Origin of the sequence: Parabacteroides sp. AD58 (assembly GCF_023744375.2) — a bacterium.
Classification (GTDB): domain Bacteria; phylum Bacteroidota; class Bacteroidia; order Bacteroidales; family Tannerellaceae; genus Parabacteroides; species Parabacteroides absconsus.
The window spans coordinates 748,138-863,480 of sequence record NZ_CP146284.1 but is presented as its reverse complement, the minus strand read 5'-3'; the positions used below and the strand labels follow the sequence as shown (position 1 = coordinate 863,480).

Annotated in this window: 93 protein-coding genes and 5 tRNA genes (2 of these 98 only partly in view); 63 read left to right on the top strand and 35 right to left on the bottom strand. The window is 43.4% G+C overall.

Annotated features, from left to right (window positions below):
• Together NEE14_RS03625 and pbpC are read left to right on the top strand one after the other, a co-directional pair.
• A protein-coding gene (locus NEE14_RS03625) for a serine O-acetyltransferase (protein ID WP_251966475.1) crosses the window boundary here: on the top strand, positions 1-283 show its 3' end. 620 nt of this gene lie to the left of the window's left edge; 283 of the gene's 903 nt are visible here — the last part of the coding sequence; its start codon lies beyond the left edge, outside the window; its stop codon occupies positions 281-283.
• 82 nt (positions 284-365) lie between these two features.
• The gene (pbpC, locus tag NEE14_RS03620) at positions 366-2,681 is read left to right on the top strand and encodes a penicillin-binding protein 1C (protein WP_251966569.1); all 2,316 of its coding nucleotides are present in this window, start codon (positions 366-368) and stop codon (positions 2,679-2,681) included.
• A 565-nt stretch (positions 2,682-3,246) separates the two neighbouring features.
• Here pbpC and ispE read toward each other — a convergent pair.
• Positions 3,247-4,056, bottom strand: a complete 810-nt coding sequence (ispE, locus tag NEE14_RS03615) for a 4-(cytidine 5'-diphospho)-2-C-methyl-D-erythritol kinase (RefSeq protein ID WP_251966474.1) — start codon at positions 4,054-4,056, stop codon at positions 3,247-3,249.
• Positions 4,057-4,245: 189 nt separating this feature from the next.
• Here ispE and NEE14_RS03610 point away from each other — a divergent pair, with 189 nt between their 5' ends.
• The 6 genes from NEE14_RS03610 to NEE14_RS03585 all read left to right on the top strand — a co-directional run bounded on the left by NEE14_RS03610 (position 4,246) and on the right by NEE14_RS03585 (position 12,814).
• On the top strand, positions 4,246-6,540 hold the full coding sequence (locus NEE14_RS03610; RefSeq protein ID WP_251966568.1) for an ATP-dependent helicase: 2,295 nt from the start codon (positions 4,246-4,248) through the stop codon (positions 6,538-6,540).
• A gap of 61 nt (positions 6,541-6,601) precedes the next feature.
• Positions 6,602-7,555 carry a signal recognition particle-docking protein FtsY gene (ftsY, locus tag NEE14_RS03605; RefSeq protein ID WP_251966473.1) on the top strand — a complete coding sequence of 318 codons (954 nt, stop codon included), beginning with the start codon at positions 6,602-6,604 and terminating at the stop codon, positions 7,553-7,555.
• 108 nt (positions 7,556-7,663) lie between these two features.
• Positions 7,664-8,965 carry a 30S ribosomal protein S12 methylthiotransferase RimO gene (gene rimO / locus NEE14_RS03600; protein ID WP_251966472.1) on the top strand — a complete coding sequence of 434 codons (1,302 nt, stop codon included), beginning with the start codon at positions 7,664-7,666 and terminating at the stop codon, positions 8,963-8,965.
• Positions 8,966-9,034: 69 nt separating this feature from the next.
• A complete protein-coding gene (locus tag NEE14_RS03595; protein ID WP_251966471.1) occupies positions 9,035-9,325 on the top strand; it encodes an HU family DNA-binding protein in 291 nt (96 codons plus the stop codon).
• Positions 9,318-10,487 (top strand): HU family DNA-binding protein, encoded by a 1,170-nt coding sequence (locus NEE14_RS03590; protein WP_251966470.1) that lies wholly within the window; start codon positions 9,318-9,320, stop codon positions 10,485-10,487. The genes NEE14_RS03595 and NEE14_RS03590 overlap by 8 nt, the downstream gene beginning before the upstream one ends.
• A gap of 92 nt (positions 10,488-10,579) precedes the next feature.
• Entirely contained in the window at positions 10,580-12,814 is a 2,235-nt protein-coding gene (locus tag NEE14_RS03585; RefSeq protein WP_338578781.1) for a hypothetical protein, read from the top strand.
• Positions 12,815-12,900: 86 nt separating this feature from the next.
• Here the strand turns inward: NEE14_RS03585 and NEE14_RS03580 are convergent, their stop codons facing one another.
• Positions 12,901-14,004, bottom strand: a complete 1,104-nt coding sequence (locus NEE14_RS03580; RefSeq protein WP_251966468.1) for a glycoside hydrolase family 76 protein — start codon at positions 14,002-14,004, stop codon at positions 12,901-12,903.
• A 258-nt stretch (positions 14,005-14,262) separates the two neighbouring features.
• Here NEE14_RS03580 and NEE14_RS03575 point away from each other — a divergent pair, with 258 nt between their 5' ends.
• The gene (locus tag NEE14_RS03575) at positions 14,263-14,880 is read left to right on the top strand and encodes an HAD family hydrolase (protein WP_251966467.1); all 618 of its coding nucleotides are present in this window, start codon (positions 14,263-14,265) and stop codon (positions 14,878-14,880) included.
• 89 nt (positions 14,881-14,969) lie between these two features.
• Here the strand turns inward: NEE14_RS03575 and NEE14_RS03570 are convergent, their stop codons facing one another.
• Both NEE14_RS03570 and NEE14_RS03565 read right to left on the bottom strand, forming a co-directional pair.
• Positions 14,970-15,614, bottom strand: a complete 645-nt coding sequence (locus NEE14_RS03570; protein WP_251966466.1) for an HAD family hydrolase — start codon at positions 15,612-15,614, stop codon at positions 14,970-14,972.
• Between the two features lie 90 nt (positions 15,615-15,704).
• Positions 15,705-16,706: a malate dehydrogenase gene (locus tag NEE14_RS03565; RefSeq protein WP_251966465.1), complete on the bottom strand. Its 1,002-nt coding sequence runs from the start codon at positions 16,704-16,706 to the stop codon at positions 15,705-15,707.
• A 526-nt stretch (positions 16,707-17,232) separates the two neighbouring features.
• On the opposite strand from NEE14_RS03565, the gene NEE14_RS03560 reads away from it, so the two are divergent.
• The 3 genes from NEE14_RS03560 to NEE14_RS03550 all read left to right on the top strand — a co-directional run bounded on the left by NEE14_RS03560 (position 17,233) and on the right by NEE14_RS03550 (position 23,442).
• Positions 17,233-19,536, top strand: a complete 2,304-nt coding sequence (locus NEE14_RS03560; protein ID WP_251966464.1) for a GH92 family glycosyl hydrolase — start codon at positions 17,233-17,235, stop codon at positions 19,534-19,536.
• A gap of 140 nt (positions 19,537-19,676) precedes the next feature.
• Positions 19,677-21,953, top strand: coding sequence for a GH92 family glycosyl hydrolase (locus NEE14_RS03555; protein ID WP_251966463.1), 2,277 nt, complete (start codon positions 19,677-19,679; stop codon positions 21,951-21,953).
• Between the two features lie 220 nt (positions 21,954-22,173).
• A complete protein-coding gene (locus NEE14_RS03550) occupies positions 22,174-23,442 on the top strand; it encodes a BamA/TamA family outer membrane protein (protein ID WP_422394674.1) in 1,269 nt (422 codons plus the stop codon).
• Between the two features lie 41 nt (positions 23,443-23,483).
• Here the strand turns inward: NEE14_RS03550 and NEE14_RS03545 are convergent, their stop codons facing one another.
• The 6 genes from NEE14_RS03545 to NEE14_RS03520 all read right to left on the bottom strand — a co-directional run bounded on the left by NEE14_RS03545 (position 23,484) and on the right by NEE14_RS03520 (position 27,218).
• The gene (locus NEE14_RS03545; protein WP_251966462.1) at positions 23,484-25,796 is read right to left on the bottom strand and encodes a patatin-like phospholipase family protein; all 2,313 of its coding nucleotides are present in this window, start codon (positions 25,794-25,796) and stop codon (positions 23,484-23,486) included.
• A 172-nt stretch (positions 25,797-25,968) separates the two neighbouring features.
• Positions 25,969-26,051, bottom strand: a tRNA-Tyr gene (locus NEE14_RS03540).
• An 81-nt stretch (positions 26,052-26,132) separates the two neighbouring features.
• Positions 26,133-26,206: transfer RNA gene (locus tag NEE14_RS03535), tRNA-Thr, on the bottom strand.
• A 21-nt stretch (positions 26,207-26,227) separates the two neighbouring features.
• Positions 26,228-26,310 (bottom strand) — tRNA-Tyr (locus NEE14_RS03530).
• Between the two features lie 82 nt (positions 26,311-26,392).
• Positions 26,393-26,466: transfer RNA gene (locus NEE14_RS03525), tRNA-Thr, on the bottom strand.
• A 245-nt stretch (positions 26,467-26,711) separates the two neighbouring features.
• Complete coding sequence (locus NEE14_RS03520; RefSeq protein ID WP_251966461.1) at positions 26,712-27,218, bottom strand: thioredoxin-like domain-containing protein; 507 nt, start codon at positions 27,216-27,218, stop codon at positions 26,712-26,714.
• Positions 27,219-27,626: 408 nt separating this feature from the next.
• On the opposite strand from NEE14_RS03520, the gene NEE14_RS03515 reads away from it, so the two are divergent.
• The 20 genes from NEE14_RS03515 to rho all read left to right on the top strand — a co-directional run bounded on the left by NEE14_RS03515 (position 27,627) and on the right by rho (position 52,230).
• Positions 27,627-28,439: an MBL fold metallo-hydrolase gene (locus NEE14_RS03515; RefSeq protein ID WP_251966460.1), complete on the top strand. Its 813-nt coding sequence runs from the start codon at positions 27,627-27,629 to the stop codon at positions 28,437-28,439.
• Positions 28,440-28,554: 115 nt separating this feature from the next.
• The gene (panB, locus tag NEE14_RS03510) at positions 28,555-29,379 is read left to right on the top strand and encodes a 3-methyl-2-oxobutanoate hydroxymethyltransferase (protein WP_251966459.1); all 825 of its coding nucleotides are present in this window, start codon (positions 28,555-28,557) and stop codon (positions 29,377-29,379) included.
• A 16-nt stretch (positions 29,380-29,395) separates the two neighbouring features.
• Complete coding sequence (locus tag NEE14_RS03505) at positions 29,396-30,721, top strand: cobyrinate a,c-diamide synthase (RefSeq protein WP_251966458.1); 1,326 nt, start codon at positions 29,396-29,398, stop codon at positions 30,719-30,721.
• A gap of 62 nt (positions 30,722-30,783) precedes the next feature.
• Entirely contained in the window at positions 30,784-32,538 is a 1,755-nt protein-coding gene (locus NEE14_RS03500; RefSeq protein WP_251966457.1) for a DUF6057 family protein, read from the top strand.
• 5 nt (positions 32,539-32,543) lie between these two features.
• A complete protein-coding gene (locus NEE14_RS03495) occupies positions 32,544-34,031 on the top strand; it encodes a TolB family protein (protein WP_251966456.1) in 1,488 nt (495 codons plus the stop codon).
• 25 nt (positions 34,032-34,056) lie between these two features.
• Positions 34,057-34,410, top strand: a complete 354-nt coding sequence (locus NEE14_RS03490) for a hypothetical protein (protein WP_251966455.1) — start codon at positions 34,057-34,059, stop codon at positions 34,408-34,410.
• 25 nt (positions 34,411-34,435) lie between these two features.
• The gene (locus NEE14_RS03485) at positions 34,436-36,946 is read left to right on the top strand and encodes an ATP-binding protein (protein WP_251966454.1); all 2,511 of its coding nucleotides are present in this window, start codon (positions 34,436-34,438) and stop codon (positions 36,944-36,946) included.
• Between the two features lie 513 nt (positions 36,947-37,459).
• Positions 37,460-38,194 carry a polyprenol monophosphomannose synthase gene (locus NEE14_RS03480; protein WP_251966453.1) on the top strand — a complete coding sequence of 245 codons (735 nt, stop codon included), beginning with the start codon at positions 37,460-37,462 and terminating at the stop codon, positions 38,192-38,194.
• A 58-nt stretch (positions 38,195-38,252) separates the two neighbouring features.
• Positions 38,253-39,059 (top strand): 3-keto-disaccharide hydrolase, encoded by an 807-nt coding sequence (locus tag NEE14_RS03475; RefSeq protein WP_251966452.1) that lies wholly within the window; start codon positions 38,253-38,255, stop codon positions 39,057-39,059.
• A 97-nt stretch (positions 39,060-39,156) separates the two neighbouring features.
• Positions 39,157-40,803 (top strand): ArnT family glycosyltransferase, encoded by a 1,647-nt coding sequence (locus tag NEE14_RS03470; protein ID WP_251966451.1) that lies wholly within the window; start codon positions 39,157-39,159, stop codon positions 40,801-40,803.
• Between the two features lie 8 nt (positions 40,804-40,811).
• The gene (locus tag NEE14_RS03465) at positions 40,812-41,555 is read left to right on the top strand and encodes a glycosyltransferase (RefSeq protein ID WP_251966450.1); all 744 of its coding nucleotides are present in this window, start codon (positions 40,812-40,814) and stop codon (positions 41,553-41,555) included.
• On the top strand, positions 41,552-42,184 hold the full coding sequence (locus NEE14_RS03460) for a lipid-A-disaccharide synthase N-terminal domain-containing protein (protein ID WP_251966449.1): 633 nt from the start codon (positions 41,552-41,554) through the stop codon (positions 42,182-42,184). The genes NEE14_RS03465 and NEE14_RS03460 overlap by 4 nt, the downstream gene beginning before the upstream one ends.
• On the top strand, positions 42,181-43,188 hold the full coding sequence (locus tag NEE14_RS03455; RefSeq protein WP_251966448.1) for an NAD-dependent epimerase/dehydratase family protein: 1,008 nt from the start codon (positions 42,181-42,183) through the stop codon (positions 43,186-43,188). Before NEE14_RS03460 ends, NEE14_RS03455 begins: the two co-directional genes overlap by 4 nt.
• A gap of 9 nt (positions 43,189-43,197) precedes the next feature.
• Positions 43,198-43,848 (top strand): MarC family protein, encoded by a 651-nt coding sequence (locus tag NEE14_RS03450; RefSeq protein WP_251966447.1) that lies wholly within the window; start codon positions 43,198-43,200, stop codon positions 43,846-43,848.
• A 166-nt stretch (positions 43,849-44,014) separates the two neighbouring features.
• On the top strand, positions 44,015-44,611 hold the full coding sequence (locus NEE14_RS03445; protein ID WP_251966446.1) for a master DNA invertase Mpi family serine-type recombinase: 597 nt from the start codon (positions 44,015-44,017) through the stop codon (positions 44,609-44,611).
• 355 nt (positions 44,612-44,966) lie between these two features.
• Complete coding sequence (gene aspS, locus NEE14_RS03440) at positions 44,967-46,724, top strand: aspartate--tRNA ligase (RefSeq protein WP_251966445.1); 1,758 nt, start codon at positions 44,967-44,969, stop codon at positions 46,722-46,724.
• Between the two features lie 74 nt (positions 46,725-46,798).
• Positions 46,799-47,896: a Nif3-like dinuclear metal center hexameric protein gene (locus NEE14_RS03435; RefSeq protein ID WP_251966444.1), complete on the top strand. Its 1,098-nt coding sequence runs from the start codon at positions 46,799-46,801 to the stop codon at positions 47,894-47,896.
• A gap of 1 nt (position 47,897) precedes the next feature.
• Positions 47,898-48,662 carry a zinc ribbon domain-containing protein gene (locus NEE14_RS03430; RefSeq protein WP_251966443.1) on the top strand — a complete coding sequence of 255 codons (765 nt, stop codon included), beginning with the start codon at positions 47,898-47,900 and terminating at the stop codon, positions 48,660-48,662.
• Between the two features lie 78 nt (positions 48,663-48,740).
• A complete protein-coding gene (gene tilS / locus NEE14_RS03425) occupies positions 48,741-50,054 on the top strand; it encodes a tRNA lysidine(34) synthetase TilS (RefSeq protein WP_251966442.1) in 1,314 nt (437 codons plus the stop codon).
• A gap of 181 nt (positions 50,055-50,235) precedes the next feature.
• Complete coding sequence (gene rho / locus NEE14_RS03420) at positions 50,236-52,230, top strand: transcription termination factor Rho (RefSeq protein ID WP_251966441.1); 1,995 nt, start codon at positions 50,236-50,238, stop codon at positions 52,228-52,230.
• Between the two features lie 87 nt (positions 52,231-52,317).
• Here the strand turns inward: rho and NEE14_RS03415 are convergent, their stop codons facing one another.
• Positions 52,318-54,696 carry a TonB-dependent receptor gene (locus NEE14_RS03415; RefSeq protein ID WP_251966440.1) on the bottom strand — a complete coding sequence of 793 codons (2,379 nt, stop codon included), beginning with the start codon at positions 54,694-54,696 and terminating at the stop codon, positions 52,318-52,320.
• A gap of 230 nt (positions 54,697-54,926) precedes the next feature.
• Here NEE14_RS03415 and NEE14_RS03410 point away from each other — a divergent pair, with 230 nt between their 5' ends.
• The 5 genes from NEE14_RS03410 to NEE14_RS03390 all read left to right on the top strand — a co-directional run bounded on the left by NEE14_RS03410 (position 54,927) and on the right by NEE14_RS03390 (position 61,406).
• Positions 54,927-56,222, top strand: a complete 1,296-nt coding sequence (locus NEE14_RS03410; protein ID WP_251966439.1) for a serine dehydratase subunit alpha family protein — start codon at positions 54,927-54,929, stop codon at positions 56,220-56,222.
• 47 nt (positions 56,223-56,269) lie between these two features.
• On the top strand, positions 56,270-57,274 hold the full coding sequence (locus NEE14_RS03405) for a DUF4925 domain-containing protein (RefSeq protein ID WP_251966438.1): 1,005 nt from the start codon (positions 56,270-56,272) through the stop codon (positions 57,272-57,274).
• Between the two features lie 177 nt (positions 57,275-57,451).
• Complete coding sequence (locus tag NEE14_RS03400; protein ID WP_251966437.1) at positions 57,452-59,086, top strand: T9SS type A sorting domain-containing protein; 1,635 nt, start codon at positions 57,452-57,454, stop codon at positions 59,084-59,086.
• A 436-nt stretch (positions 59,087-59,522) separates the two neighbouring features.
• Positions 59,523-60,578, top strand: coding sequence for a DUF4925 domain-containing protein (locus NEE14_RS03395; RefSeq protein ID WP_251966436.1), 1,056 nt, complete (start codon positions 59,523-59,525; stop codon positions 60,576-60,578).
• Positions 60,579-60,701: 123 nt separating this feature from the next.
• Positions 60,702-61,406, top strand: a complete 705-nt coding sequence (locus tag NEE14_RS03390) for an MgtC/SapB family protein (protein ID WP_251966435.1) — start codon at positions 60,702-60,704, stop codon at positions 61,404-61,406.
• A 32-nt stretch (positions 61,407-61,438) separates the two neighbouring features.
• Here the strand turns inward: NEE14_RS03390 and NEE14_RS03385 are convergent, their stop codons facing one another.
• From NEE14_RS03385 to NEE14_RS03330, 12 genes are all read right to left on the bottom strand, one after another.
• Complete coding sequence (locus NEE14_RS03385) at positions 61,439-61,912, bottom strand: C-GCAxxG-C-C family protein (RefSeq protein WP_251966434.1); 474 nt, start codon at positions 61,910-61,912, stop codon at positions 61,439-61,441.
• A 21-nt stretch (positions 61,913-61,933) separates the two neighbouring features.
• The gene (locus NEE14_RS03380; protein WP_251966433.1) at positions 61,934-62,236 is read right to left on the bottom strand and encodes a Dabb family protein; all 303 of its coding nucleotides are present in this window, start codon (positions 62,234-62,236) and stop codon (positions 61,934-61,936) included.
• A gap of 11 nt (positions 62,237-62,247) precedes the next feature.
• A complete protein-coding gene (gene serB / locus NEE14_RS03375) occupies positions 62,248-63,474 on the bottom strand; it encodes a phosphoserine phosphatase SerB (protein ID WP_251966432.1) in 1,227 nt (408 codons plus the stop codon).
• A gap of 41 nt (positions 63,475-63,515) precedes the next feature.
• Positions 63,516-64,169: a thiamine phosphate synthase gene (locus NEE14_RS03370; protein WP_251966431.1), complete on the bottom strand. Its 654-nt coding sequence runs from the start codon at positions 64,167-64,169 to the stop codon at positions 63,516-63,518.
• On the bottom strand, positions 64,166-64,774 hold the full coding sequence (locus tag NEE14_RS03365; RefSeq protein ID WP_251966430.1) for a thiamine phosphate synthase: 609 nt from the start codon (positions 64,772-64,774) through the stop codon (positions 64,166-64,168). The genes NEE14_RS03370 and NEE14_RS03365 overlap by 4 nt, the downstream gene beginning before the upstream one ends.
• Positions 64,771-65,616: a bifunctional hydroxymethylpyrimidine kinase/phosphomethylpyrimidine kinase gene (gene thiD / locus NEE14_RS03360; RefSeq protein WP_251966429.1), complete on the bottom strand. Its 846-nt coding sequence runs from the start codon at positions 65,614-65,616 to the stop codon at positions 64,771-64,773. Before thiD ends, NEE14_RS03365 begins: the two co-directional genes overlap by 4 nt.
• A 41-nt stretch (positions 65,617-65,657) precedes the next feature.
• On the bottom strand, positions 65,658-66,422 hold the full coding sequence (locus tag NEE14_RS03355; RefSeq protein WP_262922341.1) for a YaaA family protein: 765 nt from the start codon (positions 66,420-66,422) through the stop codon (positions 65,658-65,660).
• Between the two features lie 96 nt (positions 66,423-66,518).
• A complete protein-coding gene (locus NEE14_RS03350) occupies positions 66,519-68,807 on the bottom strand; it encodes an NADP-dependent malic enzyme (RefSeq protein ID WP_251966427.1) in 2,289 nt (762 codons plus the stop codon).
• A gap of 228 nt (positions 68,808-69,035) precedes the next feature.
• Positions 69,036-70,121: an LptF/LptG family permease gene (locus NEE14_RS03345; RefSeq protein ID WP_251966426.1), complete on the bottom strand. Its 1,086-nt coding sequence runs from the start codon at positions 70,119-70,121 to the stop codon at positions 69,036-69,038.
• Between the two features lie 8 nt (positions 70,122-70,129).
• Positions 70,130-71,260, bottom strand: a complete 1,131-nt coding sequence (gene tgt / locus NEE14_RS03340; RefSeq protein ID WP_251966425.1) for a tRNA guanosine(34) transglycosylase Tgt — start codon at positions 71,258-71,260, stop codon at positions 70,130-70,132.
• Positions 71,261-71,300: 40 nt separating this feature from the next.
• Positions 71,301-72,875: a 4Fe-4S binding protein gene (locus NEE14_RS03335; RefSeq protein ID WP_251966424.1), complete on the bottom strand. Its 1,575-nt coding sequence runs from the start codon at positions 72,873-72,875 to the stop codon at positions 71,301-71,303.
• Positions 72,876-72,881: 6 nt separating this feature from the next.
• Positions 72,882-73,814 carry a DUF362 domain-containing protein gene (locus NEE14_RS03330; RefSeq protein ID WP_251966423.1) on the bottom strand — a complete coding sequence of 311 codons (933 nt, stop codon included), beginning with the start codon at positions 73,812-73,814 and terminating at the stop codon, positions 72,882-72,884.
• 97 nt (positions 73,815-73,911) lie between these two features.
• On the opposite strand from NEE14_RS03330, the gene NEE14_RS03325 reads away from it, so the two are divergent.
• From NEE14_RS03325 to nhaA, 3 genes are read left to right on the top strand one after another with little or no spacing between them, the layout of a single operon-like run.
• A complete protein-coding gene (locus NEE14_RS03325; RefSeq protein WP_251966422.1) occupies positions 73,912-74,697 on the top strand; it encodes a hypothetical protein in 786 nt (261 codons plus the stop codon).
• A 39-nt stretch (positions 74,698-74,736) separates the two neighbouring features.
• Positions 74,737-75,618, top strand: a complete 882-nt coding sequence (locus NEE14_RS03320) for an aldose 1-epimerase family protein (protein ID WP_251966421.1) — start codon at positions 74,737-74,739, stop codon at positions 75,616-75,618.
• A gap of 1 nt (position 75,619) precedes the next feature.
• Positions 75,620-76,969 carry a Na+/H+ antiporter NhaA gene (nhaA, locus tag NEE14_RS03315; protein ID WP_251966420.1) on the top strand — a complete coding sequence of 450 codons (1,350 nt, stop codon included), beginning with the start codon at positions 75,620-75,622 and terminating at the stop codon, positions 76,967-76,969.
• Positions 76,970-77,170: 201 nt separating this feature from the next.
• On the opposite strand, the gene NEE14_RS03310 is transcribed toward nhaA, so the two are convergent.
• A tRNA-Trp gene (locus NEE14_RS03310) sits at positions 77,171-77,243 on the bottom strand.
• A 164-nt stretch (positions 77,244-77,407) separates the two neighbouring features.
• Here NEE14_RS03310 and NEE14_RS03305 point away from each other — a divergent pair.
• Positions 77,408-79,639 (top strand): beta-N-acetylglucosaminidase domain-containing protein, encoded by a 2,232-nt coding sequence (locus NEE14_RS03305; protein WP_251966419.1) that lies wholly within the window; start codon positions 77,408-77,410, stop codon positions 79,637-79,639.
• 101 nt (positions 79,640-79,740) lie between these two features.
• Here the strand turns inward: NEE14_RS03305 and NEE14_RS03300 are convergent, their stop codons facing one another.
• The 8 genes from NEE14_RS03300 to NEE14_RS03265 all read right to left on the bottom strand — a co-directional run bounded on the left by NEE14_RS03300 (position 79,741) and on the right by NEE14_RS03265 (position 89,921).
• A complete protein-coding gene (locus NEE14_RS03300; RefSeq protein ID WP_422394695.1) occupies positions 79,741-82,134 on the bottom strand; it encodes a DPP IV N-terminal domain-containing protein in 2,394 nt (797 codons plus the stop codon).
• A gap of 224 nt (positions 82,135-82,358) precedes the next feature.
• Positions 82,359-82,781 carry an ATPase gene (locus NEE14_RS03295; RefSeq protein ID WP_251966417.1) on the bottom strand — a complete coding sequence of 141 codons (423 nt, stop codon included), beginning with the start codon at positions 82,779-82,781 and terminating at the stop codon, positions 82,359-82,361.
• A gap of 36 nt (positions 82,782-82,817) precedes the next feature.
• Positions 82,818-84,671, bottom strand: a complete 1,854-nt coding sequence (locus NEE14_RS03290) for a V-type ATP synthase subunit I (protein ID WP_338578779.1) — start codon at positions 84,669-84,671, stop codon at positions 82,818-82,820.
• A complete protein-coding gene (locus NEE14_RS03285) occupies positions 84,668-85,285 on the bottom strand; it encodes a V-type ATP synthase subunit D (protein WP_251966415.1) in 618 nt (205 codons plus the stop codon). Before NEE14_RS03285 ends, NEE14_RS03290 begins: the two co-directional genes overlap by 4 nt.
• Positions 85,286-85,360: 75 nt before the next feature.
• A complete protein-coding gene (locus NEE14_RS03280) occupies positions 85,361-86,680 on the bottom strand; it encodes a V-type ATP synthase subunit B (protein WP_251966414.1) in 1,320 nt (439 codons plus the stop codon).
• A 14-nt stretch (positions 86,681-86,694) separates the two neighbouring features.
• Complete coding sequence (locus NEE14_RS03275; protein ID WP_251966413.1) at positions 86,695-88,446, bottom strand: V-type ATP synthase subunit A; 1,752 nt, start codon at positions 88,444-88,446, stop codon at positions 86,695-86,697.
• A 2-nt stretch (positions 88,447-88,448) separates the two neighbouring features.
• On the bottom strand, positions 88,449-89,318 hold the full coding sequence (locus NEE14_RS03270) for a DUF2764 domain-containing protein (protein ID WP_251966412.1): 870 nt from the start codon (positions 89,316-89,318) through the stop codon (positions 88,449-88,451).
• A 12-nt stretch (positions 89,319-89,330) separates the two neighbouring features.
• Positions 89,331-89,921 (bottom strand): hypothetical protein, encoded by a 591-nt coding sequence (locus NEE14_RS03265; protein WP_251966411.1) that lies wholly within the window; start codon positions 89,919-89,921, stop codon positions 89,331-89,333.
• Positions 89,922-90,470: 549 nt separating this feature from the next.
• On the opposite strand from NEE14_RS03265, the gene NEE14_RS03260 reads away from it, so the two are divergent.
• From NEE14_RS03260 to NEE14_RS03180, 17 genes are all read left to right on the top strand, one after another.
• The gene (locus NEE14_RS03260; RefSeq protein ID WP_251966410.1) at positions 90,471-92,024 is read left to right on the top strand and encodes a DUF4435 domain-containing protein; all 1,554 of its coding nucleotides are present in this window, start codon (positions 90,471-90,473) and stop codon (positions 92,022-92,024) included.
• A 71-nt stretch (positions 92,025-92,095) separates the two neighbouring features.
• Complete coding sequence (locus tag NEE14_RS03255) at positions 92,096-93,403, top strand: ArnT family glycosyltransferase (protein ID WP_251966409.1); 1,308 nt, start codon at positions 92,096-92,098, stop codon at positions 93,401-93,403.
• Positions 93,404-93,447: 44 nt separating this feature from the next.
• Positions 93,448-94,398 carry an NAD(P)H-dependent flavin oxidoreductase gene (locus NEE14_RS03250; RefSeq protein WP_251966408.1) on the top strand — a complete coding sequence of 317 codons (951 nt, stop codon included), beginning with the start codon at positions 93,448-93,450 and terminating at the stop codon, positions 94,396-94,398.
• 4 nt (positions 94,399-94,402) lie between these two features.
• A complete protein-coding gene (locus NEE14_RS03245) occupies positions 94,403-95,764 on the top strand; it encodes a dipeptidase (RefSeq protein WP_251966407.1) in 1,362 nt (453 codons plus the stop codon).
• A gap of 349 nt (positions 95,765-96,113) precedes the next feature.
• Complete coding sequence (hisG, locus tag NEE14_RS03240; protein WP_251966406.1) at positions 96,114-96,965, top strand: ATP phosphoribosyltransferase; 852 nt, start codon at positions 96,114-96,116, stop codon at positions 96,963-96,965.
• 11 nt (positions 96,966-96,976) lie between these two features.
• A complete protein-coding gene (hisD, locus tag NEE14_RS03235; protein WP_251966405.1) occupies positions 96,977-98,257 on the top strand; it encodes a histidinol dehydrogenase in 1,281 nt (426 codons plus the stop codon).
• Entirely contained in the window at positions 98,254-99,300 is a 1,047-nt protein-coding gene (gene hisC / locus NEE14_RS03230; RefSeq protein ID WP_251966404.1) for a histidinol-phosphate transaminase, read from the top strand. The genes hisD and hisC overlap by 4 nt, the downstream gene beginning before the upstream one ends.
• Position 99,301: 1 nt before the next feature.
• Positions 99,302-100,432, top strand: a complete 1,131-nt coding sequence (gene hisB / locus NEE14_RS03225; protein WP_251966403.1) for a bifunctional histidinol-phosphatase/imidazoleglycerol-phosphate dehydratase HisB — start codon at positions 99,302-99,304, stop codon at positions 100,430-100,432.
• 5 nt (positions 100,433-100,437) lie between these two features.
• Positions 100,438-100,836: a lipocalin-like domain-containing protein gene (locus NEE14_RS03220; protein WP_251966402.1), complete on the top strand. Its 399-nt coding sequence runs from the start codon at positions 100,438-100,440 to the stop codon at positions 100,834-100,836.
• A 241-nt stretch (positions 100,837-101,077) separates the two neighbouring features.
• A complete protein-coding gene (locus tag NEE14_RS03215; protein WP_251966401.1) occupies positions 101,078-101,569 on the top strand; it encodes a PaaI family thioesterase in 492 nt (163 codons plus the stop codon).
• Positions 101,570-101,683: 114 nt separating this feature from the next.
• Positions 101,684-103,033 (top strand): Na(+)-translocating NADH-quinone reductase subunit A, encoded by a 1,350-nt coding sequence (locus NEE14_RS03210; protein ID WP_251966400.1) that lies wholly within the window; start codon positions 101,684-101,686, stop codon positions 103,031-103,033.
• A 21-nt stretch (positions 103,034-103,054) separates the two neighbouring features.
• A complete protein-coding gene (locus tag NEE14_RS03205; protein WP_251966399.1) occupies positions 103,055-104,263 on the top strand; it encodes an NADH:ubiquinone reductase (Na(+)-transporting) subunit B in 1,209 nt (402 codons plus the stop codon).
• 9 nt (positions 104,264-104,272) lie between these two features.
• Positions 104,273-105,067 (top strand): NADH:ubiquinone reductase (Na(+)-transporting) subunit C, encoded by a 795-nt coding sequence (gene nqrC / locus NEE14_RS03200; RefSeq protein ID WP_251966398.1) that lies wholly within the window; start codon positions 104,273-104,275, stop codon positions 105,065-105,067.
• Positions 105,068-105,074: 7 nt separating this feature from the next.
• The gene (locus tag NEE14_RS03195; protein ID WP_251966397.1) at positions 105,075-105,704 is read left to right on the top strand and encodes an NADH:ubiquinone reductase (Na(+)-transporting) subunit D; all 630 of its coding nucleotides are present in this window, start codon (positions 105,075-105,077) and stop codon (positions 105,702-105,704) included.
• Between the two features lie 27 nt (positions 105,705-105,731).
• Positions 105,732-106,349, top strand: coding sequence for an NADH:ubiquinone reductase (Na(+)-transporting) subunit E (nqrE, locus tag NEE14_RS03190; protein ID WP_251966396.1), 618 nt, complete (start codon positions 105,732-105,734; stop codon positions 106,347-106,349).
• 29 nt (positions 106,350-106,378) lie between these two features.
• Positions 106,379-107,665: an NADH:ubiquinone reductase (Na(+)-transporting) subunit F gene (gene nqrF / locus NEE14_RS03185; protein ID WP_422394672.1), complete on the top strand. Its 1,287-nt coding sequence runs from the start codon at positions 106,379-106,381 to the stop codon at positions 107,663-107,665.
• A 189-nt stretch (positions 107,666-107,854) separates the two neighbouring features.
• The gene (locus NEE14_RS03180; RefSeq protein WP_251966395.1) at positions 107,855-108,043 is read left to right on the top strand and encodes a hypothetical protein; all 189 of its coding nucleotides are present in this window, start codon (positions 107,855-107,857) and stop codon (positions 108,041-108,043) included.
• 234 nt (positions 108,044-108,277) lie between these two features.
• Here the strand turns inward: NEE14_RS03180 and NEE14_RS03175 are convergent, their stop codons facing one another.
• Positions 108,278-108,733: a type I restriction enzyme HsdR N-terminal domain-containing protein gene (locus tag NEE14_RS03175; protein WP_251966394.1), complete on the bottom strand. Its 456-nt coding sequence runs from the start codon at positions 108,731-108,733 to the stop codon at positions 108,278-108,280.
• Positions 108,734-108,881: 148 nt separating this feature from the next.
• On the opposite strand from NEE14_RS03175, the gene NEE14_RS03170 reads away from it, so the two are divergent.
• The 5 genes from NEE14_RS03170 to NEE14_RS03150 all read left to right on the top strand — a co-directional run bounded on the left by NEE14_RS03170 (position 108,882) and on the right by NEE14_RS03150 (position 113,729).
• Complete coding sequence (locus NEE14_RS03170) at positions 108,882-109,658, top strand: AMP nucleosidase (RefSeq protein WP_251966393.1); 777 nt, start codon at positions 108,882-108,884, stop codon at positions 109,656-109,658.
• Positions 109,659-109,664: 6 nt separating this feature from the next.
• Complete coding sequence (holA, locus tag NEE14_RS03165; protein WP_251966392.1) at positions 109,665-110,687, top strand: DNA polymerase III subunit delta; 1,023 nt, start codon at positions 109,665-109,667, stop codon at positions 110,685-110,687.
• A gap of 811 nt (positions 110,688-111,498) precedes the next feature.
• A complete protein-coding gene (locus NEE14_RS03160; protein WP_251966391.1) occupies positions 111,499-111,966 on the top strand; it encodes a helix-turn-helix domain-containing protein in 468 nt (155 codons plus the stop codon).
• 81 nt (positions 111,967-112,047) lie between these two features.
• Positions 112,048-112,830, top strand: coding sequence for a dihydroorotate dehydrogenase electron transfer subunit (locus NEE14_RS03155; RefSeq protein WP_251966390.1), 783 nt, complete (start codon positions 112,048-112,050; stop codon positions 112,828-112,830).
• Complete coding sequence (locus NEE14_RS03150) at positions 112,818-113,729, top strand: dihydroorotate dehydrogenase (RefSeq protein WP_251966389.1); 912 nt, start codon at positions 112,818-112,820, stop codon at positions 113,727-113,729. The genes NEE14_RS03155 and NEE14_RS03150 overlap by 13 nt, the downstream gene beginning before the upstream one ends.
• Positions 113,730-113,832: 103 nt before the next feature.
• On the opposite strand, the gene NEE14_RS03145 is transcribed toward NEE14_RS03150, so the two are convergent.
• Both NEE14_RS03145 and NEE14_RS03140 read right to left on the bottom strand, forming a co-directional pair.
• On the bottom strand, positions 113,833-115,083 hold the full coding sequence (locus tag NEE14_RS03145) for a phosphoglycerate kinase (RefSeq protein ID WP_251966388.1): 1,251 nt from the start codon (positions 115,081-115,083) through the stop codon (positions 113,833-113,835).
• Positions 115,084-115,167: 84 nt separating this feature from the next.
• Positions 115,168-115,343, bottom strand: the final stretch of a protein-coding gene (locus NEE14_RS03140; RefSeq protein WP_251966387.1) for a hypothetical protein. 289 nt of this gene lie beyond the right edge of the window; only the last 176 of its 465 coding nucleotides appear in the window; its start codon lies beyond the right edge, outside the window; the stop codon is at positions 115,168-115,170.

Sequence of the window (115,343 nt, the reverse complement as noted above, 5' to 3'; positions counted from 1 at the left end):
CGGTCAGACTGCCGTTATTGGAAATCATGTCCGTCTGTATCAAGGTGTAACATTGGGAGCTAAGAGTTTTACTCTCGACGAAGAAGGGTTGCCGATGGACGTACCGCGGCATCCGATTATTGAAGATGATGTGACGATTTATTCGAATGCTTCCGTGTTGGGGCGGATTACTATTGGCAAAGGCTCTATCATCGGAGGTAATATCTGGTTGACGCATAGTGTGCCTGCAGGATCGAAGATTGTACAATCGCGGGTTGTTGAAGATCATTTCCATGCTTTGTAAAGCGCGCTGCCTGTCATGGTGGGCAGCTCACGGACTGGTTTGCCAGCTTGTTGTCTGCCTGCTTATCCTTTGGGGTTCCGTTATGCATGTATGGATACCGAATCCCCTCATTTCTAAACCTTATTCTACACTGTTATATACGACTGAAGCTTCTGGGCGTGATGTGTTGTTGGGGGCGCGTATTGCTCCTGATGGGCAGTGGCGTTTTCCTCCTGATCCGGAAGTTCCCGATAAGTTTGCTGTTTGTCTGACACAATATGAGGACAAGCGGTTCTGGTATCATCCCGGAATTGATCCGTTTGCCTTGGTGCGTGCTGTGCAGTTGAATCTGACACAGAGTCGTGTTGTGAGTGGAGGCAGTACGCTTACGATGCAGCTGGCGAGAATTGCCCGCGGAAACCAGTCGCGTACGGTCGGGCAGAAGTTGGTAGAGATGGTTTGGGCGATTTATCTGGAATGTACATACAGTAAGGGAGAGATCTTGCGCATGTATGCTTCTCACGCGCCATTTGGTGGAAATGTTGTAGGGATTGAAGCCGCAGCGTGGCGTTATTTTGGTCGTGAGGCGAAAGACTTGTCGTGGGCTGAACAGGCTACCTTGGCTGTACTTCCGAATTCTCCGGCACTGATTCATCCGGGCCGGAACCGAGCTGAGCTGAAGCAAAAACGAGACAAGCTGCTGTACAGGCTGTATGAAAAGCGGATTTTGGATAAGACCGAATATGAACTGGCGTGTCTGGAAACACTACCAGAAAAACCATTGCCGTTGCCGAATGAAGCTCCACATTTGCTGGATCGGCTTGCTGCCGAAAAAACGGAGAATCGGATACAGACGACAATCGATCCTATTTTACAAGGACAGATACAGCGATTGGTTAACCGTTATGTGGCCGATTATCGTTCGAATTATATTTACAATGCGGCAGCTCTGGTGGCCGATGTCGAGTCGGGTGAAGTACTGGCTTACGTAGGAAATGTTACCGATCAGGATAGTGACAGCGGACATGGTTATCAGGTGGATGTCATTACTTCGCCACGCAGTACTGGTAGTGTGTTGAAGCCATTCCTTTATGCGGCTATGCTAAACGACGGACTTATTCTACCGGGTACACTGATAGCCGATACGCCTTTAAATATTAACGGATTTACACCTCAAAACTTCAATAAGACCTTTTATGGAGCTGTACCTGCTCATGTGGCTATCGAGCGTTCCCTGAATGTGCCGTTGGTCCGGATGCTGTCACAATATAATACAGGCCGATTTATGTCACTGCTCAAGCGTATGGGAATGACTACCTTACGTTATTCGGAAGATCATTACGGAGCATCGCTTATCTTGGGTGGAGCAGAAGGAACTTTATGGGATTTAGCGGGAATGTACGCTTCTCTGGCCCGAATGTCGGCACATTATCACCGCTACAATGGGCGATATGATCGTTCTGACTTGCATCCACTGAGTCTGTGTCCAAAAGATGCTCAAGTACCTATTCGATCGGTTACCGACAAGCGTCTTTCGGATGAATCGCTGCTTTCGTATGCTTCGCTATGGTTTATGTTTGATGCTATGTCGGGAGTAAACCGGCCGGAGGAAGAAGCCGACTGGCAGCAGTTCTCGTCGATGAAACGGGTAGCTTGGAAAACAGGTACGAGCTACGGCGGTCGTGATGCCTGGGCCATTGGTGTGACTCCCCGTTATGTTGTAGGAGTTTGGGTGGGTAACGCTACTGGCGAAGGACGCAGCGGGCTGACGGGAGTTGGATATGCAGCACCGATTCTGTTTGATGTCTTTTCGTTGTTGCCGGATGTACCTTGGTTCGATCAGCCTTACGATGAATTGGTACAGATGCTTGTCTGTCGTCAAAGTGGACACAAGGCTTCTTCGGTTTGTGACGTGGTAGATACCCTGTATGTTCCTCGGGCAGGAATGGTTACTCAGGTTTGTCCGTATCATCGTTTTATTCATTTGTCGCCTGATGGGCGTTATCGAGTAAACAGCTCTTGCGAGTCGGTAAGCCGGATGCAAAAACGTCCGTGGTTTGTATTGCCACCTGCACAGGCTTACTATTATAAGCATTTTCATGTTGAATACGAGGCTTTGCCGCCGCTGAAACCTGGGTGTGAAGAAGATCAGTCACGCCAGATCGCGATCCTGTATCCAGAGCATCAGGCCGTGCTTTATTTGCCGAAGGGCTTTTCAGGAGAACGGGAAAAAGTTGTCCTGAAGGCTACACATTCTCGCCCAGATGCTACATTATATTGGCATCTGGATGATGTGTATTTGGGAGAGACGCAGCAGATTCATCAGATGGCTTGTTTTGTTGAACCCGGGAATCATATTTTAACCTTAATGGATGAAGACGGGAATCGTCGGAGTATCTTGTTTGAGGTGCGGGAATGATGGATTTCTATTGTTGAGGAGATATTAAAAATTTCTGCCTACCTTTTCATCAATTTACGCCGGCTTTTGATGAAAATACGCCGGCTTTTTCCTTAAAAGTAACTAGATTCAAAATCCGTACGGACTGTTTCCAACGGACGCTCATTCTATGTGTAGATCGGTTAAGAGTATTTCTCGATCTGTTTTGGACCGGTTGGACATCGAAGACTCGGAAATGATGGAGAATATATGGATTAACACAGTTGAAACCTTCATTTTCGCAGCTAAAATGTTAATTTAAGCTGCGATAAGTGCACAAAGTAAAGTAAAGAAAAGTAAAGGAAATAAAAGTATATTTATAATTGAGAGAGAGTAGCGCGCCTACGCGCGAAAACAATCAACCATTATTAGTAGATCAATGGAATAAGTGGAAATATAGATTTGTTGAATAATAACTCCGGGTGTAACCTACTGATCACTTCCCCTATGACAGGGAAAGTGATCACCAGAAAAGTGGGGATGATGGTCTATTGGATAGACGGTAAAGCGGAATGCATATCTTGATCTTTCATTTGTCTTCTCTTTTTTATTCCATCAGACCTTCCCAGACAAAGCAATCGGGAAAGAGTGATTTCAGATGGGTTTCAGATGGGAATAAACCAAAGACAGACGAGCCGGAGCCGGACATGGAAGCGTAGACTGCACCTGCCGCATAAAGTTTTTCCTTAACAGACTGAATGGCTGGAAAAGCCGGGAAGACACTTCCTTCGAAATCATTTATCATCAGGTCTTTCCACTCGCTGACAGGACGGTTGATAATTTCGCAGAGCGAGATGGCCGGACGAGAAGGTTTCACCTGGGCATAAGCGGCTGCTGTAGAGACTGCCACATCCGGCTTGACCAGACAGAGATGCCATCCTGCAAGTGATAGCCGGACAGGTTGGAACACGTTACCGATGCCTGTTGCAAACACCGGCTGGTTGCGGATAAAAAACGGACAGTCTGCACCAATGGTCGAAGCGATCCGCTCCAGCTCATCGTCGCTGATTTGCAGATGCGCATATTGGTTGACCAGCTTCAGCATGAAAGCTGCGTCGGCAGACCCGCCACCCAAACCGGCTCCGAAAGGAATGGCCTTGAGCAGTCCGATTTGCAGCTCGGGCACTGTATAGTTTTGTTTGATAGCCCGCAGCGCCTTCATGACCAGATTCTTTTCTGCTGGAGCATCTATCGGAATACCGGTCTGTGTAAATGAAGTGGACGGCGCTTCTGCTATTTCGAGAGCGTCTTTTATAGGGATCGGATAAAATACCGTTTCGATGTTATGATAACCATCCGGCCGTTTCTCAACAATGTTGAGGCCTAAGTTGATCTTTGCGTTGGGGAAACAAATCATAGTGTTGCTATTTTAAGTAAAAAAACAAGGTAAAAGTACCGGTTTCTTTCCAATAATTCAATAAAGGCGGGTAAAAAATGATGAGTCGGCTGAAGGCTTCTTGGGCTACCAATCCGCGTAAAAATAGATGGCAGTATTTCTCATTCGGGAGTTTTATGTAAATTTGCATACTTGAAACAAAGATGTATAGTGGAAAAATATCTGGAAGAATTAAATGAAAGTCAGCGGAAAGCCGTGGTTTATCTGGATGGTCCGGCCTTGGTCATTGCCGGAGCTGGTTCTGGCAAGACGCGGGTGCTGACCTATAAGATTGCTTGGTTGCTGAAGCAAGGCTTTGCCCCGCATCGTATTTTGGCCCTTACATTTACGAACAAAGCTGCTCGGGAGATGAAAGAACGTATCGCCGGGATTGTGGGAGAAGAAACTGCCCGCCGGCTTTGGATGGGCACTTTCCATTCGATCTTTTCCCGTATTTTGCGGCGGGAGGCAGAGCGACTGGGATTCACCTCCAATTTTACAATCTATGATGCGACCGATTCGAAGAACCTGATCAAGTCGATCATCAAGGAAATGCAGCTGGATGACAAGGTGTATCGTCCGGGTATGATACAGAGTCGGATCTCGAATGCCAAGAATGCGCTGATCACATATAAGGCTTATGAACAGAATAAGCAGCTGATAGAAGATGACCTGAGAAACAAGATCCCTCTGGTACGGGATATTTATGCCCGCTATCAGAACCGTTGCCTGCAGGCTGGTGCGATGGATTTCGATGACCTGCTGTTGCAGACGAACCTGCTGTTCAGGGATCATCCGGACGTGCTGGAAAAATATCGTGATTATTTCCAGTATGTACTGGTGGACGAGTATCAGGATACCAATTTTGCCCAGCATCTGATCGTAAAACGCCTGTGCGAAGGGCGAGGTAACCTGTGTGTGGTGGGCGACGACGCACAAAGTATCTATTCGTTCCGTGGAGCCAATATCGACAATATCCTTCAGTTCAAGCAACTCTATCCGGGTTGCCAGATCTTCAAGCTGGAGCGGAACTACCGTTCTACCCAAAATATCGTCAATGCGGCCAACAGCCTGATCCGGAAGAACACCGCCCAGATACCGAAACAAGTCTATTCAGAGAAGGAAGAGGGAAGCAAGCTGCAGGTTCTTTCTTCGTATTCCGACTACGAAGAAGCCTATGCCGTGGCTGCCCGCGTGCAGGAAATGAGGCGCCAGATGCCTTATGCCGATATGGCCGTTCTGTACCGTACCAATGCTCAGTCTCGTATCCTGGAAGAAGCCATGCGCAAGCGGAACATTCCTTACCGGGTTTACGGTGGCTTGTCGTTTTATCAGCGAAAAGAGGTGAAGGATGTGATTTCTTATTTCCGTCTGGTGATTAACCCGCACGATGAAGAGGCTTTCAAGCGGGTGATTAATTATCCGACGCGTGGAATAGGAGATACCACCGTATCCAAACTGGTCTCGGCTGCAACGACTTATGGAGTGAGTCTGTGGGCAGTCCTGCAATCCTTGTCTGATTATGCCGTACCTGTCAATGCGGGAACAGCCAAGAAGCTGGTCGCTTTCAGGGAACTGATTGATTCGTTCAGGGAACGCAATCAGGAACTGCCGGCTGATGAGATTGCTACTGCCATTGTCAAGGAAAGTGGTATCGTAGCCCTGTTGGCGCAGGATCATTCGACGGAAGGTATCGGTAAATTCGAGAATCTGCAGGAATTGCTGAAAGGTATTGCCGAGTTTTGCCAGATCCGTCAGGAAGAAGGAAATACTCAAGTTTCGTTAGGCGACTTCCTGGCAGAAGTATCGTTGCTGACAGACCAGGATCAGGAAGGAGACGAGAACACCGACAAGGTGACACTTATGACGGTGCATGCCGCCAAAGGACTGGAGTTCGGTGCCGTTTTCGTGGTCGGTCTGGAAGAAGAGCTGTTCCCGTCGGCCATGTCGAAAGACAATCCGCGGGCGATCGAAGAAGAACGGCGTCTGTTCTATGTGGCGATTACGAGGGCAGAACATCATTGTATATTATCGTTTGCCCGCAGCCGCTTTAAAAACGGACAGACAACGATGTGTATTCCGAGCCGTTTCCTGCGGGATATCGATATGAAATATCTGGAGACAGAAGACAGTTACAGAAGACCGGAGACTGATTCTTTTGTCTCTGAAAGGAAGACGGAAAGCCGGCCCGCTTTTACCTCACCATTGCAACAGGCAAAGATGCGGGAAACACCGTCGGTTGGTCCGCGCAAGCTGACTCGTATGACAGAAACGCGGGTTTCATCGGCAGCGGAACAAGACTTCTCAGATTTTCAGGTTGGCATGCGAGTCCGTCATGCCCGTTTTGGCGAAGGAGTGATCCTATCCTTCGACGGAGACGGAAATAACCGTAAGGCTCTTATCGAATTTGATAATTCGGGGCAAAAACAACTTTTTCTGAAATTTGCACGATTGGAAAAGATGTAATTATAACAATTTTTGTAATTTTACACCATAAACAAAGGGGAAATAATTAATAGGTTAGAATATGGGTATATTTAGTTTTTTCAGCAAAGAGAAAAAAGAAACGCTCGACAAAGGCCTTTCCAAAACAAAAGAAAATGTTTTTACCAAAATCACCAGAGCTATTGCGGGTAAAAGCAAAGTAGATGATGCGGTATTGGACAATTTGGAAGAGGTGCTGATTACTTCGGATGTGGGTGTGGAAACAACGCTGAAAATCATTGACCGCATCGAAAAGCGTGTGGAACGGGATAAATATGTGACAACTTCTGAATTGACGGGTATTCTTCGTGATGAAATAGCAAATCTGCTGACAGAAAACAAGACAGAAGACGGAGACGGTTTTACATTGCCGGAAGACAAGAAACCGTATGTGATTATGGTTGTTGGCGTAAATGGTGTTGGAAAAACAACTACAATTGGAAAATTGGCTTATCAGTTTAAGAAAGCCGGGAAAAAAGTATATTTAGGGGCAGCTGATACTTTCCGTGCTGCAGCGGTTGAACAGCTGGTGATCTGGAGTGAACGTGTTGGAGTTCCGATTGTAAAACAAAAGATGGGTTCTGATCCGGCTTCAGTTGCTTTTGATGCTTTAAGCTCGGCCAAAGCTAACGATGCAGATGTTGTGATTATTGACACAGCAGGCCGTTTGCATAATAAAATCAATTTGATGAATGAGCTGACGAAGATCAAGAATGTGATGAAGAAGGTGATCCCGGATGCACCTCATGAAATTTTACTTGTACTGGATGGCTCGACGGGGCAAAACGCTTTCGAGCAGGCCAAACAATTTACAGCGGCTACAGAAGTAAATGCGCTGGCTGTTACCAAATTGGATGGAACAGCAAAAGGAGGTGTCGTTATTGGTATCTCTGACCAGTTTAAGATTCCGGTAAAATATATAGGTCTGGGAGAAGGAATAGAAGACCTGCAAGTGTTCCGTAAGCGCGAATTTGTGAATTCTTTGTTTGGAGAATAAAATTTCTTTGTGCCATATTTGCGGAAAGCAGGGTAAGGAGATAAAAGCACCCGGGTGTGTTTCGAACCATCCGGGTGTAAATTTGTTAGATAGGTAAAAGAGTCAGATATGAGAAAGAATAAAGTTGATATCATTACGTTGGGCTGTTCGAAGAATTTGGTTGATTCGGAACAACTGATGCGCCAGTTTGCTGTAAATGGCTATAAAGTAGAACATGATCCGCATAAGATTAACGGCGAGATCGTAGTTGTAAATACCTGTGGATTTATCGGTGACGCTCAGGAAGAATCCATCGAAATGATTTTGGAGCTGGGACAGGCCAAGAAACAGGGTAAAATCGGCAAATTGTTTGTCATGGGTTGTCTATCCGAACGTTTCCTGCACGACCTGGAAAAAGAATTGCCTGAAGTAGACCATTTCTATGGGAAGTTTAACTGGAAGGAACTGATCTCTGACCTGGGAAAGGCTTATCATCAGGAACTGGCGTACGACCGGATCTTGACGACGCCGAAGCATTATGCCTATCTGAAGATTGGGGAAGGCTGTAACCGTACTTGCTCTTATTGTTCGATACCTATTATTACAGGAGCCTACCAGTCTCGTCCGATGGAAGATCTGGTAAATGAGGTAAAGCTGCTGGTTGGTCGTGGCGTGAAAGAATTCCAGCTGATTGCACAGGATTTGACATTCTATGGTGTCGATTTATACAAACGGATGGCGCTGCCTGAATTAGTTGAGCGCATCTCGGATGTTCCCGGAGTGGAATGGATTCGTCTGCACTATGGATATCCGACTCATTTTCCTTTGGATCTGTTGCGCGTGATGCGTGAACGGGAGAATGTATGCAAATATATGGATATTGCCTTGCAGCATATCAGCGACAATATGCTGAAGCTGATGCGACGGAACATCACAAAGGCTGAGACCTACGAGCTGATAGAACGGATGCGCAGTGAAGTGCCCGGCATCCATCTGCGGACAACCTTGATGGTTGGACATCCGGGAGAAACCGATGCCGACTTTGAAGAGTTGCTGGAGTTTGTCCGGAAAGCACGTTTCGAACGGATGGGCGCCTTTGCGTACAGCCATGAAGAAGGAACGTATGCTTATAAACATTACACAGACGATATTCCACAGGAAGTGAAACAGGAACGCTTAGATACGCTGATGCGCATTCAGGAACGCATATCGTTGGATGTGAATCGCTCCAAAATAGACAAGGTTTTTAAAGTCATGCTTGACCGGGAAGAAGAGGACTTCTTTGTAGGGCGCACGGAATATGATTCTCCGGAAGTTGATCCGGAAGTGTTAATCCGCAAAGACCAGGTTTTAACACCGGGCGAATTTTATCAGGTCCAGATTGAAGATGCCCAGGCCTTTGAGCTATATGGTAAAGCTTTATTAAAATAAATGTCGATTTGTTTGTTTAATATCAAAGAAATGACTAATATAGCAACTGATATACAAAGTTTACCTTCCATGAAAAGTAAAGAAGTAATAGCAGAATTGGCTGAACGCATGGGCTGGACTTCGAAAGAAGTAACAGAAATGCTTTCTGCGCTTGGTTCTGCTATCGGAACAAAGCTGATGGAAGGCGATTCTGTTAATCTGTCTTCTTTCGGACAGTTTGAGGTACGGAAGAAAATGGAACGTATATCAGTCAATCCAACAAATGGCAAGCGTTATTTGGTTCCTCCGAAACTGGTGCCGGTCTTTAAACCGGCCTCTGTAATGAAAGGACGCTTAAAGGAAATGGAAAATAATGAATAATCGACTTTCCATACAGGATTTGGCTTCGATTTTGTCTGCTCAGACAGGTAAAAGCGAAGAAGAAGCTTTTCGCTTTTTACAGGAGTTTATAGCTGTTGTCAGTGATGGTGTGTATAACGACAAACTGGTGAAAGTGAAAGGACTGGGTACCTTTAAGATTATCCGGGTTGAGGAACGTGCCAGTGTGTCGGTCAATTCAGGAGAGCGGTTTGTCATCCCTTCGCATTTTAAATTCACATTCACTCCAGATAAAGAATTGAAAGAGCTGGTGAACAAGCCTTTTTCACTCTTTGATACGGTTGAATTAAATGAGAATGTTAATTTCTCGGATGTGGATGTTTCATCGGAATTGAATGCAACAGAAGAAACTTCGGACGAATCTTCGGAAGAAATACTGCCGGACATAGTTCCTGCTAACACTCCAGAAGAAACAAAAGAAGTGGATGTGTCCGGAAAAGAAGAAGAGCCTGTGGCTGTTTCCGCAGCACCAGTAATTGAAAATCAAGCAGATTTAGTCAGCCCTGAACCAGAGCAGGCCGTCGGGAATGGAAACAAATCTGATTCTGATGAGGAACAGATAGTTCCTGAGAAGCCTACAATTGTGTCTGTTTCAAAAGTTGAAAAGAAACATTTCAAAACAAGCAAGCTGCTATTCCCGCTTGCTTGTTTATTGGTCATTCTCGTTTTGGGAATAATTTATATTGTCTGTTTGAGCGGTCGACCTACATTTAATTATACTCCACAAAAGCTTCAGGCAGAGGTTGCCGATTCGGTTGTTCGAACTGATTCTGCTGTTTCTGCCGATTTAGGGCAGGTTGAAATGGTTGATTCAACAATCTCTGCGACCGATACTATTGTTGCCCCAGTTCCAACTGTTGCCCACGACGAAGATACAACGAAGTCTGATGTCTTAGCTTTAGTGACGATCAAGGCTGGAGACCGCTTAGCTTCGTTTGCTAAACAATATTTCGGGCATAAATTTTTCTGGGTTTATATTTATGACTTTAATAAAGATATTATCGAGGATCCGAACAACATTCCTATTGGAACAGAATTGCGGATTCCTGATCCTGGATTGTATGGAATTGATTCGACCGATCGAAGTTCAATTGACAAAGCTGCTGCCTTACAATCCCAGATATTGAGTAAGTATAGCAGATAGCTGGGTGCCATAGTGATAATCGGTTTGAACCTTAATTATATAGACTTCGACAGCCTTTTTTATCCGAGAATAACCGGCTGTCTAAAATTTGAATGATGATGAAAGCAGACGTGAAAAAAGTAGTAACTTGTTGTGTTTTGTTGGCAACAGTTATCAGCGGATGCCAAACTTCTGCTGATAAAAATGATGACCAGACGATTAAGCGAGAGAAAACAGCTTTCCAGACCAGTCAGCCATGGAGAGCGACAATGGATAATCGGGCTGATGTTGCCATTGTGTATGGTGTGGGAGGCAATCCTTCCGATAAGGAAAAAGATACGCTCTCTTTTGAAAACCGTGTGCAGTCGTGGCGTGATAAAGGATATATTACGCATTTCATGACGGGCATAGCCTGGGGCAGTTATGAAGATTACTTTACAGGAAAATGGGATGGCAAACCTCATCTGGATGAAGGACAAGTAGACCGTCATGGAGATACGATATGGCACGGCCATATGGTTCCTTACATTGTTCCGAGCGAGAACTTTATCAAGTACATGAAAGAAAAGCATATCAAGCGGGTTATTGATGCCGGCATTGATGCGATTTATCTGGAAGAACCGGAGTTCTGGGCTCGGGCCGGATATAGCGAGGCGTTCAAGCGCGAGTGGAAAGAATTTTATGGTTTCGACTGGCGTCCACAACATGAATCAGCCGAAAATACATATTTGTCTAATAAACTGAAATATCATTTATATTACAGAGCTTTAAATGAATGTTTTACGTATGCCAAAGAATATGGTCGGTCTAAGGGAATGGATGTCCGCTGTTATGTTCCTACACATTCGCTTGTAAATTATGCGCAGTGGCAGATTGTAAGTCCAGAAGCGAGTTTGGCTTCCCTGCCTTGCGTGGATGGTTATATCGCCCAGGTTTGGACAGGAACTTCCCGTGAACCGAATTACTATAACGGAGTGAAGAAGGAGCGTGTCTTTGAAAATGCTTTTCTGGAATATGGATGTATGGAATCAATGACAGCACCAACAGGACGAAAGGTGTTTTTCTTGACAGATCCAATAGAAGACCGTCCGCGTGATTGGGCCGACTACAAACGAAATTATGAAGCAACATTCACGGCAAAGTTGCTTTATCCTGATAATGACAATTACGAAGTAATGCCGTGGCCGGAACGAATTTATGAAGGGTTGTATAAGAAAAGTGCTGACAGCAATGAGAAGATTCGTATACCGCGGTTCTATTCTACGCAGATGCAGGTGATGATTAATGCGCTTAATCAGATACCGCTTTCTAATCATGATGTTACGGGTTCAAGAGGAATAAGTGTTATGATGGCAAATTCCCTGATGTTTCAACGTACACCCGAACCGCTGGATGGTTACGATGATCCGCAGCTCTCTGATTTCTACGGACAAGTGTTGCCTCTTTTGAAAAGAGGCGTTCCCGTACATCTGATGCATCTTGAAAATGTCTCGTATCCGGAAAACTGGAAAGACACGAAAGTTCTGTTGATGAGTTACTCAAACATGAAGCCTCTTGATGAAAAAGCACATCAGTATATAGCTGATTGGGTGAAAAAGGGTGGCGTATTAGTTTATAGTGGTACAGATCGAGATCCTTTCCAGCAGGTACAGGAATGGTGGAACCAAGGAGAAAATCATTTCCAGGCGCCGTCAGAACATCTTTTCCAATTGATGGGTATTAAACCGAACGCTAGCGAAGGCGAATATGCCTGCGGCAAAGGCACGGTCTATATTATCCGAAAAGAGCCGAAGCAGTTTGTTATGCAAGAGGATGGCGACAAGGTGTTTGTTGAAATTGTCAAGCGTATGTACGAAGACAAGGGTAAGGCCGGCAGTTTGGAATTTAAGAATAACTTTTATCTGCAACGAGGCATGTATGAACTGGTTTCCGTTATGGATGAGAGCGTAAGTACGACGCCTTATCAGTTGAAAGGGAGACTGATTGATTTGTTTGATCCGAAGTTGCCTGTCTTGAGTCAGAAGACGGTGAATCCGGGAGAACAGGCCTTTGTCATCAATCTTGATCAGGTAAAGAATCCGGAACAACCTCAGGTTCTTTGTGGGGCTGCTCGTGTGTATGATGAGAAAGTAAAGAAAAGTTCTTATTCGTTTGTAGCCAAGAGCCCGGCAGAGACGACGAATGTCATGCGGGTTTTACTTCCGGCAGCACCAGATAAAGTACGGATCCGGAATGCGAAGGGTGAGGATTTGAAGGATGCTGTTTCAGAATGGGATGAATCCAGCCATACGTTGTTGCTTACATTTGAGAATAGCCCTGAAGGTATTCAGGTAAGATGTAAATGGTAAGGATGGATATATTATCTATGAGAAAAGGGATTTAGCGCGCTAAATCCCTTTTCTGTATTTGAAGAATCATTCATGAAGTTGAGTCATTAGTAAATAGCTTTTGCTTCGATGACACATTCCAAAGCACTTGAATTGGCAGCAGCGCTCACTTCTTGGAAAGGGCCGTACCAATAACAGCCAAAACTCATGGTGTTAGGATCGTAATCGCGGGTAATGATCGATTCTGCATTTTTAATGATGAAATCTTTATAGATCGCATTGTTGGTCACCTTATATAGAAAGCCAAGGTGACGGATAAAGATGCCTTTGAACTGAACGCCATCCCGACTTTTGGCTACCTGCGGATTCATTTCGCAGAGAATTCCTTCATCGTTGACAAGTTCTTTCGTAATGGTTGCCTGTGCAATCTTTTCTGCCATGCTCAGGTATTTCTTATCATGAGAATGCAAATACATTTCTGTCAGCACGGCAATGGCTACGCCCTGATTGTAGGTATAATGAGCACCCCGGTTAGGCATGCAGTCTTCTTTGTTCAGTCCGTCTTCTATTTGCTGGATGTCTGTATTATACATTCCCGTTTGCAGATACCAGTTCACTTCTTTCTTAAACCAGTCTGCATACATTTGTTTCCCCGTTTCATTGTAAAGCCGGATTGCCGTTAAGGCAAACAAATTATTGGCAATAGAGTTTTTGTATTGCAACGGATTCTTTTTCCAGAATGAACCGCCTCCGCATGTGTCATCACTCCAGCCTGTCGTCATATCCTTAAAGATGGTTTCCGCCATGTCAAGGTATTTTTTATCGTTAGTCAAACGGAAAGCATTGATCCATGCCAAAGCCCACCATCCTTCATCATCATAATAATCATTGATAAAGTTATCACAATAACGAACTACCTGGCCTGTTGAATCAGCAATCGGATAATGTTTGGCCTTGTTGTACACATCTTCGATTACCGGAACAATCTCTCTTTTATTTTTAGTTACTTCTGCATAGCGGATGACTGCAGTCAGCAGGTTGGCAGAGTTCCACCAGCCAGCCGTTTCCCAGATCCCGGTTGAGTCTGTTCGCCAAGTCAGAGAGCGTTCAAGACTGGCGTGCATTTTCGTGTCAAAAGGAGTATGTTTATTCCCTCCACAAGCCGAAAGAAGCAACACCATAGCTGTTGCTACGAAATACTTTTTCATCATAATTAATTCAGGATAATTGTTTCAACGAGTTGCAAAGATACGCATAGTGTTTCAATAAAACATGAATATTCATTTTTTATCTGCATTTACTTAGAAAAACCGTGCGATTTGCTTGAGAAAACCGGGTAAAAACAGATTGAATAAAAAATGTAAAATCCTATTATTATATGAATATCTTTATTACTTTTACCCAAAAGAGTTTTACCGCCATTGTATTGGTTTTGGCTGGGGCGGACTGTATAAAAACTAAATGCGGTTATGGTGAAGGGTATCAAGAATCTGATCTTCGATTTTGGAGGTGTATTGATTAATCTCGATCGTACGGCTTGTCGGGAAGCCTTTGAAAAGTTGGGTATAGCAAGTATTCATGAAAGTGTTTTAGACGATTACCGTCAGAAGGAACTGTATATGCAGCTGGAATCAGGAAATATTTCGGCTGCCGCTTTTCGTGCGAGCATGCGGCGTCTGTCGGATCAGCAGTTGACCGATTCTCAGATAGATGAGGCTTGGGTTTCTATCTTAGGTGATATTCCAAGTTATAAATTGGACTGGCTGCTCGAATTGCGTAAGCAGTATCATATACTTCTGCTGAGCAATACAAACAGTATTCATTGGCAATGGGCCGTGCAAAACAGATTTCAGTATAAAGGACACAAGGTGGATGACTTTTTTGACCGGATTTATCTTTCCTATGAACTTCACATGCAGAAACCGGATGTAGAAATATTCAAATTCGTTTTACAGGATTCGATGATTACGGCTGATTCAACGTTTTTTATTGATGATTCGGCTATCAATTGCAAGGCTGCAGAAGCTGTGGGCATTCAAACGTATTGTTGTCCTGCGGGTTCGGACTGGACTTTCCTGTTTAAATAGAGAAGAAAAGGGCAGAGGACAAGATGCAGGTCCTGCTTTGGCATTAACCGAAGGAATCCGTACCTCTGCGTTTCTGTGATCGTATTCGTTTACTTTTGCCAGGAAAGATAATCGTCGAACGTGCAATTTTGCAGGTTGGGAATAACTTTATATACTTTGTCTTTTAATGTTTCTTCCGGATTTGTTGTGCTTAAGCCGATAACCCGCATGCCGGCACGTGTTGCTGCTGTGATTCCAGCAAATGAATCTTCGAAAACAATGCAATCTTCCGGATTGCGTTTCAGGTCTTCGGCTGCCAGTAAGTAACACATCGGATCAGGTTTCCCTTTTGTGATCCGGTTTTCAGAAACGAATGTGTCAAACAAGCCTTCTAAATTCATTTCCTTGAAAGCTCTTTTCATCTTCTTGTTTTCTGAGCTCGTCACCAGGCCTACTTGTACACCATTTTCCTTTAGCATTCTGACAAATTCGATTGAGCCCGGTACAGGTGGAAATGGCATGTGGCTTTCAAAAGCTTCCGATTCAGCTTGAATCTGTTGCCGTTCTTCCTCTGTCCGGTCAGAGAAATATTTCTTCAATATATTCGACATGGTTGTCCCTTTAATGACAGCGGCAAAATGAGGAATACCGGTATGATAACGTATCCCTGCTTCGTCCCAATATTGATCATATAATGGTTCGGTATTTGCCAGAACACCATCGAAGTCAAATAACGCAGCTTTGATTTGTTTCATAGACAGTTGTAATTAAATAAGAAAGGGCAACTCTATAGATTCACCTATGGAGTTACCCTTTTATCATGAATAAAATATCAGAAAAACTGATTATTTGATATTCGGATTCAATTTATTCCATTCTGATACTGGAGGAAGAACGCCCATAGCGATTACTTCATCACGCAGTTCGCACAAGTGAGCATAGCTCTTGTCCAAAGCAGCCTGTTCTTCAGCTGTTCCATTCAGAGCAGCACAGTGGCAACCATCAGCAGTGATAGAAGTTTCCCAAGCCATCATGATGTGATCATATTTATCGTTAGATACATATGTACCTGCCGGCCAACGGAAAGCTTTTCCACCCATAGCAGCACCGATCATTTCGATAGAAACATAAGCCGGGCTCTGGAAAGAAGAACGACCACGCAAGTTGATGATGTTAGCACCACCTTTAGTTACTTTCTGCTGGATTTCAGCCCACTGTTCTTTAGTCAGAGCATCTGTACCGATGATATCCAATAGCGGTTTGCCATTTACTTTTGCAGTAGAAGCAAATACGGCCATCTGTTCGCCGTGACCACCATAAGTACGGCAGTTTTCAACAGCGTCCATAGATACACCGAAATGTTTAGCCAATTCGCTGCGCAGACGAGTTGAATCAAGAGCAGCCAATGTAGTAACCTGGCTTGGTTTCAAACCTGAATATAACAAAGTGATCAAACCTGTGATATCAGCCGGGTTGAAGATAATAACGATGTGCTTAACATCCGGGCAATACAATTTTACATTCTTACCGAATTCTTCAGCGATAGCTGCATTACCTTTCAGTAAGTCTTCACGTGTCATACCAGCTTTACGAGCTGCACCACCTGAATTAACGATATATTTAGCACCTGTTAATGCTTCTTTGATGTCGGATGTGAAAGTGATGTTTACACCTTCGAAACCACAATGGAACAATTCTTCAGCAACACCTTCCAAACCCGGAGCATACGGATCGTATAAACAGATGTTTGAAGTAAGACCCATCATAATAGCTGTTTGAGCCATGTTAGAGCCAATCATACCAGCTGCACCAACAATAGTCAGCTTTTCATTTGTAAGCACGTTCATAGAGCATTATTATTTTTAGTTGTTCTTATTGTAAGACAAATTCTTGACATCGCAGTCCTGAGTTTGTCTTGTTATTTTATAGTGCAAAAATACAAAATATATTCTTTCCACCTATCATCTATGGATTAATTTCAAATGTTTCAGAAAGTTTTTCAAAACAGATTTGCCAAGGATGGGAAAAGGAAAAATTTCTTTATTCATAAAATAAACGGGAATCGAAAACGAAACTGATTAGCATCAAAATCGATTCTCGTTGGTTTTATTTTTGGAAGCTGTTGGGTAATAAAAAATTCATGCCTACTTTTTCATCGAAATACGCCGGCTTTTTGTCAATTTACGCCGGGAATTGATGAAAATACGCCGGCTTTTTCGTGTTTCATAATTCCGATATTTGTAATGTTTCGGTTTTTTCCTACCTTTGTCAAATCATGTTGTGTGTATTCAGGAAAAGTTCTTTAGACGAATAATGACCATTTCTCTGAATATAGCCAAATAGAAATAATAACATAAAACAAGTTAGTGTATCATGAAAAAGAAAAACTTCTGGTCGGTGGTACTGGCCGCTTCATTGGCGTGGATGAGTTGTCCGTCGTTCATGAATGCCGCAGAAACATTCGACCCTGTTGAGTACGTCAGTCCGCTGGTCGGTACTCAGTCTACTTTTGAGTTGTCAACCGGAAATACGTATCCGGCTATCGCCCGTCCGTGGGGTATGAATTTCTGGACACCGCAGACAGGAAAGATGGGTGATGGTTGGCAATATGTTTATACGGCGAATAAGATTCGTGGTTTCAAGCAAACGCATCAGCCGAGTCCGTGGATCAATGATTACGGACAGTTTGTCATCATGCCGGTTGTAGGCAGTCCTGAGTTCGATCAGGACAAGCGTGCCAGCTGGTTCTCTCATAAGGGAGAAGTGGCAAAAGCCTATTATTATAAGGTATATTTAGCCGAGCATGATGTGGTAACAGAGTTGACACCGACCGATCGTGCTGCCATGTTCCGTTTTACCTTCCCGGAGAATGATCATTCATACATCGTTGTGGATGCGTTGGACAAAGGTTCGTATGTAAAGGTGATCCCGGAAGAAAACAAGATCATTGGTTATACAACCAAGAACAGTGGCGGTGTTCCTGACAATTTCAAGAACTATTTCATCATCCAGTTTGATAAACCGTTTACTTACAAGGCTACCTTTGCTGATGGCAAGTTGAGTGAAGGAAATGCAGAACAGCAGGCTGATCATGCTGGAGCTGTTATCGGTTTCAAGACAAAGAAAGGTGAGATTGTTCATGCCAAAGTTGCTTCTTCATTTATCAGCTATGATCAGGCTGCCATCAACATGAAGGAATTGGGTAATGACAGTTTCGATACCTTGGTGCAGAAAGGAAAAGAGGCCTGGAATGAAGTCTTGAGCAAGATTGAAGTTGAAGGCGGAAACCTCGACCAGTATCGTACGTTCTATTCTTGCATGTACCGTTCGCTGCTGTTCCCACGTAAGTTCTATGAACTGGATGCAAATGGAAAAGTAGTACACTACAGTCCGTACAACGGTCAGGTTTTGCCGGGATATATGTACACCGATACAGGTTTCTGGGATACATTCCGTTGCCTGTTCCCGTTCCTGAACCTGATGTTCCCGTCAGTCAATAAGGAAATACAGGAAGGTCTGATCAATACGTATAAAGAAAGTGGTTTCTTCCCCGAATGGGCAAGTCCGGGTCACCGTGGCTGTATGGTAGGAAACAACTCGGCTTCTGTCCTGGTAGATGCCTATATGAAAGGCGTAAAGGTAGAAGACCTGAAGACTTTGTATGAAGGATTGATTCATGGTACAGAGAATGTACATCCGAAGGCTTCTTCAACCGGACGTCTGGGTTATGAATATTATAATGAATTGGGATACGTTCCGTATGATGTCAATATTAATGAGAATGCGGCCCGTACTTTGGAATATGCTTACGACGACTGGTGTATTTACAAACTGGCGAAAGATTTGAAACGTCCGAAGAAAGAAATAGATCTGTTTGCTAAGCGGGCGATGAATTACAAGAACCTGTTCGATAAGGAAACTAACCTGATGCGTGGTAAGAATAAAGACGGCAAGTTTATGTCTCCGTTCTCTCCACTGAAATGGGGCGATGCTTTCACTGAAGGTAACAGCTGGCACTATTCTTGGTCTGTTTTCCATGATCCGCAGGGATTGATCGACCTGATGGGTGGAAAAGATGTCTTTGTCCAGATGCTGGATTCTGTATTTGCCGTTCCGCCTATCTTCGATGACAGCTACTATGGTGGTGTCATTCATGAGATCCGTGAAATGACGGTAATGAATATGGGTAACTATGCGCACGGAAACCAGCCTATCCAGCATATGATTTACATGTATGACTATGCGGGTGAGCCTTGGAAGGCACAGTATTGGTTGCGTCAGGTAATGAACCGGATGTACACTCCGGGACCGGACGGTTATTGCGGTGATGAAGACAATGGTCAGACTTCAGCCTGGTATGTCTTTTCTGCTTTAGGATTCTATCCGGTTTGTCCGGGAACGACCCAGTATGTGATGGGTGCTCCGTTGTTCAAGAAGGCAACTTTGCATTTCGAAAATGGAAAATCGTTGGTGATCAATGCACCGGCCAACAGTGCAGAAAACTTCTATATCAAATCAATGAAGCTGAATGGTCAGGATTATACAAAGAACTATCTTGATCATAATGATTTGATGAAGGGTGCTGTTTTGGATATTGAGATGGATAATCAGCCGAATAAGCAGCGTGGAATCCAACCGTCGGATTTCCCGTATTCATTCTCAACCGAGAAGAAATAAGCTGAATCTGATATTCAGCTTTTAGAGCAGGCACGATTTATATTGATTTGCACTTTTAATTGGATTATTATAAGTGAAATCTATGTAAATCGTGCCTATTTTATTTATCTTTACCCCTAAAAATATTAAATCATTATTGTATGAAGAAAGTATATAAATCAACACTCGTTGTTTTGGCTTCTTTGTTCCTGTTAGGTTCATGTACGCCACAGGCAAACAACAAAGCCGGAACGACGAAGTCGCCCATCGAGTATGTAAATCCATACATGGGAAATATCAGCCATCTGCTGGTACCGACGTATCCGACGGTGCACCTTCCCAATTGTATGATGCGTGTTTATCCCGAAAGAGCCGATTTTACAGGCGACCGTCTGGGTGGTCTGCCTCTGATCGTTACCAGCCATCGCGGAAGTTCTGCTTTTAATCTGAGTCCGTATCAAGGAGACGAAAGCGGTTTACAACCGGTTATTCCTCTGAGTTATGACCAGGAAAAACTGACTCCATACCGCTATCAGGTTTATTTGGATGAACAGAACATCGATGTCGATTTTGCTCCATCCCGCCAAAGTGCGGTGTACAGCCTGACATTCGAGAATGAAGCTCCTTCTTATCTCGTATTCAATACGCGAAGAGGAGAGATCGAGGTAAATGGAAATGCCGTAAGTGGTTTCCAGTATATTGAAGGAAACACGAAAGTCTATCTGTATGCGGAAATCGACAAGACACCCGAAAAGGTCGGAACCTTAACAGATGGAGCCGTAAAGACGGATGTCTTGAAGAAAGAAGGTGAGAATGCTGCAGTTGTGATGGCTTTTCCGTCGAATGTAGGTAAAGTGGGTGTTCGTTACGGTGTTTCATTTATTGATGTAGAACAGGCGAAGAAGAATTTGCAGCGTGAGATTGCTGCCTATGATGTAGACGTAGTAGCCAAGGCCGGACAGAATGCCTGGAACCAGGCGTTGGATAAGATTGAGGTGGAAGGTGGTACCGAAGATGACAAGACTGTCTTTTATACTTCACTGTATCGTTGCTTTGAGCGTCCGGTTTGTATCAGCGAAGATGGCCGTTATTACAGTGCTTATGATGGAAAAGTGCATGAAGATGGCGGACGTCCTTTTTATGTAGACGACTGGATTTGGGATACCTATCGCGCTACGCATCCGTTGCGTGCGTTGATTGATGCCCAGAAAGAAGGAGATATTATCAATTCTTTCCTGCTGATGGCAGATCAGATGGGTACAGGTTGGATGCCGACTTTCCCGGAAGTAACTGGAGATTCACGTCGCATGAACTCGAATCACGGTGTGGCAACTGTGATTGATGCTTACCGGAAAGGTGTCCGTGGATTTGACTTGGCCAAGGCGTATGAGGCCTGCCGTAAAGGAATAGAAGAAAAGACGTTGATTCCGTGGTCGGGAAAACCTGCCGGCTGGCTCGACGAGTTCTATAAGGAACATGGATATATTCCGGCTTTACGCCCGGGTGAGAAGGAAACAGTTCCGAATGTATCAGTCTGGGAGAAGCGTCAGCCGATTGCTGTCACATTAGGTACGTCATATGACCAGTGGTGTCTGGGACAGATTGCTCAGGAATTAGGTAAGAAGGATGAAGCAAATTACTACCTGAAGTGTTCGTACAACTATCGGAATGTATTTAATCCTGAAACTGGATTCTTCCATCCGAAAGATAAAGACGGCAAATTCATTACTCCATTGGATTATCGTTATGACGGTGGTTTGGGTGCTCGCGATTACTATGATGAAAACAATGGCTATATCTATCGTTGGGATGTACAGCATAATATTGGAGACTTAGTCTCTTTGATTGGTGGAAATGATAAGTTTACCGCTGCTTTGGATGATATGTTCAATACACCGTTAGGCATGTCGAAGTGGCAATTCTATTCTACTTTGCCCGACCATACGGGAAATGTGGGTATGTATTCGATGGCTAATGAACCGAGCTTGCATATTCCGTATCTGTATAACTATGCAGGAAAGCCGTGGATGACACAGAAACGTATCCGCACCTTATTGACACAATGGTTCCGAAACGACCTGATGGGTGTTCCGGGTGATGAAGACGGTGGCGGAATGTCGGCTTTTGTTGCCTTCAGCCAGATGGGATTTTATCCGGTTACTCCGGGAATGCCGTCGTATAATATCGGTAGTCCGGTCTTTACAAGTATGAAGATGCACCTGAGCAATGGAAAGACATTTGAGATCAAGGCAAACAATGCTTCGCCGGAAAATAAATATATCCAGTCTGCTCGCCTGAATGGTAAAGAACTGAATCAGGCTTGGTTTAACCACAGCGATATCATGGATGGTGGAGTGCTGGAAGTGGAAATGGGACCGAAAGCTAATAAGTCGTGGGGCACAGCAACGCCTCCGCCTTCGGCTGCTCCGATGCCATAAGATAAATTGTATATTTGCCCTGGGATTCGTCTCAGGGCATTTTTATATCCAGCAGAAAGAATCACCAGGTTTGGCCAGACAGCTATTTGTTTTAGAACGTAGTAAATAAAATCTGACAGGAAGATTTGTTTTTCTCCCGGACCAGTGAAAAATATAAAAAGGTATTTGGAACGAGCGACTTATCTTTCTACTTTTGCATTCAAAATCGAATTAGTATAGCATGTTAAAGAAAATAGTTATTCTAACCCTATTTGGAGGATTTGGCGCCATTCTCCCGGCGAATGCACAAGAAAATCGGGTAGATTCGATGGCTACAGTAATCCAAACTACGCCTGATACGGTTGCAAAACAAGTGTTGATGATTGATGGGAAACCGATGACCGAGAGACAGATGAAACGCTATTATAAACAGATGCGTCGTGATTCGATCCGGGAAACAAAGAATATCTGGTGGTCTGTTTTGGGCGGGCCTTCCTATACTCCTGAAAGCTCACTGGGTGTTGGTGGAGCAGTTTTATCAAGTTTCCGTTTTCATCGGAATGATTCCATTACCAAGCGGTCTTTTATTCCTGCCGGCTTCTCTATCTCTTTAAATGGTACTTTTGTCTTGGCTGGGGCTGGAACACTTTTCTTCAATGAGAATAAATTCCGGGTTTATGTCAATTATAGTTTCCGCAACGAACCGGCCCATTATTATGGAAAAGGTTATGAAACGATTGAAAATGTTCAGCGAGGTGATTCTACAACTAAATATCATCGTACATATTTCCAATTATATCCACGCTTTGTGTGGGAAATTAAGCCGAACTTGTTTGCCGGAACATTATTTGAGCTGAATCTGACTCGGGCAACAGATGTTAATCCGGTGATGGCTGCCGATCCGTATTTCCTGAAGTTCAAACCCAAATATGTGAATATTGGTGTCGGTGGGTTGTTGCAATACGATACACGTGATGATGTTGCAACGCCTACTTCAGGTATGTTGGTAAGTGGAATGGCTAAGCTCTTTGGAAAATATTTAGGCGGAGCTTATAATTATGAACTATTCGAAATGGAATACCGTCAGTTTAAGAATGTCTTCCGTCCGCGCAGTACCTTGGCATGGGTTGCCAAAACGCAGATTGGAGTAGGAGATGTCCCTTTTTCTGAATTACCGTCGTTTGGTTCTCCGTTTGATCTTCGTGGTTATTATATCGGCGAGTATCGAGATAAATCAATGGCTTACGGGATTTTAGAATACCGGCACATGTTTGGTAGCCCGGCTATGTATAAAAGTGGAAATTTCTGGGCGAAGTGCGGTTTTGTGGCTTGGGTAGGAACAGGAACCATTGGCAATACACCTTTTGTAGATTGGAACAAATGGAAATTTAATTATGGTGCCGGTATTCGGATTCAAGTACAACCCGGAAAGAATTTCCGCCTCGACTTGGGAAAAGATCCTTCCAATAAAGGAATTTCATTCTATATGAATATGACGGAAGCATTCTGATCAAGAGAATGCTTCCGTTTTTTATGCTGAATCCAACCTGCTTAATCTAACAGTTTCGGATTAAATAGGAGATAACCGATATTAATGCCGAAATTGAAGTTCTTACTTGGATAGCTATATCCGTTGGCATACAGGCTTATACTGGTAAAGGGCAGATGAACAACAAAAGCCGCTTCTCCCATATATTGGAATGAATGGAGAAACTTCCCGTAATAAGGAAGAGTTACCATATAATTATTCTCCAGTATTTCTGTGTGCTTCTTGATTTCATAGAGCGGTAAGAATCCATACAGATCGAATCGGAAGTGTGCGAATTTTCCTAACTTGAGAATCGGAGAAACTCCGAATGCTGCATATTGATTGGCCCGGAAAGCTTCGTTGAACACGATCGAACTATGTGGTGTTGGCGTAAATGCCGGTGCCTGAATAATTGATGCCGTATAATTCTCCATCAGATTTTTACTTGATAAGACGAGTTCTCCACTATAGCCCCAGTTGAACAGACGGCTTAATTCGTGATATTGTTCCCAATGCGCTTTCATTTGCAGCCAGCTGTGTGTATTGTTTTTAGTTGGCTCGGTTGGAACATTTGGCGTATATTTTTCAGTCCCGGTTACGTATTGGGCAATTAACGTCCGTTTAACTCCTGTGATTGGGTAATTCTTCGTACTCAGAGAATTCTGTTCAATATTTAGTGATCCGGAAAACAAATTGTAGCGACTGTGTTCATAATCACGGTCGGCAAACGATACATCCGTATTCTGGTAATAATAATCGTTTAACTGGCCGTAGCTGAAACCAATCTCTGCCTTGGCCCGGTTTAAGAACGGGAAACCCAGTTTGAGTTTCATATATAATTCATGTTGTTTGATAAATGCCGGAACGACATCTTCGTAGAACAAAGACTGGCTTTCTGAATAGCGTTTGTAGGAGAACACACCTTGCCAGTTGATATACGTGGGAATGCGGGTTTGCAGGTACATACGTCCGTTCAGCATAACACCACTGAAAGAATTACCTACCTGGAAATCAGCGTTCATATCGGCGGCATATCTTCCTAAATAGCGGTAGCCTAAACCCAGATAAAGCTGATTAGCCTGATGTGATGAAATGTTGCCTCCCAATCCAATATTAATTTCATCAGACATAGTAATGTGTAAATGCAGGTCGAATGTTTTATTCAATCGGTTATAGATAGCTTTGGGTGTTATTTCCTTAATTTTAGAATAGGCTAATATTTTAAAGTAAACCCGCTTGAACTCTTCCATCGAGAATTCTTGGTTAATGTCTCGGTGCAATTGTGACTCAATATATTTTTGTTGGGCTTCTGATACTCCGGTAATGTAGATATTCTTGAATACCAGCGGTGGAAGGCTTTCCTTATATTGCTTTCTTCTGAGGTTTAATGAATCAATTGGCATTTTTCGGTGTACACGGCCTTTGATTGAATCAATGAGACTAAGAGTCCGTTTATATCCTAACTCCATAATTTCATTTGCTTTCTGGAAATCGAGTAGGGAAACATCCGGCATATCAAAACGGATAATCATGCCGTCATCTTCATCTACCTCATAATTGGTTTCCTGCATGATCATGGTTTCTATCTGGTTATAAGGATTATCAGACGGTTTGCTCTTGCCAGTACTCAGAGCAACTCCGAAGATAAAGTCGGGGTGAAAATCTTCTTTCATCGTTTTGACCGGGAAGTTATCATAAATGCCACCATCGAACATTGGGACGCTGTCTTTCCAGACAGGTTTGAAGAATAACGGAAACGTCATGGATATACGGACTGCTTCTCCTAAATCTCCATTTTTGAAAACGACAGGTTTCTTATTGTAGATATCAGAACCGATACAACGAAAGGGAACGAAGAGGTTGTCAAAATTCCAAGCCGCCTTTGCTGTAGCTTGGGCATACAAGCCCATGAATGCTTGGTTCATCTGAATGGGATTAATCAGACTTTGTGGTAGAAAGTTTGTCTTGATCTGTAGTGAATCAGATATGTCAATAGAAAAATGGGCCATTTCTGGTGTAGGGTCTGGTTTGCGGAAATAATACATATAATCATCTTCAACTGTTCCAGTCTGCCAATAGCCAAATTCTTTCGACAAGAGGAGTTGCAGCATTTCTTCTGGTGTGTAGCCCATGGCGTATAGACTCCCGATGATAGCACCAACGGAAGTACCCGTAATGTAGTCGATCGGAATTTCATTTTCTTCAAAAGCCTTAATAACTCCAATGTGAGCTGCTCCTTTAGCTCCACCTCCACTCAAAACCAATCCGACCCGTTGTGCCTGCAAAGAGTTTATGAGTATAAACAAGAAACTGATAACAATTGAAACCCGCTTCATAAAAAGTATATCGTAATTTATTCCAAAAGTAAGGAAAGTATTTTAGAAAATCAAAACGGATATAATCAATTATTGGTTTATGTTGTAAATTCAGGAGCAATGTATAAAAGGATTATTCTTTGCCTTTGTTGGATGTTGGAGAAATAAAAAGAGAAGAAATATAAAAGAAAAGTGGGCAGTGATGGATTCGAACCACCGAAGGCGTAAGCCAGCTGAGTTACAGTCAGCCCCATTTGGCCACTCTGGTAACTGCCCAGAATTAATTGACAATTGAAAATTGAGAATGGATAATTTATTTCATTGTAAATTGTCAATTCTCCATTGTCAATTCTTTTGAGCCTCTTGTCGGATTCGAACCAACGACCCCGAGATTACAAATCACGTGCTCTGGCCAACTGAGCTAAAGAGGCAAAGAAATATTTCAAAGAAAGTGGGCAGTGATGGATTCGAACCACCGAAGGCGTAAGCCAGCTGAGTTACAGTCAGCCCCATTTGGCCACTCTGGTAACTGCCCTAGTCAATTGACAATTAATAATTGAGGATGGACAATTTGTATTAATTGTAAATTATCAATTCTCCATTGTCAACTTTTTTTGAGCCTCTTGTCGGATTCGAACCAACGACCCCGAGATTACAAATCACGTGCTCTGGCCAACTGAGCTAAAGAGGCATTATTTGTTTTTTGTCATTGAGAACGTTTATTTCTCAAATGCGGTGCAAAGGTAGGACTTATTTTTGAATTTGCAATACTTTTGATTGGAAAAATGTGAATTATTTTTCATTCTTCCAATATATATAATTCAGAAAATACTGTTGCACATACACATAAAAGAAGAATCCACTGTCGGATATACACAAAACCCCTTGATAAAAGCAATGAGTTTTATCAAGGGGTCTCTAAATAGGTGTCTAAAATTAAATCTGCTTACAGTATTCAGTCAGCTTTTCAGGGGTCACGTTTGCTGCGATGATAACTCCATTTTCGTCGATCAGAAAGTTTCTCAATCCTTTCTCCAGCTTATACTTTCTGAAGACATCTGACTGCCGCCCTTCCTTTTCGTGCAACTGGTTGGTGCCATTCAGTTTATCGGTCGCAACCGTTGCTTCGAAAACCGATGTTTTCTCATCCAGTGAGATGGAATACATGGCCAAGTTACCGGAAGTGGCATTCCACTTGTTTACTTCATTCCATAACCGGATATTGCGGGCTCTGGATTCTGCGTCATAAGCAGCCCAGAAATTGATCAAGGTGTAATGTCCGGCCTGGTTCTGAAAATGAATCTCTGTTTCATTTTCGTTCAACACTATTCTCGGTGCAAGGTCACCCGGGTTCGCACCCTCAGTAGGCTTTGCGTCTTTCGTATCAGCTGCGATTCCGAAGAACAAAGCTGATCCTACGAGAAGATAGGCTTTTAATTTCATATTTAAAATATTACGTTAGACATGACCGGCAAAGGCTGGGTTTGTTTTCCTGCCACAGCATCTTTATCCCTAAACATGCTGTCCGGCTCCTGATTCTCAGGAATAGATGAGAAGCTGCTTTCGCTAAAGACAGCTTGTCTCATACTTGTTTTCGGCTGCAAAGATACGAGTTAATTCCTTATCTTCTTATGCTTTATATCAATTTTCGACAAATTGACAAACTTTTTTATATGTTATTTAGCCTAAAAATAGGACGTTTTGCTTCTTTTTTATGTACTTAAAAAAGTTAAAAAGGTCTTTTCCCCTTTTTAACTGGCTAATATTGGCATCAGGAAACATAATTCCTTTTATCTTTCGGGGAATAAATAATACGATGATACAAAATGCTTAAAATATTTTAATAAAATAATGGCTACTTATTCTATAACAACCTTGGTAGAGAATTGTGTTTACCACCGCAAGCTGGAGGCTGAGCATGGTTTGTCTTTGTATGTCCGAACACCCGAGAAACGGATTTTGTTTGATACCGGACAAAGTGACCTATTGATTCGAAATGCTGTTTTACTGCATATTGACCTGAAAACGGTGGACGCGCTGGTACTTTCGCACGGGCACAGTGATCACACCGGCGGACTTAGGGCTTTCCTGGCTGAAAACGACCGGGCGACGGTCTTTTGCAAGCGGGATATCATGAACCGGAAATTCAAGAAAGAACGTGAGAACGGCTTGCTGGATGCTGCGTCGCTTGACCTGAGCCGTTTTAGTTTTGTAGACGAAGTGACCGAGATTTTCCCCGGCGTGGTGCTTTGCCCGGATATTCCGCTTTGCCAGCAGGAAGATACGCATTTCGATCATTTCTTTACTGAGGTGGATGGGCAGCGTATTCCGGATACGTTTACGGACGAATTGGCTGTTTTTTTGCTGACCGATACGACGTATTCAGTCTTGAGTGCCTGTTCACACCGCGGTATAACGAATGTTTTGCAGCAAGGCGAGGCTCTTTTCCCGACACGCCACCTGGATACATTGATCGGAGGTTTCCATATTCATACGGCAGGAGAAGAGAAATATCAGGTCATTGCCCGTAGTTTGGCCGGAAAACATCCGTGGCAACTGGGTATTTGTCATTGTACTGGTGTAGATCAGTTTGCCCGTTTTTGTCGAGATTTTAGTGAGTTGGTCTTCTATAATCATGTGGGCACCAAGGTGGAGATTGAGTAGGAATGGGGGACAAAAAGCCGGTCACCGGGACAAGGAAGAACATTTATCCTTCGGGAAGTAAGAAAAATCAGGTTTTTATGTACATTTGCACCCGAAATTTAAACATAATAGAAATATGTCAGTAGCAAAGAGAGACGATGATATGCGTAAGGTAACGACGCATCGTCTGTTTGAAATGAAGCAGCGGGGTGAGAAGATTTCCATGCTGACTGCATATGATTATTCCATGGCTACCCTGATTGATCAGGCAGGAATGGATGTGATTCTGGTAGGTGATTCAGCTTCGAACGTGATGGCCGGTAATACGACGACTTTGCCCATCACTTTAGATCAGATGATCTATCATGGCAGGTCGGTGGCGAAAGCCGTAAAGCGTGCCTTGGTGGTAGTCGATCTACCTTTTGGTTCTTATCAGGGAAATTCGAAAGAGGCGCTGGCTTCGGCTATCCGGGTGATGAAGGAAACACATGCCGACTGCATCAAGTTGGAAGGCGGGTCGGAAGTACGCGAATCAATCGAACGCATTTTGTGTGCCGGTATTCCAGTGATGGGTCACTTGGGATTGACGCCGCAGTCGATCAACAAGTTTGGTACTTACACCGTGCGTGCCCGTGAAGAAGCTGAAGCCAAGAAACTAGTGGAAGATGCTCATCTGCTGGAAGAGATCGGCTGTTTCGCGTTGGTGCTGGAGAAGATTCCGGCCGTCCTGGCCGCCCGTGTGGCGAAAGAAATCCGTATTCCAGTGATTGGTATCGGGGCCGGTGGCGATGTCGACGGACAAGTATTGGTAATGCATGATATGTTAGGCATCAACCAGGGCTTCTCTCCGCGTTTCCTGCGTCGTTATGCTAATTTGGCAGAAGTCATCACAAATGCTGTCCAGCAATATATCGAAGATGTGAAGCGTTGCGACTTCCCGAACGAAAAGGAACAATATTAATCGCAGGGAATATATTATGCGGTCAGAATTATTGATCGGCGCAGCGTCGTCGGGTAGCGGAAAGACTACTTTTACACTAGGATTATTGCGGGCAATGGCTCGCAGAGGATTCGTCGTGCAGCCATTTAAGTGCGGGCCGGATTATATAGACACTCGTCATCATCAGATGGCTGCTGGGCGCTCGTCTGTCAATCTGGACCGTTTTATGATGTCGGAAAAGCATGTGGAAGAAGTGTATCGCCGATATGCTTTTCCGGCTGATATCGCTATAACTGAAGGCGTGATGGGTTTGTTCGACGGATACGACGGCATGCAAGGTAGCAGTGCCGGGATCGCTGCAGAATTGGATATTCCCGTTGTTCTGATAGTCAATGCCAAGAGCACGGCATATTCGGTTGCTCCTCTGTTGTATGGCTTCAAACATTTCTATCCAAAAATAAGGATTGTCGGAGCCGTTTTCAATTTTGTGGCTTCCGAGAATCATTATTATTATCTGAAGCAGGCCTGTTCCGATGCCGGCGTGGAGGCATTGGGTTATTTGCCCAAGCAGGAAAATATCGCAATCCCAAGCCGCCACTTGGGGCTGTCGCTGGATTCTGATTTCTGTTTCGATGAGTTTGCCGACCGGATTGCCGATCTGGTTGATAAGTATGTGTGCGTGGACAGGCTGCTGGAACTGACCACGGTTACCGGGAAGTCAGAATACAGTAGACCGAAAGCGGATATCCAGCAAGAATCTTTTGGATCGTTGCGGATAACCATAGCACGCGATGCAGCCTTCAATTTTGTCTATACCGAGAACATTGCTTATCTCGAGCGGCTGGGAACCGTCACTTATTTCAGTCCGCTGACTGATACCTCTCTTCCGCCTACAGATTTCCTTTATTTACCGGGTGGCTATCCGGAATTGCACCTGCCGGCTTTGTCGGAAAACCAACCTATGCTCGATGCTATTCGTTCCTATATTCGGGAAGGCGGACATGCGTTGGCCGAATGCGGAGGCATGATGTACCTCTGTCGGGCTATTATCGGGCAAGACGGTCATACGTTCCCGATGGTTGGTGTTTTAGACCAGACGGCTACCATGCAGCCCATGAAACTGCGATTAGGTTATCGTACCTTGCAATGGGGCGAATTCAGGCTGTCTGGGCATGAGTTCCATTATTCGTCTATCGTGCCGGCTGAGAATGCGTTGCCTTCATGTGTAACAGCCTTTTCTGCCTTAGGACGTCAGGTAGATACGCCGCTGTATCACTACCGGAACTTACTGGCTGGATATACACATTTATACTGGGCCGATCCGGCATCAAACGCGTGGCTACATCATTTCTTGGAAAAATAAGGATAAGAAAGGTATTTATCCTTTGGAATTATCTGTATCTTTAGCCTAAAATTTGGAAGATCATGAAAAAACAACTTGTTTTCAACCGGCCTGTATGGATTTTCCTGTTGTTTCTAGTAGGAAATTTTCTGTTTATCAACCTGAATTTCCGGTATTGGTTTCATTTCATGGAACAGTTTATGATGTTTCAGACAACATCCGTTTACTGGAAAGAGTTGGCCGCACAGTTGGGTGGCTGGAATGAATATATAGCTGAATATTTGACTCAGGCGTTTTCTTTCACTTCCGGACCGGCTTTCCTTGTCACGGCCTTGTCTGGTTTGATAGCTTTACTGTTTTACCGGTATCAGCAAGCTTGTTGCGGGAAGGCTTCGATGGGAATTTCCATCTTGCCGCTTTTCCTGTTTTGGCTCTTTCCTTCCGAAACCATTGTCCCAATGTTGGTTCTTTTATGGGCATTGGCGGGAACTGTAGTCTGCCAGTCCGTATCAGACTGGAAAGTCAGGTGGGGCATTGGTGTGCTGCTTGTCCCACTACTGTATTATGTGGCGGTGCCGGCTCAATTTCTGTATGTTGTCTTGCTACTGCTACACGAATGGATGCAGGCAGGTAAAGGCAAGCCTTATCTGTATAGCGGTATTTTGCTGGGATGGGCTTTTCTGTTGCCGTTGGTGGTGATGCGGCTTTGGTTGGTCATCCCGATGCGTGAAGCCTGGATAGGAAAGTATATGTATCATCCCGAATATCCGGTGCCGCAGTCTTTCTGGCTGATCTTTCTTTCTTTTCCGGTCCTGACACTCGTTGACCGGCTGTGTGCGAAATGGCGGGAACGGATACCGCCGAAGCAATGGCTGGTAGTTACTGAATGTGTCCTTTGGGCCGGATTAATGGCGGCTCTAATTGTGCTACGGAAAGACCCGATGCGGCAAGCCTATCAATATGATTATTATGCCCGAAACGGAGCTTGGGACAAGATTGTCGTTCATGCAGAAAAGGAAGGTGTGCATGATTTTGATGCCTTGGTCTATGTTAATCTGGCCTTGTCGTACACCGGACGTCAGACCACCGATCTGATGAAGTTCCCCCAAGTGGGAGAAACCGGCTTTATCCCGCATGATCCGCGAACAAGGTTAGGATTGATTCAGGCCAGCGAAGTAGCCTGGCAAGTCGGGCAGGTGAATGCTGCCCAGCGCTTTGCTTTCGTTGGTGTGTTGAGTTCACAGCGTTGTGTTCAGCCGCGGCTGATGAAACGCCTTGTCGAGACTTATCTGGTGAACGGCGAATACCGGGCGGCCGAGAAATATATCCGGATACTCGAACATACACCACGCTATAAGGTCTGGGCTGCCGAACAGCGGCAATACTTGGGCGAGAAAGAAAGTCAGTCGTCCGGATTGATTCAGGCGAAGCGAGCTTTCCTGCCGGTAACTGACAATCCTTTTGACCTGACGAAGACGTTGCCTAGCGCTTTGGCCTTTCTGATTGATGATCATTCTGACAACCAGGCGGCTTTTGATTATGGCATGTGTTATCTGCTGGTTTATAAGAATCTGTCGGCCTTCATGCATTATATGCCTCTGTACAAGGAACGACATCAGTCGTTCCCTAAATTATATCAGGAAGCCATCTGTCTTTACTATGCTTCGAAAGGGAAGCTGGCTGAAGCGGCTAAGGATTATCCCATAGATGCCGAAGTGACCGGTCGGATGCAACAGTTCCTGAAGACGGCCCGTTCCTTGTCTGTCACCAACCTGAAACAACTGTATGGTGATACTTACTATTATTATACGGAGTTTATGCCAACCCCAAAACAATAAGGAATATGGAAACAATTTATATCAGCCAGTATAAAAGAAGTCTGATCTGCACGCTGTTCTGTTGTCTGCTGCTGACAGCCTGCTCTTGGAATGTGCGGCAGCCCGAGAATGCTTCTGTCCAGGAAGAAGAGCCGGAAATCTTTCCGGATTATCGGGATGTGACCGTCCCGGTAAATATTTCGCCATTGAATTTCCGCCTGACGCGGGAATGCGAACATCAGTATGTCCTGATCACTGGAGAGAAAGGTGGACGCCTTGAGTGTGACGGCGAACGCAGTCTCCGGCTCGATCCGGATGCTTGGAGAAAATTGCTGGAAGAAAATGCCGGTGGCACTTTGACGCTCGTGTGCTCATCACTGGAAAAAGACGGTTGGAAAACGTGGAAACCGTTTCAGATCCATGTCGATGAACGCCCGATTGACAGCCATCTGGTTTATCGTTTGATTGAGCCCGGGTATGAGAAATGGCATATTGTGGGCATTTATCAGCGGGATCTGGAATCGTTTGATGAGAAAGTGATTATCCGGAATGACATGACGGGCTATAATTGTATGAACTGCCATGCCTTCTGTATGAATGATCCGAACCAGATGATGCTGCATATGCGTGCCGTGCATGATGGTACTTATATCATCCGGGGAAAAGAGATCGAGCGGCTGAAGACCAAGACGAAGCAGACCATCAGTAACCTGACTTATCCTTATTGGCATCCTTCGGGAAAATACATCACAACATCGGTCAACGATATTAAGCAGTTCTTCCATGCCGTCAAGGAGAAGAAAATGGAAGTGTTCGACTTGGAATCGGATGTCGTGGTTTATGATGTGGAACAACATAAGATACTCTCGGCAGCTTCGCTGATAACAAAGGATGCCTTTGAAACCTTCCCGGCTTTTTCGCCGGATGGCAAGTGGCTGTATTTCTGTTCGGCTCCAGCTCGGGAAATGCCGGCAGAGTATGACAAGGTGCGCTATCATATCTGCCGGGTAGCTTTTGATGCCGGAAAAGGAACCTTGCAGCTGCCTGTGGATACGGTGGTTCGTGCTGACAGCCTCAGTTACACATTCCCCCGAATATCGCCGGACGGCCGATTCCTGATGTACACTGAAACAGCTTATGGACAATTCCCGATCTGGCATAAGGATGCGGAAATACGGATGCTGGAGCTGGAAACCCACCAACCGGTTGATATGACCTCGTTGAATAGCACGGATACGGAAAGCTATCATTCGTGGAGCAGCCAGAGTGACTGGGTGGTATTCAGTAGCCGTCGTGACAACGGTTTGTATACACTTCCCTATATTTGCCGTATCGGGGTAGACGGTCATCCGGCCAAGCCTTTCCTTTTACCACAGGAAGATCCGGAGAAATATGATTATCAGCTGTATTCCTATAATCTGCCGGAGCTGGTGACAGGCGAAGTGACGCTCGATCCGTATGCTCTTCAGCAGAAGGCCCTGAATGGCACGGCAGAACAAATATCTTTTGAGTGAGATTGATTATAAGTGATAAATGAATATGACAAAAGTACAAGAATTACTGGCCCAGCTGCCAGACGAAAAGAAGGCCCTGTTTGTCCCGGTTTTCGGGTCTGCAGAGCGTTTTTATACCATTGTTTATCTTATAGCGAAAAATGAACACCTGACGGAACAGGAAAAACCGGATCGATATGAAGATCGGCTGCAGATGATCCGGCAGATCCGCCGGAAAGTGGAACGGCTGGTCGATTCATTTGGCTTGCCAGGTGAAGATATTGTGGCAGATATTGCCAGTGATTACTTTGAAGATTATGTGCAGTATCAGGAGCCGGATTTCCAGATCACGAATGAAGCCTTTGTTGATGTGATCCGGAAGATTTCGCAACTGGCTTGATCACAACTATCATAAGCTGTCGGAAATGGAAGAAAAGAATAGGCATATTACACGAAAAGTGGTTTGGGGCTATTTGCTGTTACTGCTGATAGCTGTATGTGCTGTGGGATATGTTTATTCAATCATCCAGCAGCTGGCTGTCGAAGACAAGCCGGACACATCGACGCGTGACAAAACCTATCTTGTCACCAATACGCTTACTTTATTATATGAGAGTGAAGCGATGGGGCACATTGTTGGAAAATCGAGCAATGAACTGATAAACTTCAACCGAACTCTGAACAAGGCAGACAAGAATTTGGATTCCCTGCGCCTAATGCTTTCAGACACCATCCAGCAATTGAAGGTCGATACGATTAAATATCTGTTGCGGCAGAAGAGATGGAATACCCTGAAGCTGTTGGAGACACTGAATGAATGGAATGCTGGACAGATTTATATGGAGAAGATCCAGCAAGTTATCGCAGTGCAGGATTCTGTAGTAAAAGTTGAAAGGCCAGATACCATTCCTCAGCCGGTCGTGCGGGAAATTGTGGAGGTGAAGCAAGATACGGTTGTGGTGACCAAAAAGGAGAAAAAGGGCTTTTTCCGCCGTTTGGCAGAGGCTTTCTCGCCAAAGGAGGAAGCAGATACCAATTATGTAAAGAATACAACCCGTCAGCTGGTAACCGATACGGTGAAAATTGTCTATAATCCGTCGGATACCATCATTCAAGTATTGAGGAACTTGCAGGATACAGTAGCCGATCGGCGTGAGCAACTGGCTAATACCTTACTTCAACGGGCCAATAACCTACGTTATAATAACTCGGTATTGACCAGCCGGATTAATCAGATGTTGCGGGATATTGAAGAAGAGTCGGTCCAGCAATCGATTGACCGGATGCAGCATAAACAGAGCTTGCTGAAAGAAACAACACGGCTGATCGGAGGAATCGGCCTGATCGCTATTATTGTAGCCATTGTTTTCCTGGTCATCATCATCCGGGATATTTCGCGCAGCCATTATTACAGGCAACAACTGGAGAAAGCCAAACAATACGCGGAAGATCTGCTGCGCAGCCGTGAGAACCTGATTCTGACAATCAGCCATGACATCCGGGCACCGCTTTCGTCTATCATCGGCTTCATTGATCTGCTGCTGAAGCGCAATCCAGACGAACGTCAGCGTTATTATCTGGATAACATGAGTGGTTCGTCCAAGCATATTTTGTCTTTAGTAAACGACTTACTGGATTTCCACCGGCTGGAAGCCGGACAGATTGAGATACATCCGGTGCCTTTCTCTGTCTCTACCCTGATACAAGAGATTTATGTGAGCTTTGATCCGCTGGCCGAAGCCAAAGGACTGAAACTGCGGTTGGATGTGAAGTCTGGCTATATGGAACAGACTTATCTAGGTGACACCAACCGCTTGAGACAGGTTATTAATAATCTGCTGTCGAATGCTATCAAGTTTACCCCTGAGGGAACTGTTGTCTTGCGGGCCGCCATTACGAAAAAGAACGAAAAGATGTATGAACTGGACGTCACTGTCTCGGATGCTGGACCAGGTATTCCCGAGGCTGAGCAGGAACGCATTTTTGGTGATTTTACCCGTCTGCAGGGAAGCGAGAAAGTTGAAGGATTCGGATTGGGCTTGTCGATAACCCGCAGGCTGGTGGAACTGTTGAAAGGCACATTGAACTTGCATAGTGTTGTCGGACAGGGTAGTGACTTTATCCTGACGCTCCCGATTCCTTTATCAGATGTCGTCTTGAAACAGGCAGTTGTAGAGGAAGAAGCGGAGCCGGAAGTTGTTTCTCTGGCCGGAGAGCGGACTGTCTACTGTTTGCTGGTTGATGATGATGCCATCCAGCTGGCCTTGACGGAAGAATTGCTCAAACGGAGTCGGGTAGAGGTTGTTTGTGTTTCCAATCCGCATGCTGTATTGGATATATTGAAGAATACGGTATTTGATGCGATCATTACTGATATTCAGATGCCGGGTATGGACGGTTTCCATTTATTAAAGATGATCCGTGAATCAGGTATTCAGGGAACAGACAAAGTTCCGGTAATAGCTTTGTCAGCCAGCGTAGCGAATGAACATAGCCATTATATTGAAGCCGGCTTCACCGGTTTCTTGAGCAAACCGTTCACGGCCGTCCAGCTGATTGAACTGTTGAACCAGTTGCTGACGGTGCATTTAGAGCCGGTTGTCAAGATTGACTTTTCAACATTAACGGCTTTTGCCGGCGAAGATAAAGAAGCTTCTGCCTCTATCTTGAAGACATTCACTGAAGAAACTAATAAGAGCATCGACTTATTGAGAAAAGCCCTGCAGGAAGAAGATCGCTCGGAAGCCTCACGTCTTTCCCATAAATTAATTCCATTGCTGACCATGTTGGGCGCGAACAACTTGGTCCAAAAGCTGCGAATTCTGGAAAGAAACGACGAAAAGGAGCTAACCCGAGAAGGCTGGAAGGCTCTTTTGGCAGAAGTGATCGACAATGTGACTGACATTGTGCGGCAGGCTGTGGAAAACTGCTGCTGATGTGTGGAATAGTTGTGTGGAATTATTCCACACATTCCCCGATCAAATTCCACATATTTCTACGTCTTTTGGGGTATATCTGTGGCCCAGTACCTGCTATCTGGGTTTATTGGATGATTTTTTAGCGGAAAAACGACTTTTATGAGCATAAAAGAAGAGTTTGGCACGACTTTGGTATATATATTAGTGACATACATAATAAGTGTTTCTACATTTATCCGTTTTTATAGGTTAAGTCTTACTCAATAAGGTAAAAAGAGTAGTAAGTTAAAGTGTTTTTTTGATTAAGTCTGCTAATAAGAGGCACCTCGTGAGAGCAAGCCTCTTTTTTACTGAAATCTAACTAGTGAGAAGTTCCCGAATTAAGACCTTTGGGTTTTAGTTCGGGAACTTGCTTTTATGCAGCAGCTCTTTCCGTTTTTTTGATAGAAAACGCTAAATAATTACACGAACGGTTACAGATTTACTAATTATTCCTATATTTGTAGAACTAAATACCAAAGAGCAAAATTCATGTCGGATAGTATTATTATTATACCAACTTACAACGAAAAGGAAAATATCGAGAACATCATCAGAGCTGTTTTCGGCTTGGAAAAAGAATTTCATATTCTGATTATTGATGATGGTTCACCTGATGGGACGGCTTCCATTGTGAAAACATTGCAGAAGGAATTTCCGGATCGGTTGTTCTTGGTTGAACGCGAGGGAAAGTTAGGATTAGGAACAGCATATATTTGCGGCTTTAAGTGGGCAATCGAGCATAAATATGATTTTATCTTTGAAATGGATGCTGATTTCAGTCATAATCCGAAAGATTTACCTCGTCTGTATGCAGCTTGTACCGAGCAAGGCGGTGATGTGGCTATTGGTTCGCGTTATTGTAATGGAGTAAATGTAGTTAACTGGCCGTTAGGGCGTGTGTTGATGTCTTACTTCGCCTCTGTTTATGTTCGTTTCGTAACAGGAATGGATATTCGTGATACAACAGCGGGGTTTAAATGCTATAGAAGGAAAGTTCTGGAAACCATCGAACTGGATCGGATACATTTTAAAGGGTATGCTTTTCAGATAGAGATGAAGTTCACGGCTTATAAATGTGGCTTTAAACTGATTGAAGTTCCTATTATTTTCATCAATCGTGTATTAGGTACGTCGAAGATGAACTCTTCTATTTTCGGAGAAGCGCTGTTTGGTGTGCTACAACTGAAGTGGTGGAGTTTCTGGCGCAAATATCCGCATGCATAAAACTGGCAAGTTTATAATTAGGGAATTAAAAAGACATTATTAAATCTGATAAGAAATTATGAAATTAGAAATTATTTGTCTGGCTGCGTTGACTTTGTGGGGTTGTTCGGGCCAGAAAACAGAACAGGGACAATCGGCAGAACCCGCAGCTCAGGAGAATGTAGCAGAAACTACCGTAAGGAACCAACTGACAGAACAAGAAAAGGCTGATGGTTGGAAATTGCTCTTCGACGGTAAAACAACCAATGGTTGGAGAGGCGCTCATTTGGATGCCTTTCCTGAAAAAGGATGGAAGATTGAAGACGGCATTCTTACAGTAGAAGCAGCGAATGGCGGAGAATCGACCAATGGTGGTGATATCGTTACGAATGATGAATATTCCGCTTTTGAGTTGAGTGTTGATTTCAAGATCACAAAAGGAGCGAACAGCGGTATTAAATATTTCGTGACCGAACAGGAGAAACAGCATGGATCGGCCTTTGGCTTGGAATATCAGATATTGGATGATGCTGTTCATCCGGATGCCAAATTGTATACGACTTATCCGGGCAGCCGGACATTGGCCAGTTTGTATGATTTGAAGAAGAGCGAGAATGTTTCATTTAATGGTGTCGGTGAATGGAATACGGCCCTGATAAAGGTTTTTCCAAATAATCATGTAGAACATTGGTTGAACGGAAAGAAAGTACTGGAGTACGAACGAGGCAGTCAGGAGTTTAAGGAACTTGTCAAAGGCAGTAAGTATGCTGCTCCGGAATATAATACAAGCGGACCTTTCGGCGAGGCAGCCAAAGGACATATATTATTGCAGGATCATGGAAATGAAGTTTCGTTTTGTAATATAAAAATAAAAGAACTGAAATAATGATATTGCAATAGCAGGGTTTCTGATATATTGATAATTTTGTAAGTCCGTTTCGGAGAAGTTTGGACTCTGAAACGGATTTTTAGTTTATACGGTGATGAATATTGTAGATGTGAGAAGTAACGTAGGAAAGTGGATTTTATTCGGATTGGTGCTGTGTTGCACTTTTTTCGTCAATAACAAAGCCATCTTTGTAGATATCATGGAATCACGTAACATGATTACTGCAAGGGAAATGGTTTATGACGGTAATTGGCTGACGCCGACGATGAATGGTGAATTGCGTCTAGAGAAACCGCCGTTGCCTACCTGGATTTCGGCCATCGTAGAATATGTGTCTCCCGATAATTTAGCCTTACAGCGGGCCATGGCCGGTCTTGCAGCTCTTTTGCTGGTCTTTTACTTGTTCCAGTTAGGGAAATTACTTACTCATGATAGGGTCTTTTCGTGGATAACAGTTTTCGTGTTATGCACATCCTATAATATTATTCTGATGGGGCGGACGGCTTCATGGGATATTTATTGCCATGCTTTCATGCTGATGGCTATTTACTATTTGTTTAAAGCCTTGCGGGCTGATGTCTGCGACTGGAAATCTTTTCTGCTGGCCGGCTTGGCAATGGGCTTGTCTTTCTTGGGAAAAGGACCTGTTTCTTTCTATGCCTTGTTGTTCCCTTTTCTCTGTGCGTATCTGATCTGCTATCGTAAAAGCATGGCGGGAAAGTGGAAAGGTTGTGCAGGCATGATTTTACTCATGCTGGTATTGAGTTGCTGGTGGTATGCTTATATTTATATGTATCATCCGGAAATGGCTGAATATGTATGGAACAAAGAATCTTCTTCGTGGGCGAACAGGAATGTCCGTCCGTGGTATTACTACTGGAAGTTTTTCCTGGAAACAGGAGCCTGGTCACTGCTGACACTGTTTACGTTGTTTGTTCCTGTCTGGGAAAAGAGGCTGGGTGATAAAACAAAGTCTTATCTTTTCTCCCTCTTGTGGATGCTGTTCGTTGTTTTCTCTCTTTCTCTGATACCGGAAAAGAAAACACGTTATCTGTTACCTGTCTCCATTCCGGCGGCATTGGCCGTAGGACATCTGTTTTACTACTGGATCAGACAGATGCGGAAAACAGACCGGGTGGGAAAAATACTGTATCGGATCAACGGTCTTTTATTGGCTATTGTCGTGCTGGTGTTGCCCGTGATGCTCTATCTCTTTATGTACCGAGAACAACGGATGAGCGGAATGGCATTGATCCTTTTATCAGCAGGTCTGTGGTGCATAGCCTTTTGCCTCTTTTATGCGGTTAAGTCGGTTCGGCCCGCCTATCTCTTGGGCGGAGTGGTCGGTCTGTTTGCTTTTGCTGAAATCTTTCTGATGCCGTACATCGGAAGTTTTGTATCTAATGCGGAGCAGAAAAGCATTGCGCTTACCCGGAATATAGAAGAATTACAGTCGCTGCCGTTTTATCATCCGGCCTCTGAAGAAATACGTATTGAGTTGGTCTATGCGGCTTATCGGAAAATCCGACCGCTCGATCTGACGGATTCGGCCGCTGTTGCAGTAGCAATGCCGTTTGTTTTGGTGCAGAGTGTGGAACCAGCTGCTATGATTCCGGAATGGTTGCAGCAGAATGCCTGTATGGAAGAAGTGGATGTCTATGATGATAATCCCTGGCCGAAAGGACATCGGCGGTATTCACCCGCTTTTATCAAAAAAGTAACGATTATACGAAAGAAATAATGAAAGAAATGAATCGGACAAGTAATTACGAATTGACAATCATCGTTCCTGTTTATAACGAAGAGGATAATATGCCTGCCTTGGAAGAGAAATTGTCATCATATATACAGCAGGCATCGGTGTCGGCTTGTGTTCTTTTTGTCAATGATGGTTCGACTGATCACAGTTTGGAGCGAATGATGCAGATTTGTAACCGGCAACCTCATTTTTTCTATTGTAGTCTGAAGAAGAACGGCGGATTGAGTGCTGCCATGAAAGCCGGAATTGATCAGGTGGAATCGAAGTGGTTGGGTTATATTGATGCCGATCTGCAAACGGTGCCTGAAGATTTCGAACGCCTCTTGCCTTTTGCGAGCGACTATGAGCTGGTGATGGGTATTCGGGCAAATCGGAAAGATTCATTCTTTAAGAATCTGCAATCCAAGATAGCGAATGGCTTCCGCCGGATGATGACCAAAGACAAGGCTACAGATACAGGTTGCCCCTTGAAGATCATGCATACTGACTGCGCAAAGCGGATTCCTTTCTTTACCGGCATGCATCGTTTCCTGCCGGCATTGATTCTGTTGCAGTACGGACGGATGAAAGAAGTGCCGGTACGCCATTTTCCTCGGGTAGCCGGTGTTTCTAAATATCATTTGTGGAACAGACTGATTTCTCCTTTCCTGGATTGTTTTGCTTATCGGTGGATGAAAAAGCGGTATATCAATTATCAGATAAAAGACAGTAACTTGTTTGATCGGCGGGCATGATCGGAATTTATTTAATAGGGCTGTTGGCCCAGGTATTCTTCTCTGCCCGGATGCTGATTCAGTGGATCTTGTCAGAGAAGTATAAGAAAGTCGTTTCTCCGTCGTTGTATTGGGTGTTCAGTCTGCTGGGCGCTTACCTGCTTTGCATATATGGTTGGCTCCGGAATGACTTTTCTATTATCTTGGGTCAGTTCATATCATTTTATATTTACATTTGGAATTTAAAAGAGAAAGGTTTGTGGAATAAGCTTCCCCGGATCATTCAGGTCGTGTTGGCGCTGACACCTGTTGTAGCGGCTTGTTTCGCTCTGAATGATTTCCATTCGTTTGTTGATTCCTTCTTTAAGGACGAGGACGTTCCTTTGTGGCTGATAGTCATGGGATCGATGGGGCAGGTAATTTTCACTTTGAGATTTGTTTACCAATGGTATTACTCGAAAAGATTCGGCGCTTCGGTTTTGCCTGTCAATTTCTGGATTATTAGTCTGGTGGGATCATTGACAATCGCCTTGTATGGAATTATCCGCTTGGATCCGATATTGATTTTAGGACAGTCAACGGGGTTTATCGTTTATATTCGTAATATCATGATTGGAAATCGTGAAAATAAAAAAGGAAAAAGTGTATGAAGGTTTTAGTTACAGGTGCAGCCGGCTTTATCGGGTCATTTTTGGCTGAGAGGCTGGCAAAGCGGGGAGATGAAGTTGTTGGATTAGATAATTTAAATACATATTATCCGGTATCGCTGAAACTGGATCGTTTGAATAGGCTGGGAATAAAAGAGGTCGGCGAAGAATCTGTTTTTATCACAAGTACGGTCTATGATAACTTTCGTTTTATCAAGATGGATCTGGCCGACAGGGAAGGCATGGCAACCTTGTTCGAACAAGAACGGTTTGATGCGGTTTGCAATCTGGCGGCTCAGGCCGGAGTCAGATATTCGATTGATAATCCGGAGACTTATGTACAGTCGAATATAGTCGGTTTCCTGCATGTCCTTGAAGGATGCCGTCATACACATGTCAAACATCTGGTTTATGCCAGCTCGAGTAGTGTCTATGGTTTGAACAAGCAGATTCCGTTTAAGGAGACAGATCAGGTAGACCAACCGGTCAGCCTGTACGGCGCTACCAAAAAAGCCGACGAGCTGATGGCTTTTTCATATAGTCAGTTGTATGGTTTGCCGACGACCGGGTTGCGATATTTCACCGTTTATGGCCCGTGGGGAAGACCAGATATGGCTCCAAACCTGTTTTTGAAAGAAATTTTGTCTGATGGGACAATTCAGGTGTTCAATCATGGTGATTTACAAAGAGATTTTACTTATATTGCAGACGTAATCGATGCCACATTGCGAATACTCGATTTTCCGTCGGAAGAAGCCATTCCATATCGGATTTATAATGTGGGAAACTCGTCGCCTGTGGCATTGATGGACTTTATTCAGCTGCTTGAATCGCATGCTGGAAAAACAGTCAAGAAGAATTTTAAGGAAATGCAGCCAGGAGATGTAAAGTCGACTTATGCCGATACATCCAGGTTAGAGAAAGATATTCATTATAAGCCAAAAACTTCAGTGCAGGAAGGAACGCGTTTGTTTTATGAGTGGTTTGTGGCATATTATATTAAATAGAATACGATTATGAATGATTCAGTAATACCATTTGCTCTTTTGTGCTTTACTTCGTTTTTTACGTTGATAAATCCGCTTGGAACGATGCCGGTTTTTCTTTCGATGACGACGGGTATGTCGGAAAGTGAACGCAGACGGATTATTATGAAATCCACCTTCGTAGCCTTTCTGATCATGATATCGTTTACTATTTTCGGACAAGTTATCTTTCAGGTGTTCGGCCTGTCGACCAATGGCTTCCGAATTGCCGGCGGCATTGTGATCATGAAGATTGGTTATGATATGCTGCAGGCGCATTATACCCATATCAAGTTAAACGAAGATGAAAAGAATCATTTTGCCGATGATATTTCAATCACCCCTTTGGCTATTCCGATGCTGTGCGGCCCCGGAGCCATTGCCAACGGCATTGTGCTGATGGAAGATGCCGAGACACTGCTGAAGAAGGTTATTTTGGTGTTTATTATTGCTTTTGTTTTTCTCCTGACGGCCCTTATCCTTCGGACTTCAACCAAATTGGTCCATTTTATGGGCGAAACGGGGAATAATGTAATGATGCGGCTGATGGGCCTTATACTGATGGTGATCGCCGTTGAATGTTTTGTAAGTGGTGCAAAACCTATCTTGATAGATATTTTGCAGCAAGCACATGCCTCTTGATGGATTATGACCTCCTTTCTATCCAAAAGAAGGAGGAACATGATCTTTGCTAACGTATTTTCTCATCCTTTAATTTGTACTTGAATAATATGATTAAACGGAATAAGAATCTGTCGCGTAGTACTTTGGAATATATTTCATTACTCATTTAATAGGGGGAACAGATATGGTTTATGGATATATTCGTGTAAGTACAGATAAACAGACGGTCGAGAACCAGAGATTTGAAATCATTCGCTTCTGCCAGACGCTTGATATGAAGATTGACCGGTGGATAGAAGAGATTATTTCTGGTTGTCAGGAAGTCGAGAAGAGAGAGTTAGGCCAGCTTTTGTCTAAAATGCAAAAGGGCGATATTATTATATGTGCCGAGCTTTCTCGTTTGGGAAGGAATCTGCTGATGATTATGAGCATTCTGCATCAGTGCATGCTTTCGGATGTACAGGTATGGACAATCAAAGATAATTATCGGTTAGGCAGTGACATTACTTCGAAGGTACTGGCTTTTGCCTTTGGCTTGTCGGCAGAAATCGAACGTAATCTGATTTCTCAGCGAACGAAGGAGGCTTTGGCCCGGAAGAAAGCTGAAGGTGTTTCGTTGGGAAGGCCCAAAGGCAGTAAATCGAAAGTGAACAAGCTGACGGGGCGTGAGTCTGAAGTAAAACGCTTGCTTGAAATGAACATGACAAAGTCGGCAATTGCCAAAGTGTTGGGAGTCCATCGCTGCACAATCTCCAAATATTTATCTGAGGGAAAAATCTGATATCATCAGACGTCGCTGTGGCAGTTAGCCTGTCTGTGCCGGAGAATATTTACCTGCCTACAGGCTAATTGTTTTTTCATTACCGGAAATTGTTGGAAAATAAACAGAAAATTCTTTAGTTCACGGCGTGGATTAAGTAGTTCACGGCGTGGATTACTTAGTTCACGCCGTGAACTAAGTAATTCGCACCGTGAACTAAAGAAAAATAAAAGGGGATTGTCATTTTATCTCGAAATAAGAAAAAGAAAAATAAGCCGATCTGTGCAAGAATTATTATCTTTGCACGTCCGCAGCGATATAAGTATCGGACAGGGATAAATCAAGATGTCAGATTTATATTTAATAGAATAAATATATGTACAGAACAAGAACTTGTGGCAATTTGCGTCTGGCTGATGAAGGACTGGTGGTAACACTGGCCGGTTGGGTGCAGAAGACCCGTAAGATGGGTGGAATGACGTTCGTCGATCTTCGCGACCGTTATGGTATTACACAGCTGGTATTTAATCAGGAAGTGGATGCCGCTTTATGTGATCAGGCAAATAAGTTGGGACGTGAGTATGTCATCCAGGTGACAGGAACCGTGCGGGAGCGTTCAAGCAAGAACCCGCATCTGGAAACAGGAGATATTGAATTACTGGTTTCAAAACTGGTTGTCTTGAATACAGCTTTAACTCCTCCGTTTACGATTGAAGATGATACAGATGGCGGCGACGATTTGCGTATGAAATACCGTTATTTGGATTTGCGCCGTTCGTGTGTTCGTAAGAATCTGGAACTTCGTCACAAGATGGCGTTCGAGGTACGTAGCTATTTGGATAAAGAAGGCTTTTTGGAAGTAGAAACGCCGGTATTGATCAAATCGACTCCTGAAGGCGCACGCGACTTTGTCGTTCCTTCTCGTATGAATCCGGGTCAGTTCTATGCTTTGCCTCAGTCTCCGCAGACATTCAAACAGCTGTTGATGGTTTCCGGTTTCGACCGTTACTTCCAGATTGTAAAATGTTTCCGTGATGAAGACTTGCGTGCTGACCGTCAGCCGGAATTTACACAGATCGATTGCGAAATGAGTTTCGTTGAGCAGGAAGATGTGATCCAGACATTCGAAGGCATGGCTAAGCACTTGTTCAAGACGATCCGGGGTATTGATATAAAGGAACCGTTCTTGCGTATGACCTGGCAGGATGCCATGAAGTATTATGGTAGCGACAAGCCGGATTTGCGTTTCGGCATGAAGTTTGTCGAGCTGATGGATATCATGAAAGGGTATGGTTTCTCTGTATTTGACGGAGCCGCTTATATCGGTGGTATTTGCGCAGAAGGTGCGGCTACTTATACACGTAAGCAGCTGGATGCCCTGACTGAATTTGTAAAACGTCCGCAGATCGGTGCCAAAGGTCTGGTATATGCCCGTATCGAAAATGACGGAACTGTCAAATCGAGTGTCGATAAATTCTATTCTCAGGAAGTATTGCAGCAGATGAAAGAGGCATTCAATGCCAAACCGGGTGATTTGATCTTGATCCTTTCGGGTGATGATGCAATGAAGACCCGCAAGCAGCTGAGTGAACTCCGTCTGTTGGTTGCCGACCAGTTAGGCTTGCGCGACAAGGATAAGTTTGCTTGCCTGTGGGTGGTTGACTTCCCGTTATTCGAATGGAGTGAGGAAGATCATCGTTTCTACGCTATGCACCATCCGTTCACTTCTCCGAAACCGGAAGATATTCCGTTGCTCGATACTAATCCGGGAGCTGTCCGCGCTAATGCCTATGACATGGTGATCAATGGTGTTGAAGTAGGTGGCGGTTCTATCCGTATCCACGATAGTCAGTTGCAGGACAAGATGTTCAAACTGTTAGGCTTTACAGAAGAGAGAGCACAGGAACAGTTCGGCTTCTTGATGAATGCCTTCAAATACGGAGCACCTCCTCACGGTGGTTTGGCTTACGGTCTGGATCGCTGGGTTTCTTTGTTTGCCGGTCTGGATTCTATCCGCGACTGTATTGCCTTCCCGAAGAACAACTCAGGTCGTGATGTGATGATCGATGCGCCGTCGCCTATCGATGATACTCAGTTGGATGAGTTGTGCTTGAAGGTAGATGTAAAAGAATAATTATAACAGAAATAGCGAGCCGTGGAGTATCAGGAATGATAATTCATGGCTCGTATTTTATATAGGCAGGAAACATGATAAGGATAAAAGATATTCTGAAAGAAATAGAAGCATACGCTCCGCTGCCTTTGCAGGAAGGCTTTGACAATGCTGGAGTGCAGGTGGGCGATGTCAATCAGCCTGCCCGAGGCGCGTTGTTGTGTCTGGACGTGACAGAAGAAGTCATCGATGAAGCTCTTGAACTGGACTGCAATCTGATTATTTCACATCATCCGTTGGCCTTCAGGACCTTCAAGTCGCTGACCGGAAAGACATATATCGAACGCTGCCTGATGAAGGCCTGCAAGTATGACTTGGTGGTTTATGCGGCCCATACGAATTTAGACAATGCCTATGGCGGCGTCAACTTCAAGCTGGCCGAGATGATCGGGCTGCAGAATGTACGTGTGCTCAGTTCGCAGAAAGATGCTTTGCTGAAACTGGTTACTTTCGTGCCGGAAGCCTATGCCGATTTGCTCCGGACAGCCTTGTTCAACGCCGGTGCCGGTCATATCGGGAATTACGATTCATCCAGTTTTAACCTGCATGGCGAAGGAACTTTCCGTGCCGGCGAAGGCTGCAATCCTTTCTGTGGAGAAATAGGAGAGCTGCATACCGAACCTGAAGTCCGCATCGAAACCGTTCTTCCTGCGTTTCGGAAGGCGAGTGTCCTACGGGCTCTCTTATCGGTTCATCCGTATGAAGAACCGGCTTATGATTTCTATCCGCTGGCTAATACATGGGATCAGGTTGGTTCCGGAGTGGTTGGAGAATTGCCGGAAGAAGAAGACGAACTGTCATTCTTGCAGCGGATCAAGGATTTGTTCCAGGTGGGCTGCGTTAAACACTCTGCTCTGACAGGAAGAATGATTCGAGAAGTGGCCTTGTGTGGTGGCAGTGGCGCTTTTCTGATAAACGACGCAATCAGCTACGGTGCGGATATTTTTATTACCGGCGAAGCCAAGTATAATGACTTCTATGATGTAGAAGACCGTATCTTGTTGGCTGTAATAGGACATTATGAGTCGGAAGTATGCACAAAAGATATCTTTTATTCGATAATATCGAAAAAATTTCCTACCTTTGCCCTACATTTTTCGAATGTTAATTCAAACCCAGTAAAATATTTATAGAATGGCTACAGAGAAACAATCAGCTGAAAAAGAATACACGGTGGAAGAAAAGCTCTCTTCGTTGTATCAGCTTCAGAAGATTATGACCGAAATTGATAAGATCAGAACTCTTCGTGGTGAATTGCCTTTGGAAGTGCAGGATTTGGAAGATGAGATCGCCGGACTGGAAACTCGTTTGCAGAATTATCAGTTGGATATCAAGAACTATGAAGCTTCCGTTAGCGAGCAGAAACATAAGATCACAGAATCCAACGCGTTGATAGAAAAATATAAAGCACAGTTGGACAACGTGCGTAACAACCGCGAATTTGATAACTTGTCGAAGGAAGTTGAATTCCAGGGCCTGGAAGTTGAATTTGCTGAAAAGAAAATCCGTGAATTTACAGAAGCAATTTCCAACAAGAAGAATGATATCGAAAAGCTGAAGGAAGATTTGGAAGGCCGTAAAGGTGATTTGGTTCAGAAGAAAGAAGAGCTTGATCAGATTATTGCTGATACGAAGCAGAACGAAGAAGATCTGCGCGCTAAAGCCAAGAAACTGGAAGCTCAGATTGAGCCTCGTTTGCTGACTGCCTTCAAGCGTATCCGCAAAGGTGCCCGCAATGGTCTGGCTGTTGTGTATATTCAGCGTGATGCCTGCGGTGGTTGCTTCAATAAGATCCCGCCTCAGAAACAGTTGGATATCAAATTACGCAAGAAAATCATTGTTTGTGAGTACTGCGGTCGAATCATGATTGATCCGGAACTGGCTGGTGTTGACGAATAATCGAAATAAAAGGAAATAAAAATACGCTGGAAGATATATTGTTGTATTTTCCGGCGTTTTTTATCTAAAGGAAAATCCATGCTGCATCAGGTTCGTGAATACATAGACAAACATCAGCTGTTGTCGGCTTCAGATAAGGTCTTGGTCGGACTGAGCGGAGGCGCTGATTCGGTTGCCTTATTGTCCGTCTTGGTAAAGTTAGGTTATACATGCATTGCCCTGCATTGTAATTTCCATCTGCGGGGAGAAGAATCCATGCGTGATGAAGCGTTTGCCCGGGCTTTTGCCGAGCAGCTGCACGTCCCTTTTTACAAGACCGACTTTGAGACTGAGTTATATGCCGGTGAACATCATCTTTCTATCGAGATGGCAGCACGTGAACTGCGTTATGCATGGTTTGAAGAAATGAGACAGCATTTGAATGCTCAGGCTGTTGCCGTAGCGCATCACCGGGATGACAGCATAGAAACCTTGATTATGAACTTGTTGAGAGGCAGTGGCATACGAGGACTAGTTGGCATCCGGCCAAGAAATCAATATGTGGTTCGTCCGTTGTTGGGTGTTTCCCGAAAAGAGATTCTGGGCTGGCTGGAGGACCAGCATTATGAATATGTAACCGACAGCACGAATTTGTCGGACGCCTATACACGAAACTTTATCCGTCTTCGTGTTCTTCCTTTGCTGGAAGAGCTGAATCCGTCCGTGCGCCAGACGTTATCACGTACAGCCGAACATTTGTCGGCGGCCGAGACTATTTATCTGTCTGTCTTGGAGAAGGCCCGTCAGGAACTTTGGGTAAAGGAAAAGTTATCCATCAAAAAGCTGATGCAATATCCGGCGCCCGAAACGATACTTTATGAATTACTTCAGCCTTTTGGATTTTCCCGCCAGGTTGCCGGAGACGTGTTTCGTTCGTTGCCAGGAGAATCCGGAAAAGTCTTTTATGCAAAATCATATCGTTTGGTGAAGGATCGGGAATATCTGATATTGTCTGACAGGAAAGAAGATCAGGCTGTATCGTATACGTTTCCTCTTCAGACAGGCCGTTGGGAAGAACCTTTTCCTTTCAGCTTTGAGGTTGTGCGGAATGATTCAGATTTTACCCTGCAAGTTTCGTCAGATATCGCTTATTTTGATGCAGACAAACTGGAACCGGAACTGCAATTACGCTGTTGGAGACAAGGCGATTGGTTCATTCCCTTTGGAATGAAAGGCAGGAAAAAAGTGAGTGATTATTTTTCTGATCACAAGTTTACGCTGGAACAAAAAGAGAATGCCTGGTTACTTTGCAGTGGATCATCGGTGATTTGGCTGGTTGGCGAACGGTCAGATAACCGATATCGGATATCTTCCGCTACAAAATGGGTATTAATTGTGAAAAAATTTATCTAAATACGGTTGAATTCGGGAAAACTTCATATATTTGCAATGTTTTACTCCGCAGATGTGTTGCTAACATGTCAGTTAGTAATTTCATGAGTTCACAATAATTCTTATAACTAATAATTGATTTTAAATCCTTTTCTGTATCCTTGCGAGGCATACAGCAAACTAATGATATTACGATTGCAATATGCAAAAATACAACATCCTTGAATTAAATGAAAAACTTCTTCCGGAATTACAGACGATTGCGGAAGAGTTGGGTATAAAGAAAGTACGTTCTTTCAAGAAAGAAGAGCTGGTGTATAAAATTTTAGACGAACAAGCTATTTCCTATGCCGGTATTCAGGCTGAAAAAGAGAAAGTAAAAGAAGCCAAGAAAGCTGAACGAAGAGGCCGGCCTAAAAAAGCTGCAAAAGCAGAAGAAAAGACAACTGATACCATGTCGGTTGATGAATTATTGGCTCAGCCTACTGAAATCAAACTGGATGCGCCAGTCGAAGCTAAACAGCAGGATACGAATATCAAGCAGGAAAATAAAAAGAAAAAAGCTCGTTTGGAGAAAACAGACAAACAGCCTGTTGCAGCGAAAGAAAAAGAAGAAAGTGCGCCTGTTGTCGCAGAAGTAGTAACGAAACCAAAAGAAACAGTGGAAAAGAACAAACCTTTATTGCCGCCTGTTGTTATGGAAACAGCGGATGGTGAAAATCCGGAAGCAGTAGTAAAAGAGGAACCTCAGGATAATCAGAACCCAACTGAAAATCCTGTGACTACAGAACCCGAAACAACATCCACAGAACCAGAATCAAAGCGTTTAGTATTCCGTCATGGAGGCGCAAAATCTGTTTTGGATCAGGTTTTCCCTTTCCCTTCTTCTTCACCCAAGAATGAAAGTAAATCAGCGCAGCAGACATCTACTTCCAATAACGAACAATCTTCTGCTCAACAAAATACAAACCGGAATAAAAACAACCGGCAGAACAATAATAACAATAACAACAACAATAACAATAACCAGAATTCAAATAATGCTCAACAGGAGAAAGCCTTTGAGTTTGATGGTATTCTGACGGGTACAGGTGTTCTGGAAATCATGCAGGATGGATATGGCTTCCTGCGTTCTTCCGATTATAACTATCTGACTTCACCGGATGATATTTATGTTTCTCAATCACAGATTAAGTTGTTTGGATTGAAGACCGGCGATGTTGTGGAAGGTGCTATTCGTCCGCCGAAAGAAGGAGAAAAGTATTTCCCGCTGGTGAAAGTTGACCGGATTAATGGCCGTACACCTGAAGAAGTTCGTGATCGTGTTCCCTTTGATCATCTGACTCCGCTGTTCCCTGACGAGAAGTTTATGCTGACTCGCCGCCGCTCTACTAAAGTATATGATAATATTGCTGTACGGGTAGTTGATCTGTTCTCTCCGATTGGTAAAGGACAGCGCGGTCTGATTGTAGCTCCTCCTAAAACAGGTAAGACTGTATTGTTGAAAGATATTGCGAATGCCATTGCGGCTAATCACCCGGAAGTCTATATGATTATTCTGTTGATCGACGAACGTCCGGAAGAAGTAACCGACATGGCCCGCAGTGTAGATGCTGAAGTGATTGCTTCAACATTTGATGAACCGGCAGAGCGCCATGTGAAGATAGCTGAGATTGTATTGAATAAGGCAAAGCGTATGGTTGAATGTGGTCATGATGTAGTGATCTTATTAGATTCTATCACACGTCTGGCCCGTGCATATAATACGGTTCAGCCAGCTTCAGGTAAAGTTCTTTCCGGTGGTGTGGATGCCAATGCATTGCAGAAACCGAAACGCTTCTTCGGTGCTGCCCGTAATATTGAGAACGGCGGTAGCCTGACAATTCTGGCAACAGCCTTGATCGAAACAGGTTCGAAGATGGATGAAGTGATCTTTGAAGAGTTCAAGGGAACTGGTAATATGGAACTTCAGCTGGATCGTAAGTTGTCGAATAAACGAATCTATCCGGCAGTGGATATCACGGCTTCAAGTACGCGTCGTGATGACTTGTTGCAGAATGAAACTACTTTGAACCGCATGTGGATTCTGCGTAAATATCTGGCTGATATGAATTCTATCGAAGCAATGGAGTTTGTGAAACAGCGTATGGAACAGACTATCGATAACCAGGAATTCCTGGCTTCCATGAACGGATAATCAATTCCAACAATAATAATGAAACGCCTGATGTTTGACTTCCTCAAGCATCAGGCGTTTCTGTTAGCGGACTATTGATAAATTCTTTTAGAACTCAAATGTAACACCTATGGTTGGTAAGAGCGTTCCGCTTTCCTGTTTGATGGATTTCATTACATATCGTTGGGCTTCAACCGGCGCTTCCGGATTTTCTATGACGCCTGTACTCATCAGAATGTCCTGTTGCTTGAGTTTGCTCTTTGTTATGTTCTGTATATCTAAATAAATGCCTAACATATATCGTTTGAAGTAGAACATCTTGTCTACACGGATATCGAGCTGGGCATAACCGGCCAGGCGCTCGCTGTTGTAACGGCTGTAATCATAATACGGACGTCCTTGTGCATTCCAGGCTTGTACCAACGATGATTTGTCGGCATCATAAGGTGTATAAGGCGCACCGCCAATACAGCTTAACTTGGCTCCGAGGCTCCAGTTTTTAGGAAAGTTGTAAGTTCCGCTTGTATTGAATATGATTCGGTTGTCCCAAGCTGACGGAATATATTCACTTTCCTTGTTATTCCGGTATTCACTTCTGTATAAGGTAAACGAAGAAACCAGGTTCAGCCGGTTCAGAATCTGCCATTTTCCCATCAGTTCCAATCCATACGATTGACCTTCGGCTGTAGAAACCAGAGGTTCGTTGCCGATGACACCATAATCATTCCCTTTACACAATAACGGAATCTGGTCGTTCACTGAGAGTGGAACATGGAAATACTTCTTATAGAAACCTTCTAAAGAAATACTAAGTTGGTTATGGGCTTTCCAGCTCAAGCCAATGTTTCCTTGTGCCACCTGCATGTATTTCAGGTTCTCATTGATCAGTACATCATTCTCCTTGAAACCTAATCCGGTATAAGGAGGCAGCTGGTTATATAATCCGCCACTTCCGCTCAGACTCCAGTTGTCTGTAAATGTATATGATAGAGAAAGGCGCGGAGAGATGTTTTTCCAGACTTGCTTCATCTCTTTGGAAAAGTTATTTCCGTCCAGTCGAAGTCCCAAAGCCGATTTAAACCGGTTATCGGGTGTTGTGTATTCGGCAGTGGCAAAAGCGCCCCAACTCCATAAACCCAAGTCCGTATCATAATCCGACATATATAACTGGTCGCCATACATACGCTGGAAGGAGGTATTCTGGTATTGAATGTAATTGATTTCTGCACCTTCCTTTACTGTCCAAGAACCTAAGTAGGACTTGTTTTCTCCTTTGATCACTGTTTTCTGCTCTGTCGAACGCAGGCGGAGCATCTGGTTGTCTTCAGTCGATTCATCATTGTTCAGATATTTGGTGTTCTTGTTTCGTAAGAAGTTATGGCTGACAGACAAGGATTGGGTATGTTTTCCTGCGTAATGCCGGTACATGGCTCCGAGCGTAAAGGTTTCCTGCTCGATGATGGGTAGATAACTCAGGATATATTCGGCATCTTCACCGGTCAGATCCAGATTCAGTTTCATACGGTCGATACCTGTTAATCCTAAAACCGTCAGTTCATCGGTAGGCGAGAAGCGGGCCTTGATCTTGAATTGTCCGTCAATATAGTTCGGAAGTAAAGGCAGTCCTAATACATTAAATAAAAGCTGGAGATAAGACTGACGAACGGATACCAGATAAGACACCTTATCGTTGAAGTGGCCGTTGCCACTCAGTGATACTTCGGAAGCACCTAAGGTAGCTTTAAACCGGTTATTCTCCATATTTCCATCCCGAAGGCGGAAATCAAGGACAGAACTCAGCGCATTTCCTTTATCTGAAGGAAATGCTCCGGTATAGAAGTTGATCTCCCGAATCAAATCGGCATTGATGATGCCAACGGGTCCACCTGAAGCTCCTTGTGTACTGAAGTGATTGATATTCGGGATCTCTATTCCATCTAAATAGAATCGGTTCTCGGAAGGCGAGCCGCCTCGCACAATTAAATCATTGCGATAACCGGCGGGAGAAAAAGCTACACCCGGATATGCTTGAACGATACGTGAAATATCGCGGTTAGCACCAGGACTTTTCTCGATTTCCTGTAATCCGATGACTTGCATGCTCACCGGGCTTTCGGCTAATTTCTGGAACAAAACCGGACGGACCGTCACTTCATCCAGTTGTGTCTGATCGGCTTCCAGCTCTATTTCGACAAAAGGCGTGTTGGCCGATACAATGTATTCGGGAGTAACACAGTTTTTATATCCAATGCAAGAGGCAACCAAACGGTAAATGCCCGGTTTGACTTCGGTGATGGAAAAATCACCTTTCTCGTCGGTGGCTGAACCTTTTGTTGGATCTGATTCCAGAATGACATTGGCAAACGGAACCGGCTCACGCGTTTGTTTATCGATGATACGGCCATGTATCAGGAATAAATGTTCTGCTGCACTCAGCCAGTCCAGTGACAGACAGACACAGATCAAGAAGAATATAATCCGCTTCATAAATAACCATTTATATATGTATTTACAAATTAACGATTAAAAAAACAGAAATCCATACAATAAGCCAAAAATATTTCCTTGAGATAAGTCGTATTTAGTTAGAATTGCTTCAGATAAATTGATAAAGGAGGGCAAGAAACATACATTTGTTACTTTTCCATCGGGAAAAAGCTGTTTTAAACAGGTTTTTCTGTACATTTGTCACCATAAACAATAAAGAATCTGAAGAAATGAATGATACGACCAAAAAACAAATCTTAAAACTGATTCACCAGGAAGTTATTCCGGCTATTGGTTGTACAGAACCGATTGCCGTTGCTTTAGCTGCAGCGAAAGCTGCCGAGTTGTTGGGTAAAAAACCTGAAAAGATAGATGTCTATTTGAGTGCGAACATCTTGAAGAACGCCATGGGTGTCGGCATTCCGGGAACAGGCATGGTTGGTTTGCCTATTGCTATTGCTTTAGGTGTGCTGATTGGTAAGTCGTCATACGAACTGGAAGTGCTTCGTGATGTTACTCCGGAAGCATTGGAAGCTGGCAAACAGATGATACACGACCAGATCATACACATTGCTTTGAAGGAGAATGTGGATAAGTTGTATATTGAGGTCGTTTGTCAGGCAGGCGAATCGAAATCGGTTGCCATCATAGCTCACGAACATACACGTTTTGTCTATTGTGCTAAAGACGATCAGGTATTATTAGATGAAAGAAAAAGCCTGGAACATACTGAAGAGGGCGAAGAAGAAGAATTGAAACTCTCCTTTAATCTGGTGTATGACTTTGCCATTCACACACCGCTCGATGAAATCCGTTTCATCTTGGATACGGCCCGTTTGAATAAGAAGGCAGCTGAAGAATCAGTAAAAGGACAATTCGGTCATTCAGTAAGTAAGACTATTTCCGGACCTATCGGCAAAAAGTATCTGGGTGACTCATCATATACACACATGCTGATGCTGACGGCTGCTGCCTGTGATGCCCGAATGGATGGAGCTATGATTCCGGTCATGAGTAATTCGGGTAGCGGAAATCAGGGAATTGCTGCGACACTTCCGGTCGTTTCGTTTGCTGAAGATATGAAATGCAGTGAAGAACAGTTGATACGTGCTTTGATGTTAAGTCATCTGATGGTGATTTATATGAAGCAGAGCTTAGGTAGACTGTCTGCTCTTTGTGGATGTGTAGTAGCTGCAACGGGCGCCAGCTGTGGCATTACCTGGCTGATGGGCGGAACAGCTACACAGATTACCTATGCTATTAAGAATATGATCGGAAATATAACCGGTATGATATGTGACGGTGCCAAACCAAGTTGTGCCATGAAGGTAACAAGCGGGGTTTCAACGGCTATGCTTTCTGCCATGATGGCTATGGAAAACAAGGTTGTTACTTCTGTTGAAGGTATTATTGATGAAGATGTAGATCGTTCCATCCGCAACCTGACGTCAATCGGTTCGAAGGGAATGGAAGAAACCGATCATTTAGTATTGGATATTATGACTCATAAACCCAATTGCTGGTAAATGTTATCTATATATTTTTTATTGTCGTATTTTTATTAATTAAATCCATGAAGAAAAATTTGGTTTATTTATGTGCACTGTTGTGTGTGCTAACGTGGTTCACTTCATGTAGTGATGAAAAGAAGAGTGGTGCGGATAACGCATGGAAAGAGATTTCGAAGGATTATAATGCTTCCAACCTTTCACTTGGATTGGTTTCAACATCGGGAAGTGTTACAGTGAATGCATTGTCGGCTGATAAAGCAACGCTGGTCCTTAACAATGTGGTTGCAGGTGAAAGTTCTGTTTCGGTAGATGCTGCCTTAACAAAAACAGACAGAGGTTATGCCTTCGAAGGTGAGTCTGCCGGAACGACTTGCAAGGTGAAAGTATCCGGTTCGATTGAAGATGGAAAACTGACGATGGCCATGAATCGTACATTGACTTCAGCTTTGGCCGGAACCTTGAATCTGAATTATCTTCCTGCTATGGGTGGAAGTCAGATGGCTCAGGTGTATGCTTATTTTAATACCGGAAACGAGCAGATGGATGCTATGCTGAACGGAATGGCAGCTCCTCAGTTAGGAAGTATGATTGCCGGCAAAGTAGAATCGGTGATGGTGAATTTAGGCGAAGATGGTTCTTTCTCTTTCTCATTCAAGAAAGTAGGAAGTTCGGAAGCAACTGTAATGCCGCCGGCTAAGTTGGCAGAGATGATCAAGTCTTATCTTACTTGGTTTGAGAAGGATGATGTCCTTTATTTGGCTGTTCATAAAGATGCTCTGACTATTTTGGGCGGACTGAATATTTTGCCGGAAGGATTCGAACTGAGTTCGATTGTGAACATTCTGAGTTTGGAAGGTGATTATTATACGGTTCCGATAAATGCGCAGAAAGATGGCGAGGCCATTACGCTCTTTTTAGGAAAGACAATGATTACTAAAGTCTGGACATTGCTTCAGCCACTGCTCAGCAACATTTCTGATGAGACAATTCAGTCGATTGTAAATGTTGTGGGCGGTGTAATGAACACGGCACAAGACATCAAGGTGGGTTTGGTATTTAAGAAATAAACAGACCTGAAGAAATAGGCAGAGGAAAATCGGATTTCCGTTTTTCCCCTTTTTTATTGTTCTTTTGTTTAGATTTGTTGGTATATATTTCAATAAACAGATTTTTTAAACATTCAATTTGCTACATTTTGAAATTAAACATTACTTTAGCAACATAGTTACAAAAATGATTAGCGTATGAAGAAAATTTTTACATCCGTAATTGCGGCCTTGTGTTTGGCTGCTCCGGCAGGAAATCTTTCTGCCCAGACTTCTCAGCAGTTTACGAAGTCTCAAGAAGAAGCAATAAAAAAAGAACTTTTGCCTGTTGTATTTGAACAAATCAAGGAACAAGCCGGAATTGATATTTTAGGTTGGGCAAATCCTCAACTGACTAATACATTCTCCAGTATTCCTGTTTTAGAATCCAGCAGTCTGCGTGCGGCAACGGCTAATGCGGTAAACGTGAAACCGGATAGTATAACAGTTAACGTGAAGGCATTAAACTTGGATATTTTATCTAATCCAGTGATTGGAAGTTTTATAGGAGATGAAGTAAAGATCATATTTCAGGGATATGATACGAAAACTCTTCCTCTTGTTACAATAGGAGGAGCTCCAATTACTGTGGAAATGCCAGAAACAATTTTAATCGCTGGTAAGGGAGATGCTACTTTAGCTACTTTGAACTTCAAATCAGTTGAAGGAAGTGACAAGTTGTTGGATATGGAAGTAGAATTGTCTTTCTTGAATACTAACTATGATTTGTTAGGTTGTTCCTTGGAACAGGATTTATATACGGACTTAACTGCGAAAGTTGATATCCGAGAGGATTTACGAAACTTAGCTACAACTATTGCAGGGTTAATTGGCGGTGATGATTTAAATTCCCAATTAGCTGGTTTGGGCGTAGATTATGAAGTAACTGTCGGTTTAAGCGGCTTGGCAAATATGGCAATTCCTGCATCTTTGTTTGCTATTCCAGAAACAGGTGCCGCTACTGCCCGTGTTCCGATGGGTGATGCCGTTGTCTATTTGAATTTGACAAACAGCATGATGCCGATCAGCAAGGTTGATGTTACCAGCTATACGGCAGGAAATGCGAGTGCGTGGTCTTTATTTAAGTTGGATGCAAGTAAGACAACTACCTCAACTTCGGCTGTTACAAAGATTGATATTGACAAGTATTCACATTCTTCTGCTGAAAAGAAGGATACGACATTCGTAGAGAAAACAGTCATTACAATGACGGATTTGACATCATCATTGCCTACAACGGCTAAAGCTGCTGTTCAAAGTGTGATTACCCGTGTTGTTAATGAATTGGCGAATGAAGGAAAGGCAACTTGGTATGAATTGAGTATTGCGAAGAGCAAAAGTGGAGAAGAGGCAGAAGAACTTGTTTCTATCAAAGTTTCTCCCTACATCTCTGGAACGAATGCTATTGCAGATATTGATATTGTTGCCGGCGGAAGTGCTTATTTAGTACGGGCTACTGCAGACATGGCGGGAAGCCAGAAGATTGCGGTTGATGTAATCCAGAATGAAACTACTTATGCAACAGCTTACTTTACTTCTAACATCTTGGGTGCGGTTACAAGTAATGAAAGTGTTCAGGTTACTGACGTGAAAGTGATCCCGATGGCCAATGCAATCCGTGTATTGAATGCCGATAAGGCTAGCTATCAGATTTATAGCATCAGTGGTGCAATGATGGCTAACGGAACAATTGCCGGTGACGCTTACATCTCAACAGCTAATTTGGCAAAAGGTATCTACATCGTGGTTGTTGAAGCCAATGGTGTTAAACAAGCTGTCAAGTTTGTTCGTTGATTTTCTTTGAAGAAAGATTTAATTTAACGTGGCCTGCTCTCGGAACGCCGGGAGCAGGTTTTTTTATGTCTTATCTTTTTCTTTTATTGTTGCGGATCCATTCTTCGAATGCTTACCAGATAAATACGCAAATCATGTATACAATTCTTTAATCCACGCCGCGGATTACTTAGTTCTCGTCGTGGATTACTTAGTTCTCGTCGTGGATTAAGTAGTTCACGCCGTGGATTAAGTAGTTCACGCCGTGAACTAAAGTTTTCTTCGTAGGAAACGAAAGAATAGGTGATAGGCAGATAATCTTTTTCCTGTATATTTTATAAGAAAAAAGGATAAAAAATGAGACTTGATGATTCAATTATGCAAACATATCCTTACATTTGCTATCCGATGTTTGTGAATACAGTAAACTGGAATAATAATATTAAAAGTTTGAATTATGATGAGGAGAGTATGGAACTTGTGCCTGTTACTTTTGGTCGTAGGCTTGGGTTCATCTTGTAAAGATGATTTACCTGGATTGGGGAAAGATGCGAACCGTTACTTTAGTGGTGATGATCTGGTCCTGACGTACAGTGGAGAACCGATGGTAGGAAAGGAAGTACATTTTCTGACTTACGACGGAGAGAAAGCAACGATTACCTTAGACGGTCTGCTGGATTCGAATACGCTTTTCCCATCCGAGGAATTGCATGATATTGCCTTTGGTGCTCCGGGCGTGGTTCCAGGTGAAGTCCCGACGACTTTGTCGAATGTCCCTTTGACCTTGAATGCGGAAGGAACGGCTTATACGTTTGAAGGAACTGACAATCAGAATAACCGTCAGCTGACTTATAAGGGCGAAGTGTCGAAAGACAAGATGACATTGGCTATCCAGGTGAAGATGCCTGCCAATAATTTTGTGGGAACTTGGAATGTCGCTGCTGAAAACGCGCTCTCCATGACATGGGAATCGGATAAAACCATCACTGTAGGCGGACAGGAATTATCGACAAGTGTAGTTGGTGCTATGGCAAGTACTTTGCTATCTCCTATGTTGAACGAGGTGTTGCAGTCAGTCACCTTTATGGACGATGGAAACATTGTGGCTTCCTATAAAAAGAAAGGAGCAAGCGACTGGCAGACTTCGCCGATCAATTTAGCTCATTTTTATGTGAAGGATGACAAGATTTATGTGCAGTTACACATAAATCAGATATTAAGTACCCGCGCCAGCGTCTCGGAGATTGTTACTTTGCTGACGGATATGCAAATGTACCTGATGGAAGGCATACCAATGACGTATTCGCTGACGGCAGATGCGGTTCAGATCAGCTTGACTACTGATGCTGCCAAATCAATCCTGACATTGCTGACGTCAGACTTCTTACGGGATAAGGTCGTTGGTATTCTGCCCGATGATATTTCACCGATAGTTCAGCCCATATTGGAACAGATGCCGGAAGTCCTGAAATCGACTTCCAAACTGGAAATCCAGTTGAGCTTGAAGAAATAAAAAGATAACTCGCAGATAGGCAGCAGCCGGGTTTCCGATAAGAGGGGAAATCCGGCTGTTATTCTTATATCCAATTTGAAACCAAAGAGACGATGGGTTTGTTTTATAGAAAAAGGAGGAAAGATGTGGGATAATCTGAATACGGTTTTGAGCAGTACCGAGATTACTTCTTCGACGGCCTTGGTACGCTTGCTTATCAGTTTTATTTTCGGTGCTTCGATCGGTCTCGAGCGCCAGTACCGGCGGCGGGAAGCAGGCTTGCGTACGTTTACGTTGATTTGCCTGGGTTCAACAGCCGCGATGCTGATTTCTATATGGATTCCGCAAAGCTATCCAAACTTTCTGAATGGTGATCCGGGTAGAATAGCGGCACAGGTGCTTTCGGGTATCGGTTTTTTGGGTGCAGGAGCCATTATCCAGAGCAAAGGGAGTGTGCATGGATTGACTACGGCTGCCTGTATTTGGGTAGTAGCCGTAATCGGACTGGCTATTGGTGCCGGTATGCTGATTCCGGCTTTGATTACGACGTTGGTTACGTTGTTTGTACTATTGAGCGTAGAACAATGGGAACGGCGGATGTTCTTGAATGGAGTCAATAAGATTCTGTCTATCCATTGTACAACGGCAACGCCCGATCTGAAAGAATTTAGACGAATCCTTGAGAAAAATGGAGTCTTTATTGTGAATGTCTCGTTCGAGAGCCTGTACGACGAAAACCAGTCTGTCATCACCTATAAAGTGAATGTAAAGGCTGTTTCCTCATACACCAGTTTGTTTGGCGAGATACAAAAGTTGGGAATTGTTTCACAGATCAAGCTGGTAGAATAAGTATTCTTCTACCAACTTGATGATGTATGGAGTTATTCCAGCTCACCTTTCAGCATCTTCCCGGCTATTTCTGCCGCATGGGCTACATAACGTCCGCAAGGGCGACTGGAATAATAGGCGGCAGTCCGCATAGAAGGAGCCGGATTTGTCTGGGCCGCTTCCGCAGCAGGTAATAATTCACGGCAAATGATGGTGCCGAACTGCTCTTTAAACAGACCGCCCATCTTTTGGACGATCGCATAGTTGCGTGTACGAGCATCCTGATCTTTCGGGTCGACAACCGGATATCTGAATCCGGCGAGCATCGCCATGGCACTGACAGTTCCGCATACTTCGCGCATACGGCCCATACCGCCTCCAAATGACACCGACATGCTTTTGGCTGTCTCTAAGTCCAGTTCGAATACATCGGCATAGGCCAGAAAAACAGACTGAGCGCAGTTATAGCCGGATTCAAAGTTTTCGACGGCCTTTTTTACCCGCTCTTCAATATTAAAATCTTTCATCGCAAACAGATTGATGGTTCATTACATTTCATAATCTACACAAGCGCGGTCTGCTTTTACCGGACCGATGATTCCTTTGGCCACAGCTACATGTTCCGGATGATTGGCATACGTACTGACGTCGGCCAGTGAATCCAGTTCTGTGATCAGGATCAAATCCCAGGATTCTTCCGGGTTGCAGTTGAACTTAACTTCAATCTTGCGCAATACATCAATCTTATCGATCAAGGCTTCCAACCTTGTCTTGATTTCATCTAATTTAGCCTGTTTTTCTGCAGGAGAGGCAAACTCCTTCAACTTAAACATAACAATGTGTCTAACCATATCGCAATCATTTAAATATGTTCATTCAAATAAGAATCTTTATAACCTAAGAAATAGAGGATACCGTCGAGACCGATGGTCGAGATAGACTGTTCGGCTGTCGCTTTGACTTTGGGCTTGGCGTGGAAGGCAATACCTAATCCGGCAATACTGATCATAGGTAAATCGTTGGCTCCGTCGCCTACGGCTACCGTCTGGCGGATGTCTACATTCTCAACCTGGGCAATCAACCGCAGTAATTCGGCCTTCCGTTTTCCGTCTACTACTTCTCCCAAGTAACGTCCTGTCAGCTTCCCATCGATTACTTCCAGCTCATTGGCATAGACATAATCGATACCGAACTTCTGCTTTAGGTAATTCCCGAAGTAAGTAAATCCACCGGAAAGGATGGCAATCTTGAAACCGACCTTTTTCAATACACGCATCAGTCGGTCGGCTCCTTCCGTGATAGGCAAATTCTCAGCTATTTCCTGCATGACGGAAACATCCAGCCCTTTTAACAAGGCACAGCGGCGGCGGAAACTTTCGGTGAAGTCAATTTCTCCCCGCATAGCCGATTCGGTGATAGCTTTTACTTCGTCGCCCACGCCTGCACGGATGGCCAACTCGTCGATTACTTCCGTTTCGATCAGGGTTGAATCCATATCAAAACAAATCAGGCGGCGCATCCTTCGGTACATGCTGTCTTCCTGAAAAGAAATATCCACTTGCAGCTCCGTAGCCAGCTTCAGGAAGTCGGCTTTCATCTTCTCTTTATCTTTAGGCGTACCACGAACGGAGAACTCTACGCTGGCTTTGGGCGTCCGTGCGTTTTCATCCAGCGGAATACGTCCCGTCAGTCGCTTAATATCATCAATATTCATATCCTGTTCCGCAATGATCCGGCTGACACCGGCAATTTGCTTGGCCGTCAGCTTCCGTCCCAAAATCGTAACAATATACCGGTTGCGTCCCTGCATACCGACCCATTGCGTATAATCTTCGGCCGAGATGGGCTTAAACCGGATATTGACTCCGAGTTCATAGCTCTTGAAGAGCAGTTCCTTCAGAATCTGTCCAGAAGTAGAGGCGTCACATTGAATAAGAATACCCAAAGAAAGGTTGTTATGAATGTCTGCCTGGCCGATGTCCAGGATATTGGCATTGTTCTGCGCAAGGATTTCTGTCAGCGTAGCTGTCACTCCCAAGCGGTCCGTGCCGTTGATGTTTAGCAGTATTAGTTCTTCGTTTGTTGCCATAATAGTCTGTTTGGGGCAAATGTATATAATTTTTCTTGTTATCAGAGCGAACTTAGAATTGTTTCCAGTAAATTTCTGGTTTCCTGAACCGGATCTTTAGCCCGGATGATGGAGCCGGAAATAGCAATTCCTGTTATTCCTGTTTTCATCAGGGCCGGAATATCTTCTTGTTCAATGCCGCCAATGGCATAAACCGGCAAGGTAATGCCTGCTTCCTGGCATTGTTCGAGGATGCGTTTGTATCCGTCGAGACCTAAGATCGGACTCAGTTTCTTCTTGGTTTGCGTAAAACGGAACGGACCTAATCCAATGTACGACGCACCGAGTTGGGCCGCCCGGCAAATATCTTCGAAGGTATTGGCTGTTGCTCCGACCAGGAAATCTGTCTTGCCGGATTTACGAACCAATTCGCAGGCCTGGTCGACCGGCATATCGTTCTTCCCTAAATGAACAGCAGTAGCACCTGATTCTAATGCCATTTGTACGTCATCATCAATGCAGATCCGTGCCTGATAAGGCGCACACAGTTTCACCAGTTCGCGGGCTGTTTCTATCGACGGACTGTCTTTCATCCGCAACTGAATCCAGCGGCATCCGCCTTCCAGTACCCATTGTGTTTCCTCTTCTTCTGTATGTTGTTCCGTCCGGTTGGTAATGAACATCAACCGGTGGCCTTCTTCGTAGTTTGTATTCATAGTTCTTTTATTGCTGTTGTTAATTGATTGAATCGTTCGATGATTTCTTGCCGGCTTTGTTCTCCGGGTTGTTTTCCCCACAAAGCACCCAAGACGACGGCTCCACCAAAGCCTAATCCTTTTAACTGACGGATGTGTGGAACATCTATCCCGCCTAAGGCAAATACCTTTGACGAGATGGTACCGTTTTCTGTTGCTTGTTCCAGTTCGTGCCACGGAAAACCGTTTCCGTAGCCTTCTTTGGATATACTTTGGAAGATAGGACTCAGAAACAGATAGTCTAATGATTTCCAATCCTCGAGCTCCTGGATAGAATGACAGGAACGGCTGATGCTGCCGGCAAAGTGATCGGGTGCATTCGGATTTCTCCGGTTGAGATGAACGCCACCTAAAGCATATTCATCGGTCAGACTGAAATGATCGTGAATGACTATCCGTGGATAAAACGCTTCAGGGAGCTGATTCAGCAAGGCCGCAACGGTTTCTTTTCCAGCGTCCGGCTTGCGGAGATGCAGCCTTTGCAAGCCGGCTTCGAATAGGGAAGTGATGATCTTTCCTTCACCCGGGAAACAGGTCGGAGTGGTAATGGCAATCAGTTGTTTCATGACTCAATAGCTCTTTTCTGCAAGGGCTTCGGATCAAACAGATGATTCATCGGACCATGACCGTGACCGGCTGTTACATCGGCTCCTGCCAGTAAACCTTTCTGGACATACTCTTTCGCGAGTCGAACCGATTCCGTCAGGGAATGGCCCAAAGCTAATGATGCCGCGATGGCTGAAGATAATGTGCAGCCTGTTCCGTGTGTGTTGACAGTCTGAACGGTTGCCGACTGAAAGGTCTGCGAAGGCTGGTTCAGCTGGTATAATCGGTCAATCCTTTGTTCTCCTTCCAAATGCCCGCCTTTGATCAATACGGCCCGACAGCCTTTGGCGAATAACTGTTGTGCTGCGTCGTCCATATCTTTTACCGAGTGGATCTGAATACCCGTCAAGAATTCAGCTTCCGGAATATTGGGTGTGATCAGTGATGTCCGGGGAAAGAGTAAATCAACCATTGCTTCAATCGCGTCGTCTTGCAGGAGCTTGCTGCCACTGGTCGAAATCATAACCGGATCAACAACAATCCATTTCGGATGATATTGGTCAAGAGCCGCTGCAACCACCTGAATGGCCGCTTGGTTATATAGCATTCCTGTCTTGACGGCATCGATGGTAAAGTCTTCGAATACAGCATCGATCTGTCCTTTCAGTATTTCCGGCAAGACCGGCTGAATGCCTCTTACGCCCAATGTATTCTGTGCTGTGATGGAAGTAATGGCCGACATGCCATAAACGCCTAATGCGGAAAAGGTTTTCAGGTCAGCCTGAATTCCTGCACCACCGCAACTGTCCGAACCGGCAATCGTCAGTGCCGTCGGATATCTGTATTGTTCTTTTGTTCTCATGATAGAACAAAGGTACTTAATAATTCATATCCTGTGGCGACTTATTCCTGTAAAAATACCCAATTATTTTCGGTGGAAAGATCATCGCGGTAGTGAAAACCTTCCCATTCAAAGGCTTTGACGGCTTCTGGATCTTGAATTTGCTGACGGATGATTTGCCGGCACATCTCTCCACGTGCCATCTTGGCATAGATGACAATGGTTTTCAGCTTGCCGTCTTTCCGGATCTTGAATTCGGGTGTAATGACGCGGACTTCCTTTTCTATTTGTTTCCAATGGAAAGCCGGCTGGATATCCAGACTTGCCAGATTCAGTAAGATTCCGTCATCGGCCCGGACCGCATCTATCAGAGGTTGGGTTTGCTTCCCTTGCCAGAATTGATACATATTGCCTTCCGTCAGTTCCGGAATCTTAATATCGTATTCCATCCGGTAAGGTTTGATTAAGTCGGAAGCGGAGAGCAATCCATAACAGATTGATACAATCTTCAGGTGCTGTCGGGCAAAGTTGAAATTTGCAGCCGTGAAATCTTCGGGATGAATATGCTTGAATACAACTCCGGAATAAGCCAAAAGAGCCGGCAGACCGGGATCATCGGCTGCATGAAAATCTTGGAAGCGCTTATAACTTTCAAGTGCCAGCTTCGGACTTAACTTAAGACTGCGTTTCAGCTCGTCGACAGACAAGTGCGTCATGTACCAGGCTATTTCTTCGGCCTCGTGTTGGAAAAGAGGTTTAGTCGCAGCTTCCATCTGAATCGGACTTTTATCTGTCATTGTTTTTGCAGGAGAAATGATCAGTTGCATAATGTGTTTGGAATGAGATAAAGAAGGAGCCATGTAGTCATTGTCGGGCTACATGACTCCTTCGGAAATGAATTTATCGTCTCTGTTTACAACGTGTTATTTGTTCCCTTTGTCGATCTGTTCCTGAACAATCGCATCAACGACGGCAACTGTGGTCAGGTTCAGAATGTCGCGTGTCGTACTTTCCACATCGGTGAAGTGGATCGGTTTGTTCAATCCCATCTGGATCGGGCCGATCGATTCGACATTGCCCATTTCAAGCATCAGCTTATAAGCACTGTTTGCTGAGCTCAGGTTCGGGAATACTAAAGTATTGACATCTTTGTCCTTCAACTTATTGAATGGATAAGTCTCGTCACGCAGACGTTTGTTAAGGGCAAAGCTAACCTGCATTTCTCCATCGATAATGATTTCCGGATAATTGGTATGCAGATAGTCGATGGCATCGTGAACTTTCAGCGGACTACCTTGTTTGTCGGCTCCGAAGTTTGAGTATGAAAGCATAGCCATCACCGGTTCATGGGCAAAGAACTTAACCGCATCGTGTGTCAGACGGGCAATATCAATCAGTACTTCTGTCGACGGATGGCGGTTGATCAAGGTATCAGCCATAAAGAATGTACCTTTCTTTCCCGAGATGATATGCATAGCACCGAAATGCTTGTAAGTCGGACGAATGCCAATGATCTCTTCTGCTAACTTAGTCACTTCTGAATAACGGCTGTAAACACCCGTCACAAAAGCATCGGCATCACCTGTTTCCACCATCATCATACCAAAGGCATTCCGGTTGAACATGATTTCGCAGGCTTCTGAATACGTGACACCTTCCCGTTCGCGCTTCTTGGCCAGAATAGCTGCATAGCGGTGACGGCGTTCGGTTTCACCGTCCGAACGCATATTGATGATATCAATACCATCCAGGCTGATGTTTTCTTCTCCTGCTAATTTGTGCAGATAATCCCAGTTACCTAATAAGATAGGCTGGCAAATACCTTCTGCCTTGGCTTCGGCTGCTGCTTTAAGCATATTAATATGGTTGGCTTCTGCAAAGACAACACGTTTCGGATTGGCTTTCGCCATATCGGTAAATGAACGAAGCAGTTTGTTGTCGTAGCCCATCATTTCACGCAGATGATTTGCATATTTGTCCCAGTCGGTGATTTCCCTGCGGGCAACACCCGATTCCATGGCAGCCTTGGCTACCGCACATGATACACGCGTCAGCAATCTGGGATCGAGCGCTTTCGGCAGAATATAATCGCGACCGAAAGTAGTCCGTTTCAGTTTATAAGCAGCATTGACAACGTCGGGAACCGGCTCTTTAGCCAATTGTGCAATTGCTTTCACGGCGGCCAGTTTCATCTCTTCGTTGATGGCACGGGCGCTGGTATCGAGTGCTCCACGGAAAATGTACGGGAATCCCAATACGTTATTGATTTGGTTCGGATAATCCGAACGTCCGGTAGCAAAGATGATATCTTCTCTTGACTCCATGGCGTCGGCGTACGAGATTTCCGGATTCGGATTTGCCAGGGCAAAGACGATCGGGTTCTCATTCATCGAACGGACCATTTCTTTGGTCAGTACATCAGCTACCGATAATCCCAAGAAGACATCAGCTCCTACGACAGCCTCTTCCAGCGTCTTGACCGGACGGTCAGTAGCAAATTCTTTCTTCTGTTCGTTTAAGTCGGTACGCTGGGTTGAGATAACGCCTTTACTGTCGCACATGATGATATTCTCTTTGCGGGCACCCAGCATCAGATATAATTTGGTGCAGGAAATGGAAGCTGCTCCAGCTCCGTTGACAACAATCTTGACATCTTCGATCTTCTTGCCGGCTACTTCGAGAGCATTAATCAGTCCGGCGCCTGAGATAATAGCCGTTCCGTGCTGATCGTCGTGCATTACCGGAATATCCAATTCGCTTTTCAGTCGTGTTTCAATCTCAAAGCATTCCGGCGCCTTGATGTCTTCCAAGTTGATTCCTCCGAAAGTAGGAGCGATCGCTTTGACAGTCTCAATGAATTTCTGCGGATCTTTTTCGTCTACTTCAATATCGAAGACATCAATTCCTGCGAATATCTTGAAAAGTAATCCTTTTCCTTCCATGACAGGTTTACCGGCCATCGCTCCGATATTGCCAAGGCCTAATACGGCAGTACCGTTAGAAATGACGGCAACCAAATTCCCTTTTGCGGTGTATTTATAGGCATCCAGCGGATTCTTTTGTATTTCCAAACAGGGTTCTGCTACGCCCGGTGAGTAAGCCAGCGACAGATCGGCCTGTGTGCTGTAGGGCTTTGTAGGAACCACCTCAATCTTTCCAGGTTTGCCTTCAGCATGATAGCGAAGTGCATCCTCTTTTGTAATCTTTGCCATAGGTACTTATAGAATGTAAGTTTAAATAATCAAATAACGTATTATTGTTTTTTGTCTATCCGGCAAAGGTAATAATTTATCAGGATAATTCGGATGTTTCCGGCTTTGATTATTTAAGTCTCCATAAAATAAACGAGAATCGATTCCGAAATTCCTTAGAATTGAAACCGATTCTCGTTTATTTGGATGATGGCTTTAACCATCTCTGAAAACAGATATTCCGAAGTTTTATCTTGGAGCCTTCCGATAGAGATAAATAGCAATGAAGGTGTATATAATATTCGGTATCCACGCAGCTACCATCGGACTAACGTATCCACTGATGGCAAAAGTGGATGTTATGGTCATAAATAAGATGTATGAGAAACTGAGAGCAAGTCCGATACCGATATTCAAACCCATTCCTCCTTTAACCTTCCGGGAGGAAAGTGATGCTCCGATAGCAGTCAGGATGAAGGCTGCCATGATGGTAGCATATCGTTTGTGATATTCGATCTCGAAGGTCTGTATATTCCCGATTCCCCGCTTTTGCTGGCGGCTGATGTATTTATGCAGTTCGGGCGACGTCATGGTTTCACAGTCATTGACTGAAATCAGAAAGTCCGACGGAACGATTGTCAGTGTTGTATCCAGGCGTGAACCTTGTGTAATGTATTCGCGCATACCGTCGAAATCCCGTATTGTATAATCAATAACTTGCCAATGATATAAGGTATCATATTTAATAGAATTGGCAGTCAGACGTGAGACCAGTCTTTTTCCATCAAAATGTTCCAGCGAGAAGCGATAACCCATATTCGAACGGGCTTCATAACGGTCGAAGTAGGCAATAATGCCCGGTTCAACTTCCAATTGCACGTTCCTGGCATACGTGGTAGCCTTGTTCTTGATGTATTTGTTCTGGAAATCAATACGCGTCTTGTTGGAAGGAGGGATGATGAAGGCATTCAATATGAATGTGACTGTTGCAATAATTGCGGCAGATATGCTATAAGGCAACATCAATCGTCTGAAACTCATTCCACTTGCCAGCATTGCGATGATCTCAGAGTTGTCAGCTAGCCGCGAAGTAAAGAAGATCACGGCGATAAAAGTGAACAGCGGACTGAACAGATTGGCAAAATACGGGATAAAATTCAGGTAGTAATCGAAGATGATCGCCTTCAGCGGTACTTCCGGACGAAGGAACTTGTCGATCTTTTCGTTTATATCGAAAACCACAGAAATTGAAATAATCAGTAAGATGGCAAAGACGTAGGTGCCAAGGAACTGCTTGATGATGTACCAGTCTATTCTTTTTAGCTTCAAGTTCATGGCTGTTGTTATAATCGATTGTCCATCTGCCGGACCATTTGGGTTTTCCAAATCGGAAAATCGCCGGCAATAATGTGCTTACGGGCTTCTTTCACCAGCCACAGATAAAATGCTAAGTTGTGAATAGAAGCGATTTGTAATCCTAATATTTCATTGACCTTGATCAGGTGATGCAAATAGGCTTTTGAGTAAATGCGGTCGACAAAGGAAGGACCTTCCGGATCGATCGGGGAGAAGTCGTATTCCCATTTCTTATTACGCATGTTCATCGTACCGAAAGGCGTAAAGATCTGTCCGTTTCGTCCATTACGGGTCGGCATGATACAGTCGAACATATCAACGCCCCGTTCGATGGCCTCCAGAATATTAATCGGTGTCCCGACTCCCATTAAATAACGGGGTTTATCTTTCGGCAGAATACCGTTGACCAACTCGATCATCTCATACATCTTTTCGGTCGGTTCACCCACGGCCAGCCCTCCGATGGCATTTCCGTCAGCTTCCTTGGCTGCCACATTCTCAGCCGCACGGATTCGCAATTCCGGATATACACAGCCTTGTACAATCGGGAAGAGACTTTGCTGATACCCATACTTGGGCTCTGTTTCATTAAAGCGTTTGAAGCAGCGGTCTAACCAGCGTTCGGTCAGTCCTAACGATTGCTTGGCATAATCATATTCGGCATCGCCCGGACAGCATTCATCAAAAGCCATGATGATGTCTGCTCCGATCGTACGTTCGATGTCCATTACTTTCTCAGGAGTGAAAAGATGTTTGGAGCCGTCGATGTGGGAACGGAATTCAGCTCCTTCTTCGCGCAATTTCCGGTTTTCTGATAATGAGAAAACCTGAAAACCGCCGCTGTCAGTCAGAATTGGGCGATCCCAGCCGTTAAACTTGTGTAATCCACCAGCCTTCTCTAAAATATCCAATCCCGGACGCAGATACAAGTGATAGGTATTTCCTAAGATGATTTGGGCTTTGATATCATCTTTTAACTCAGGCATATGAACAGCCTTGACAGCACCCTGTGTACCGACGGGCATAAATATGGGCGTCTCGATTATTCCATGGTCGGTAGTAATCAAGCCCGCCCTTGCATTTGTCTTAGTATCGCTATATTGTAATTCGAATTTCATGCCCGCAAAGGTATGAAATAATACGGAATTGACAACAGTCTTAGAAGCCAAAATCGGTCACTTCGACCTCTTTCACTTCTTCTTGTTTTGGCTTCTCTACATGTTTGTGCACATCGTTCGCCTTGATGATGATGGCACGCATCGGCCGGACCGGACAAATGGATTCGCAGCCTCCGCAACCAATGCAGAGATCCGGATTGACATGCGGTATGGTTAGTGTTCCTTTATAAGGCACCATCTGTACGGCCTGCGTCGGACAGTGTTCGGAGCAGGCTCCGCAATCGGTATTTTCCGTATGAACGATGCAACGGTTGATGAAGAAATGAGCCACACCGACTTGTGTTGTTGCTTTCTCTTCCTTCGTAATTGGTCGGATGGCATGTGTGGGACATACTTCCGAACAAACCGTACATTCATAGTTGCAGTAACTGTTCAGGTAGGACATGTGGGGCTTCAATAGATAGTCAAAACCATATTCCAGTCCTGCTGGACGCAAAACCTGACTCGGACATTGTGTTACACACAAGTGACAGCCGGTACACAGATCCTTGAATCGGTCGATATTGAGTGAACCCGGAGGCGTGATAGGCGGCCATTTCTTGTGCGCCTTTTTATGTTTTCTGTTCTGATGCATGGTTTGGGCAAGGACTGTAGCTGCCGGGATTGAAGAAATGATAGTTGCACTAGTGGCAAGGAAAGAACGGCGACTCTTATTGTTAGCCTGTATTTCCTGACGAGCCTCCTGAACCTGCTGACTGGCAGCTACACTTCGCCGACTGGTAAAGGAGATACTTCCTTTTGCACAGACCGACAGGCAGTTGAAGCAGTCAATGCAGCGTGACGAATCAACGGTTTTCTTTTTGCTGTCTATAGCTTCTGCTTTGCAGGTGTGTTCACAAAGGCCGCAACTTACACAAGTCTCCTGATTAATCGCTATGTGAAAAAGAGATTTCCGGGAAAATAAACTCAGCAGCGAACCTACAGGACAGATTGTGTTGCAGAACAAGCGTCCACGCCAAAGAGTCAATCCGACAAATAGGAACAGAGCAATGATACCGCTTATGAATCCAGCTGTAGTGACAGTCGAAACCGTAGCCTGATATAAGGTATAGTTGTCCATTGCCATAAGAACTTCAGCCAGTCCGTTGTTAGTCCAGATTACCAGTGGGCGGAACAGATTTGACGCAATTCTTCCGAAATTACTATATGGATCCAACCAAAGTGCTATACTGGCAATACCGGAAAAAGCACTGATTAGAGTGAAGACAAGTAACACATAGCGTAATACATTCATGGGCTTGTGGTAAGAAAAGCGACGGATACCCTTCTTTTTAGTCCGGCACTTGCCATAAATCCAGTTAATGACATCTTGCAATACTCCGGCAGGACAAACAGTAGAGCAGTACAAACGGCCTATCGCCAATGTCAACAATAAGTGGACAATCAGAGCTATCCACATCGAACCTAACAGAATTGGCATGATTTGTGCCTGAAGCAGTACGTGTGTCTGGTCAGGCAGCAGATCGGCAAAGTCGACGAAGAAAACAAGGATGGGTATAAAGAAAAGGAGAGCGAGCAGTACTCGCACTCCCTTAAGATAGTTTATCTTTTTCATTTCCGATCAGAGTTTGATGCGTTTGATATTCAATGATTTCAAATCAGTTGTTCCCAAATGGTTCGCTTCTCCGCGGCCGATGTGAGCAACTGCTTCGAGATCAAGTTTCTTTACCTGATTGAATAGAGAAAGAGCTGCCCGGTCGACGGCTACAATATCAGGTGAAACAATCAGGCTCTTCAGTGTGGCAACATCCGCCAAAGTTTTACCCTGCGGACCATTCTGGTGCATGATACGATAGGCATCAACAATATTCAGCACCGGTCTCTTTTCCCATGTACAGATATCGGCAATACACTGTTGCAAATCATTCTGGTGGAAATAACGTCTGTCCCATACAATTCCCATGTAATTCTTCATGGCACAGGTCATTTTTGCTCCACCATGATTTTTCAATACAGGTACATTGATCCACACATCAGCTTCGATCAGTGCTTCGTGAATCTTGGCCGATTTCAGTTTTACTCCATTAGGAATGCTTACCTCTTTGAAGTATTTTTCATCGTTGGCAGGCATGATAATACCACCTGCTTCTTTTACAGCCTTTTCAATGCCGCTTGTCTCGTAACACTTCTGCCAGTTGTCGCAAGTGTGGTCGAATACAGTTACTTTTTCAGCTCCGGCATCAAGGCATTTTTTGACAAGAGCTTTTACCAGCTTAGGATTCGTGTTACCGGCCATCTCCGGTGATCGATCCCATCCGATATTAGGTTTAATGACGACTTTTTGTCCTTTCTTGATGTATTTGCTGATGCCACCAAGTTCGTTTAATGCTTTGTCGAGCATGACTTCTGGTTCTCCACCCATAACAGCTACCATATCTGGTACTTGTTCTACAACCATTGAATTGGAAGATAAGGCTGCACCTAATTTATCAAAGTTTAGAGTTAATGCAGCTCCAGCCATAACACTGGTCTTAATAAAATCACGACGTTTCATATCTTAAGTGAATTTGTTGATTAATTCATATTCCTCTCCACAAATTTATATGATTTTGGAAATATTCTACTATCTTTGAAACAAAATAAGATAATTTATGATTTTAAAGTGCCCTATATCAATTCCGGCATTCCTTTCTGCTTTGAAACAAGAGGAAGGTAAGATTTTCTTTGATCTTGTCTTAACTGATTTGTTGTGGGAACATGGTGTGTTGGAGCCTGAACCCTTTGGCTTGCAACTTGTCCGCAAATCTATTGGCGGCTATGAACAGAAGCTGCCAGCTCCGGTGGTTTCCAGCAAGGTAAATATGCCCTTTTTCCGGGAGAACCAATTGCGCCTGATTGGTCCAGAACTGATCCCTTTTGCCTGTTCATTGTTTGAAGAAACAACTACATATGTGCCATCCGAGAATACGTTGTGGCTCTATCTGGATTCGGAAGATCTGATAGATTGGTGTTTAGGTGAGAACTTATCGCTGGTGCGCTGTAAGTACAGCGAGAATGAATGGACAGCGAGTCTCATATCACAGCTGAAACAGGAATATGACAAGATATTTTTCGATGACGAACATACTGGCTTTTTGCCAGGTTCTCATTTTGTCTCTGTATTATATAGAGCTTTATTTGAAGGTCGACCTGATTTGGAACAGGGAAATAAGGAATGGCGGATCACTACGCTTGTTGCTCCTGCCGATGCCGATTATGCTTGGAACGGAACAAGCCTGAAACCTTATAAAACCGTACAAATACCTGTCGATTTTGTCCGTCAGATAGAGATGTATCCAGATTATCGGAATGATCCGGCCCTATATACAGCTCTAATCGGTGCATTGAAGAAAGTGGGCCTGACACCGGAATCGTTATTGATCGGACTGATGGAGTGAAGGTATAGAAATTGAAATATATAGCAAGTTAATAGAAATATGATTACATTATCAAATCAACAACTGACAATTCAGGTTTCGCCAGCGGGAGCGGAACTTTGTAGTATCCGGGGAAAGCAGTCCTGCACAGAATATTTATGGCAGGCAGATCCGGCTTTCTGGAAACGTCATTCGCCAGTTTTATTTCCAATTGTAGGCAGCGTATGGGAAAATAAGTACCGTTTGGATGGAAAGGAATATACTTTATCTCAGCATGGGTTTGCACGAGATATGGAGTTTTCTCTGATCGAACAGACTGAAACCGAAGTCTGGTTCCAGCTGAAAAGCGATGAAGAGACCTTGAAAAAGTATCCTTCCCCATTTGTCTTGGAAATTGGTTATCGGCTGGAGCAACAGCAAGTGCAGGTGATGTGGCGGGTAAAAAATCCGTCCGAACATGAGATGTACTTTCAGATTGGTGCTCATCCTGCGTTCTATTATCCAGATTTTACCCCTGAGACAGCCGAACGTGGTTATTTTGCTTTCGACAAGACGAAGGACTTGTCGTGTATTCTAATCTCAGAAAAAGGATGTGTTGCGCCGGATAAGTATCCTTTGCCACTGCAAGAGGGTTTGCTTCCGCTGGACATTCATACATTTGATAAAGATGCTTTAATTCTGGAAGACCGCCAGATTAGCCGAGTTACGTTGCTCGATAAGCAGAAGAAACCGCATCTCTCACTGGAATTTGAAGCACCGGTAGTCGGGCTGTGGTCTCCTCCTTACAAAAATGCACCGTTTGTCTGTATAGAACCTTGGTATGGACGTTGTGACCGGGCTCATTATGCAGGTGAATACAGCCAAAAAGATTGGATACAGCATTTGGCTGGTGGTGATATATTCGAAGCGTATTATACGATAACCTTACATAAAGAGGGCTGATATGGAAAGAACATTCAAAGTTATCTTAAAACCTCTACAGCGTTTTGCCATTCAAAAGCCCAATGCCAGTGTGCTTTTGTTTTTAGCAACAATTCTGGCTATGATTTTGGCGAATAGTCCGCTACAAGACCGGTATCATCATTTCCTGCAATTTCCGGTCAAGCTGATCTTTGGTGATTTTAGTATTTTTGCTCATCATGGCGAACCGCTTTCCATGCTGGCATTTGTCAATGATGCATTAATGGCTGTATTCTTCTTTACCATTGGACTGGAGATCAAGCAGGAAGTACTGGTAGGCGAGTTGCAGTCATTCCGAAAAGCTTTGTTACCCATTGTGGCAGCCATTGGAGGAATGGTTATTCCTGTATTATTCTATTTCTTAATTTGTCATGATGGTCCGGAAGCTAACGGAGCGGCAATTCCGATGGCGACTGATATTGCCTTTGCTTTGGCTGTGCTTGGTTTGTTGGGTAAGCGAGTACCGCTCACCATGCGCATCTTTTTAACAGCGCTGGCTGTTGTTGATGATATTGGTGGTATTATTATCATTGCTTTATTTTATAGCGGACATGTTTCATTACAGCCATTGTTGATATCAGCTCTTCTGCTGCTGGTTTTGTATTTGGGCGGAAAGATGAAGATCTATAATCAGTTATTTTATTATGCCTTGGGCTTTTGTGTTTGGATGTTATTTATGGAATCAGGAATTCATCCTACGATAGCAGGCGTACTGGTAGCTTTTACTGTTCCGGCAAAGCCTAAGATAGAACTGGAGCGTTTCACAAACGATATGACAGAATATCTTTCGATGCTCGACTCGAATGATGTTAAGAGTTGTAACCGAGCTTCTGTTTTGACGTCACATCAGATTCGGGTATTGAACAATATTCATATGTGTACCGATCATTCCATCAGTCCGCTGCAAGCCATAGCTCATCGCTTGCATCCGTGGGTAAACAACCTGATCTTACCGTTATTTGCCTTTGTAAATGCGGGTGTTACATTTGGAGATATTCGTCCGGAGTCTCTGTTGCATGTGCCATTAGCGATTGTACTCGGACTGATTGCTGGTAAGTCATTGGGTATTTTCAGTTTTTCATATCTGTTTATCCGTAGTGGCATTATTCCAAAGCCACAAGGCTTTAGTAAACGGACTTTGTTTGCTGTTTCCATGCTTGGTGGTATAGGATTTACGGTGGCTTTGTTTATTGCGAATCTCTCGTTTGATACTACTACTGACATGGGAATTGATTTATTAAATCAGGCTAAATTGGGCGTTTTTGTTGGCTCTTTCTTATCTGGTTTAACTGGTTATTTGTTGCTGCGTTTAGTTCTGCCAAAAGAGAAGTAACGTATAACAATATCTGTTGGTGAGATTTATAGTATAAAGGTTGTGCATATTCTGATATTTTGTAGTTAGGAGAGAATAAACTTCTAATAAATATTTTATGCACAACCTATAATATTCTATTTTCGCATAGATTCCTTATATAGAGAAAAGTGATTATAAAAAGAAAGAGCCTCTCGGAAAATTAACCGAAAAGCTCTTATGCACGGAACGAGAGGCTCGAACTCCCGACACCTGGTTTTGGAGACCAGTGCTCTACCAACTGAGCTAGTTCCGTATTGCGAGTGCAAAGGTACGCATTATTTTGAATATTCCAAATTCTTGAGAAGAAAAATCCCAAAAAAGTTTCATTTATATAATGACTGGAATAAATAAATATCCAAATGAACTTCGTATCTTTGTGAGTGCAGACGAATAATAGAAGTTCTTATTGAATAGTATATGAAAAAGATGTGGATGACGACAGCATGTTTGCTGTTAACAACAATGGTAATGGGGCAAGTGTCGGAGCTTTCGCCGACACCTCAATCATGTGTTGTTGGAAAAGGGACATATCCGAAACCAAGTATTTTCCTTTTTAAGGGATTGAATGAAACAGATACGGTTAATCAACGGATAGCAAAGAATTTACTTCCGGTACAGGAAAAAGAGGGAAAGTACTGGAAACTGGTTATAGGTGAAGCTGATGACCGGTCTGTCCGTTCTGTTCGGAAAAAGGTTCCTCAACAAAGTGAAGGTTATTATCTTAGGGTTAGAGATCATGAGATAATTATTGCCGGTCGAGATGAACGTGGAACATTTTACGGATTGCAGACATTGAAACAGCTTTTGCGGGAATCGACGATGCAAGAGCTGGAAATTACAGATTATCCGGATGTGCCTTTCCGTGGAATAGTGGAAGGCTATTACGGGAAGCCCATGGATTTCGAAACACATTTGCGGATGTTTGGTTATTATGGGGCAAACAAGATGAACATCTATTTGTACGGACCGAAAGACGATCCGTATCACAGTTCGCCACATTGGAGGCAGCCATATCCGGAAAAGGAAGCACAGGAAATACGGGAGATGGCTCGTGTGGCACGCAATAACGGATTGGATTTCGTATGGGCTATTCATCCAGGGAAGGATATTCATTGGAATCAGGCCGACCGTGATTCAGTGATTCTGAAGTTTGAGTCGATGTATCAGCTGGGAGTCCGTGCATTTGCCGTCTTCTTTGATGATATCAGTGGCGAAGGAGCCAAGGCTGATAAACAGGTAGAGTTGCTGAATTATATCAATGAGCATTTTATTCATCAGAAGTCGGATGTGAAGCCTTTGATCATGTGTCCAACGGAATATAACCGGGAATGGACCGATCCGAAGAATCAGTATCTTGAAACGTTGGGATCGAAACTAAATCCAGACATCGCGATTATGTGGACGGGTAACTCGGTGATCTGCAATATCCAGCAAGAAGATATGGACTGGATCAATGAACGGATTAAACGGAAGGCTTTTATCTGGTGGAACTATCCGGTAAACGATTACGTGATGGATCATCTGTTGCTTGGTCCGGTTTATGGAAATAGCCTGCATATTGCCGACAAGATGTCTGGCTTTGTCTCCAATCCGATGGAGCATGCCGAGGCTTCGAAAGTTGGAGTTTTTGGCGTAGCTGATTATTGCTGGAATATGGAAGCATACGATAGTGATAAATCTTGGAACCTGGCCTTGAAACAGCTGATGCCGACAGACGCCGATGCCTTTAAGCTCTTTGCTGAACACAATGCCGATCCGGGTACGAATGTGCATCATTTTGAAAGAAACGAATCAGTTCGGATCAAACCCGTATTAGATGAATTTCTACAGCAAGTTCTTCAGCAAACAGCTACATTTAAGGAAGACGAGATCCGTACCGAGTTTGAGAATATTGTGTATGTCGCTGATCTTTTGATGGCGAATGAGGATAATCCGTATTTGGCTGAAGAAATAAGTCCGTGGTACCAGCAGTTCAAGACACTTGGAGAAATGGGTATCGAAGTCATGAACCTGTATAAAGCTTGGCAGGAACAATATCAGGAAGCATTCCTGAAGAGCTATCGTCATTTGAGAGCCTTGCAGCATGCGTGGTATAAATATGACATGACCATGAACCAGGATGTTCCACAGCCAGGGGTAAAAACCGGATCGAAGGTATTGAAACCGTTTGTAGATAAATTGTTCGTCTATCTGACGGATGAGTACAATCATCGGTTCCAGGCTGAATTGCCGACTACATTAAATTACTCGGCTTATAAGCTGGAAAGTAATGTTGAACAGCTTAAAAATCTGCCTGTATTTTTGCGGAACAAGACGAAAATAACAGTTTCTCCGTTGAATGAAGTCTTGAAGTGGCAGGACGGAGGACAGCTGACTTTGTCATTAGGCGAAGCCGTTTCAACTACTGAATTACGTCTGGACTTGGGTGACCAGCAATTGGATTGGATCAAAGTAGAAATACAGCAGGCAGATAGTAATTGGACAGAAGTGCAACTGGCTAATTTGTGGGAATCTGTTTACCAGGTAAAACTGGAAGGAAAAGAAGTTACCGCTTTCCGTCTGACCAATCGGGCTGGGCAGTCAAAAGAATGCCGGCTGAAGACGTTGTATTTGCAGCAGGCAGAAGCAAAAACTGCCGATAAGAAATAGGAGAGACGATTGCAGATCTTTCTGTCATTAAGGCATAAAAAGAGCCACGGCTTTTCGGGAATGATTTCTTCCGATTGCCGTGGCTTTTCTTATTCTGTTCTTTATCGCTTCGGAATATCAACGGATGTTTCCTGTTCTCCCAATAAATGATTAGAGAAATAATCTACCATTCGCCAGTAGAAGTATTCATCCATATCGCCAAAGCCGTGGCGCTGTTGTGGTAACATCAGCATGTCGAAACGCTTTCCGGCGCGGATCAATGCATCTACTACACGCAACGTATTGCCCGGATGGACATTATTATCAATATCGCCGTGAACCAACATCAAGTGGCCTTTCAGCTGATGAGCAATCTCTTCGTTCGTCTTGATGTTGTAGATGAAAGTCGTATCACCTTTTTCGGTAATTTCTTCTTTCACGCCGTGATGTGTCTCACTCCACCAGCGGTTGTAGATACGGTTGTCGTGGTTTCCTGCACACGAAACGGCTACCTTGAAGAAATCCGGATATTGCAGGATCGCTGCCGTTGACATGAATCCGCCTCCCGAATGCCCATGAATACCTACGCGATTGATATCGATGAATGAGTAGCGGTTGGCCAATTGCTCGATAGCAGCCTTCTGATCGGCTAATCCATAATCGCGCAGATTGCCGTAACCATAATTATGATACCACTTCGAACGGCTTGGATGCCCGCCTCGGTTACCTACAGTGATGACGATGAATCCGGCTTGTGCCAGACGGTCGGTCCGGACACTCATACGTGTAAATGGATAAACGGTAGCTTCTACTTGTGGACCTGGATATACGTAATCAATAATTGGATAAACCATTGTAGAATCAAAGTCGAATGGCTTATACATGACACCGTATAAATCGGTAATGCCATCAGCCGCCTTCACTTGGAACGGTTCCGGGAACTTATATCCGGCTGCAAACAGCTGAGAGAAATCACTTTCTTCAAGTGGCATGATCGTTTTACCTGTATTATCTACCAGATCTGTCTTCGGAACTGTATTGACGCGTGAATAATTGTTTACCACAAACTGAGCCTGATCGTCCATCGCTACTGTATGGAAGAAATTCCCTTTAGTAACCAGCTGAACACCTGAACCATCCAGGTTGGCCCGATAGAGATGTTCGTAATACGGATTCTCTCCTTCTTCTTTTCCATTAGCCAGGAAGTAAACTACCCGGCGGCTTTCGTCTACTTTCACAATCTGATCCACATGCCACGGACCGGAAGTGATGCGATTCTTCAGGTTTCCTTCGCCATCATACAGATACAAATGCGCCCAACCGTCACGTTCGCTCCAATGAATCAGTTCTTTCCCATTCTGGATGGTTGCCAGCGGACGTACTTCCTGATAAGTATTCATCCGTTCTTCTATCAGCGGACGAATAGTATCCTGTCCGATGGTATAAGAACAAATGTCGATGCGATGCAAATCACGGCTGGAACGTGTCAGGTAAAAATGATTGCTGTCGCCTAACCATTCTACCGGGACTTCGTGCATGTCGCGCTGTTTCTGCAGGCGCGGCTTACGGGCCAGATTGATTGTCTGGTTTTTATAAGCCGAAGTCTTGATTTCCTTGTACGTGTTGTTCTGCATATCGAACAGATACAAGTGCTCTTCGGGAGCTTCTTTCTCACCCGGCATCTGATATTTGTAGGATTCCAAAGTTGGTCGGGGAGAAGCCATTGAATTAATCACCCACAAGTCTTTTACCTTTCTTTCGTCTGTTGCCGTCACAGCAAAGTAACGGGAATCAGGCGACCAGACAATTCCGTAGACACGTTTCCGTTTTCCGTTGCAAAGCGTATCCGTATTCAGCAGACTGTAAGGCTGACCGAAGCCGAAATCCTTTTCGCCGAAAGTTGTCAGCTGTACATCCACAACCGTACTGTCTTTTTCATTCTCTTTCAGCTTTTCGTAATCAGCTCTTGTCATGCGATACAGGTTCAAGTCTTTGGCATAGACAACTGTTTTGCCATCCGGAGAAAAAGAAGCCCATTCCGGATACTTTGTGTCTTCCTTTTTATCTTCCAGCCATGTCAGCTTTTGAGTCGGATAATCGTAGGAGAAATAAAATACCAGCTTCTTGTTGTTCTTCTTGTTGGTCGTATCTTTCGGAGCGTCTTTGGTAGAAGTAATTTGGAACGTAAAAGTACGTCCGTCGGGCTGTGCTTCCAGTTTCTGGATCGGTAATTGTTGGGCTGTAAACGGATCTTTTACGATTTCTGTCAATTGAGCCGCTATTTTGTCCTGATCAAATAAGGTCTTCTTGGTGCGAGCTGTCGGATCAACCACATACCATACATTACCTTTGCTTGTTTTGTATTCATACCAGAAACAATTTCCTTGTTGGAACCAGTGCGGATCAACAGTTGTGGAGAATAACATCTTGGAAAGTTTGTCTTTGGTAAATTTCTCGGCCTGTACGTAACCCGGAAGGCGATCGTACGTTTGTGCCTGTAAATGTGGAACAAGCATAAAGCCTGCACAACACAGCAAAGTAAATAGTTTTCGATTCATTTTCTTTCTGATGTTAGATAATTTCAATATCGTATTCAAATACTACTATTATGTTTTCCATAATAATAGTGTTACGTCAGAAATAACAGAATTTTATAGCTGGCGTAACAGAAAAGTTACGGCATCCGTAATCGTTAGGTACGGATGCCGTAATAAGAATATTCCTTCATGTAAGCCTTGTCTTATACCAAGAATGTACCTACCAGAGCCAAGATAGCATAGAATTCTGGAAGTGCGGCATAAATCATGGTGTTAGTCTGAACATCATGACCCTGAGCCATACCCGTGATGCCATTAGCACAAAGCTGTCCCTGACGAACGGCAGAAATTAAGAATACCAGACCTACGCTAATACCCATACCGAACTTTAACAGCGCATTTTCAGCTGTGATTTCACCAGCCGTCATAAAGGCAACGAAACCATACAAACCCTGAGAAGCAGGCATGGCTGAAAGAATCATATAGCCTGCTGATTTAGAAGGATCTTTCTTCAATGCACCTTCTGCTGCATTTGCTGCGATTGTTGTACCATAGCAGCTTCCGATACCTGCCAGGGCCAGCATTAAGCCTAAGCCCAGATAGCCTAATAATAATGTTACATCCATAATGATTATAAAATTAAATTGTTATTAAATCTTTGTTTATTCTTTGTCGTGAACGGAAGAGAAAGGTTTGTAAGCTGAACCTTTTCCTTCATAACCTGAATTTTTGAAATATTCTACAAATGTAAGACGGATCGAGTGAACATAACCGCTCAAGCAAGAAAGAGCAATGTTCAGTCCGTGTCCGAATACGAAGATTAAACCGAAGCAGATCCAGCCGGGAATGCCCCAAAGGACATCTGCCATGCTGTCGTGCAACTGCAGTCCCAAGTTATTGAATACGCCGCCCAACATACCGCCGGCCAAGCCTAAGGCATACAATCGGAGGTATGACAGTAAGTCGCCCATCAAGCCGGTAGCCATGTTGTACGTATCCCACAAACCTGCTCCTACGTTGATGAAGACATTACGGCGGATATTATTCAACAGATATATACCGATAGCCGAAATGGCTGAGATAACGATAAAGGCCGTCTTGAAAGCATCCATGGTGATAACGCCCAGGTAGTTCAATGTTCCAATGGTTACAGAACCACCAACGAACAGAAGCCATCCCCAAGCAGAGAGTGCATTCTTGAATCCGTAACGGGCCGTCGCACAAACCGCCTTGACAACCATGGCAAAGCAGATGTGGAACATACCGACCATCAGGGCAAAGATCATCGTCTTGTCATAACCGGTGTCTCCATATTTGCCTGTAATCATGACGTTCTTTATCCATTCCGGAAGATCCAGCTTTACTAGTTCAACACCGAAGAAGGTTCCAACCAAAGCACCGACAATGGTCGTTGCAGCTCCCAATGTGATAAGCAGGTTCATGATTCCCTGCATGGACTGACCGACTTTCTTCTTCAGATAGAAGCCTAATGCTACCAATAACAAACCATATCCGGCGTCACCTACACAAAGTCCGAAGAACAAAGCATAGAAAGGTGCCAGCATCGGCGTTGGATCAAATTCTCCATAATCAGGCAGACCGTACATTTTAGTCAGCACTTCAAAGAGATGAGTGACAAAATTGTTCTTCAGCTTGATAGGAGCGTTGTCTTCTTTTTCGGCCGGACGTATTTCATAATAGATACCATTCGCCTCCAGCATATTGCGGACTTCTTCCGTATTATCAACCGGAACCCAACCTTCCAATAGAACTACTGAACCGTCAGCCATCTTCTCTCCGCCTAATTTGACTTCAAGCAGTTCGATATCGCCTTGCAACTGGTCGATAGCCGCTTCGACTACCGGCAAATGAACCACACAGAAGCGGGTCAGTTGTCTTTTGGCCTCCTCCAGGTCTTTATTCAGTTCCTGCTGCTGGTTGATCAGCTCAGACAACTTGTGCTTAGGTAACCGGACAGCTTCTGCCTCCAGTTCAACGGGAGCCGGATTGACAGTAATGAAATAACACTGTCCGCCTTTCCGGGTGATCACTTGTGCATGATATTCATCTTGCCACTTTTCGTCGAAACTCTTGTCCGGACAATTGAAGAACTGGATGATCCAGCCGTTATCCTTCAGCTTGTCGATAAGATTCCAGTCAAATTCACCCCAGACTTCCAGTTGGGCGATTTCCCTTTCCAGAGCTGGGATTTGCTGTGTCAGCAGTTGTATGCTCTGCTGTTTGTCGTTATAGCCTTCCAGTGTTTCTTCGATAGATTCCTGAGCTGCCGTTACTTTTTTATCCTGTTCATCAGCCTGGTGGGCCCATGAAGTCATTTCCTTCTGCAAAGTCTTGTACGAAGTATGCTTCTGCAAGAGTTTCTGGAGTGATTCATCCACTTCGCCGCTCTGACGGATTTCTACATGTACAACACCCAATGCACGGAGCTTTTCCAGGAAGGCTTCGTATTCCTTATGATAAATCAGGAATGTAAGTTTGTTCATTTTTACAATCATACGCCAACCTCCTCTTCTTTAGCTTTCCGTTTTTCCTGGTTAGCCCGCATAATCTTCTGTGAAGACTTTGACAGACTTTCCTCATCTTCCATAAAGCGTTTCACTTTTCGGATAGCATCTTTATATCCCGGAATCTGAACTTTCTCAAACAGGTTCACCTTTTGAGTTGTTTTCTTCCTGGCATGCTCCAATAACTCCAGCTTCATTCCAGAGAATTCGGCTTCAATCCCTGTGCGGGCCAGCTTCTTGAGCAACCCGATGCCATCAGTAAACCAAGCCGGAGTATTAAACAGGCTGTAACGGCCTATTTCAAACTCTATCTCATCCAGAACCGGGACGATCACACCGGCAATCTTCTTGGTGGAAAGCGAAACATCCTTAACCGCTATCAGCGACGGATTGAACTCATTCCACAAGGCTACCATGTTTTCGTAGCTCTGGATCTCCTGTTCAAGCTGAAGTTCCAATTGATTCACTTCGTCTTTGGTACGCTTCACTTCGATACGCAGCGCACTTTCCTTGCTTTTGATGGTAGGAAGCGAGCGTTCACGCATCTTCAGCTGCTTTTCCAATTGCTGAAGTGATGTTTTGTTATATTGAAACTTAATCGCCATTTTATTAATGTATAATTCGCATTTGATTTGATGTTACCTGAAGTCTGATGCTTAGATCAGATAACATAACCTCTCTTATTTCTTCCAATACTTATCAACCAACGCCTGTTTGATGTTGACTTCAGCCGGCTGGAAGTATTTTCCGAACAAGCTCCATGCTACATCCAGCATTTCGGTTGTATCCAGATTTACGTCGATAGCCAATAACTTCGATGAATAATCTTTCGCGAAGGCTAAGGCACGGTTATCATAATCAGTCAGGTCGAAACCGTTTTCCATCTTTGTCTTTGCATTGGCGGCATCTGCATACAAACGAACGGCAGCGTTCATTACCTGCGGATGATCTTCACGCGTCTTCTTACCGGTTACCAGCTGTTTCAGACGAGACAAACTACGGAACGGATCGACGATAACTTTGCCGACATCACTGTCTCGACGCAGATACAACTGTCCTTCTGTAATATAACCCGTATTATCAGGAACAGCGTGTGTGATATCGCCACCCGACAAGGTGGTTACGGCAATAATTGTAATAGATCCGCCATCCGGGAACTGAACGGCCTTTTCATAAATCTTGGCCAAGTCTGAATACAAAGAACCCGGCATAGAGTCTTTAGACGGGATCTGGTCCATACGGTTAGATACAATCGCCAAAGCATCGGCGTAGTTGGTCATATCCGTCAGCAGAACCAATACCTTTTCATGCTTTTCTACCGCAAAATATTCGGCAGCACACAAGGCCATATCCGGAATCAGAATACGCTCAACTGACGGGTCTTCGGTTGTATTGATGAAACTGACGATACGGTCCAGCGCACCCGCGTTGCTAAATGTATTCTTGAAGAACAGATAGTCGTCGTTGGTCATACCCATACCGCCCAAGATAATCTTATCTGATTGGGCACGCATAGCTACCAGCGCCATTACCTGGTTGAAAGGCTGGTCAGGGTCAGCGAAGAACGGAATCTTCTGTCCGGTAACCAAGGTGTTGTTCAAGTCGATACCGGCAATACCCGTAGCGATCAGTTCAGAAGGCTGCTTACGACGAACGGGATTTACTGACGGACCACCGATTTCCACTTCTTTGCCTTCCGGAACAGGACCACCGTCGATCGGTTCACCATAAGCATTGAAGAAGCGGCCTGCCAATTGGTCGCCTACTTTTAAAGAAGGAGCTTTTCCCATGAAGACAACCTCGGCATTTGTCCGGATACCTTCCGTTCCGGAGAAAACCTGCAAGGTTACTTCATCTCCCATAATCTTTACTACCTGAGCTAGTTTTCCATCTACGGAAGCCAACTCATCGTACCCGACACCGGTTGCTTTCAGCGAACAAGTCGCCTTGGTGATCTGGGTAATCTTTGTATATATTTTCTGAAATGCTTTTGTTGCCATACTGTTATTCTTTATTACATTCTTTCTTTTAACAAAGCATCCAATTCCTGATTAAACTTCTTGAATTGTTCGCTTTCATATTCAGAGTAGTTCATCTGCTTGAAGATATTGATCATCTTCTTGAAGTAATCCATTACTTCGAGGAATGTGTCAAACTTGAAGTCGGTACGGCAGATCGAAACTACCTTATCCAGCATAAATTCCTGACGGGGCAGCGGAGTAACTGCATCTATGGCATCGAAGGCATCTTGCTGCAAGATGACAAAGTCGATCAGTTCAGACTTCCAGAACGTAACGTGATAATCAACCGGAACACCATCATCACCCAAGATGTTAATCTGTTCGGCAATTTCCTTACCACGCAACATACGGGTCTTGATCTCGTTTACTTTCTCTATCCAGTTCGGAGAGATATGCTTGGCAATATATTCCTGGAATTCGGGATATTCCAGATATTTGGAATAACTTTCAATCGGGTTGACAGCCGGGTAACGCTTACGGTCGGCACGTTCCTGCTCCAAGGCATAGAAACAGCGGGCTACCTTCTTCGTGTTTTCTGTAACCGGCTCTTTCAGGTTACCACCGGCCGGTGATACGGTACCGATAAAGGTGACAGAACCAGTTGAACCATTATTCAGAATAACATAACCGGCACGGGCATAGAAGTTGGCAATAATAGCAGACAAGTCCATCGGGAATGCATCCGGACCTGGCAACTCTTCCAAACGGTTAGACATTTCACGCAAAGCCTGAGCCCAACGGGAAGTAGAGTCGGCCATCAGCAGAACCTTCAATCCCATGCTGCGGTAATACTCGGCAATTGTCATGGCTGTATAAACAGAAGCTTCACGGGCGGCAACCGGCATGTTGGATGTGTTGGCGATGATAATGGTTCTTTCCATCAGCTTTCGGCCAGTATGCGGATCGACCAGTTCCGGGAATTCGGTAAAGATTTCCACAACCTCGTTGGCACGTTCACCGCAGGCTGCGATGATCACGATATCCGCTTCTGCCTGTTTAGAGATGGCGTGCTGCAGAACGGTCTTTCCGGTACCGAACGGACCCGGGATAAAGCCTGTACCGCCTTCAATAATCGGATTGACCGTATCAATGGTACGAACACCGGTTTCCAGCAGTTTGTATGGACGGGGCTTTTCTTTGTAGCAGGTGATGGCTTTCTTTACCGGCCATTTCTGTACCATGGTTACTTTTACCTCGTTGCCTTCTGCATCAGTCAATACAGCTATCGTATCATTGATGGTATATTCTCCTTCTGCGACAACACTTTTAATGGTATATTCTCCCTTGAATGTAAAAGGAACCATGATCTTATGCGGCTGCGAGTTCTCATCTACTTCGCCCAACCAGGTTCCGGCAATGGCTTTTTCGCCGGCTTTCGCCAGTGGCTTGAAGGCCCATTTCTTATTTTCATCCAACGGGAATGTATATTCACCGCGCTTCAGGAATACACCTTGCATTTTGTCCAGGTCATTTTGCAGACCATCGTAGTTGCGCGACAGCATACCCGGACCTAATGTTACTTCCAGCATGTGTCCCTGGAATTCGGCGCTATCGCCTACACGCATACCACGCGTACTTTCGAATACCTGCACAAAGGCATTCTTACCTATTACCTTGATAACTTCGGCCATCAGCTTGACGCCCCCGACCGAAATGTAACAGATTTCATTCTGAGAAACCGGTCCGTCCACCTCAACGGTCACCAAGTTCGAAACGATTCCTCTTACAATTCCTTTCGTTGCCATAATTATTTTTCGTTATTTCTTTTAAATTCTTCCAAGGCATTCTCGCTGCCTTTTTTCATTGCTCCTACAATTTCGCGGAATGTCTTTTCGCCGGTTTCTTTATCAAGACCAACCCAGCGTTCAATCATTTCCAGTTTAAGCATGTAGGCGAAGACACTTTCGATATCGAACGTCTTGAAGAAGGTCTGTTCTTCCAGCCAGTTCCATTTCAGCGTATCTATCTTCTTTTCCCGGAGCATCAGATCAGATTCTTCTGCTATGTGCTGCAGGGCCGGCAGATATTCAATATCGTCGCCCAAGCCAAAGTCCCGGGCATTCGATGTGCGCAATGCTTCAGCCACGTTGTTGTTTCCTACGATATATTGGGATTTGTCTAATCCGTGTTTACGGCAGGTGATGGCGGTTAACATATTATTAATGTTAAGGTTCAACTCAAACCAGTCTGAGACGAACTGATTCCCGCATTTCATGGCATAAGCATAATATAAAGCAGCAAGGCGGTCTTCCCACGAAATGGTGGCTGCGTCGCCTTTTGCTTCACTCTCTAAATACATACGGAAGAAGTCGGTGAAATACGGAGGAATACGATTGTTTTTCGGAATCGCTTCTTCTTCTTTCAGGGCTTGATACAAGGCGTGAGATTCATCGTATGTAATGCTCCCTCGCGGATCCATCTCCTGATCCGGATTCTTCAACTGACTGATCAGGTTCTTGTTGTCAAATTTCAGGAAGAACAGATCAATCAGCTTTTTATCTTTACGCGTCAGTATATCGCTTAATTCATTCCTGAAATCAGCAACCGAGTAGGTGAGCCTGCTATCGTCGAGCGTAATGTCAGGGAGACCTGCTATTAAGCAATAATATTTACTCATTGCACTGATTTGTTAGAAAAGAGCTTCAACCAGCTGTGGGCGTAAGAACTCTTTGAAAAATTCAACAAACTCGTCTTCGCCAAACGATACTTTATAAGAACCATCGGCCGGCATAATTGAAAAAGAGGTTTTCTTGCCGCTAACCTGCTCGATAGTTACGCCTTTATTCAATAAGTCTTTGGCATTGGATAGAAAATATTTCTTTAAAGCTTCTGCATCAGCCGACTGGATCACCAGATTTTCCTGGCTGGGCCAGCTTTTGACTAATTCGAGAATAACTTTCTGCATGAATGCAGGATCTGCCGCTACAGCCTTTACGTTTTCACTTACGACTTTACCTGTGATCAGGTTCGTTACTTCACTTTTCAAAGCTTCAACAGATTGGGATGCAAACAGCTTCAACTCTGCTTCCGTGTTTTTCTTCAGCTCGTTAGCTTGTTTTTCAGCACTGGCTACAATTTCTTTTGCTTTCGCTTCAGCTTCTTCTATCAGAACTTTTTTACGAGCTTCGGCTTCCGCGATAATACGAGCAGCTTCCTCGTTACCTTTCTCTACGCCTTCCTGGTAGATTTTTTCGGTTAATTCTTGAATTTTTGTATCCATGTTCCTTTTATATAATTTATGTACATTACAAATTCGTTACTTGTATGGTCCAAAGTTAGTATTTTTTTGAAACTCCAATTACTTTTTAATAGTAAAATCGACCGCAAAAAAAGATTTTATTTTGCCTGGTCTGTTTCCTCCTGACTTTGTCCCGATTATTTAACTGCAAAACTGAATAAATTGTTTGAAACTATGTTTGTCAAAAGCGCTCATATCTTGTCCGCTTGGGTACAATTCAACATTTCTTGTTGCTTGCAGGAAATATCATTTGTTTTTTACCGGATAAAAATATAAAAGAGAGGAGAAATTCTTTAATCCACGGCGTGGATTACTTAGTTCACGTCGGGAATTACTTAGTTCACGCCGTGGATTAAGTAGTTCACGCCGTGAACTAAAGAATTCCCGGTCGGATTTGCTGTTTTAAGTCGGCTGAAACGTATAAATAGAATAAGGTAAAAGAAGTTTTGTGTCCTGCGATTTTTGCGTACGAATATTCTTTTCATGCGGAGGAAAATTATAACTTTGTAAAGTGATCAATGGTTACGGAATATGGAAATTCAATTACCTCTCAATATACATAACGAAAAACCGGTTATTTCGACTAATTCATTAGTCATTATTGGTACGAATGGGGCAGGAAAGTCTTCTTTTGGCCGGGATTTGCTGACGCGATATGCCGGGCGTGCACTGAAGATTTCCGGGTTGCATGCTTTGTTTATCACCGGGCAGCCGGACGAACATACTTCGTCGGATGAATGGATGCAGCTGCAAACCTTAATTAAGGAACGGTTGCTGCTCCCGCGGGTAACAGAATACGAGAAAATGATTCTCCGTCTGCAACGCGAAGAGTTTGAAGCGGCCGTAAATTATAAGGAGGCTTGCAAGCTGAATGCCGGACTGGAGCCGCCGAGGACGAAGATCGACGTTATTCAGGAGATTTGGGAACAGATGTTTCCGCATAACCGGCTGATCCGGAAGTCCGGTTTTATCGAACTGACCTCGGCTGAACGTACTTCTCATTCATATACTGCCGGGCGGATGAGTGACAGTGAGAAGCTGGTCTTTTACCTGATAGCGGCCGGACTGTATGCGCCTGAGCAGTCTATGCTGGTAATTGAAGAGCCGGAAACATTGTTGCACGATTCGATCAAGAATGTTTTATGGGATAAGATTGAAGAACTGAGGCCCGACTGTACATTTGTCTATCTGACACATGATATTGATTTTGCCTTAGCAAGGCGTTCTTGTAAGCGATTATGGATCCGTTCGTATGATGCAGATCATCAGATTTGGGACTATGAGCTGATCGAAAATAACAAAAGTCTGCCGGAAGAGCTTTACATGGAAGTGCTGGGCAGCCGTAAACCGATTCTTTTTATCGAAGGGACCGACAATAACAGCATCGACAACCGGTTGTATTCGCTGGTTTTCCCCGATTATATGGTGAAGCCGATGGGCGGATGTCAGAAAGTAATTGAAACGACCAAGGCCTTCAGTCAGTTAAAAGACTTTCACATGCTGGAAAGTATGGGTATCGTTGACCGGGACCGCCGGACGGAAGGGGAAATACGTTATCTGAACGAACAGCATATCTTCGTTCCCAATGTGGCTGAAGTAGAGAATTTGCTTATGCTCGAAGACGTGATCAAATCGGTTGCCGGCAGGCTGATGAAGAATCCGGATGAAATATTCAGCCAGGTAAAAGAGAATGTGATCCAGCTGTTTAATAAAGATCTGGAAGACCAGGTGATTCTGCATGCCAAACATCAGGTAAAAAAGAAACTGGAGATGGCGTTGAACTGCAAAATCCACTCTTTTGAGCAGTTGAATGATCAGGTGGAAGAGATCCATGAACGCATCCGGGTCGATGAAATATATAATCATATTAAAAGCGCGTTTCAGCAATATATCCAGACAGCCGATTACAATAGCATTTTACGGGTATATAATCAGAAAGGCATGTTGCCGCAAAGCCGGGTTTGCCAACTCTGCGGAATCAGTACAAAGGAGCATTATTTAGACTTTGTTCTTTCCATCTTGCGCGAAAACAAGGCAGATGCCGGCGTTATCCGTCAGGCAATAAAAGCATCGTTGGGCATGTAAAAGTTCGCTAAAAGGCCGATTATGTCCGTAAAAAACCGTTTCTTTGTGCTATTATAAATTAGGAGAAATTTATGCGTACACCAACTTTACAATATTTGTACTTGCAGAAACCGATCACGATGATCATTTTTATCTGTTTGATTTCTGTATTACCTTGGTTAGGATTAAGCGAATTAGGCAGTATGGCCAATTCATCGGATGCGGCGGTTGCCAAAGCGATGCTGGAATCTGGTGAATGGGTACTTCCGAAAATGCCTACCGGTGAAATCAGTTATGATCATCCGATGCTGCATTGGCTGATCGTTCTTTTCTCGAGCTGGCAAGGATATGTGTCGAAATTCACCTTGCAATTACCGGGAGCCCTGGCTTTTATCGTCATGATGACTTGCACCTTGATCTTCTTTGGGCGACGGGTCAAATTCCATGAAGCTTTTATCTCAACCTTATTCCTGATTACCTGCGCCGGTATGCAGAATCTCTCGGCCGCCAGTTCCGGTGATCTGTTGTTTGCCACTTTTATCTTTGTCGCATTAACGCAGCTGTACCGTTGGGAAGAGAATTACGAGTTGAAAGGTATTCCGGTAGAGATATCGGCGTTGTTAAGCGGTGCCATTTTGACCAAAGGGCTGATGGGAATGATTCTTCCGGTAGTGACTTTTACCATTTATTTATTGGTGACACGTAAACATGCTGTTTTTTTCTCGCTGAAAGCCATGTTTTACGTTGCCATTTCATCCTTGTTTCTGCCAGCGCTCTGGTATGTCAGCATCTGGAAGCAGGGTGGTATGGATCTGCTGCTGGATGTAATGAAAGATGAATTCAGTTATTTCTGGGGGTTGCAGTCTCATACCCATAATTTCTTTTATATCATTCCCTTATTGGCATTGGGCTTCCTGCCTTGGATTGTCTTTTTCTTTTTCTCCTTATTCGGGGTGAAAATGGAAAAGAAAAAGATTGATTGTACGGGCGTTAAATTATTCAGTCTGATTTCCATGATTGTGCTGCTGATTGCCTACGCTTTGATGCCGGTAAAAAGGGCCAGCTATCTGTTGCCGGTTTATCCGTTCATTACGATATTTTTAGCCCAGTATGCGATTTATATTACCGAATACCGGATGTGGTGTACCCGGTTGTTTGCGAGTTTCCTGGCTACTGCCGTACTGATAGGTCTGGTATTGCTTTTCATTCCGACACCTTGGAGTCCGTTGCCTGTCGTTCCGATTGATTTGAGGATCGGGGCATTGATTGCTTTGACTGTTATTATGCTGATCACGGTTTATTATCAGCTGTTCAAGAAAATCAATATTAAGATATTATATGCGTCCATAGCGTTGACATTTGCCGTCAATATGCTGGTAAATGCCATAGGCATGTTTTGAAGCGGATCAATATTAAGGTATAAACAATATATATAAGAATAGATATGGAAAATAGAATTTGTAATTTGTTTAAGATAAAATATCCTGTTGTTCAGGGAGGAATGGTCTGGTGTAGTGGTTGGCGACTGGCTTCTGCCGTTAGTAATGCCGGTGGATTGGGTTTATTGGGCGCCGGCTCGATGCATCCGGAGGTTTTGCAGGAACATATCCGGAAATGCCAGGCAGCTACAGATAAGCCTTTTGGGGTGAATGTGCCGCTGATGTATCCGGAAATCGAGAAGATCATGCAGATGCTTGTAGACGAAGGCGTGAAGATTGTCTTTACTTCGGCCGGAAACCCAAAGACTTGGACAAAGTTCCTGAAGGAACATGGAATGACAGTCGTTCATGTGGTCAGCAGTTCTAAATTCGCCGGTAAGTGCGAAGAGGCTGGAGTAGATGCCGTAGTAGCTGAAGGCTTTGAGGCCGGTGGTCATAACGGAAGGGAAGAAACGACAACCATGTGCCTGATTCCGCATGTACGGCGGAAAACAAATCTGCCTTTGATGGCTGCCGGTGGTATCGGAACAGGAGCAGGGATGTTGGCTGCCTTTGCTTTGGGTGCGGAAGGAGTGCAGATCGGAACACGGTTTGCCCTGACAACCGAAAGCTCTGCCCACGAAGCCTTCAAGCAATTGTGTCTGTCGCTGAATGAAGGTGATACCAAACTCCTGTTGAAAAAGGTTTCTCCGACGCGATTGGTGAAAGGCGCATTTACAACTGCCGTAGAAGAAGCTGAATCCCGTGGGGCTAATGTGGAAGAATTACGGGAATTGCTGGGCAAAGGCCGCGCCAAGAAAGGTATCTTTGAAGGAAATCTGGAAGAAGGAGAGCTTGAAATAGGACAGATAGCATCTCTTTTCCGGGAAGAAGTATCCGTGGCGGATGTCATGAAAGAAATCATCTCTGATTTCGAAAAGGGAGTAGAACAGATCAGAAACTTATCTTCATTTTAATACGATGTCGGTTCAATCATATATAGAAAACAATAAGGATCGGTTCTTGGATGAATTATTTTCCTTAATCCGGATTCCGTCAATCAGTGTGAAACAGGAACACAAGGCAGATATGGAAGCCTGTGCCCGGCGGTGGACAGAAGTCTTGCTGTCGTCGGGAGCGGATAAAGCGGTCGTAATGCCGACGACAGGAAATCCGATTGTCTATGCTGAAAAGATGGTTTCTCCGGCAGCTCCAACGGTATTGGTTTATGCCCATTACGATGTAATGCCCGCCGAACCCCTCGATTTATGGAAAAGCAATCCGTTTGAACCGGAAATCCACGATGGCCGTATTTGGGCAAGAGGCGCTGACGACGACAAAGGGCAGAGCATGATGCAGGTGAAAGGATTCGAAACAGCCTTACAGGAAGGTCTGCTGAACTGTAATGTCAAGTTTATCTTCGAAGGAGAGGAAGAAATCGGTTCACCCAGTCTGGAAGCTTTCTGCCAGGAACATAAGGAACTCCTGAAATCGGATATCATCCTGGTTTCGGATACCAGCATGGTAAGTGCGGAAGTACCTTCGTTGACGACCGGTCTGAGAGGTTTAGCCTATTGGGAACTGGAAGTAACGGGGCCGAACCGTGATTTGCATTCCGGTCATTTCGGTGGTGCGGTAGCCAATCCGATCAATGTCTTATGTAAGATGATTGCGGATATCACCGGTGCGGACGGTCGTATTACCATTCCGGGCTTTTATGATGATGTAGAAGAATTATCGCAGAAAGAACGGGATATGATTGCTCAAGTACCGTTCGATAAAACCAAGTACAAACAGGCAATTGGTGTAAATGCCCTCTTCGGTGAAAAGGGATATTCGACGCTGGAACGGAACAGCTGCCGGCCTTCGTTCGATGTCTGCGGAATCTGGGGCGGTTATATCGAAGAAGGAAGTAAGACAGTTCTTCCGTCGAAAGCCTATGCCAAGGTTTCCTGCCGTCTGGTGCCGCATCAGCAGCATGAGAAGATTTCAAAACTGTTCGAGGACTATATAAATAAGGTAGCACCCGACTATGTAAAAGTGAAAGTTATGCCGAAGCATGGAGGTGAAGGATATGTTTGTCCGATTGATATGCCGGCTTACCGGGCAGCTGAGAAGGCTGTAAGCATTGCTTTCGGGAAGAAACCTTTGGCTGTACGTCGGGGCGGAAGTATTCCAATTATTTCTACCTTCGAACAGGTTCTGGGTGTCAAGACTGTTCTGATGGGATTCGGTCTGGAGCAGAATGCCATTCATTCGCCCAACGAGAGCTGCCGCCTTGATTATTTCTTCAAAGGAATCGAATCGGTGGCCGAGTTTTATCGGGAATATACGAAGAAATAAATCTGCATGTTTCTTTTATGGGCCTGAATGAGTCTAAAAGGCTCTTTCCAGATAACCGAAGAAACAGTGAAACGCTATTATTACTCGATTTATAGAATAAAATTGTAAGAAATATTTGCAGATTCAATATTTATTGTAACTTTGCAGGCGTAATAACAAATGAATTGAAAATGATTGCAGGTAGTTTACATCATCATCACCATTATAGCGACAACGGGCAACAGTTCGGTGAGTTCTGATGGTATGTAAATACTTGAGAAGATAAAAGCGAAGGCTTACCGGATTTCGGTAAGCCTTTTTCTTTTATACAACAGATGACAATAACAACTATAAATAAAATATCAAACGTATGTTACGAATTGCAGTACAGTCGAAAGGACGCTTGTATGATGAGACAATGATGCTTCTGGAAGAAGCCGGTATCAAACTGAACAAGGCCAAAAGAACCTTGCTTCTTTCTGCTAAGGATTTTCCGGTAGAAGTTCTTTTCCTCCGGGATGATGATATTCCACAATCTGTTGCTAACGGAACAGCCGATGTCGGTATTGTCGGTGAAAACGAATATGTAGAAAAAGGTTCGGAAGCCAATCTGATCAAACGCTTGGGATTCAGTAAGTGCCGTCTTTCTTTGGCTATCCCAAAGGACGAAGAATATAATGGTGTTGAATGGTTTAACGGAAAGACAATCGCGACTTCCTATCCGGGAATCCTGAAGACTTATTTGCAGGAGAAAGGCATTCAGGCCAATACTCACGTGATTACCGGTTCGGTAGAAATAGCTCCGGGTATCGGATTGGCAGATGCTATCTTCGACATTGTCAGTTCCGGCAGTACATTAGTCAGCAACCAGCTGAAGGAAGTAGAAGTTGTCATGCCTAGCGAAGCCTTGTTGATCGGGACAAAAGGTTTGAGTGCTGAAAAGCGGGAAATTCTTGATGAACTTTTATTCCGTTTTGAAGCTATCCAAATGGCTGAAGGGAAAAAGTATGTACTTCTGAATGCTCCGAAAGATAAATTAGACGAAATCATCGAGGTTTTGCCCGGTATGAAAAGCCCGACCGTCACACCGTTGGCAAATGGTGAGTGGGTTTCAGTTCAATCAGTAATAGCCGAGAAGCATTTCTGGGAAATCATCGGAAAACTGAAATCGTTGGGAGCAGAAGGTATTTTGGTATTGCCGATAGAAAAAATGATATTATAATAGGTATAGATATGGAAATAATTAAATACCCTGAATACACCGACTGGAAAAACATTTCCAAACGTGCGACGATGGATGTCAGTACGTTGTTCGACACTGTTCGTCAGGTGCTGGATGATGTCCGCCTAAATAGTGATGCAGCTATCCGTAAATATGAAAAGCAATTCGATAAAGTCGATTTGACCGACCTCTTGGTATCAGAAGAAGAAATAGCCGAAGCGGAAAGCCTGGTTTCTGATGACTTGAAAAAAGCTATCCGGACGGCGAAAAAGAATATCGAAACCTTCCACGCTTCCCAGCGTTTTGAAGGGAAAAAGATTCAGACAGCTCCGGGAGTTGTCTGCTGGCAGAAAGCCGTTCCAATCGAAAAGGTTGGTTTATATATTCCTGGCGGAACGGCTCCATTGTTCTCAACCGTGCTGATGCTGGCAGTTCCGGCTCAGATTGCAGGCTGTAAGGAAATCGTCTTGTGTACACCGCCTGCTAAAACAGGAAAGATACATCCGGCCATTCTGTTTGCTGCGAAAGTCGCCGGCGTAAACAAGATTTGTAAAGTCGGAGGTAGTCAGGCCATTGCTGCCATGGCATATGGAACGGAATCTATACCGAAGGTTTATAAGATATTTGGTCCCGGTAATCAATATGTGACGGCAGCCAAGCAATGGGTGAGTCTGAAGGATGTCGCGATAGATATGCCGGCCGGACCTTCAGAAGTAGAAGTGATTGCCGATGAATTCGCAAATCCTGACTTTATAGCAGCCGATTTTCTGTCGCAGGCAGAACACGGCATTGACAGTCAGGCCATACTGGTTACAACTTCCGAAGCGATTGTAGAACCTGTAGTAAGAGCGATCGAAGAACAGCTGAAACGCCTGCCTCGTCTGGAAATCACCGAGAAGGCTTTGGCTCACAGCCGTATCATTGTGCTGAAGAATACGCAGGAAGTGATCGACTTCACCAACTATTATGCTCCTGAACATTTGATTATCCAGACAAAGAATTACGGTGAAATCGCTGAAAAGATCCGGAATGCCGGAAGTGTATTCATGGGACCTTATACGCCGGAAAGCGCAGGCGATTATGCATCGGGTACGAATCACACACTGCCGACCAATGGATATGCCCATGCCTATAGTGGTGTTAATCTGGATAGTTTTATCAAGAAGATGACATTCCAGGAAATCAGTGCCGACGGAATCCGCCAGTTAGGAGATACGATCCGTACAATGGCAGCTAATGAAGAACTGGAAGCTCACCGTAATGCAGTAACCGTTAGATTGAATGCCTTATGAGTACAAATAAAACATTCGACGTAAATGCCTGGGTTCGTCCGAATATCCGGGCAATGCAACCTTATTCATCTGCGCGCGATGAATTTCATGGAACAGCATCTGTCTTTTTGGATGCCAATGAAAATCCGTATAATGCTCCGTATAACCGGTATCCGGATCCGATGCAATGGCGGTTGAAGGAAAAAGTGGCAGAAATAAAAGGAGTACCCAAAGAATGTATCTTGTTGGGAAACGGAAGTGATGAGCCGATTGATTTGATCTTACGTGCATTTTGTGAACCGGGAAAAGAGTGCATGCTGACGGTTGATCCGACTTACGGTATGTATCAGGTTGCGGCGGAAATCAACAATGTGACTTGTAGAAAAGTAAAATTAACATCCGATTTTCAGATTGACATGCCTGCTTTTCTCTCGCAGATTGATGATACGGTGAAAGCGATTTACCTGTGCTCTCCCAATAATCCGACAGGAAACAGTCTGAATCGAAAAGATATTTATCAGATACTTGATACCTTCAAAGGCATTGTTGTCGTTGATGAAGCCTATATAGATTTCTCATCTTTACCTTCTTATACTAAAGATTTAAGTAAGTACCCCAATCTGGTTGTGTTTCAGACTTTATCAAAGGCGTGGGGAGCTGCTGGAATCCGTTTAGGAATGGCCTTTGCTTCTCCCGAAATTATTTCGGTATTGAATAAAATCAAATATCCGTATAATGTCAATCAGCTGACGCAGGAGAAAGCTCTGGAAATCCTGAACAATCAGGAAACCATGAAGTCACAGCTGACTTTGATTCTTTCTGAGCGGACACGTTTGCAGCAAGAGTTAACGGCAATACCGTGCGTCAGAAAAATTTATCCGACAGATGCAAACTTTATCCTGGTAGATGTAGGCGATGCCGATACCGTTTATCAGAAATTGGTTGATCAAGGAATTATTGTCCGGAATCGGAATAAAGTTGTGCTGTGTGCGGGTTGCCTTCGTATAACGGTTGGTACGGAAGAGGAAAATACAGCTTTGTTGAATGCCCTAAAAACCATGTGATATGAAGAAAAGAGCTCTTTTTATCGATCGGGACGGAACATTAGTAATCGAACCACCTATCGATTACCAGCTGGATAGTTTCGAAAAGCTGGAATTTTATCCCAAAGTGATGCGGAATTTGTTCTTCATCCGGAAACAGCTGGATTTTGAGTTTGTAATGGTAACCAACCAGGACGGATTGGGAACTTCATCTTTCCCGGAAGACACATTTTGGCCGGTACATAATTTGATGCTGAAAACACTGGCCGGTGAAGGCGTGATTTTTGATGATATTCTGATTGATCGTTCCTTTCCGGAAGATAATTCTCCTAACCGGAAACCGCGGACTGGTATGCTGGGAAAATATTTGTCGGGCGAATATGATCTGGCAAATAGTTTTGTGATCGGTGACCGGCTGACAGATATGGAATTAGCCCGTAATTTGGGAGCAAAAGGTATCTGGCTGCACGAAAATGACGATTCCACCGAAGATATTCTAGCTGCACATCAAGATATTCAACCCGTGCTGATTACAAGTGATTGGGACCGGATTGCCGAGTTCCTTTTCGCGGGGGAAAGATGTGCTGAAGTCAAGCGGGTAACAAAAGAAACGGATATTTTTGTATCTTTGAACCTCGATGGAAAGGGAAAAACATCGGTTTCAACGGGTTTAGGCTTTTTCGATCATATGCTTGATCAGATAGGAAAGCATTCCGGGATGGATCTGACAATCCAGGTGAAAGGCGACTTAAACGTAGATGAACATCATACCATTGAAGATACTGCCATCGCATTGGGAGAGGCTTTATCAAAAGCGCTTGGAGACAAGCGGGGTATTGAGCGTTATGGTTATACATTGCCGATGGATGATTGTTTATGTAGTGTCGCTTTGGATTTCGGCGGCCGTCCGTGGCTGGTGTGGGATGCTGAATTTCATCGGGAAAAAATAGGAGATATGCCAACCGAAATGTTCCTGCATTTCTTTAAGAGTTTGAGTGATGCAGCACGTATGAATTTGAACATCAAGGCAGAAGGAACAAACGAACATCATAAGATAGAAGGGATTTTCAAAGCATTGGCCCGATCTATCAAGATGGCAGTTCGGAGAGATATCTATCATTATAATTTGCCTAGTACAAAAGGAGTTATATAATTTATATGAAGAAAAGATTGATAATAGCGGCAAGTGTTTTAATAGCGCTAAGTGCCTGTGATACGATGTCGACTGATTTGGAAGGAAAGTGGCAGCTGAATCAGATAGAATGCGGCGGTGAGATATCTGCTGTAGATACAGTTTGGTATAATTTCCAGACAACCTTGTTCCAATATCAGATTTACGACCGGAGTTCCGACCGTTACCGTTATTCGTATGGCTATAACTTTTACGAAGGCGATCAGCTGAAATTGCAGTTATTATCAGATCCACATCCGGTAGGTGAATTCTTGCCCTATACAGATTGGCAAGAAGCAACTCGGAATTTCTGTGTGGAAAAAGTCACTCATAAGCAACTGATATTATCGAGTGAAGGAAAAAAATATATATTCAAGAAGTTTTAATGGTGATTGATCGACAGATCATAAGCTATCATTGACGATTCCGTTTCTCGTTGGAATCGGTCTTAAAACTCACGAGTTTCATTTCTGATTCTCGTGAGTTTTAAATATATGCCTTGCCAAAACCAAATGTCGTTGATTTTTTATTCTCATTTTGCGTTAAAAATGCGCTGGCATAGTTAGTAGCATCAAAAAAGTTATTATTTTTACACTAAAATTCAGATGAAGCCAAAAACGAGTGTTTATGAAGAAAATAATCAATCCATGGAAAGGCTTGAATGGTTATAATTGTTTCGGATGTTCTCCAGACAATCCGGTAGGAGTAAAAATGGAATTTTATGAAGACGGTGATGAAATCGTCAGCTACTGGAAACCAGGACCTGAATATCAAGGCTGGCTGAATACACTTCATGGAGGCATTCAGGCTGTTTTGCTGGATGAAATATGCGGGTGGACTATTTTTCGTAAGCTGCAGACAACCGGCGTTACATCCAAGATGGAAACAAGATACCGCAAATCCATTTCGACCAACGATGAATTCGTTGAAATCAGAGCTTCTATTGTAGAACAAAAACGCAATATTGTCTATGTCAAGGCCGCACTGTATAATTCGGCAAAAGAATTATGCACAGAAGCGACCTGCACTTATTTTACTTTCTCGAAAGAAAAAGCACGTCAGGAGATGTTCTTCGACTCATGCGAAGTAGAGAACGGTGAAATAAATCATTCATCATGAGAAATCTATTTTTATTACAGAATTTTTTCAGTAATAAATCATAAATAACTACTGAAAAACTTGAAAAAATAGTTACTTTTGCAGAAAATTACATTAAACAATTTTAGTTATATCATGGCAAATGTGATTACGATTAAAAAGGGTTTAGACATTAATCTGAAGGGCAAAGCTCCGGAAACAATGCTAAATGCTGGAAAGAGTGCATCTTATGCAATCGTTCCAGATTATTATACTGGCATCCTTCCGAAGGTTGTAGTGCGCCCGGGTGATAAAGTCAAAGCTGGTTCTGCATTAATGGTTGACAAGAACCGCCCCGAAATCAAGTTCGTTTCACCAGTGAGTGGTGAAGTTGCTGCCGTAAACCGTGGTGAGAAGCGTAAAGTGTTAAGCATTGTAGTAACACCAGACGCTCAGATTGAGTACGAGGATTTCGGCAAGAAGAATGTGGCATCTCTGAAAGCAGAAGAGGTGAAGGAAACACTTTTGAATGGAGGTATGTGGCCGTTTATCAAACAACGTCCATATGATATCGTTGCCTCTCCGAGTGATTCTCCACGTGATATCTTCGTTACAGCGTTCAATTCTGCTCCATTAGCTCCTAACTTTGATTTCCTGGTAAAAGGCCAGGAGGCAGATTTACAGGCAGGTCTTACTGCTTTGGCAAAACTGACGAACGGTAAAGTTTATGTAGGCGTGAAGAAAGGTTCTTCCGTTAAAGTAACAGGTGTTGAAACAGTTGAATTTGAAGGACCGCATCCTGCAGGGAATGTGGGTGTACAGATCAACCATATCAAACCGGTTAATAAGGGAGAAGTGGTTTGGACCGTTAATGCAACAGACGTTATCTTGATGGGACGTCTTTTCAATAAGGGAGTTGCAGATTTTACACGCCTGGTTGCTGTTACAGGTTCAGAAACAACTCAGCAAGGTTATGTTAAGGTAATCGCTGGTTGTACAATTGAAAGCATTTTAGGCGGTAAAGTTAAGACAGGTGAACATCTTCGTCTGATTAGTGGAAATGTACTGACAGGAACTAAAGTGGCTATGGATAGCTATTTAGGCGCATACGATTGTCAGGTTACCGTTATCCCGGAAGGAGATGAAGTACATGAATTCTTAGGTTGGGGAACTCCTGGCTTTGGTAAATACAGTACAAGCCATTCATATTTCACTTGGCTGACAGGAGGAAAGAATAAAGAATATGTGTTGGATGCACGTATCAAAGGTGGAAAACGTGCTATGATCATGTCAAACGAATACGATAAAGTATTCCCGATGGACATCATGCCGGAATATTTGCTGAAGGCTATCATTACATTCGATATCGACAAGATGGAGAATCTGGGTATTTATGAAGTAGCTCCGGAAGATTTTGCTTTGTGCGAGTTCGTTGACACATCAAAGATTGAATTACAGCAGATCGTTAGAAACGGCTTGAACTTGCTGTATAAAGAAATGAATTAATAACATTAAAATCATAAAACATTGAAAGCGTTAAGGAATTATCTCGACAAGATTAAGCCTAACTTTGAGGAAGGCGGAAAGCTGGCGATGTTCCGTTCTGTATTTGAAGGATTCGAAACATTTTTGTTCGTTCCGAATACGACGTCCAAGACAGGCGTGCATATCCACGACAGCATCGATTCAAAGCGTACAATGACCGTTGTGATCATTGCTTTGTTGCCTGCTTTGCTTTTTGGTATGTATAATGTAGGTTATCAGCATAACCTGGCTGTAGGTTCAGATCCGGGTTTTTGGATGACATTTATTTTTGGTTTTCTGGCAGTTCTGCCTAAGATCATTGTTTCTTATGTAGTAGGTCTGGGTATAGAATTTATGGTAGCCCAGTGGAAAAAGGAAGAAATTCAGGAAGGATTCCTGGTATCAGGTATTCTGATCCCGATGATTGTTCCGGTTGATACTCCGCTGTGGATGATTGCTGTTGCTACGGCTTTTGCTGTGATTTTTGCAAAAGAAGTATTCGGTGGTACTGGCTACAACATATTTAATGTTGCATTGGTAACCCGTGCATTCTTGTTCTTTGCTTATCCGGCAGCTATGTCAGGTGATCAGGTCTTTGTCCGTACTTCTGATACATTCGGACTTGGTGCAGGTCAGGTAGTGGATGGCTTCTCAGGTGCAACACCTCTGGGACAGATCGCTATCGCCGGAAAAGAAATGATCGGTAATTTCCATGTAGTAGACGTATTGGGCAATCAAATCTCAACTTGGGATTATTTCGTAGGTTTGATTCCGGGATCAATAGGTGAAACTTCTGTAATTGCTATTTTGATTGGTGCTGTTATTTTATTGGTAACTGGTATTGCCAGCTGGAAAACAATGTTCTCTGTGTTCATTGGTGGTGCAGCTATGACAGCTATCTTCAATATGATTGGAACAACTGTGGCAATGACAGTATCTCCTGTTGACCACTTGTTCTTAGGAGGATTTGCTTTTGGTGCAGTATTCATGGCAACAGACCCTGTTACTTCTGCACGTACCGAAACAGGTAAATATATTTATGGTTTGCTGGTTGGTGCGATGGCAATTATCATTCGTGTATTGAACCCCGGTTATCCAGAAGGTATGATGTTGGCAATCCTGTTGATGAACGTATTCGCTCCGCTGATCGACTACTATGTAGTTGAAGCAAACATTAACCGTCGTATTAACCGTGTTAAATTGAATAAATAATATAGGAATATGGCTACAAAGAAATTCAAATGTAAAGTGTGTGGCTATGTCCACGAAGGAGATAAGGCTCCAGCTACATGTCCTGTTTGTCAGGCTCCGGCTTCTCAGTTTGAAGAAATCAAGGAAGCAAAGAAAGGTTTAGACAGAGACAGTAATGTATATACAATTATTTATGCAGCTGTTATGGTTATCCTGGTAGCTGTCGTTTTGGCGTTCACTTCTCAGTCTTTGCGTTCTTATCAGAAGAAAAATGAAGATAATGACAAGCGCCAGCAGATCTTGCGTTCAATTAATGTAACAGTACCTGCTAACGAAGCAGAAGCAAAATACAATGAATTGATCAAAGAAGCATTCTTGGTGGATGCTAATGGCCAAAAGGTAGAAGGTGATGCTTTTGAAGGAGAAGTTGCAGATGCTTATCCGGTATTTGTTGCCAATGTTGATGGCCAGACCAAATATATCATGGCTCTGCATGGTACAGGATTGTGGGGACCTCTGTGGGGATACCTTTCAGTAAATGACGACAAGAATACTGTTTATGGTGCAGACTTCAGTCACCAAGGTGAAACTCCGGGTTTGGGAGCTGAAATTACTAAACCTGCGTTTAGCAGTCAGTTTGCCGGAAAACAGATATTTAAAGATGGTACATTCAAATCAATTGCTGTCGTTAAACATGGAAAGACTGCCGAAGGACAAGATTACGTTGATGGAATTTCCGGTGGTACAATTACCAGCCAAGGCGTAAGCAAAATGCTTTTCGATAGTCTGACAGGTTATGAGAAATTTTTAACTTCAAAAGAGTAAGAAGAAAATGGGATTATTATCTAAAAAGAATAAAGAAGTTTTAGTTGGCCCGTTAAGCGTAAACAACCCGGTCATCATTCAGATGTTGGGTATTTGTTCTGCTTTAGGTGTAACTTCAAAGTTAGAGCCTGCTTTGGTAATGGGTATTTCTGTTACAGCTGTAGTAGCGTTTTCCAACGTAATCATTTCATTGTTGAGAAATACAATCCCGAACCGGATTCGTATTATTGTCCAATTGGTTGTTGTTGCAGCTTTGGTAACAATAGCCAGTGAAGTATTGAAAGCTTTTGCTTACGATGTAAACAAGCAGTTGTCTGTATTCGTTGGTCTGATCATTACCAACTGTATCCTGATGGGACGTTTGGAAGCTTTTGCATTGGGTAATGGCCCATGGGAATCATTCTTAGACGGTATTGGTAATGGTTTGGGATATGCCATTATTCTGGTAATTGTAGGTTTCTTCCGTGAATTGCTGGGTTCTGGTACACTTTTCGGATTCCAGGTTATTCCGCAGGCATTCTATGATTTCGGTTATGTCAATAACGGATTGATGATCTTGCCTCCGATGGCATTGATTGTTATAGCAGTGATAATTTGGGTTCATCGTTCACGTAACAAGGAACTTCAGGAAAACTAATGATAACCATTATAAATTAAGAAAAGAATGGAAGAATTATTAAGTACGTTTGTCCGCTCGATCTTTGTTGACAACATGATTTTCGCATACTATTTGGGTATGTGTTCATTCTTGGCTGTTTCAAAGAACGTAAAGACTGCCATGGGATTGGGTATCGCAGTTACATTCGTTTTGGTATGTACGCTGCCGATCAATTATATGCTTGAGAATTATGTACTGAAGGAAGGTGCGTTGTCTTGGTTGGGCCCTGAGTTTGCTGATGTAAATTTGAGCTTCTTGGCATTCATCCTCTTCATCGCGATTATTGCATCTTTTACTCAGTTGGTAGAAATGGTTGTAGAGAAATTTGCTCCGGCCTTATACTCTTCACTGGGTATCTTTTTGCCGTTGATTGCTGTAAACTGTGCAATCTTAGGAGGTTCTTTGTTCATGCAGCAAAAGGCATTCCCAAATGTGGGTGTTGCAACAATCTATGGTTTAGGTTCAGGTATTGGTTGGATGCTTGCTATTGTGGGTATGGCTGCCATTCGTGAAAAACTGGCTTATTCAGATGTTCCAAAACCATTGAAAGGTTTAGGTATTACCTTTATCATTACTGGTTTAATGGGTATGGCATTTATGTGCTTCTCAGGTTTGAAGATTTAAGTATTAACGCATTAAAGATAAATTAAGATATGATTTTATTAATGTCGGGCGGACTTACAATCATTGCCAGTGCAGTTGTATTCCTTATTGTTACAATGATACTGGTAGGTGCATTGTTGTACGCTAAAGCAAAATTGGTTCCTTCAGGAAATGTAACGCTGAAGGTAAATGGAGAAAAAGAAATCAAAACGCCTATTGGAGGAACTCTGTTAGGAGCTTTGCAGAGTGGCGGTGTCTTTCTGTCTTCAGCCTGTGGTGGTGGTGGTAAATGTGGCCAGTGCCGTGCACAAGTACTTGAAGGTGGTGGTGAAATTCTGCCGACTGAAAAAGGCTTTTTCTCTCGCAAACAGCAGAAAGAACACTGGCGTTTGGCTTGCCAGTGCAAGGTGAAGGAAGACATGCAGGTAAAAGTACCTGAAGAAGTCTTGGGCGTTAAAGAATGGGAATGCGAAGTTATTTCTAATAAGAACGTAGCAACCTTCATCAAAGAATTTATTGTTCAGTTGCCGAAAGGCGAGCACATGGACTTTATTCCTGGTTCTTATGCTCAGATTAAGATTCCGGCATATTCAATGGATTATGACAAAGATATTGATAAGAGCTTAATTGGAGAGGAATATTTGCCAGCTTGGCAGAAGTTCGGCTTGTTTAGTCTGAAATGTAAAAATGACGAACCGACAATCCGTGCTTATTCTATGGCCAACTATCCGGCAGAAGGTGACCGTATCATGTTGACTGTCCGTATCGCTACACCTCCGTTCAAACCGAAACCACAGGTAGGTTTCCAGGATGTAATGCCGGGTATAGCTTCATCTTACATCTTTACGCTGAAGCCGGGTGATAAAGTTACCATGAGTGGCCCTTATGGAGATTTCCATCCGATCTTCAATTCTAAACGTGAAATGATGTGGATTGGTGGTGGTGCCGGTATGGCTCCGTTGCGTGCTCAGATTATGCACATGATGAAGACTTTGAAGACAACCGATCGTAAGATGTCATATTTCTATGGCGCTCGTGCCTTGAATGAAGTATTCTACTTGCAGGATTTCTTGGATTTGGAAAAAGAATTCCCGAACTTCTCATTCCATTTGGCTCTTGACCGTCCGGATCCTGCAGCTGATGCAGCTGGTGTTAAGTATACTCCGGGCTTCGTTCATCAGGTAATCTACAATACTTATCTGAAAGATCATGAAGCTCCTGAAGATATTGAATACTATATGTGTGGTCCTGGTCCAATGTCAAAGGCTGTAGAAAATATGCTTGACAGTCTGGGTGTTCCGATGGAAATGTTACATTTTGATAACTTTGGTGGTTAATCTGATAAGAACACAGATCCAGAATATTTAGAGAGAGGATGTGATCTTTGAGATCACATCCTTTTTTAGTTTAATAGCAAAACCTCAACAAAAACTGACCGTTTTTTTGAATAAAAGGACAATAATTATGCAGCATATTACGTTTATATTACATCTAAGCTAATAAAGAATCGTAAATAGAAATAGCTTATGAAACCATTGATATTATCTTTTTTTACAGTAATTCTGATTTACTCTTTGTTCTTCGATCATGATGAACAAAAAGAGCATGAGTATCAGTTTGGATTAGATAGTTCTATGAATCTTGATAAAAAATTTCAGGAGCATCATCCGGCTGATTCAGTCAGCTTTCTTGCTGCCCATAATAAGAAAGTGTAATGATTGGAGAGTGTGAGTGTTAGTGTGTAGACGACAGAAGAAATTTTGTAAACTGATGAGCTGGATATTTCAGGGATGAAATATCTAGCTTTTTTATTTTGTATAATTTACCGCCATTCTTAGTTTATAGAAATACTTTGTTTATTGCTCCCGAGAATCAAATTCATTCATACGAGAATCAAATTCAATTCTCGTTAGTTTTGATGTGCGAACTATATACTTAGAAAATTCAGTCTATTTTATGGCATCACTAAATGTTGGAATATCTTTCAGAAACGCATACGTTTGCTTCTCATAATCTATCTGACAGCAGATATGCCTTATGCCATTACTCACGATCAGATAACGGGCATGTAAAGACATGTTATAACGAAGAATTTGGCGGAATACTTCTTCTGTAATTTCCACATGTGGCGCTTTGTATTCCACTATGATGAAAGGTCTCTGTTCTGCATTAAAGATAATTGTATCACAGCGCTTCGAAGTATTATGTAACTTGATAGATACTTCATTGGCTATCATCTCAATGGGATAATGCTTTTCCGTAATCAGGTAATTTACAAAATGTTGTCGGACCCATTCTTCAGGAGTCAGTGAGACATGCTTTTTCCGTACTTTATCAAAGATAAATGTTTTGCCATTTTTCTCAGTGATCCGGGCCGGAAAATCAGGTAAAGTTAAATTGTTCATATTAACCAGATAAATACATACAAAAGTATAAAAGAAATTGAGTTCATTGGCATTTGTGCGGTAACTGGATCATTAAATTTCTAATTTTATTGTACATTTGTTTTTGATAGTTGAGAACTATTCATAAAACAAGAATAATATTGCCAATATGAAAACGAAACAGGAAATTGTGGAGAATTGGTTGCCGCGTTATACGGAGCGAAGGCTGGAAGATTTTACCAAGCATATCTTGCTGACCAATTTTACTAAATATGTTGAGATTTTTGCCGAATACTATAAAGTTCCAATTTTAGGATTAAAAAGTTCCATGCCCAATGCAGCAGCAGATGGTATGACTATTATTAATTTTGGAATGGGTAGCTCGAATGCTGCCACAATTATGGACTTGCTGTCGGCTATCAAACCAGACGCTGTATTATTTCTGGGAAAGTGTGGCGGTTTGAAAAAAGTAAACCATTTAGGGGATTATTTACTGCCGATCGCAGCCATCCGTGGCGAAGGAACCTCTAATGAATACTTGCCCCCAGAAGTACCTTCACTTCCTGCCTTTTCCATGTTAAGAGCTATTTCTTCAGCTATACGTGACCATGGCAAGGATTATTGGACAGGCACTGTTTATACAACCAATCGGAGGGTCTGGGAATATGATTCAGATTTCAAAGATTATTTGAAAAAAACCCACGCAACCGGGATTGATATGGAGACGGCTACATTATTGACTGCGGGTTTTGCGAATAAAATTCCTACGGGCGCCTTGCTTATGATCTCAGATATGCCTTTGGAAGAAGGGGGAATTAAAACAGAAGCAAGCGACAAAGAAGTGACTCGTCTTTTTGTTGAAGAACATGTACATTTAGGCATGGAGTCTTTGAAACAAATTATCGATGAGAAAAAAACGATTCAACATATCCTGTTTAGTTGGTAACAACCTATGGCAAAAAAAGAATATACGTTTGAAGAAATATGTCGTGACATTCAGAACAGACATTTCAGCCCGGTCTATGTTTTAATGGGTGAAGAGCCCTACTTTATCGACAAGATAACAGACTTATTGCTTGCTACCGTACTGGAGGAATCTGAAAAGGATTTCAATCAGTTGCTACTTTATGGAGCAGAAACAGATGCCGTAACAATCATTAATGCGGCACGAAGATTCCCGATGATGTCGGAATATCAATTGATCGTCGTACGTGAAGCCCAGCAGATGCGAGATATAGAGGTGCTGGCGACTTACGTTAAAAAGCCATTGGCATCAACAATCTTAGTGATTAATTATAAATACAAGACGCTTGATCGCCGCAAATCATTAGCATCGGCTGTTGAAAATAACGGTATTTTATTCGAATCAAAAAAGATACCGGAATATAAAATTCCGTCTTTTATTACAGGTCATTTTCAATCACGTTCCCTGACTATTGATCCTAAAGCCGCTCAAATGCTCTCAGATTGCCTGGGAAACGATTTAAATAGATTGGATAAGGAATTAGATAAGCTGAAAATTATCTTAGCTGAAAAAGGCTTAAATCGTGTCACGCCGGAGCTGGTAGAACAAAATGTCGGCATAAGTAAAGAATACAATAACTTCGAGCTCCTCCGAGCTATTTCCACGAAAGATATTTTGAAGGCAAATCGAATCATTCAATACTTCAAGGATAATCCAAAAAGTAATCCCATACAGGCTATACTTGCTGTATTATTTAACTATTTCTCAAATCTGCTGATTTGCTATTATACCAAAGATCGTTCGGAAAGTGGACTCATGCAGGCATTAGGAATTCGGGCGAACTTTCAGTTGAAAGATTACACGGCAGGACTAAGAAATTATTCGGCCATGAAAGTTTTTAATGTCATTGCTGAGATCCGATTAGCAGATGCCCAGTCGAAAGGTGTCGGCAATGTTTCAACAGACAATGGAGAAATCATGAAATACCTTCTTTATAAAATTCTACATTAGAATTTATCTTTTACAGACAATAGAAAGCAATTTTAAGGCTATTCTTCTGAAATGAATTTTTATTCAAATCAGAAAAATAGCCTTTTTTAGTTGATATTCTGTTATTTATATCCAATTTAACCCCTTCAAAATTCAAATATTTGAAAGCATTTGTACATGTGATGGGAAATATGTCCAAAATCAGGCTGTTTAGACAATTTATCTATATAAAAAGTTTTACTGTAAATAATGGTCGGGGAATATTATGTCATTTTGTCATAAATATAAAGACAATATAAGCCATACATAAAGCAATGTAAACGAATCCATGGGAGTATACAAATGTAATGAAACAAAATGTAAGATTAATCTGAATACATTAATATACAAAATAATGAAAAATAAATATGGATACAAATGTATTCATACCTGATTTGTATACATATATAAATGTAATAGGGGATAGTATACTTCTTTTTGAAGTGAATAATATCTATAATAATACCAGTTTTATACAACTAAAATTTAAACTAACGGATAAAATTATAAGTTTGTCAACAGTTATTCTAGCTTACATTTGTAAATTAAAGATGTATTTATTCATATATAATACATTTATTACCAGATATTTGATATTTATTATTCAAGTGATAGTTTAATGAGTATATTTTTGGAAACATAACTTACATGAAACAATTGTATATTTAGGTTTACAAAATGATGTGTATATTTTTATAACAATAAATTTGATTGTTTACAAATATTGTTTACCTTTGTATTGTTGTATAACAAGCATTCAAATTGCTACGAATAAGACAAAATGACAGATTCTATGGACTATGAAGTTGTAAATATGAAGGATCGGATCGTGAAAATAATGGAACGAGAACGAATGGGTCAAGCACAGTTTGCCAGTGCTATAGGAATTCAGCGTGCGGCGATGTCACACATCATATCTGGACGGAATAATCCAAGTTTGGATGTTATGCTAAAAATATTGCATCGCTACCCACAGCTGAATCCGGATTGGTTATTATTCGGTAAAGGAGAAATGTTACGTAGCAGTGATTCTTCAGTAGAGCAGGCAGAAGACCAGGCTAAAACTCCACCTCAACTGCATTTAATGGCTGATGATCATGTAGAAGTTTCGCAAGCAGCTCTTAACACGGAAAGAGAGCCATTGGAGGAACAAATGGCTATATCCGTAGAAAAAACGAGTAAAACCGTTAGTCGAATTATGGTATTTTATTCAGATAATACTTATGATACGTTTGTTCCTGAGCGCGTAGATGAAGAATAATATTTGCATCAACGGCAGGAATCCTATATTTATATTTGTTTCTTTTGTATCTTTGTAGGAAAACTTTGTAATCATTTAGATATGAAGAAGTATATGCTTGATATGAAGGTGACGGAAAATTGTCGGCTTCATCATAATTATTGTCTGCTAAAGCTTACAGCAGATGAACCCTTGCCGGATATGAATCCCGGCCAATTTGTACAAGTTAGAGTAGCCAATTCAGCTACAACCTTCTTGAGGCGCCCAATATCCGTTAACTTTGTTGATAAGCAGACAAATGAGCTCTGGTTATTGATTCAGTTGGTTGGTGATGGAACCCGCAAGTTAGCCGAAGCAAAAAGAGGGGATTTAATAAACATTTTGCTGCCATTAGGAAACGGATTCTCTTTGCCAAATCTGGGTGAAGCGAAGAAGTTGCTTTTGATTGGTGGTGGTGTCGGCACGGCCCCCATGCTATATTTGGGAGCCCGTCTGAAAGAAATGGGATGTGAACCTATATTCTTGTTGGGTGCTCGTTCTAAGAATGATTTACTCCAGTTGGACCTGTTTGAGCAATATGGAAAGGTATACGTAACTACAGAAGATGGTTCGATGGGAGAAAAAGGGTATGTTACCAATCACTCTGTATTGCAATCAGTTCATTTTGATCAGATTTATACGTGTGGGCCTAAGCCAATGATGATGGCAGTTGCTAAATATGCTGCTGGAGAGTCAATAGCTTGTGAAGTCTCTTTAGAGAACACTATGGCTTGTGGTATTGGTGCTTGTCTTTGTTGTGTAGAGAAGACCAAAGACGAACATCATGTGTGTGTATGTACGGAAGGACCTGTTTTTAATATTGAAAAATTATCATGGCTGAACTAAGTGTTAATATAGGAAATTTGCAGTTGAAGAATCCGGTAATGACTGCATCAGGCACGTTTGGATATGGCATAGAATATGCTGATTTTATTGACATTTCCCGTTTAGGAGGTATTTTTGTTAAAGGAACAACCATACAACCGCGCGAAGGTAATCCGTACCCGAGAATGGCAGAGACACCGGCAGGAATGCTTAATGCAGTCGGGTTACAAAATAAGGGTGCTCAATATTTTGCGGATCATATTTATCCAGAAATTAAGGATATTGATACGAATATGATTGTGAATGTAAGTGGATCTTCAGTTGAAACTTATGTGGAATGTGCTGAAAAAATAGCTGAACTGGATCGGATCCCGGCTATTGAGCTGAATATATCCTGCCCGAATGTCAAACAAGGAGGTATGTCGTTTGGTGTAACAGCCCATGGAGCTGCGGAGGTTGTCCGGGCAGTTCGTAAGGCTTATCCAAAGACCCTTATTGTAAAACTTTCACCAAATGTAACAGATATAACCGAGATCGCCCGGGCAGTTGAAGCAGAAGGAGCAGATGCTGTTTCTATGATCAATACAATGATGGGAATGGCTATTAATGCTGAAAAACGAAAACCAGTTTTATCTACAATAACTGGAGGTCTTTCGGGGCCTTGCGTTAAGCCCGTTGCCCTCCGGATGGTATGGCAGAGCGCCAAGGTTTTGAACATTCCGATTATCGGGTTAGGAGGTATATCTAATTGGAAAGATGCTGTTGAATTTATGTTGGCGGGAGCAACAGCTATACAGATTGGAACTTATAATTTTATAGATCCTACCATTTCTATTCAGGTAATAGATGGAATCAATGACTACTGTGATCGGCACGGGTTCAAATCTGTAAAGGAAATAATTGGAGCATTAGAGATATAAATCATTTTTCTGTTTTTAGTCAGGAATAATGATAAAAAGAAAAAGGGAGAAAATCGGGTTTTAACCTCATTTTCTCCCTTTAGTTTTATAACGTTAGTGCTAATTATTCACCTTTGATTGCAGCGATACCCGGTAAAACTTTACCTTCGATAGCTTCCAACAAAGCACCACCACCTGTAGAGATGTAAGAAACCTTGTCTGCCATACCAAATTTGTTGATACAAGCAACTGAGTCACCCCCACCAATTAATGAGAAAGCACCGTTAGCTGTTGCTTCTGCAATAGCTTCAGCAATAGCACGTGAACCTGCAGTAAAGTTATCAAATTCAAATACACCAGCAGGACCGTTCCAAAGGATTGTCTTAGCACCTTTAATAGCATCTGCAAAAGCCTTACGAGTCTCAGGACCAGCATCCAAACCTTCCCAACCATCAGGAACATCGTTAGCCGGGCAGATCATAGTGTGGGCATCATTTGAAAATGCATCAGCTGCTACACAGTCTGTACCTAATACCAGGTTAACACCTTTAGCTTTAGCTTTAGCAATGATGTCCAAAGCCAAGTCCAGCTTATCATCTTCGCAGATAGACATACCAATCTTTCCACCTTGAGCCTTAGCAAATGTGTAAGTCATACCACCACATAAGATCAAGTTATCTACCTTGTCCATCAGGTTTTCAATAATACCAATTTTTGTGGATACTTTAGAACCACCCATGATAGCAGTAAACGGATGTTTGATATTGCTTAATACATTATCTACAGCCTGTACTTCTTTTTCCATCAGGTAGCCTAACATCTTATGGTCAGCATCAAAATAATCAGCGATAACAGCTGTTGATGCATGCTTACGGTGTGCAGTACCAAATGCATCATTTACATAACAATCAGCATAAGAAGCTAAAGTTTTTGCGAATTCTTTTTGAGAAGCCTTCATAGCCTTCTTTGCTTCTTCGTAGCCTGGATCTTCTTTTTCAATGCCTACAGGTTTACCTTCTTCTTCCGGATAGAAACGTAAGTTTTCCAACAGAAGAACTTCTCCTGGTTTCAATGCAGCAGCAGCGTCGCCTGCTTTTGCACAATCTGGAGCAAATTTAACAGGAACACCCAGCTGAGCTGATACAGCATCAACAATTTGGCTCAATGAATACTTGGCGTTTACCTTTCCTTTCGGTTTGCCCATGTGAGACATAATGATTAAGCTACCACCGTCTGCCAAAATCTTTTTCAATGTAGGCAGAGCACCACGAATACGGGTATCATCTGTAATTTTACCATTTTCGTCGAGAGGTACATTGAAGTCCACGCGAACAATTGCCTTTTTACCGGCAAAATTAAACTGATCAATTGTCATAATATTGTCTATTTAAAAAATATGGTCATTTATACATGCAAACTTACATAAAAATATTTTTATTTCGGTACAGCTTTGCATTTTTTATTCTATAAGTTTGAATCGCAAACGCAAACGCCCTTCGTTATAGTCGTATGTGAGCAACTTGAAATGTCCTATTTCTGAGGTGTTTTGCACATGCGCTCCTATGCAGGCACACGCATCATAGTCTCCGATGCGCACAATCCGAAGAGTTGAACTTGCATCCTCTGGTAATTTAC

What these genes read in the sequence shown, in the direction of transcription:
- NEE14_RS03565 (WP_251966465.1), bottom strand. Translation starts at nt 16,706, where the DNA reads ATGAACGTGCTTACAAATGAAAAGCTGACTATTGTTGGTGCAGCTGGT.
- NEE14_RS03215 (WP_251966401.1), top strand. Translation starts at nt 101,078, where the DNA reads ATGAAGAAAATAATCAATCCATGGAAAGGCTTGAATGGTTATAATTGT.
- NEE14_RS03330 (WP_251966423.1), bottom strand. Translation starts at nt 73,814, where the DNA reads ATGAAACGTCGTGATTTTATTAAGACCAGTGTTATGGCTGGAGCTGCA.
- NEE14_RS03195 (WP_251966397.1), top strand. Translation starts at nt 105,075, where the DNA reads ATGGGATTATTATCTAAAAAGAATAAAGAAGTTTTAGTTGGCCCGTTA.
- NEE14_RS03180 (WP_251966395.1), top strand. Translation starts at nt 107,855, where the DNA reads ATGAAACCATTGATATTATCTTTTTTTACAGTAATTCTGATTTACTCT.
- NEE14_RS03570 (WP_251966466.1), bottom strand. Translation starts at nt 15,614, where the DNA reads ATGAAACAAATCAAAGCTGCGTTATTTGACTTCGATGGTGTTCTGGCA.
- tgt (WP_251966425.1), bottom strand. Translation starts at nt 71,260, where the DNA reads ATGAAATTCGAATTACAATATAGCGATACTAAGACAAATGCAAGGGCG.
- NEE14_RS03410 (WP_251966439.1), top strand. Translation starts at nt 54,927, where the DNA reads ATGAATGATACGACCAAAAAACAAATCTTAAAACTGATTCACCAGGAA.
- NEE14_RS03480 (WP_251966453.1), top strand. Translation starts at nt 37,460, where the DNA reads ATGTCGGATAGTATTATTATTATACCAACTTACAACGAAAAGGAAAAT.
- ftsY (WP_251966473.1), top strand. Translation starts at nt 6,602, where the DNA reads ATGGGTATATTTAGTTTTTTCAGCAAAGAGAAAAAAGAAACGCTCGAC.
- panB (WP_251966459.1), top strand. Translation starts at nt 28,555, where the DNA reads ATGTCAGTAGCAAAGAGAGACGATGATATGCGTAAGGTAACGACGCAT.
- NEE14_RS03490 (WP_251966455.1), top strand. Translation starts at nt 34,057, where the DNA reads ATGACAAAAGTACAAGAATTACTGGCCCAGCTGCCAGACGAAAAGAAG.
- rho (WP_251966441.1), top strand. Translation starts at nt 50,236, where the DNA reads ATGCAAAAATACAACATCCTTGAATTAAATGAAAAACTTCTTCCGGAA.
- NEE14_RS03345 (WP_251966426.1), bottom strand. Translation starts at nt 70,121, where the DNA reads ATGAACTTGAAGCTAAAAAGAATAGACTGGTACATCATCAAGCAGTTC.
- NEE14_RS03145 (WP_251966388.1), bottom strand. Translation starts at nt 115,083, where the DNA reads ATGACAATTGATCAGTTTAATTTTGCCGGTAAAAAGGCAATTGTTCGC.
- NEE14_RS03550 (WP_422394674.1), top strand. Translation starts at nt 22,174, where the DNA reads ATGTTAAAGAAAATAGTTATTCTAACCCTATTTGGAGGATTTGGCGCC.
- nqrF (WP_422394672.1), top strand. Translation starts at nt 106,379, where the DNA reads ATGATTTTATTAATGTCGGGCGGACTTACAATCATTGCCAGTGCAGTT.
- NEE14_RS03250 (WP_251966408.1), top strand. Translation starts at nt 93,448, where the DNA reads ATGGAAAATAGAATTTGTAATTTGTTTAAGATAAAATATCCTGTTGTT.
- NEE14_RS03290 (WP_338578779.1), bottom strand. Translation starts at nt 84,671, where the DNA reads ATGATTGTAAAAATGAACAAACTTACATTCCTGATTTATCATAAGGAA.
- NEE14_RS03460 (WP_251966449.1), top strand. Translation starts at nt 41,552, where the DNA reads ATGATCGGAATTTATTTAATAGGGCTGTTGGCCCAGGTATTCTTCTCT.
- NEE14_RS03545 (WP_251966462.1), bottom strand. Translation starts at nt 25,796, where the DNA reads ATGAAGCGGGTTTCAATTGTTATCAGTTTCTTGTTTATACTCATAAAC.
- NEE14_RS03560 (WP_251966464.1), top strand. Translation starts at nt 17,233, where the DNA reads ATGAAAAAGAAAAACTTCTGGTCGGTGGTACTGGCCGCTTCATTGGCG.
- NEE14_RS03450 (WP_251966447.1), top strand. Translation starts at nt 43,198, where the DNA reads ATGAATGATTCAGTAATACCATTTGCTCTTTTGTGCTTTACTTCGTTT.
- NEE14_RS03325 (WP_251966422.1), top strand. Translation starts at nt 73,912, where the DNA reads ATGATTTTAAAGTGCCCTATATCAATTCCGGCATTCCTTTCTGCTTTG.
- NEE14_RS03400 (WP_251966437.1), top strand. Translation starts at nt 57,452, where the DNA reads ATGAAGAAAATTTTTACATCCGTAATTGCGGCCTTGTGTTTGGCTGCT.
- hisC (WP_251966404.1), top strand. Translation starts at nt 98,254, where the DNA reads ATGAGTACAAATAAAACATTCGACGTAAATGCCTGGGTTCGTCCGAAT.
- NEE14_RS03500 (WP_251966457.1), top strand. Translation starts at nt 30,784, where the DNA reads ATGAAAAAACAACTTGTTTTCAACCGGCCTGTATGGATTTTCCTGTTG.
- NEE14_RS03455 (WP_251966448.1), top strand. Translation starts at nt 42,181, where the DNA reads ATGAAGGTTTTAGTTACAGGTGCAGCCGGCTTTATCGGGTCATTTTTG.
- NEE14_RS03370 (WP_251966431.1), bottom strand. Translation starts at nt 64,169, where the DNA reads ATGAATACAAACTACGAAGAAGGCCACCGGTTGATGTTCATTACCAAC.
- NEE14_RS03210 (WP_251966400.1), top strand. Translation starts at nt 101,684, where the DNA reads ATGGCAAATGTGATTACGATTAAAAAGGGTTTAGACATTAATCTGAAG.
- holA (WP_251966392.1), top strand. Translation starts at nt 109,665, where the DNA reads ATGGCAAAAAAAGAATATACGTTTGAAGAAATATGTCGTGACATTCAG.
- hisG (WP_251966406.1), top strand. Translation starts at nt 96,114, where the DNA reads ATGTTACGAATTGCAGTACAGTCGAAAGGACGCTTGTATGATGAGACA.
- NEE14_RS03380 (WP_251966433.1), bottom strand. Translation starts at nt 62,236, where the DNA reads ATGGTTAGACACATTGTTATGTTTAAGTTGAAGGAGTTTGCCTCTCCT.
- nqrC (WP_251966398.1), top strand. Translation starts at nt 104,273, where the DNA reads ATGGCTACAAAGAAATTCAAATGTAAAGTGTGTGGCTATGTCCACGAA.
- NEE14_RS03275 (WP_251966413.1), bottom strand. Translation starts at nt 88,446, where the DNA reads ATGGCAACGAAAGGAATTGTAAGAGGAATCGTTTCGAACTTGGTGACC.
- NEE14_RS03170 (WP_251966393.1), top strand. Translation starts at nt 108,882, where the DNA reads ATGAAAACGAAACAGGAAATTGTGGAGAATTGGTTGCCGCGTTATACG.
- NEE14_RS03295 (WP_251966417.1), bottom strand. Translation starts at nt 82,781, where the DNA reads ATGGATGTAACATTATTATTAGGCTATCTGGGCTTAGGCTTAATGCTG.
- NEE14_RS03260 (WP_251966410.1), top strand. Translation starts at nt 90,471, where the DNA reads ATGGAAATTCAATTACCTCTCAATATACATAACGAAAAACCGGTTATT.
- NEE14_RS03595 (WP_251966471.1), top strand. Translation starts at nt 9,035, where the DNA reads ATGAAAAGTAAAGAAGTAATAGCAGAATTGGCTGAACGCATGGGCTGG.
- hisB (WP_251966403.1), top strand. Translation starts at nt 99,302, where the DNA reads ATGAAGAAAAGAGCTCTTTTTATCGATCGGGACGGAACATTAGTAATC.
- NEE14_RS03255 (WP_251966409.1), top strand. Translation starts at nt 92,096, where the DNA reads ATGCGTACACCAACTTTACAATATTTGTACTTGCAGAAACCGATCACG.
- NEE14_RS03430 (WP_251966443.1), top strand. Translation starts at nt 47,898, where the DNA reads ATGGCTACAGAGAAACAATCAGCTGAAAAAGAATACACGGTGGAAGAA.
- NEE14_RS03475 (WP_251966452.1), top strand. Translation starts at nt 38,253, where the DNA reads ATGAAATTAGAAATTATTTGTCTGGCTGCGTTGACTTTGTGGGGTTGT.
- NEE14_RS03305 (WP_251966419.1), top strand. Translation starts at nt 77,408, where the DNA reads ATGAAAAAGATGTGGATGACGACAGCATGTTTGCTGTTAACAACAATG.
- NEE14_RS03245 (WP_251966407.1), top strand. Translation starts at nt 94,403, where the DNA reads ATGTCGGTTCAATCATATATAGAAAACAATAAGGATCGGTTCTTGGAT.
- NEE14_RS03285 (WP_251966415.1), bottom strand. Translation starts at nt 85,285, where the DNA reads ATGGCGATTAAGTTTCAATATAACAAAACATCACTTCAGCAATTGGAA.
- NEE14_RS03470 (WP_251966451.1), top strand. Translation starts at nt 39,157, where the DNA reads ATGAATATTGTAGATGTGAGAAGTAACGTAGGAAAGTGGATTTTATTC.
- NEE14_RS03335 (WP_251966424.1), bottom strand. Translation starts at nt 72,875, where the DNA reads ATGAAAAAGATAAACTATCTTAAGGGAGTGCGAGTACTGCTCGCTCTC.
- NEE14_RS03385 (WP_251966434.1), bottom strand. Translation starts at nt 61,912, where the DNA reads ATGAAAGATTTTAATATTGAAGAGCGGGTAAAAAAGGCCGTCGAAAAC.
- nhaA (WP_251966420.1), top strand. Translation starts at nt 75,620, where the DNA reads ATGGAAAGAACATTCAAAGTTATCTTAAAACCTCTACAGCGTTTTGCC.
- thiD (WP_251966429.1), bottom strand. Translation starts at nt 65,616, where the DNA reads ATGAGAACAAAAGAACAATACAGATATCCGACGGCACTGACGATTGCC.
- NEE14_RS03435 (WP_251966444.1), top strand. Translation starts at nt 46,799, where the DNA reads ATGATAAGGATAAAAGATATTCTGAAAGAAATAGAAGCATACGCTCCG.
- NEE14_RS03395 (WP_251966436.1), top strand. Translation starts at nt 59,523, where the DNA reads ATGATGAGGAGAGTATGGAACTTGTGCCTGTTACTTTTGGTCGTAGGC.
- NEE14_RS03405 (WP_251966438.1), top strand. Translation starts at nt 56,270, where the DNA reads ATGAAGAAAAATTTGGTTTATTTATGTGCACTGTTGTGTGTGCTAACG.
- NEE14_RS03445 (WP_251966446.1), top strand. Translation starts at nt 44,015, where the DNA reads ATGGTTTATGGATATATTCGTGTAAGTACAGATAAACAGACGGTCGAG.
- aspS (WP_251966445.1), top strand. Translation starts at nt 44,967, where the DNA reads ATGTACAGAACAAGAACTTGTGGCAATTTGCGTCTGGCTGATGAAGGA.
- NEE14_RS03520 (WP_251966461.1), bottom strand. Translation starts at nt 27,218, where the DNA reads ATGAAATTAAAAGCCTATCTTCTCGTAGGATCAGCTTTGTTCTTCGGA.
- nqrE (WP_251966396.1), top strand. Translation starts at nt 105,732, where the DNA reads ATGGAAGAATTATTAAGTACGTTTGTCCGCTCGATCTTTGTTGACAAC.
- NEE14_RS03585 (WP_338578781.1), top strand. Translation starts at nt 10,580, where the DNA reads ATGATGATGAAAGCAGACGTGAAAAAAGTAGTAACTTGTTGTGTTTTG.
- NEE14_RS03155 (WP_251966390.1), top strand. Translation starts at nt 112,048, where the DNA reads ATGAAGAAGTATATGCTTGATATGAAGGTGACGGAAAATTGTCGGCTT.
- NEE14_RS03415 (WP_251966440.1), bottom strand. Translation starts at nt 54,696, where the DNA reads ATGAAGCGGATTATATTCTTCTTGATCTGTGTCTGTCTGTCACTGGAC.
- NEE14_RS03150 (WP_251966389.1), top strand. Translation starts at nt 112,818, where the DNA reads ATGGCTGAACTAAGTGTTAATATAGGAAATTTGCAGTTGAAGAATCCG.
- NEE14_RS03350 (WP_251966427.1), bottom strand. Translation starts at nt 68,807, where the DNA reads ATGGCAAAGATTACAAAAGAGGATGCACTTCGCTATCATGCTGAAGGC.
- NEE14_RS03160 (WP_251966391.1), top strand. Translation starts at nt 111,499, where the DNA reads ATGGACTATGAAGTTGTAAATATGAAGGATCGGATCGTGAAAATAATG.
- NEE14_RS03495 (WP_251966456.1), top strand. Translation starts at nt 32,544, where the DNA reads ATGGAAACAATTTATATCAGCCAGTATAAAAGAAGTCTGATCTGCACG.
- NEE14_RS03365 (WP_251966430.1), bottom strand. Translation starts at nt 64,774, where the DNA reads ATGAAACAACTGATTGCCATTACCACTCCGACCTGTTTCCCGGGTGAA.
- NEE14_RS03590 (WP_251966470.1), top strand. Translation starts at nt 9,318, where the DNA reads ATGAATAATCGACTTTCCATACAGGATTTGGCTTCGATTTTGTCTGCT.
- NEE14_RS03515 (WP_251966460.1), top strand. Translation starts at nt 27,627, where the DNA reads ATGGCTACTTATTCTATAACAACCTTGGTAGAGAATTGTGTTTACCAC.
- NEE14_RS03580 (WP_251966468.1), bottom strand. Translation starts at nt 14,004, where the DNA reads ATGATGAAAAAGTATTTCGTAGCAACAGCTATGGTGTTGCTTCTTTCG.
- rimO (WP_251966472.1), top strand. Translation starts at nt 7,664, where the DNA reads ATGAGAAAGAATAAAGTTGATATCATTACGTTGGGCTGTTCGAAGAAT.
- NEE14_RS03355 (WP_262922341.1), bottom strand. Translation starts at nt 66,422, where the DNA reads ATGCAACTGATCATTTCTCCTGCAAAAACAATGACAGATAAAAGTCCG.
- NEE14_RS03575 (WP_251966467.1), top strand. Translation starts at nt 14,263, where the DNA reads ATGGTGAAGGGTATCAAGAATCTGATCTTCGATTTTGGAGGTGTATTG.
- NEE14_RS03175 (WP_251966394.1), bottom strand. Translation starts at nt 108,733, where the DNA reads ATGAACAATTTAACTTTACCTGATTTTCCGGCCCGGATCACTGAGAAA.
- NEE14_RS03465 (WP_251966450.1), top strand. Translation starts at nt 40,812, where the DNA reads ATGAATCGGACAAGTAATTACGAATTGACAATCATCGTTCCTGTTTAT.
- ispE (WP_251966474.1), bottom strand. Translation starts at nt 4,056, where the DNA reads ATGATTTGTTTCCCCAACGCAAAGATCAACTTAGGCCTCAACATTGTT.
- NEE14_RS03505 (WP_251966458.1), top strand. Translation starts at nt 29,396, where the DNA reads ATGCGGTCAGAATTATTGATCGGCGCAGCGTCGTCGGGTAGCGGAAAG.
- serB (WP_251966432.1), bottom strand. Translation starts at nt 63,474, where the DNA reads ATGGCAACAAACGAAGAACTAATACTGCTAAACATCAACGGCACGGAC.
- NEE14_RS03485 (WP_251966454.1), top strand. Translation starts at nt 34,436, where the DNA reads ATGGAAGAAAAGAATAGGCATATTACACGAAAAGTGGTTTGGGGCTAT.
- NEE14_RS03265 (WP_251966411.1), bottom strand. Translation starts at nt 89,921, where the DNA reads ATGGATACAAAAATTCAAGAATTAACCGAAAAAATCTACCAGGAAGGC.
- NEE14_RS03270 (WP_251966412.1), bottom strand. Translation starts at nt 89,318, where the DNA reads ATGAGTAAATATTATTGCTTAATAGCAGGTCTCCCTGACATTACGCTC.
- NEE14_RS03320 (WP_251966421.1), top strand. Translation starts at nt 74,737, where the DNA reads ATGATTACATTATCAAATCAACAACTGACAATTCAGGTTTCGCCAGCG.
- NEE14_RS03300 (WP_422394695.1), bottom strand. Translation starts at nt 82,134, where the DNA reads ATGCTTGTTCCACATTTACAGGCACAAACGTACGATCGCCTTCCGGGT.
- NEE14_RS03220 (WP_251966402.1), top strand. Translation starts at nt 100,438, where the DNA reads ATGAAGAAAAGATTGATAATAGCGGCAAGTGTTTTAATAGCGCTAAGT.
- NEE14_RS03280 (WP_251966414.1), bottom strand. Translation starts at nt 86,680, where the DNA reads ATGGCAACAAAAGCATTTCAGAAAATATATACAAAGATTACCCAGATC.
- NEE14_RS03390 (WP_251966435.1), top strand. Translation starts at nt 60,702, where the DNA reads ATGTGGGATAATCTGAATACGGTTTTGAGCAGTACCGAGATTACTTCT.
- hisD (WP_251966405.1), top strand. Translation starts at nt 96,977, where the DNA reads ATGGAAATAATTAAATACCCTGAATACACCGACTGGAAAAACATTTCC.
- tilS (WP_251966442.1), top strand. Translation starts at nt 48,741, where the DNA reads ATGCTGCATCAGGTTCGTGAATACATAGACAAACATCAGCTGTTGTCG.
- NEE14_RS03555 (WP_251966463.1), top strand. Translation starts at nt 19,677, where the DNA reads ATGAAGAAAGTATATAAATCAACACTCGTTGTTTTGGCTTCTTTGTTC.
- pbpC (WP_251966569.1), top strand. Translation starts at nt 366, where the DNA reads ATGCATGTATGGATACCGAATCCCCTCATTTCTAAACCTTATTCTACA.